Origin of the sequence: Actinoplanes sp. HUAS TT8, from assembly GCF_051380535.1 — a bacterium.
Lineage (GTDB): Bacteria > Actinomycetota > Actinomycetes > Mycobacteriales > Micromonosporaceae > Actinoplanes.
In genome coordinates, this window is the sequence record NZ_CP195646.1 from 7178821 (window position 1) to 7294163 (window position 115343).

The 115343-nt window shown below is 70.0% G+C and carries 101 protein-coding genes and 1 tRNA gene (2 of these 102 only partly in view); 36 read left to right on the forward strand and 66 right to left on the reverse strand.

Annotation, left to right across the window (positions count from 1 at the left end):
- Both pulA and ACSHV8_RS31695 read right to left on the reverse strand, forming a co-directional pair.
- A protein-coding gene (gene pulA, locus ACSHV8_RS31690; RefSeq protein WP_436521690.1) for a pullulanase-type alpha-1,6-glucosidase crosses the window boundary here: on the reverse strand, positions 1-1570 show its beginning. It extends 1595 nt beyond the left edge of the window; 1570 of the gene's 3165 nt are visible here — the first part of the coding sequence; it begins with the start codon at positions 1568-1570; the stop codon falls past the left edge of the window.
- A gap of 31 nt (positions 1571-1601) precedes the next feature.
- A complete protein-coding gene (locus tag ACSHV8_RS31695; protein ID WP_436521692.1) occupies positions 1602-1991 on the reverse strand; it encodes a hypothetical protein in 390 nt (129 codons plus the stop codon).
- Between the two features lie 216 nt (positions 1992-2207).
- Here ACSHV8_RS31695 and acnA point away from each other — a divergent pair, with 216 nt between their 5' ends.
- Entirely contained in the window at positions 2208-4982 is a 2775-nt protein-coding gene (acnA, locus tag ACSHV8_RS31700; RefSeq protein ID WP_436521694.1) for an aconitate hydratase AcnA, read from the forward strand.
- Positions 4983-5760: 778 nt separating this feature from the next.
- On the opposite strand, the gene ACSHV8_RS31705 is transcribed toward acnA, so the two are convergent.
- Both ACSHV8_RS31705 and ACSHV8_RS31710 read right to left on the reverse strand, forming a co-directional pair.
- Positions 5761-6582, reverse strand: coding sequence for a hypothetical protein (locus ACSHV8_RS31705; protein ID WP_436521696.1), 822 nt, complete (start codon positions 6580-6582; stop codon positions 5761-5763).
- A 23-nt stretch (positions 6583-6605) separates the two neighbouring features.
- Positions 6606-6971, reverse strand: a complete 366-nt coding sequence (locus ACSHV8_RS31710) for a hypothetical protein (RefSeq protein ID WP_436521698.1) — start codon at positions 6969-6971, stop codon at positions 6606-6608.
- Positions 6972-7046: 75 nt separating this feature from the next.
- On the opposite strand from ACSHV8_RS31710, the gene ACSHV8_RS31715 reads away from it, so the two are divergent.
- Complete coding sequence (locus ACSHV8_RS31715) at positions 7047-7292, forward strand: DUF2630 family protein (protein WP_436521700.1); 246 nt, start codon at positions 7047-7049, stop codon at positions 7290-7292.
- A 176-nt stretch (positions 7293-7468) separates the two neighbouring features.
- Here ACSHV8_RS31715 and ACSHV8_RS31720 read toward each other — a convergent pair whose 3' ends face one another.
- The gene (locus tag ACSHV8_RS31720; RefSeq protein ID WP_436521702.1) at positions 7469-8386 is read right to left on the reverse strand and encodes a serine protein kinase RIO; all 918 of its coding nucleotides are present in this window, start codon (positions 8384-8386) and stop codon (positions 7469-7471) included.
- Between the two features lie 357 nt (positions 8387-8743).
- Positions 8744-9322 carry a TetR/AcrR family transcriptional regulator gene (locus tag ACSHV8_RS31725; protein ID WP_436521704.1) on the reverse strand — a complete coding sequence of 193 codons (579 nt, stop codon included), beginning with the start codon at positions 9320-9322 and terminating at the stop codon, positions 8744-8746.
- Positions 9323-9476: 154 nt separating this feature from the next.
- Here ACSHV8_RS31725 and ACSHV8_RS31730 point away from each other — a divergent pair, with 154 nt between their 5' ends.
- The 3 genes from ACSHV8_RS31730 to mug all read left to right on the forward strand — a co-directional run bounded on the left by ACSHV8_RS31730 (position 9477) and on the right by mug (position 11664).
- Positions 9477-10127, forward strand: a complete 651-nt coding sequence (locus ACSHV8_RS31730) for an HAD family hydrolase (protein WP_436521706.1) — start codon at positions 9477-9479, stop codon at positions 10125-10127.
- A gap of 203 nt (positions 10128-10330) precedes the next feature.
- A complete protein-coding gene (locus ACSHV8_RS31735) occupies positions 10331-11089 on the forward strand; it encodes an SDR family oxidoreductase (RefSeq protein WP_436521708.1) in 759 nt (252 codons plus the stop codon).
- Positions 11086-11664 carry a G/U mismatch-specific DNA glycosylase gene (gene mug, locus ACSHV8_RS31740; RefSeq protein ID WP_436521710.1) on the forward strand — a complete coding sequence of 193 codons (579 nt, stop codon included), beginning with the start codon at positions 11086-11088 and terminating at the stop codon, positions 11662-11664. The genes ACSHV8_RS31735 and mug overlap by 4 nt, the downstream gene beginning before the upstream one ends.
- Here the strand turns inward: mug and ACSHV8_RS31745 are convergent, their stop codons facing one another.
- The 5 genes from ACSHV8_RS31745 to ACSHV8_RS31765 all read right to left on the reverse strand — a co-directional run bounded on the left by ACSHV8_RS31745 (position 11665) and on the right by ACSHV8_RS31765 (position 17017).
- Positions 11665-11883: a hypothetical protein gene (locus tag ACSHV8_RS31745; RefSeq protein WP_436521712.1), complete on the reverse strand. Its 219-nt coding sequence runs from the start codon at positions 11881-11883 to the stop codon at positions 11665-11667.
- A complete protein-coding gene (locus tag ACSHV8_RS31750; RefSeq protein WP_436536982.1) occupies positions 11880-13769 on the reverse strand; it encodes an ABC transporter ATP-binding protein in 1890 nt (629 codons plus the stop codon). The genes ACSHV8_RS31745 and ACSHV8_RS31750 overlap by 4 nt, the downstream gene beginning before the upstream one ends.
- A 113-nt stretch (positions 13770-13882) precedes the next feature.
- Entirely contained in the window at positions 13883-14683 is an 801-nt protein-coding gene (locus ACSHV8_RS31755; RefSeq protein WP_436521714.1) for an enoyl-CoA hydratase/isomerase family protein, read from the reverse strand.
- Positions 14680-14907: a helix-turn-helix domain-containing protein gene (locus ACSHV8_RS31760; protein ID WP_014441759.1), complete on the reverse strand. Its 228-nt coding sequence runs from the start codon at positions 14905-14907 to the stop codon at positions 14680-14682. Before ACSHV8_RS31760 ends, ACSHV8_RS31755 begins: the two co-directional genes overlap by 4 nt.
- A gap of 505 nt (positions 14908-15412) precedes the next feature.
- Positions 15413-17017, reverse strand: a complete 1605-nt coding sequence (locus ACSHV8_RS31765) for an ABC-F family ATP-binding cassette domain-containing protein (RefSeq protein WP_436521718.1) — start codon at positions 17015-17017, stop codon at positions 15413-15415.
- Positions 17018-17253: 236 nt separating this feature from the next.
- On the opposite strand from ACSHV8_RS31765, the gene ypfJ reads away from it, so the two are divergent.
- Positions 17254-18168: a KPN_02809 family neutral zinc metallopeptidase gene (gene ypfJ, locus ACSHV8_RS31770; protein ID WP_436521720.1), complete on the forward strand. Its 915-nt coding sequence runs from the start codon at positions 17254-17256 to the stop codon at positions 18166-18168.
- Between the two features lie 7 nt (positions 18169-18175).
- On the opposite strand, the gene ACSHV8_RS31775 is transcribed toward ypfJ, so the two are convergent.
- Complete coding sequence (locus tag ACSHV8_RS31775) at positions 18176-19642, reverse strand: fused MFS/spermidine synthase (RefSeq protein ID WP_436536984.1); 1467 nt, start codon at positions 19640-19642, stop codon at positions 18176-18178.
- A 259-nt stretch (positions 19643-19901) separates the two neighbouring features.
- Here ACSHV8_RS31775 and ACSHV8_RS31780 point away from each other — a divergent pair, with 259 nt between their 5' ends.
- On the forward strand, positions 19902-20156 hold the full coding sequence (locus ACSHV8_RS31780; RefSeq protein WP_436521722.1) for a hypothetical protein: 255 nt from the start codon (positions 19902-19904) through the stop codon (positions 20154-20156).
- Between the two features lie 135 nt (positions 20157-20291).
- Here ACSHV8_RS31780 and ACSHV8_RS31785 read toward each other — a convergent pair whose 3' ends face one another.
- Positions 20292-20924 (reverse strand): acVLRF1 family peptidyl-tRNA hydrolase, encoded by a 633-nt coding sequence (locus tag ACSHV8_RS31785; protein ID WP_436521724.1) that lies wholly within the window; start codon positions 20922-20924, stop codon positions 20292-20294.
- A 32-nt stretch (positions 20925-20956) separates the two neighbouring features.
- Between ACSHV8_RS31785 and ACSHV8_RS31790 the strand changes: the two genes are divergently transcribed.
- On the forward strand, positions 20957-21658 hold the full coding sequence (locus ACSHV8_RS31790) for a DNA alkylation repair protein (protein ID WP_436521726.1): 702 nt from the start codon (positions 20957-20959) through the stop codon (positions 21656-21658).
- Between the two features lie 151 nt (positions 21659-21809).
- Here ACSHV8_RS31790 and ACSHV8_RS31795 read toward each other — a convergent pair whose 3' ends face one another.
- Positions 21810-22412: a LysE family transporter gene (locus ACSHV8_RS31795; RefSeq protein WP_436521728.1), complete on the reverse strand. Its 603-nt coding sequence runs from the start codon at positions 22410-22412 to the stop codon at positions 21810-21812.
- A gap of 961 nt (positions 22413-23373) precedes the next feature.
- On the opposite strand from ACSHV8_RS31795, the gene ACSHV8_RS31800 reads away from it, so the two are divergent.
- The 4 genes from ACSHV8_RS31800 (at position 23374) to ACSHV8_RS31815 (ending at position 26672) form a co-directional block, all read left to right on the forward strand.
- On the forward strand, positions 23374-24069 hold the full coding sequence (locus ACSHV8_RS31800; RefSeq protein WP_436521730.1) for a histidine phosphatase family protein: 696 nt from the start codon (positions 23374-23376) through the stop codon (positions 24067-24069).
- A gap of 61 nt (positions 24070-24130) precedes the next feature.
- Positions 24131-24670 carry a helix-turn-helix domain-containing protein gene (locus tag ACSHV8_RS31805; protein ID WP_436521732.1) on the forward strand — a complete coding sequence of 180 codons (540 nt, stop codon included), beginning with the start codon at positions 24131-24133 and terminating at the stop codon, positions 24668-24670.
- Positions 24667-25911, forward strand: a complete 1245-nt coding sequence (locus ACSHV8_RS31810) for an MFS transporter (protein WP_436521734.1) — start codon at positions 24667-24669, stop codon at positions 25909-25911. Before ACSHV8_RS31805 ends, ACSHV8_RS31810 begins: the two co-directional genes overlap by 4 nt.
- 20 nt (positions 25912-25931) lie before the next feature.
- The gene (locus ACSHV8_RS31815) at positions 25932-26672 is read left to right on the forward strand and encodes an alpha/beta fold hydrolase (protein ID WP_436521736.1); all 741 of its coding nucleotides are present in this window, start codon (positions 25932-25934) and stop codon (positions 26670-26672) included.
- On the opposite strand, the gene ACSHV8_RS31820 is transcribed toward ACSHV8_RS31815, so the two are convergent.
- A complete protein-coding gene (locus ACSHV8_RS31820) occupies positions 26635-27492 on the reverse strand; it encodes an alpha/beta fold hydrolase (protein ID WP_436521738.1) in 858 nt (285 codons plus the stop codon). The two genes, ACSHV8_RS31815 and ACSHV8_RS31820, sit on opposite strands and share 38 nt — an antisense overlap.
- A 70-nt stretch (positions 27493-27562) precedes the next feature.
- Here ACSHV8_RS31820 and ACSHV8_RS31825 point away from each other — a divergent pair, with 70 nt between their 5' ends.
- Positions 27563-29101: a nucleotidyl transferase AbiEii/AbiGii toxin family protein gene (locus ACSHV8_RS31825; protein ID WP_436521740.1), complete on the forward strand. Its 1539-nt coding sequence runs from the start codon at positions 27563-27565 to the stop codon at positions 29099-29101.
- Here the strand turns inward: ACSHV8_RS31825 and ACSHV8_RS31830 are convergent.
- From ACSHV8_RS31830 to ACSHV8_RS31870, 9 genes are all read right to left on the reverse strand, one after another.
- Complete coding sequence (locus ACSHV8_RS31830) at positions 29098-29853, reverse strand: maleylpyruvate isomerase family mycothiol-dependent enzyme (RefSeq protein WP_436521742.1); 756 nt, start codon at positions 29851-29853, stop codon at positions 29098-29100. The two genes, ACSHV8_RS31825 and ACSHV8_RS31830, sit on opposite strands and share 4 nt — an antisense overlap.
- 102 nt (positions 29854-29955) lie before the next feature.
- A complete protein-coding gene (locus ACSHV8_RS31835; protein WP_436536986.1) occupies positions 29956-30396 on the reverse strand; it encodes a metal-sulfur cluster assembly factor in 441 nt (146 codons plus the stop codon).
- Positions 30397-30581: 185 nt separating this feature from the next.
- On the reverse strand, positions 30582-31037 hold the full coding sequence (gene sufU / locus ACSHV8_RS31840; protein ID WP_436521744.1) for a Fe-S cluster assembly sulfur transfer protein SufU: 456 nt from the start codon (positions 31035-31037) through the stop codon (positions 30582-30584).
- The gene (locus ACSHV8_RS31845) at positions 31037-32266 is read right to left on the reverse strand and encodes a cysteine desulfurase (RefSeq protein WP_436521746.1); all 1230 of its coding nucleotides are present in this window, start codon (positions 32264-32266) and stop codon (positions 31037-31039) included. The genes sufU and ACSHV8_RS31845 overlap by 1 nt, the downstream gene beginning before the upstream one ends.
- A 10-nt stretch (positions 32267-32276) precedes the next feature.
- A complete protein-coding gene (sufC, locus tag ACSHV8_RS31850; RefSeq protein ID WP_436521748.1) occupies positions 32277-33035 on the reverse strand; it encodes a Fe-S cluster assembly ATPase SufC in 759 nt (252 codons plus the stop codon).
- A complete protein-coding gene (locus ACSHV8_RS31855) occupies positions 33032-33364 on the reverse strand; it encodes a Rieske (2Fe-2S) protein (protein ID WP_221326533.1) in 333 nt (110 codons plus the stop codon). Before ACSHV8_RS31855 ends, sufC begins: the two co-directional genes overlap by 4 nt.
- Entirely contained in the window at positions 33365-34489 is a 1125-nt protein-coding gene (gene sufD / locus ACSHV8_RS31860; RefSeq protein WP_436521750.1) for a Fe-S cluster assembly protein SufD, read from the reverse strand.
- A 38-nt stretch (positions 34490-34527) separates the two neighbouring features.
- The gene (gene sufB / locus ACSHV8_RS31865; protein ID WP_436521752.1) at positions 34528-35949 is read right to left on the reverse strand and encodes a Fe-S cluster assembly protein SufB; all 1422 of its coding nucleotides are present in this window, start codon (positions 35947-35949) and stop codon (positions 34528-34530) included.
- Positions 35946-36668, reverse strand: a complete 723-nt coding sequence (locus ACSHV8_RS31870) for a helix-turn-helix transcriptional regulator (RefSeq protein ID WP_436521754.1) — start codon at positions 36666-36668, stop codon at positions 35946-35948. Before ACSHV8_RS31870 ends, sufB begins: the two co-directional genes overlap by 4 nt.
- Before the next feature lie 115 nt (positions 36669-36783).
- Between ACSHV8_RS31870 and ACSHV8_RS31875 the strand changes: the two genes are divergently transcribed.
- Entirely contained in the window at positions 36784-37725 is a 942-nt protein-coding gene (locus ACSHV8_RS31875; protein WP_436521756.1) for a COX15/CtaA family protein, read from the forward strand.
- A gap of 1095 nt (positions 37726-38820) precedes the next feature.
- Here the strand turns inward: ACSHV8_RS31875 and ACSHV8_RS31880 are convergent.
- The 3 genes from ACSHV8_RS31880 to ACSHV8_RS31890 all read right to left on the reverse strand — a co-directional run bounded on the left by ACSHV8_RS31880 (position 38821) and on the right by ACSHV8_RS31890 (position 41286).
- Positions 38821-39699, reverse strand: coding sequence for an ATP-grasp domain-containing protein (locus tag ACSHV8_RS31880; RefSeq protein WP_436521758.1), 879 nt, complete (start codon positions 39697-39699; stop codon positions 38821-38823).
- Between the two features lies 1 nt (position 39700).
- Positions 39701-39994: a hypothetical protein gene (locus tag ACSHV8_RS31885; RefSeq protein WP_436521760.1), complete on the reverse strand. Its 294-nt coding sequence runs from the start codon at positions 39992-39994 to the stop codon at positions 39701-39703.
- A 335-nt stretch (positions 39995-40329) separates the two neighbouring features.
- The gene (locus ACSHV8_RS31890) at positions 40330-41286 is read right to left on the reverse strand and encodes a heme o synthase (protein ID WP_436536988.1); all 957 of its coding nucleotides are present in this window, start codon (positions 41284-41286) and stop codon (positions 40330-40332) included.
- 270 nt (positions 41287-41556) lie between these two features.
- On the opposite strand from ACSHV8_RS31890, the gene tkt reads away from it, so the two are divergent.
- From tkt to pgl, 5 genes are all read left to right on the forward strand, one after another.
- Positions 41557-43671, forward strand: a complete 2115-nt coding sequence (gene tkt / locus ACSHV8_RS31895) for a transketolase (RefSeq protein ID WP_436521762.1) — start codon at positions 41557-41559, stop codon at positions 43669-43671.
- A 15-nt stretch (positions 43672-43686) separates the two neighbouring features.
- Positions 43687-44823: a transaldolase gene (tal, locus tag ACSHV8_RS31900; protein ID WP_436521764.1), complete on the forward strand. Its 1137-nt coding sequence runs from the start codon at positions 43687-43689 to the stop codon at positions 44821-44823.
- A gap of 77 nt (positions 44824-44900) precedes the next feature.
- A complete protein-coding gene (gene zwf, locus ACSHV8_RS31905; RefSeq protein ID WP_436521766.1) occupies positions 44901-46418 on the forward strand; it encodes a glucose-6-phosphate dehydrogenase in 1518 nt (505 codons plus the stop codon).
- Positions 46415-47413 (forward strand): glucose-6-phosphate dehydrogenase assembly protein OpcA, encoded by a 999-nt coding sequence (locus ACSHV8_RS31910; protein WP_436521768.1) that lies wholly within the window; start codon positions 46415-46417, stop codon positions 47411-47413. The genes zwf and ACSHV8_RS31910 overlap by 4 nt, the downstream gene beginning before the upstream one ends.
- 68 nt (positions 47414-47481) lie before the next feature.
- Positions 47482-48198: a 6-phosphogluconolactonase gene (pgl, locus tag ACSHV8_RS31915; RefSeq protein ID WP_436521770.1), complete on the forward strand. Its 717-nt coding sequence runs from the start codon at positions 47482-47484 to the stop codon at positions 48196-48198.
- Here pgl and ACSHV8_RS31920 read toward each other — a convergent pair.
- Positions 48195-48602: a VOC family protein gene (locus ACSHV8_RS31920; RefSeq protein WP_436521772.1), complete on the reverse strand. Its 408-nt coding sequence runs from the start codon at positions 48600-48602 to the stop codon at positions 48195-48197. The two genes, pgl and ACSHV8_RS31920, sit on opposite strands and share 4 nt — an antisense overlap.
- Before the next feature lie 33 nt (positions 48603-48635).
- Between ACSHV8_RS31920 and ACSHV8_RS31925 the strand changes: the two genes are divergently transcribed.
- Positions 48636-49241 (forward strand): GNAT family N-acetyltransferase, encoded by a 606-nt coding sequence (locus ACSHV8_RS31925; protein ID WP_436521774.1) that lies wholly within the window; start codon positions 48636-48638, stop codon positions 49239-49241.
- Positions 49242-49394: 153 nt separating this feature from the next.
- On the opposite strand, the gene ACSHV8_RS31930 is transcribed toward ACSHV8_RS31925, so the two are convergent.
- The 13 genes from ACSHV8_RS31930 to rsgA form a co-directional block, all read right to left on the reverse strand.
- Entirely contained in the window at positions 49395-49739 is a 345-nt protein-coding gene (locus ACSHV8_RS31930) for an RNA polymerase-binding protein RbpA (RefSeq protein ID WP_436521776.1), read from the reverse strand.
- Positions 49740-49864: 125 nt separating this feature from the next.
- Positions 49865-50119, reverse strand: a complete 255-nt coding sequence (gene secG / locus ACSHV8_RS31935) for a preprotein translocase subunit SecG (protein WP_436521778.1) — start codon at positions 50117-50119, stop codon at positions 49865-49867.
- A gap of 94 nt (positions 50120-50213) precedes the next feature.
- Entirely contained in the window at positions 50214-51005 is a 792-nt protein-coding gene (tpiA, locus tag ACSHV8_RS31940) for a triose-phosphate isomerase (RefSeq protein ID WP_436521780.1), read from the reverse strand.
- On the reverse strand, positions 51005-52207 hold the full coding sequence (locus ACSHV8_RS31945; protein WP_436536990.1) for a phosphoglycerate kinase: 1203 nt from the start codon (positions 52205-52207) through the stop codon (positions 51005-51007). The genes tpiA and ACSHV8_RS31945 overlap by 1 nt, the downstream gene beginning before the upstream one ends.
- Positions 52204-53205 carry a type I glyceraldehyde-3-phosphate dehydrogenase gene (gene gap, locus ACSHV8_RS31950; RefSeq protein ID WP_436521782.1) on the reverse strand — a complete coding sequence of 334 codons (1002 nt, stop codon included), beginning with the start codon at positions 53203-53205 and terminating at the stop codon, positions 52204-52206. Before gap ends, ACSHV8_RS31945 begins: the two co-directional genes overlap by 4 nt.
- A gap of 309 nt (positions 53206-53514) precedes the next feature.
- Positions 53515-54495: a DNA-binding protein WhiA gene (gene whiA, locus ACSHV8_RS31955; protein WP_203680794.1), complete on the reverse strand. Its 981-nt coding sequence runs from the start codon at positions 54493-54495 to the stop codon at positions 53515-53517.
- Between the two features lie 58 nt (positions 54496-54553).
- Positions 54554-55588: a gluconeogenesis factor YvcK family protein gene (locus tag ACSHV8_RS31960; protein WP_436521785.1), complete on the reverse strand. Its 1035-nt coding sequence runs from the start codon at positions 55586-55588 to the stop codon at positions 54554-54556.
- Positions 55585-56487: an RNase adapter RapZ gene (gene rapZ / locus ACSHV8_RS31965; RefSeq protein ID WP_436536992.1), complete on the reverse strand. Its 903-nt coding sequence runs from the start codon at positions 56485-56487 to the stop codon at positions 55585-55587. The genes ACSHV8_RS31960 and rapZ overlap by 4 nt, the downstream gene beginning before the upstream one ends.
- Before the next feature lie 137 nt (positions 56488-56624).
- Positions 56625-58751, reverse strand: coding sequence for an excinuclease ABC subunit UvrC (gene uvrC / locus ACSHV8_RS31970; protein WP_436521787.1), 2127 nt, complete (start codon positions 58749-58751; stop codon positions 56625-56627).
- A 101-nt stretch (positions 58752-58852) separates the two neighbouring features.
- Complete coding sequence (locus ACSHV8_RS31975; RefSeq protein WP_436521789.1) at positions 58853-59407, reverse strand: Rieske (2Fe-2S) protein; 555 nt, start codon at positions 59405-59407, stop codon at positions 58853-58855.
- Between the two features lie 285 nt (positions 59408-59692).
- Entirely contained in the window at positions 59693-62650 is a 2958-nt protein-coding gene (gene uvrA, locus ACSHV8_RS31980) for an excinuclease ABC subunit UvrA (protein WP_436521791.1), read from the reverse strand.
- A 179-nt stretch (positions 62651-62829) separates the two neighbouring features.
- Positions 62830-64617 (reverse strand): hypothetical protein, encoded by a 1788-nt coding sequence (locus ACSHV8_RS31985; protein ID WP_436521793.1) that lies wholly within the window; start codon positions 64615-64617, stop codon positions 62830-62832.
- 129 nt (positions 64618-64746) lie between these two features.
- A complete protein-coding gene (rsgA, locus tag ACSHV8_RS31990; RefSeq protein ID WP_436521795.1) occupies positions 64747-65778 on the reverse strand; it encodes a ribosome small subunit-dependent GTPase A in 1032 nt (343 codons plus the stop codon).
- 180 nt (positions 65779-65958) lie between these two features.
- Here rsgA and ACSHV8_RS31995 point away from each other — a divergent pair, with 180 nt between their 5' ends.
- The 9 genes from ACSHV8_RS31995 to ACSHV8_RS32035 all read left to right on the forward strand — a co-directional run bounded on the left by ACSHV8_RS31995 (position 65959) and on the right by ACSHV8_RS32035 (position 77451).
- Positions 65959-66666, forward strand: coding sequence for a maleylpyruvate isomerase family mycothiol-dependent enzyme (locus ACSHV8_RS31995; protein ID WP_436521797.1), 708 nt, complete (start codon positions 65959-65961; stop codon positions 66664-66666).
- Positions 66666-67292: an MBL fold metallo-hydrolase gene (locus ACSHV8_RS32000; RefSeq protein WP_436521799.1), complete on the forward strand. Its 627-nt coding sequence runs from the start codon at positions 66666-66668 to the stop codon at positions 67290-67292. The genes ACSHV8_RS31995 and ACSHV8_RS32000 overlap by 1 nt, the downstream gene beginning before the upstream one ends.
- A 48-nt stretch (positions 67293-67340) precedes the next feature.
- Positions 67341-67847 (forward strand): DUF4760 domain-containing protein, encoded by a 507-nt coding sequence (locus ACSHV8_RS32005; RefSeq protein WP_436521801.1) that lies wholly within the window; start codon positions 67341-67343, stop codon positions 67845-67847.
- Positions 67837-70128 (forward strand): hypothetical protein, encoded by a 2292-nt coding sequence (locus tag ACSHV8_RS32010; RefSeq protein ID WP_436521803.1) that lies wholly within the window; start codon positions 67837-67839, stop codon positions 70126-70128. Before ACSHV8_RS32005 ends, ACSHV8_RS32010 begins: the two co-directional genes overlap by 11 nt.
- Positions 70129-70243: 115 nt before the next feature.
- The gene (locus tag ACSHV8_RS32015) at positions 70244-72130 is read left to right on the forward strand and encodes a hypothetical protein (protein WP_436521805.1); all 1887 of its coding nucleotides are present in this window, start codon (positions 70244-70246) and stop codon (positions 72128-72130) included.
- Positions 72130-73308: a hypothetical protein gene (locus tag ACSHV8_RS32020; RefSeq protein ID WP_436521807.1), complete on the forward strand. Its 1179-nt coding sequence runs from the start codon at positions 72130-72132 to the stop codon at positions 73306-73308. The genes ACSHV8_RS32015 and ACSHV8_RS32020 overlap by 1 nt, the downstream gene beginning before the upstream one ends.
- The gene (locus tag ACSHV8_RS32025; RefSeq protein ID WP_436521809.1) at positions 73301-75745 is read left to right on the forward strand and encodes a GTPase-associated protein 1-related protein; all 2445 of its coding nucleotides are present in this window, start codon (positions 73301-73303) and stop codon (positions 75743-75745) included. Before ACSHV8_RS32020 ends, ACSHV8_RS32025 begins: the two co-directional genes overlap by 8 nt.
- Entirely contained in the window at positions 75746-77263 is a 1518-nt protein-coding gene (locus tag ACSHV8_RS32030) for a hypothetical protein (RefSeq protein WP_436521811.1), read from the forward strand. It begins immediately after the preceding gene.
- The gene (locus tag ACSHV8_RS32035) at positions 77263-77451 is read left to right on the forward strand and encodes a hypothetical protein (protein ID WP_436521813.1); all 189 of its coding nucleotides are present in this window, start codon (positions 77263-77265) and stop codon (positions 77449-77451) included. Before ACSHV8_RS32030 ends, ACSHV8_RS32035 begins: the two co-directional genes overlap by 1 nt.
- A 79-nt stretch (positions 77452-77530) precedes the next feature.
- On the opposite strand, the gene ACSHV8_RS32040 is transcribed toward ACSHV8_RS32035, so the two are convergent.
- From ACSHV8_RS32040 to ACSHV8_RS32065, 6 genes are all read right to left on the reverse strand, one after another.
- Positions 77531-78241, reverse strand: a complete 711-nt coding sequence (locus ACSHV8_RS32040) for a hypothetical protein (protein WP_436521815.1) — start codon at positions 78239-78241, stop codon at positions 77531-77533.
- Positions 78242-78253: 12 nt separating this feature from the next.
- Complete coding sequence (locus tag ACSHV8_RS32045; protein ID WP_436521817.1) at positions 78254-78766, reverse strand: SigE family RNA polymerase sigma factor; 513 nt, start codon at positions 78764-78766, stop codon at positions 78254-78256.
- Entirely contained in the window at positions 78763-79542 is a 780-nt protein-coding gene (locus ACSHV8_RS32050; protein WP_436521819.1) for an aspartate/glutamate racemase family protein, read from the reverse strand. Before ACSHV8_RS32050 ends, ACSHV8_RS32045 begins: the two co-directional genes overlap by 4 nt.
- Positions 79542-81068 (reverse strand): NCS1 family nucleobase:cation symporter-1, encoded by a 1527-nt coding sequence (locus ACSHV8_RS32055; protein WP_436521821.1) that lies wholly within the window; start codon positions 81066-81068, stop codon positions 79542-79544. The genes ACSHV8_RS32050 and ACSHV8_RS32055 overlap by 1 nt, the downstream gene beginning before the upstream one ends.
- A gap of 53 nt (positions 81069-81121) precedes the next feature.
- Complete coding sequence (locus ACSHV8_RS32060) at positions 81122-82846, reverse strand: protein kinase domain-containing protein (RefSeq protein WP_436521823.1); 1725 nt, start codon at positions 82844-82846, stop codon at positions 81122-81124.
- Positions 82847-83033: 187 nt separating this feature from the next.
- Complete coding sequence (locus ACSHV8_RS32065) at positions 83034-83750, reverse strand: GntR family transcriptional regulator (RefSeq protein ID WP_436521825.1); 717 nt, start codon at positions 83748-83750, stop codon at positions 83034-83036.
- Positions 83751-83836: 86 nt separating this feature from the next.
- Here ACSHV8_RS32065 and ACSHV8_RS32070 point away from each other — a divergent pair, with 86 nt between their 5' ends.
- Complete coding sequence (locus tag ACSHV8_RS32070; RefSeq protein WP_436536994.1) at positions 83837-84454, forward strand: ATP-dependent Clp protease proteolytic subunit; 618 nt, start codon at positions 83837-83839, stop codon at positions 84452-84454.
- Between the two features lie 78 nt (positions 84455-84532).
- Here the strand turns inward: ACSHV8_RS32070 and ACSHV8_RS32075 are convergent, their stop codons facing one another.
- Together ACSHV8_RS32075 and ACSHV8_RS32080 are read right to left on the reverse strand one after the other, a co-directional pair.
- Complete coding sequence (locus tag ACSHV8_RS32075; RefSeq protein ID WP_436521827.1) at positions 84533-84958, reverse strand: uL11 family ribosomal protein; 426 nt, start codon at positions 84956-84958, stop codon at positions 84533-84535.
- 190 nt (positions 84959-85148) lie between these two features.
- Positions 85149-85949 carry a transglycosylase SLT domain-containing protein gene (locus ACSHV8_RS32080; protein ID WP_436521829.1) on the reverse strand — a complete coding sequence of 267 codons (801 nt, stop codon included), beginning with the start codon at positions 85947-85949 and terminating at the stop codon, positions 85149-85151.
- Positions 85950-86099: 150 nt separating this feature from the next.
- Here ACSHV8_RS32080 and typA point away from each other — a divergent pair, with 150 nt between their 5' ends.
- Positions 86100-87962: a translational GTPase TypA gene (typA, locus tag ACSHV8_RS32085; RefSeq protein WP_436521831.1), complete on the forward strand. Its 1863-nt coding sequence runs from the start codon at positions 86100-86102 to the stop codon at positions 87960-87962.
- Positions 87963-88128: 166 nt separating this feature from the next.
- Here the strand turns inward: typA and ACSHV8_RS32090 are convergent, their stop codons facing one another.
- Entirely contained in the window at positions 88129-89130 is a 1002-nt protein-coding gene (locus ACSHV8_RS32090) for a TerC family protein (RefSeq protein WP_436521833.1), read from the reverse strand.
- 558 nt (positions 89131-89688) lie between these two features.
- Between ACSHV8_RS32090 and ACSHV8_RS32095 the strand changes: the two genes are divergently transcribed.
- Positions 89689-90024 carry an antibiotic biosynthesis monooxygenase family protein gene (locus tag ACSHV8_RS32095; protein ID WP_436521835.1) on the forward strand — a complete coding sequence of 112 codons (336 nt, stop codon included), beginning with the start codon at positions 89689-89691 and terminating at the stop codon, positions 90022-90024.
- A gap of 405 nt (positions 90025-90429) precedes the next feature.
- On the opposite strand, the gene uvrB is transcribed toward ACSHV8_RS32095, so the two are convergent.
- The 3 genes from uvrB to rpsA all read right to left on the reverse strand — a co-directional run bounded on the left by uvrB (position 90430) and on the right by rpsA (position 96419).
- Positions 90430-92532: an excinuclease ABC subunit UvrB gene (gene uvrB / locus ACSHV8_RS32100; RefSeq protein ID WP_436521837.1), complete on the reverse strand. Its 2103-nt coding sequence runs from the start codon at positions 92530-92532 to the stop codon at positions 90430-90432.
- Between the two features lie 884 nt (positions 92533-93416).
- The gene (gene coaE, locus ACSHV8_RS32105; RefSeq protein WP_436521839.1) at positions 93417-94601 is read right to left on the reverse strand and encodes a dephospho-CoA kinase; all 1185 of its coding nucleotides are present in this window, start codon (positions 94599-94601) and stop codon (positions 93417-93419) included.
- A gap of 315 nt (positions 94602-94916) precedes the next feature.
- Positions 94917-96419 (reverse strand): 30S ribosomal protein S1, encoded by a 1503-nt coding sequence (gene rpsA / locus ACSHV8_RS32110; RefSeq protein ID WP_189335795.1) that lies wholly within the window; start codon positions 96417-96419, stop codon positions 94917-94919.
- 322 nt (positions 96420-96741) lie between these two features.
- Between rpsA and ACSHV8_RS32115 the strand changes: the two genes are divergently transcribed.
- Entirely contained in the window at positions 96742-97524 is a 783-nt protein-coding gene (locus ACSHV8_RS32115) for a class I SAM-dependent methyltransferase (protein ID WP_436521841.1), read from the forward strand.
- Between the two features lie 28 nt (positions 97525-97552).
- Here ACSHV8_RS32115 and ACSHV8_RS32120 read toward each other — a convergent pair whose 3' ends face one another.
- The 5 genes from ACSHV8_RS32120 to ACSHV8_RS32140 all read right to left on the reverse strand — a co-directional run bounded on the left by ACSHV8_RS32120 (position 97553) and on the right by ACSHV8_RS32140 (position 103511).
- A complete protein-coding gene (locus ACSHV8_RS32120; protein WP_436521843.1) occupies positions 97553-97999 on the reverse strand; it encodes an ArsR/SmtB family transcription factor in 447 nt (148 codons plus the stop codon).
- A gap of 108 nt (positions 98000-98107) precedes the next feature.
- Entirely contained in the window at positions 98108-100810 is a 2703-nt protein-coding gene (gene polA, locus ACSHV8_RS32125; RefSeq protein ID WP_436521845.1) for a DNA polymerase I, read from the reverse strand.
- 54 nt (positions 100811-100864) lie between these two features.
- The gene (locus ACSHV8_RS32130) at positions 100865-101626 is read right to left on the reverse strand and encodes an amino acid ABC transporter ATP-binding protein (RefSeq protein ID WP_436521847.1); all 762 of its coding nucleotides are present in this window, start codon (positions 101624-101626) and stop codon (positions 100865-100867) included.
- Positions 101623-102612, reverse strand: a complete 990-nt coding sequence (locus ACSHV8_RS32135; RefSeq protein WP_436521849.1) for an amino acid ABC transporter permease — start codon at positions 102610-102612, stop codon at positions 101623-101625. The genes ACSHV8_RS32130 and ACSHV8_RS32135 overlap by 4 nt, the downstream gene beginning before the upstream one ends.
- Positions 102609-103511, reverse strand: a complete 903-nt coding sequence (locus ACSHV8_RS32140; protein WP_436521851.1) for an ABC transporter substrate-binding protein — start codon at positions 103509-103511, stop codon at positions 102609-102611. Before ACSHV8_RS32140 ends, ACSHV8_RS32135 begins: the two co-directional genes overlap by 4 nt.
- Positions 103512-103743: 232 nt before the next feature.
- Here ACSHV8_RS32140 and ACSHV8_RS32145 point away from each other — a divergent pair, with 232 nt between their 5' ends.
- Positions 103744-105009 (forward strand): ABC transporter substrate-binding protein, encoded by a 1266-nt coding sequence (locus tag ACSHV8_RS32145; RefSeq protein WP_436521853.1) that lies wholly within the window; start codon positions 103744-103746, stop codon positions 105007-105009.
- Between the two features lie 862 nt (positions 105010-105871).
- Here ACSHV8_RS32145 and ACSHV8_RS32150 read toward each other — a convergent pair.
- The 5 genes from ACSHV8_RS32150 to ACSHV8_RS32170 all read right to left on the reverse strand — a co-directional run bounded on the left by ACSHV8_RS32150 (position 105872) and on the right by ACSHV8_RS32170 (position 110645).
- A complete protein-coding gene (locus ACSHV8_RS32150) occupies positions 105872-106651 on the reverse strand; it encodes an ABC transporter ATP-binding protein (RefSeq protein WP_436521855.1) in 780 nt (259 codons plus the stop codon).
- The gene (locus tag ACSHV8_RS32155) at positions 106644-107600 is read right to left on the reverse strand and encodes an ABC transporter ATP-binding protein (RefSeq protein ID WP_436521857.1); all 957 of its coding nucleotides are present in this window, start codon (positions 107598-107600) and stop codon (positions 106644-106646) included. Before ACSHV8_RS32155 ends, ACSHV8_RS32150 begins: the two co-directional genes overlap by 8 nt.
- Positions 107590-108579, reverse strand: coding sequence for a branched-chain amino acid ABC transporter permease (locus ACSHV8_RS32160; RefSeq protein WP_436521859.1), 990 nt, complete (start codon positions 108577-108579; stop codon positions 107590-107592). The genes ACSHV8_RS32155 and ACSHV8_RS32160 overlap by 11 nt, the downstream gene beginning before the upstream one ends.
- A gap of 10 nt (positions 108580-108589) precedes the next feature.
- Positions 108590-109738 (reverse strand): branched-chain amino acid ABC transporter permease, encoded by a 1149-nt coding sequence (locus ACSHV8_RS32165; protein WP_436521861.1) that lies wholly within the window; start codon positions 109736-109738, stop codon positions 108590-108592.
- A 292-nt stretch (positions 109739-110030) separates the two neighbouring features.
- Positions 110031-110645 (reverse strand): ANTAR domain-containing response regulator, encoded by a 615-nt coding sequence (locus tag ACSHV8_RS32170; RefSeq protein ID WP_436521863.1) that lies wholly within the window; start codon positions 110643-110645, stop codon positions 110031-110033.
- 131 nt (positions 110646-110776) lie between these two features.
- On the opposite strand from ACSHV8_RS32170, the gene ACSHV8_RS32175 reads away from it, so the two are divergent.
- Positions 110777-110853, forward strand: a tRNA-Leu gene (locus tag ACSHV8_RS32175).
- Between the two features lie 366 nt (positions 110854-111219).
- Complete coding sequence (locus ACSHV8_RS32180) at positions 111220-112164, forward strand: hypothetical protein (protein ID WP_436521865.1); 945 nt, start codon at positions 111220-111222, stop codon at positions 112162-112164.
- A gap of 114 nt (positions 112165-112278) precedes the next feature.
- Here ACSHV8_RS32180 and ACSHV8_RS32185 read toward each other — a convergent pair whose 3' ends face one another.
- The 3 genes from ACSHV8_RS32185 to ACSHV8_RS32195 all read right to left on the reverse strand — a co-directional run.
- On the reverse strand, positions 112279-113157 hold the full coding sequence (locus tag ACSHV8_RS32185) for an acyl-CoA thioesterase (protein WP_436521867.1): 879 nt from the start codon (positions 113155-113157) through the stop codon (positions 112279-112281).
- Positions 113154-114593 (reverse strand): pyruvate kinase, encoded by a 1440-nt coding sequence (gene pyk / locus ACSHV8_RS32190; RefSeq protein WP_436521869.1) that lies wholly within the window; start codon positions 114591-114593, stop codon positions 113154-113156. Before pyk ends, ACSHV8_RS32185 begins: the two co-directional genes overlap by 4 nt.
- Positions 114594-114820: 227 nt before the next feature.
- Positions 114821-115343 carry the 3' end of a glutamate synthase subunit beta gene (locus ACSHV8_RS32195; RefSeq protein ID WP_436521871.1) on the reverse strand. 947 nt of this gene lie beyond the right edge of the window, so the window shows 523 of its 1470 coding nt (coding positions 948-1470); its start codon lies beyond the right edge, outside the window — the gene reads right to left on this strand; it ends in the stop codon at positions 114821-114823.

Sequence of the window (115343 nt, forward strand, 5' to 3'; positions counted from 1 at the left end):
CACAGGCGGGCTGGGCCTGGTCGGCGCGGCGGTCGGGCACGGTCGCGAAGTCGTTGACCGGCAGCAGGTGCACGTGGCTGAGCCCGGCCTCGGCGAGCGAGCGCAGGTGCCGCATCCCGTCCGAGCCGGGCCGGGCGAAGGCCTGGAACGTCCCGCGTTCGGCGGCCGGAACCGTGCCGTCGGCGATCGAGAAGTCCCGGACCGAGACCTCGGCGATCTGCATGCGCGCGGCCGGCACGGCGGCCGGTTTCTCCAGGTCGGCCCAGCCGGGCGGGGCCAGTTCCGGGTCCTCGAAGAGATCGACGAGCTGGCTGTGGGTGGAGTCGGCGGCCAGCGACACCGAGTACGGATCGGTCACGCTCGTCGTCACGATCCGTTGCGCGGCCGGCTGCCAGACCTCCACCCGATACCGGTAGTAGCGCCCGAGCCACTTGCGTTTGACCGGGATCGACCACACGCCGTTGAGCTCGTCGCGGTCCATCGGCAGCAGCCGCGGCTCGGACTGCGGGTCGCGGTAGAGCTCCAGCCGCACGTCCCGCGCGGTCGGCGCCCACACCGCGAGCCGCGGCTGGTCCACGTCCAGGGTCAGCCCGAGGTCGGCGTCGGCCGCCTCCAGGTACAGATCGTCGAGCACGCCGGCGATCTGCACACCGGTCCGCGCGGTGACCTCGCCGGTGGTCGACCGGCCCTCGACGAGCAGCCGGTCACGCAGCAGCTCGGCCAGCTCGGCGTCGTCCAGCTCGCGGAGGGCATACGCCCGGTACGCCCGCAGGTGCGGGAACCGGCGGCTCTGGGCCTGGAACAGGCCGCCCGGCCGGGGCGTGAGCGGTCGCGCGGTCTTGCCGCTGAGCAGCTCGAACGTGGCGGCACGGCCGGCCAGCCACTCGGGCAGGGCGATCGTGGTGCGGTCCAGGAAGACGGCAAGCGAGCGGGCCGGGTCGAGCTCCGGGCCGAGGGTGCCCAGGTCGGGGCGGATCGGATCGACCGTGCCGGCGAGCACCCAGAGCTCCCGGGTGACGGTCAGGTCGAGCCGCTGGTCGTCGGGGAGGTCCTTCTCCTCGCCGCGGTGCAGCACGAACCTCAGGCCGACGGCGTCCGGCCGGAGCGGGACCCGGAACACCGCGCCGAACGCGTCGAACGAGGTGGGCATCAACGGCGTACGCCATAATGTTTTGATCTTGGAAGGAACGCCCTCCCAGCAGTGCAGTCCCCACCCGTCGTAGTCCCCGTCGGGTCGCCGGTAATGGATCACGGCCTCATCAACTGATGGCTCGACGGCGGCCGGTGGCGAAAGATCGATGCGACGGTCACCCGCTTGCAGCCAGATGTCCGTATTTTTCCGGACGTCGACGTCGCGGTCGACGTCGACGTCCTTGGCGCCCGACTCGTGGACCACCACAAAACTCACCGAAGCGGCCCCGGGCGCGAGCCGCACCCAGGCGAAACGCCCGAACCCGTCCTCCCCGGCGAACGCCACGTCAGGACCGGGAACGACATCCCCCCACGCGTGGAGCCTCCACCCCGCGTAGTCGGCGTCAGGACGCTGGTAGTGAACGATCAGCCACGACACCGCAACATCGTCGCACCGGGATACGACGTTTTCAGCGGGAAGCGATCACCGTCGTGATCAGCGGCCCGTCGGCGCCGGTCCGGATCAGGTAGCGATAGCGCTCGCCGGGCACCGCCCCACCGGCGCTGTCCAGGTATTCCCACTCGACCTCGACCATCGACAGGGCGGTCGAGAGCCGCTGCACGTGGTGCAGTTGCGCGTGGGCCGCGACGATCCGCTGATCCCGGTACGTGGGAGCCGCCCCCAGAAACGACAGCGCCACCGCCGCCGGCGAACTGAACGTGAAGCTGTACGAGTCGGCCACCACCATCCCGGGCAGGGCGTGACACCCGGCGATGACGGCCACGTCACCGGTGGTGAGAGCCGCTCCGTAGCGCCCGAAGAAGTCGGTGAGCTGGTCCAGATCCGCCTGGGTCGTCATGCGCGCGGGGTTTCCCGCCGATCGACACCCTTAAACCCGTGCCCGGTGCACCGGGCCGGGCTGGGAGGATCGGCACGTGGACCCCGCCTTGCGATGGCTAGCAAGACGGACGTACGGTTTACCTCATACGGCACAACCGAGAGTTAGGCCGACCTAACCCGAAGGTCGCCCTTTCGGTGCGAAAGACTTGACTTCCAGTCGCTGGGTGTGAAGGAGATGACGGTGGCCAGCCTCGACACCTTTGGTGCGAAGAGCGAGCTGCGCGTCGGAGACGCGAGCTACGAGATTTTCACGATCGACAAGGTGAAGGGGCACGATCGCCTGCCCTACTCCTTGAAGATCCTCCTGGAGAACCTGCTGCGTACTGAGGACGGCGCGAACATCACCGCCGACCACATCAACGCGCTCGGCAGCTGGGACCAGAACGCCGACCCCAGCGTGGAGATTCAGTTCACCCCGGCACGGGTGCTGATGCAGGACTTCACCGGTGTCCCCTGCGTGGTCGACCTGGCCACCATGCGCGAGGCCGTCAAGGACCTGGGCGGCGACCCGACCAAGGTCAACCCCCTGGCCCCGGCCGAGCTGGTCATCGACCACTCGGTCATCGCCGACCTGTTCGGCCGCGAGGACGCCTTCCAGCGCAACGTCGAGCTGGAGTACCAGCGCAACCGGGAGCGCTACCAGTTCCTGCGCTGGGGCCAGACCGCGTTCAACGAGTTCAAGGTCGTCCCGCCCGGCACCGGCATCGTGCACCAGGTCAACATCGAGTACCTGGCCCGCACGATCATGGAGCGCAACGGCCAGGCGTACCCGGACACCGTCGTCGGCACCGACTCGCACACCACCATGGTCAACGGCCTGGGCGTGCTCGGCTGGGGCGTCGGCGGCATCGAGGCCGAGGCCGCCATGCTCGGCCAGCCGGTCAGCATGCTGATCCCGCGCGTCGTCGGCTTCAAGCTGTCCGGCGAGGCGCCGGCCGGCACCACCGCCACCGACCTGGTCCTGACCATCACCGAGATGCTGCGCAAGCACGGTGTGGTCAGCAAGTTCGTCGAGTTCTACGGCCCCGGCGTGAGCGCCGTGCCGCTGGCCAACCGGGCCACCATCGGCAACATGTCGCCGGAGTACGGGTCGACCGTCGCGATCTTCCCGATCGACGACCAGACCATCGACTACCTCAAGCTGACCGGCCGCACCGAGGCCGAGATCAACCTGGTCGAGGCGTACGCGAAGCGGCAGGGCCTCTGGCTCGACCCGAACGCCGAGCCGGACTACAGCGAGAAGCTGGAGCTCGACCTCGCGACGATCGTCCCGTCCCTGGCCGGCCCGAAGCGCCCGCAGGACCGCGTGCTGCTGAGCGAGGCCAAGCAGGGCTTCCGCAACGTGCTGCCGAACTACGCGGCGCCGCACGGTCACGCCGACGAGGCCAGCGAGGAGTCGTTCCCCGCCTCCGACTCGCCGGCCAACGGTGTCGACGACGACGCGGACAAGCCGTTCGCCAGCGCCGCCAAGGGCGCGAACGGCCGCACCTCGAAGCCCACCCTGGTCAAGGGCGACGACGGCGTCGAGTACGAGCTGGACCACGGCGCGGTCGTCATCGCCGCCATCACGTCCTGCACCAACACGTCCAACCCGCAGGTCATGATCGGTGCCGCCCTGCTGGCCAAGAAGGCCGTGGAGAAGGGCCTGACCCGCAAGCCGTGGGTCAAGACCACCCTCGCCCCCGGCTCCAAGGTCGTCTCCGACTACTACGACCGGTCCGGCCTGACGCCGTACCTGGACAAGATCGGTTTCAACCTGGTCGGCTACGGCTGCACGACGTGCATCGGCAACTCCGGCCCGCTGCCCGAGGAGGTCTCGGCGGCGATCAACGAGGCCGACCTCACCGCGGTCTCGGTGCTCTCCGGCAACCGAAACTTCGAGGGCCGGATCAACCCGGACGTCAAGATGAACTACCTGGCGTCCCCGCCCCTGGTCGTGGCGTACGCGCTGGCCGGCTCCATGGACATCGACATCACGACCGAGCCGCTCGGCACCGGGTCCGACGGCCAGCCGGTCTACCTGAACGACATCTGGCCGTCGGCCAAGGAGATCGACGACGTCATCTCCCAGGCGATCGGCGCCGAGGGCTTCGCCACCGCGTACCAGGACGTCTTCGCCGGCGACGAGCAGTGGCAGTCGCTGCCCACCCCGACCGGCAACACGTTCGCCTGGGCCGACGACTCCACCTACGTCCGCAAGCCCCCCTACTTCGAGGGCATGCAGGCCGAACCGAGCCCGGTCAACGACATCGCCGGCGCCCGCGTCCTGGCCAAGCTGGGCGACTCGGTCACCACCGACCACATCTCCCCGGCCAGCTCGATCAAGGCCGACTCCCCGGCCGGCAAGTACCTCGCCGAGCACGGCGTCCCGCGCGCCGAGTTCAACAGCTACGGCTCGCGCCGCGGCAACCACGAGGTCATGATCCGCGGCACGTTCGCCAACATCCGCCTGCGCAACCAGCTCCTCAACGACGTCGAGGGCGGCTTCACGGTCAACCACCTGACCGGCGAGCAGACCACGATCTTCGACGCGTCGGTCGCCTACCAGGAAGCCGGCGTCCCGCTGGTCATCCTGGCCGGCAAGGAGTACGGTTCCGGTTCCTCCCGCGACTGGGCGGCCAAGGGCACCATGCTCCTCGGCGTCCGCGCCGTCATCGCCGAGAGCTACGAGCGCATCCACCGCTCCAACCTGATCGGCATGGGCGTGCTCCCGCTGCAGTTCCCGCAGGGGCAGAACGCCGAGTCGCTCGGCCTCACCGGCACCGAGACGTTCTCGTTCACCGGCGTCACCGAGCTCAACAACGGCACCACCCCGCGCACTGTCAAGGTCACCACCGACACCGGCCTGGAGTTCGACGCGGTCGTCCGCATCGACACGCCCGGCGAGGCCGACTACTACCGCAACGGCGGCATCCTGCAGTACGTCCTCCGCAAGATGCTCCGCAGCTGACCTCCGGCCCAGGCGCCGTGTGAGACGCCCCGCTTCCCCTCGGGAGGCGGGGCGTTTCCGCACTCCAGAGCCATTCCCGCCCTCCCGCGCCAGCCCCTCCGCCGTCCACCCTCCGCCGTCCACCCTCCGCTTTCCGCTTTCCGCCTTCCGCTTTCCGCCCTCTGCTTTCCGTCCGCTTTCCGCCTTCTGCTTTCCGCCCTCTGCTTTCCGCCCTCTGCTTTCCGCGTTCCGCGTTCCGCAGGGCAACGCAGAGTTCCGCGCCCCGACGACCGAGCTCACTTCCAAGATCAAATTCTTCATTGCCTATGTCCGCCGTGGTCCAGACCGTCGCTCCCGCGGGGACCCTTCCGGGCTTCGCAGGGCGCTGGCGCGCCCAAAACGCGAACCCCTCCAGGGCGACGTGGTCAGGTGGTTGCGCTCAAAGCAACAAACCCACCCTCCCCGCCCCCACTCCCCCCCAGCTGGCACTCAGGGCTGCACCAAGCCCCGTCACAGCCCCCACCACCAGCCCACGCCACTCAGCTGGCGCCCACGGCTGCGCCGAGCCCCCGTTACAGCCCCCACCACCAGCTCACGCCGCTCAGCTGGCACCCACGGCTGCGCCGGGCCCTCGTTGCAGCCCTCACCACCAGCCCACGCCGCTCAGCTGGCGCCCACGGCTGCGCCGGGCCCTCGTTACAGCCATCACCGCCAGCTCGGAGCGTTCGGCTGGCGCTCAGGGCTGTGAGGACGCCCTCCGAGGAGCCCTCACTGCCGGCTTGGGTTGCTCGGCTGGGGATTACGGCTGTGGGGCGGTCAGGGCTTCGGCTTCGGCGGCGGCGGCCAGCGCTTCCTCGTCGCGGCCGACTCGCCGAAGCATGGTCGCGTGGTCGGTCAACGCCAGGGCCAGCCGGTCGGGCTGCGACTGCGCGTGGCCGCCCCAGTAGGCGACGGCCTCGGCGCTGTACTCGATCGCGTCCGCCCAGCGCCCGGCCGCGTAGAGCAGCCCGGCGTGATCACTGAGCGCGCGTCCCCACTCGCTGCCAGGGGCCACGGCGCGTCCGGGTTCTTGCGCGCGGGCCGACAGGGTTCGCCACATGGTGACCGCGCGTTCGCTCTGGGCCAGGGCGTGCTCGGGGTGGCCGGCCCGGCTGAGAGCGGCCGCGAGATCGGTCAGCAGGCGGGCCAGCGCGGGATCGGGACGGACTTCACTGATCGTCAGCGCCTCACGGGCCGCCTCCGCCGCGTCGGCCGGCCGGTCCGCGTCCAGCAAGCGGATGGCCGAAGTGGTCAGCGCGACCACCAGGGATTGCGCCCGGCCGGGTTCGGACCGGGCCAGCGTGACCGCCTCCTCGGCGGTCTCCACAGCCTCGGCCGGACGCGACAACTCCTGCAGGTAGGCGGACCGGTCAAGCAGCGCCCGGGCCAGCAACGGCTCGGGAACCCGCGCGCCCAGCGCCCGCAGCTCGGCGACCGCCGCGGCACCGAGACGTTCCGCGGTCGCCGGATCCCCCGCTTCGTGGGCGCGTTCCGCCTCGTCGAGCGCTTGCAGGGCCCGCTGGCCCGGACCGGAGCCGTCCCCGGTCACCTGTCTCAGCCGCCGCAACCATCCCGTAGCCACGACGACGAATCTAGAGACACTGATCAAACTCCGCCGGCCAGCTGACCGATTCGCGCATGGACGGTCTGCGTACGCGGGCAGATCCACACCGGTTCGCCGTGCACCGCACCGGCCGACAGCGGATGGGTGGCCGGGTGTTCGGGGCACTCCGGCCAGACCGCCGGGAAGCCCAGCTCGGGCAGGCACTCCAGCACCCAGTCGTGCAGTTGGTCGGTCGCGCCGGCCACGTTGTGGCCCGGGGCGATCCCGATGAGCCCGATCGTGCCGACGATCTGCAGCCAGCACTCATCCGCCCCGGGCGGCGTGGACTCGACCCGCACCACCCGTACGGGAGAAGCGGTGTTGATGTCATGAACAGCCGGCCGCAGAGCCTCGGGGATGTCGAGCACCCGGCCACCCTAATGCGACATCGGACACGTGAGGGGGTCCTCCGCGTTCGCCGCCGAGGTGAATAGGCTTCGGGGATGGATGACAACAGTGTGCTGAACCGCATCAACGGCCTGGTCGAGGAGGAACACGAGCTGCGGCAGCAGCTGGGGCAGGGCAAGATTTCCTCCACCGAGGAGCACGCCCGCCTCAAGGACCTCGAAGAGGCCCTCGACCAGTGCTGGGACCTGCTGCGTCGCCGGCGGGCGGCCCGCGAGTTCGGCAACAACCCCGACACCGAGCAGGCGCACAGCGTCAGCGAGGTGGAGAACTACCTGCAGTGACCCGGTCGCGGCCGCCGCCCTCGAACGGCGGCCGCGCACCGAGTCTCCCCGCCCTCCACCAGCCCGGCCGGACTCGACTCAGCGACCCGCGGGCCGGGTGTCGCGTGGGCGGCGGCAGCCGACGATCCGGGACGTCCGGGTCGGGATGGGCCGCGGGCCGGGGCGTGGGCGCGCGCTCATCGCAGGCCCGCCTCGAACAGCAGCCGGTCGATCAGCTCGTCGGCCTCGATCGGCAACCCTCGTGCCCGGAACCAGGCCGCCACATTGTTGACGTCCCGCGCGATGAACTCGGCGCCGCGCGGATTCGCCACCACGTCCACGATCTGCGGCAGGTCGATCAGGACCAGCCGCCCGTCGTGCACCAGCGTGTTGTACGGCGACAGGTCACCGTGCGCCACCTGGGCCCGGGCCAGCACCGACAGCGCGTCGGTCATCTGCCGCCACAGGTCTTCGAGCTCGTCGGCGCCGGACCGCACCTGGGCCAGCCGCGGCGCGGCCTCCCCGGTCTCCCAGTCACCGATGAACTCCAGCATCACCTCGGTGCCGATCAGCTGCACCGGGTACGGCACACAGACCAGCCCACTCTCCTGGCCGATCTGCCACAGTCGCCCGAGCGCGTCGAACTCGGCGGCCGCCCACTGCCCGGCGATCAGCTCCTTGCCGAACGACGTCCGGTTCGTCATCGCCCGCATCTCACGGGACCGGCGCACGCGGCGGCCCTCGAGATAGCCGGCGTCCCGGTGGAACATGCGGTGCTCGCCGTCCCGGTACCGTTTGGCGGCCAGCATGCTGACCTGCCCGGTCGCCGGAAGCCACCGCCGGACCAGGAAGACGTCCGCTTCCTTGCCGGTCTTCAGCACACCCAGCTCGGAGTCGACCGCACCGTGCTCGGCCCGCACCCAGTCCGGTCGCGGATCCGGGCCGTGCAGGGCGCCGTCCCAGCTGGACCATCGATCGCCGACCTCGGGCAGGTCGGGATCCTCGTGGAGGGCGGGTTCGAGCCGCCCACGCTTCAGAAAATCGGACTCGTCATCATCGAACTTACGACGGCCGCGGCGCATGGTCGCCGGGCCAAAAGCGTCGTGCTCACGCACTGGAGGTTCTCCTCGGAGAAAGAAGTTTTCGGGGAAGCCGGAACAGCGGGCATCACAACGACAGCCATCTGGTGGCCACCTCCTTCTCTCTCCGAGCCGGCCTGATTCGGCCGGACAGTGCGCCTGTTGACGGCGCGGGGACGACTCTGTCGCAGGGGCGCGGGCCTGCGCAACCGATTTATCGGGGGCTGTGCCGACTCTTCGAGGCCTCTCTGTCCGAGGGGCTTCTCGGCGTCGAGCCGGCAGCCGACATCCTGCGGGCCGCGGCAGCAGACACCAGCAGCGGCGAGGGCGCGGACAGCAAAACGCAGCGACAGCCAGAGGTGCTGGTGAACAGTGCCCCCGACGGCGGCCAGGTCAGTGGCGGCGGACAGCGTCCTCGACCAGGTCGAGCACCCGCACCAGATCCCCCGGCGGCCGCCCGGTGGCCAGATGCAGCACCAACCCGTCATACGCCAGCTCAAGGAACTGCGTCAGAACCTCCACCGGCACGTCCTGCCGCAGCACCCCGGCGTCCCGCTGGCGCTGCAACCGGTCGCGGGTCGCGTCGGCGATGGCGGCGGAGCGTTCGGCCCAGCGTTTGGCGAAGGCCGGGTCGGTGCGCAGGCGGTGGGAGACTTCGAGTTGGGTGCCGAGCCAGCCGGCGGTGTCGCCGTCGCTGGTGCCGGCGCGGTCGAGCAGGTCACGCATCACCTGGACGAGGCCGTTGCGGGCGACGGTCTCGACCATGGTGGCGGCGTCATCTTCGGCGACGGCGAGGAAGAGGGATTCCTTGTCGCGAAAATGGTGGAAAATCGCGCCGCGGGACATGCCGGTGGCCTCTTCGAGGCGGCGGACGGTGGCGCCCTCGTAGCCGTAGCGGGCGAAGCAGCCGCGGGCCGCCGAGAGGATCTCGTGGCGACGGGCGTCTAGCTGGTCCTGGCTTACTCTGGGCACACAACTGATCGTGTCACGGGGCCCCGGCCGCTTGCAATCCGTACGTACGGCTTTTTAAGCCACGATCGGATGATGCGAATTACGTCAAGCTTTCAGCTCTTTGTTTACAGTCCTGGACTGTTCGCTTCGGGCGCTGCTCACGTAAGGTGCCCGGGTGCCTCTAGTCTTCCTCGCCCTGGACGACACCCTGCTCGACCGCAGCGGTGCGTATCGGTTGTGGGCTAAGGGTTTCCTCGACGAGATCGGCGCATCACAAGATGATCTTGACTGGCTGGTCGCCGTGGACGCCGACGGCCTGACCTCGCGGTGGGATCTCGCTGACCAGATCCGGGACCGCTACCAGCTACGAGTGCCGGCCATCGATCTCGTGGACGAGCTCCACGAGGGGCCTCAGGCATTCGAGCGGCTCGATCCGATGGTGGGCTGCGCGCTCGAGATCGCCGCCGACGCCGGCCTCATCCCGGTCGTCGTCACGAACGGCGCCGCCGAGCAATCGGAAGGACGCATCCGGCGTACAGGCCTGGACCGTTATGTCGCCGATTGGGTGATTTCCGAGCAAGCCGGCGTGAGCAAGCCCAACCCGCGCATCTTCGCCCTCGCCGCCCAGCGCGTCCGGATGCGCCTCGCCGGGGCCTGGGTCGTCGGCGACAGCCCGGAGGCCGACATCGGCGGCGCCGCCGCGCTCGGCCTGCCCAGCGTCTGGCTGCACCGCGGCCGCGAGTGGATGGACACGCGCTTCGCGCCGACCCGCGTCGTCGGCAACGTCATCCAGGGCCTCTCCGCGATCATGTCCACCCGAGCCTGACCCTCAAAGATCAACTTCATTCGCGCGTACGGCGACAAGCCGCGCCGACCCGGCCCGGCCGTTCTGGTCGATCGACATCGGACAACGGCGGACGCGAATGCCGTCGTGCGGCGATTCACCGCCGACGACGCTGCCCGACCGCCGGTGAACGGGTTGCACCCGGCCGACGCGGCGACCGCGGCCGCTCTGGGAAGATGGGCGGCATGGATCTCGGGCTGGCCGATCGTGTCTTCATCCTCACCGGCGCCTCGCGCGGGCTGGGCCTCGCCACCGCGCAGGCCCTCGTCGACGACGGCGCGCGGGTGGTGATCTCGTCGCGCGACGAGGACAAGGTCGCCGACGCCGTCGATCAGCTCGGCGCCGGGAACGCGGTCGGGGTGACCGCCGACCTGTCCGATCCGGACAGCCCGCGGGAGCTGGTGCACACGGCGACCGAGCGCTTCGGGCGCCTCGACGGGGCGCTGGTCTCGGTGGGCGGGCCACAGCCGGGCACGGCCGCGAGCATGAGCGACGACCAGTGGCGTGAGGCGTTCGAGACGGTGTTCCTGGGGTCGCTGCGCGCGGTCCGGACGTTCGCGTCGGCGCTGCCCGGGGGCGGTGCGATCGGGCTGGTGCTGTCCACCTCGGTGAAGGCGCCGCTGAGCGGGCTCGGGCTCTCCAACGGTCTGCGGCCGGGTCTGGCGATGGCCGCGAAGGACATGGCCGACGAGTACGGTCCGCGCGGCATCCGGGTGTTCGGGATCATGCCGGGGCGGTTCATGACCGACCGGAACCGGGAGTTGTTCCAGATGACCGGGGATCCGGCGACCGCGGCGGCCGAGGTGTCGGAGCGCATCCCGGTGCGGCGGATCGGGGAGCCGCCGGAGTTCGGGCGGGTCGGCGCGTTCCTGCTGTCGCCGGCGGCGAGCTATGTGACCGGGTGCGTGATCCCGGTCGACGGCGGATCCCTGCGCGCCCTGTGACCGATTTCGCCGCTCCGGTTTCGCCCGACAGTTTTCGCAAACCGACCGCCGACGAGGTCGCCGCGGCCGGCAATCGGACCATTCCCGATCTCGTCGGTCCCGATTTGCGCATTTTGTTCTCCGGAATCAATCCGAGCCTCTACTCGGCGGCGACCGGACATCATTTCGCGCGACCCGGTAATCGTTTCTGGCCGACACTTCACGGCGCCGGGTTCACCGACCGCCTGCTGCACCCGTCCGAGCAGCATCTGCTGCCCGCGCTCGGCCTCGGCATCACCAACGTCGTCGCGCGGGCCACGGCCCGGGCCGACGAGCTCACCCCGGACGAGCTGGTCACCGGTGGTGCGATCCTGGCCGAGCGGGCCGGTCGTCTCCGGCCCCGATTCCTGGCCGTGCTCGGCGTGACCGCCTATCGCGCCGCGTTCGGCCGCCCCAAGGCCAGGATCGGCCGGCAGGCGGACACGGTGGGCGGCGTCCCGGTCTGGGTGCTGCCCAACCCTAGCGGCCTGAACGCGCACTTCCAGCTCCCGGACCTGGTCCGCGAGTTCACCGTGCTGCGTGCGGCCGCCGCCTGATCAGGGGGTGAAGCGGTCGTCGCCGGGGCGCGGCGGCAGGACCCGCTGCTCGTGGATGACGGTCTCGCGGCGGAACCGCTCGGCCGACGGATGCCAGGCCTCGTCGATCGGGCCCATGATGCCGCCGCCGATGCCCTTGCGCTTCACCCACGCGCCGAACCGCGCGAACGCCCACAGCAGCGCGCCGAGCACGACGGCGAAAATCAGGAAACCGGTCACGGCTCCACGGTAACGGTCAGCGGCGCGGGCGCCTGCGCGAACTGGGTGCGGTAGAGATCGGCGTACGTCCCGCCGGCCGCGATCAACTCCTGGTGCGTGCCGCGTTCGACGACCCGCCCGTGGTCGAGCACCACGATCAGGTCGGCCTCCCGGATCGTGGAGAGCCGGTGGGCGATGACCAGCGCCGTCCGGCCCCGCAGGGCCGTGGCCAGGGCCCGCTGCACGGCCGCCTCGGACTCGCTGTCCAGGTGGGCCGTGGCCTCGTCCAGGATCACGATGGACGGCTGCTTGAGCAGGAGCCGGGCGATGGCGATGCGCTGCTTCTCGCCTCCCGAGAAGCGGTAGCCGCGCTCCCCCACGACCGTGTCCAGCCCGTCCGGCAACGCCCGTACGAGATCGCCGACCTGAGCCCCGTCGAGGGCGGTCCACATCTCGTCGTCGGTCGCGCCCGGACGTGCGTACCTCAAATTCTCGGCGATCGTCTCGTGGAACAGATGCGAGTCCTGGGTGACCACACCGACCGTGTCCCGCAGCGAGTCCAGCGTCGCGTCGCGCACGTCCACGCCGCCGACCAGGACCGCGCCGCCGGTGACGTCGTAGACCCGGGAGACCAGCATCGACGTGGTCGACTTGCCGGCACCGGACGGGCCGACCAGCGCGACCAGCTGACCGGGTTCGACCGTGAAGTCGACGCCGTGCAGGACCGGGGCGTTCTCGGTCCGGTCCAGGGTCGCCACGTCCTCCAGCGTCGCCAGGGACACCTCGGCCGCACTCGGGTAGCGGAACCGCACGTCGCGGAACTCGACCCGGCCGGAGCCGGCCGGGATCGGGGTGGCGTCCGGCTTCTCGGCGATGCCCGGTTCGAGGTCGAGCACCTCGAAGACCCGGTCGAACGAGACCAGGGCGCTCATCACGTCGACCCGGACGTTGCTGAGCGCGGTGAGCGGGCCGTAGAGGCGGGTCAGCAGCAGCGCCAGCGTCACCACGGTGCCGGCCGAGACCTCACCGTGGACGGCCAGCCAGCCGCCGAGTCCGTAGGTCAGCGCCTGGGCCAGCGAGGCGACGAGCAGCATGGCCACGAAGAACGTGCGGGAGAACATCGCCTGTTGGACGCCGATGTCCCGTACGCGCTCAGCTCTTTCCCCGAATTTGGCGGCCTCGGCGTCGGGCCGGCCGAAGAGCTTGACCAGCAACGCGCCGGACACGTTGAACCGCTCGGTCATCGTGGCGTTCATCTGGGCGTCGAGGTTGTACGACTCCCGGGTGATCTCGGCCAGCCGCTTGCCGACCCGCCGGGCCGGGATGATGAAGACCGGCAGCAGGGCCAGCGAGATCACCGTGATCGGCCAGGACAGGGTGAACATCACGGCCGCGGTGAGCACGAGCTGGATGGAGTTGCTGAGCACGCCGGACAGCGTCGACGTGAAGGCGCGCTGGGCACCGACCACGTCGTTGTTGAGCCGGCTGACCAGGGCTCCGGTCTGCGTGCGGGTGAAGAACTGCAGCGGCATGCGCTGCACGTGGTCGTAGACGCGGGTCCGCAGGCTGAGGATGATCCCCTCGCCGATGCGGGCCGAGTACCACCGCTGGGCCAGCGACAACAACGCGTCGGCGATCGCCAGGCCGGCGATGAACAGCGCGATCCGGATGACCGTGGCCGCCGCGTCGGACCCGCCCCGGGTGATCGCGTTGACCACGTCGCCGGCGAGCAGCGGCGTGGCCACGCCGATGCCGGCGTCGAAGACCACGGCGAGCAGGAAGACCGCGATGTCCCGGCGGTACGGCTCGGCGAAACGTAGGATCCGCCGCGTGGTGCCGGGTGTGACCTGGTGTTTCGCCACCCGGTCGGCGCTCTGGATCGAACGCAGCATGTTCCAGCCGGCCATGCTCATTTCCGTCACCTCCCGGGAGTCAGCAACCCGGGAGGTGACAGCACTATTCCGCGAGAGGGACCGCTCCGCTGCCCTGAGCGGTCCCGTCCGTTCCTCGAACCCTTTTCCTACTCCCCGGCCCCGAGCAGCTCCGACAACCGGCGCGTCTGCGCCTCCCGTTCGGCGCGGTCCTGCTCGGCGTACGACCGGCCGGGTGCCCCGGCCAGCAGACCCTTGATCTCGGCGACGGCACCCGCGTCCCCGGCCAGCACGGCGGTGACCAGTGCGGTGACCGCTTCGTCGAGCTCGGCCCGCGGAACCACGGAGGTGGCGAGGCCGATCCGATCCGCCTCGTCGGCCGCTATCCGCCGCCCGGTGACACAGATCTCCAGTGCCCGGGACGGCCCGATCAACTCGGTGAGCCGTTTCGTCCCGCCCAGATCGGGCACCAGACCGAGAGACACCTCGGCCATCGAGAACCGTGCGTCATCGGCGAGCACGCGCATGTCACAGTTCAACGCCAACTGGAAGCCGGCGCCTATGGCATGTCCCTGCACCGCCGCGACGGACACGATGGACGGACTCCGCAACCACGTGAACGCGGTCTGGAAGCCCGCTATCCGATCCGCGCAGTCGACGGCTGACAACTGCGCCAAGCGAGCCAGAGAGGAATCGCCGTTGCCCTTGGCGACAGACAGATCCAGGCCCGCTGAAAACGCACGGCCTTCGGCTCGCACAATGACGACGCGGACGTCGCCCGGCAATTTCCGGGAAATGTTGCTGAGCTCCGACCACATGGCCGGAGTCTGTGCATTGAGAACGTCGGGCCGGCACAACGTGACCGTCGCGACCGGCCCAGCCAGTTCGTAGCGAACGCCTACTTCGTCGGCGGTTGACGTTTTTACCGGCTCGGCGTCGGCCGCTGTCACGCCTTCTTGCGGCGGCGGGCGCCGCCACGCTGGCGCAACTGCACACCGGATTCGGTGAGCACGCGGTGGACGAATCCATAGGAGCGGCCGGTGGAAGCGGCAAGGGCCCGGATGCTCTCACCGGAGGTGTAACGCTTCACCAGGTCCTTGGCGAGCGACTGCCGCTCGCTACCGACGATTCGACGACCCTTCTCAGTACTGGTAGCTGTGCCAGTGGCTGCCATCTTGAATCCTCACGTCGCAGACAGTGCGGTCAGATACGGTCCCACCTATTACACCGCCTCCAACGATCATGCGCCAGGCATCTGTCACCCAGGAACGTGCCCATTTATTACTGTCAGGAACTTGACGGTCACCACGCGCATCAATGTCAGACAGTTAGCCGGTGAGCTGGGAAGCAGCATTTCCGGCGGGCCACCGGTGACCCACCCGGCTCTCCAAGACCATCGATCACCTGCGGAAACTCTGGATCGAGAGGACACCCGTCAGCGCCACTCAGGGTAGCTGTGCGGAGACTCTGGGCGACCGGCGGGGAGCGTCGAGCGCACGCCGCAGCAAGTCCGACGTGCCCGCAAACGCCCGAACATCGCACTGTCTGTGTGGGCACCAGTTGACAACTGACGATGCCGTTGATCCTGGATCACCGGCACCGTCAGTCGCGAAATACGGCAGGTTTGAGCAGGGCCGACTCGCGGTAAGGCGCTTTTCCGCAGCCCGAGTCGGAGAGGGTCACGCCAGCTCGACGAGCTCCAGCAGGTCGTCGCTCCACGCGTCCTCGTCGCCGTCCGGCAGCAGGATCGCGCGGTCCGGCTTCAGCGCCTGCACACAGCCCGCGTCGTGGGTGACCAGCACGATCGCCCCCGGGTAGTTGGCGATCGCGTCCAGCACCTGCTCGCGGCTGACCGGGTCGAGGTTGTTCGTCGGCTCGTCCAGCAGCAGCACGTTCGCCCCCGAGCAGACCAGGGTGGCCAGCGCCAGGCGGGTCTTCTCACCGCCGGAGAGCACGCCGGCCGGCTTGTCGACGTCGTCCCCGGAGAAGAGGAACGCGCCCAGGATCTTCCGCAGCTCGGTGTCGGTCTGCTCGGACCCGGCGCTGCGCATGTGCTCCAGGATCGTGCGGTCCACGTCCAGGGTCTCGTGCTCCTGGGCGTAGTAGCCCAGCCGCAGGCCGTGGCCCGCGCGCACCTCACCGGTGTCGGACTTGAGCATGCCGCCGAGGATGCGCAGCAGGGTGGTCTTGCCGGCGCCGTTCAGGCCCAGGATCGCGACGCGCGAACCCCGGTCGACGGCCACGTCGACATCCGCGAAGATCTCCAGCGACCCGTACGACTTCGACAGGCCGTGCCCGGTGAGCGGCGTCTTGCCGCACGGAGCCGGGTTGGGGAAGCGCACCTTGGCCACCTTGTCCGAGGTGCGGACCTCGTCCAGGCCGCCGAGCAGTTTCTCGGCGCGCTTGGCCATGTTCTGCGCGGCGACGGTCTTGGTGGCCTTGGCCCGCATCTTGTCGGCCTGGGCCATCAGGGCACCGGCCTTCTTCTCGGCGTTGGCCCGCTCCCGGCGGCGGCGGCGCTCGTCGGTCTCGCGCGCCTCCAGGTACGTCTTCCAGCCCATGTTGTACATGTCGACGACCGAACGGTTGGCGTCCAGATACCAGACCTTGTTGACCGCGGCGTCCAGCAGCTCGACGTCGTGGCTGATCACGATCAGGCCGCCCTTGTGCTGCGCCATGTAACCGCGCAGCCAGGCGATCGAGTCCTGGTCGAGGTGGTTGGTGGGCTCGTCGAGCAGCAGGATGCCCTTGCCGTTCTGCCCCGAGTTGGCGAACAGGATGCGGGCCAGCTCGATCCGCCGGCGCTGACCGCCGGAGAGGGTGCCGATGGTCTGGGCCAGCGCGCGGTCCGGCAGACCCAGGTTGGCGCAGATGCGGGCGGCCTCGGCCTCGGCGCCGTAGCCACCGAGGGCGGAGAACTGATCCTCCAGCTGGCCGTAGCGGCGGACGAGCTTGTCCTCCGAGCTCTCCTCCAGCTGGATCTCCAGCTTCTGCATCTCGGCCAGGATCGTGTCCAGCCCGCGGGCCGAGAGCACCCGGTCGCGGCCGGTCACGTTCAGGTCGCCGGTCCGCGGGTCCTGCGGGAGGTAACCGATCTCACTGGTCCGCTCGACCTGACCCGCGTACGGAATCCCCTCGCCGGCCAGCACCTTGAGCGTGGTCGTCTTGCCGGCGCCGTTGCGGCCGACCAGGCCGATCCGGTCGCCGGGCTGCACCCGTAGGGTGGTCGGGGAGATCAGGATGCGCGCGCCGGCGCGGAGTTCGAGTCCGGTGGCGGTGATCATGATAAATTCTCGCTCTCAGTGAACGGGCTGACTCAGGGCGCAAGAAAACGCCGGCCATCCAGGGATGGTCGGCGCCGGGCAGGTCAGCCTTCGCAGAGCAGCACCCGGCCATCTTACCGGGCACCCGGCGGTAGCTCCCACTCGATTAGTTCGGGAGCGCATCGGGTACCTCGGGACCGTCCGGGTCCGGTCCAGTATCGGGCGTGCCGAGCTGATCATTCATCGATGAGGGTCCCATGGAGCTGAACGAACGAGCGGAACTCGACTCCTCTCAAGTCAACGATCTGGGCAGCAGTGGCGGCTCCGGTGGAGGCGGTTTCAACCTGCCCATCGGCGGCGGCGGCCTGGCCGGGATCATCATCACCGTGCTGCTGGCCCTGATCGGCGGCGGCATCGGGCTGCACTCGGCCACCAGCGACGACAACTCGCCGTCGTCCGGGGGCACCGACCTGGGGCAGGCCTGCGCGCAGAGCAACCCGGACCGGTTCAAGAACGTCAAGTGCCGCAACCTGCTGTACGTCAACAGCATCCAGTCGTACTGGCAGCAGGAGTACCCGAAGATCACCTCGGGCAAGAAGTACGAACTGGCCGACACCAACTACTTCGAGAACCGGGTCAACACCGGGTGCGGCGCGGCCGACTCGGGCGTGGGGCCGTTCTACTGCCCGCAGGACCACCAGGTGTACATCGACCTGAGCTTCTACAACGAACTGTCCTCGCGGTTCGGTGCCGACGGCGAGTTCGCCGCCCCCTACGTGCTGGCTCACGAGTACGGCCACCACATCCAGGACCTGCTCGGCACCAACGCGAAGGCGGCGCAGGGCGAGCAGACCGGTGCCTCGTCGGCGTCGGTCCGTCTCGAGCTCCAGGCCGACTGCTACGCCGGGACCTGGGCCAAGCACGCCACCGAGAGCCGCGACAAGACCGGCCAGCAGCCGCTGTTCACGTCGATCACCGCGACCGACATCAGCCAGGCGATCGACACGGCCGAGGCGATCGGGGACGACACCATCCAGAAGAAGTCCGGTGGCAGCGTCAACCCGGACCAGTTCACGCACGGCACCTCGGCCCAGCGCAAGAAGTGGTTCAGCCAGGGCTACCAGTCCGGCAACCCGGAGAACTGCGACACGTTCGGCGCGTCCAGCCTCTGACGCCGGGTCAGGGCACGTCGATCAGCTGATCCACCGGGGCGTAGTCGTCGGTCAGCACCCGGGCCGGGCCGGCGAAACGATCACCTCGGACGACACCGATGCCGGTGGCTCCGTGCGCGGACAGCGCCGCACGGAGCCGGGTCACCGGCACGGTGGCGTCCGAGGCGAGCATCACGAAGTTGCCGGCCCGCTCGCCGCGCAGCACGGCCGGGTCGCCCAGGATCACGACGTCGCCGAAGACCTGGCACAACGTCGCCGCCTCGGCCCGGGCCAGCGCCCCGCCCGGCCCGTCGATGAGGTTCAGCACATAGGTTCCGCCCGGCCGCAGGACACGGCGCACCCCGGTCACGAACTCGGCCGTGGTGAGGTGCCAGGGCACGGCGACCTGGCTGAACGCGTCACCGATGACGACGTCCTGTGACGCGGCCGGACTCGCGCCCACCGCGACCCGGGCGTCCTGCGTCGCGTACGTGGTCCCGGCCGGCTGCGGGAACCGCTCACGCACCAGATCCAGCAGCGCCGCGTCGATCTCGACGACCCGCTGCCGCGAGCCGGCCCGAGTGGCCGCGACGTAACCGGGCAGCGTGAGCGCCCCACCACCGAGGTGCAGCACGTCGAGCGGGCCGGCCGGCGCGGGCACGGCGTCCACCGCGGCGGCGATCATCCGGGTGTAGCCGAACTTGAGGTAGCGGGGATCGGCCACGTCGACGTACGAGTGTGACTCGGCGTTCAGGACCAGGGTCCGGCCGCCCGGGTGGCTCGCGTCGGCCACCACCGAGGCGCACTCGTACGCGGTCTCCACCTCGCACGGCGACGGCGCCGAGCGCGCCACCGCGACGGCGGTCCCGAGCGCGACGACCACCAGCACGGTGGCGCCGAGCCGGGCCCTCCGGATCGTCCGGCGCAGGCCGAGCCCGGCCCCGGCCACCGCGAGCAGGCCGGCCAGGAACCACACGATCCCGCTCGACGGCAGCGCCGCGACCAGCACGAATCCGGTGAGCAGGCTGGCGCTGACCGACCCGAGCGTGCCCAGCCCGGAGAGCCGCCCGACGACCGAGCCGCTGCGGCTCAGGTCGGTGATCCGCAGCCGGGCGACGATCGGGCTCACCGTGGAGAGCAGCGCGGCCGGCGCCAGCAGGGTGGCCGCGGCCATCAGCAGCACGCCCGGGGTGCCGGCCCCACCGAGGTGCGGGCCGAGCCGGCGGACGGCCGGGACGGTCAGCGCGGTCGTCGCCGCGGCGGCCAGCAGAATGACCGGCAACAGCGACTGAGCGCCTTTCCGATCCGCGAGACGACCGCCCGCCCAGGCCCCACCGGCAATTGCCGCGAGAGCGACGGTGATGACTCCGGTAGATGTTTCCAATGTCACACCGGTATAGGGCGCGATCAGTCGCATGCCGACGATTTCCAGCGCGAGAACAACCGCCCCGGAGAGAAATACCAGGAGCCCGCCAAGCCATCCGGGCAGAGGCACAGCATCGGTTCCCTCGGCCGCCGGGGACCGCAGAGCCTCGCCCTGAGCAGTGGCTTCCGGATCCGCGACGGTTTGTCGCACGCGACACACTCCACATTACATCGATGTCCTCAACGTCGACCGGCAACCTATCCCGATCCATTTCGGCGACGCCGCGCGGGGCTCCAAATATCTGCAATCCTCGATTTGATCGATTGTGTTAGCGTCCCCAGCCGTTGATCAATGGATTCAACGACCACCCACCACAATGGAGGAATACATGGCGATTCGTCGTCGCATCGGCACCGCCTTGGCGGGCCTCGCGATCGCCACCGGGATCACCGGCACCGCCGTCCTGGTCGCGACCACGCCGGCCATGGCGATGGAGCTGAACCCCGACGCCGACATCGACACCAGCCAGATCGAGGACTGCCGCACCGGCACCAAGTGCTACAAGTGCCTGCACGCCAGTACCTGGACGCGGGTCACCAAGTACCACAAGCTCACTCAGAAGGGCTGCTACGACTTCGGCTGATCCCTCACGCCGGCCCCTCGTTCCCGTGCCCCCGCCGGGCCGTGATGGCAGAATCGCCAGAGCGCACCGGCCTCCGGGCGCGGTGACCTCCGGCCGCCGACCCGCACCTGGCGCGGGACGGCGGCCGGATCCGTGTCACGGCTCGCGGATCAGCACCGGCACCGCCCGGGCCAGCGGGATCGCGTTCAGCAGGACGGCGTGACGCGGCTCGGGCACGTCCAGCAGCCGGCCGGCCCGCAACGCGGCCAGCGGCGCCAGCTGACGGTCGGCCAGGACCGCGTCCACCGCGGCCCGATCGCCGCCGGTCACCAGCGCGGCCAGCGTCCGTACCTCAGGAAGAAGGATCCGGCCGGCAATCCCGGCGCTGTCCGCGGTCGCCGCCTTGGCCTGGTTGTCCCGGCGCCGCGCGAACCGCTGCTGCGACCAGCCGCCCGCCGCCGTCCGCCCCTGCACGTAGTGGGTGTCCACCTTGGAGGCGACCAGCTCGGTCCCGTCGGCGACACCGGCCGCGACCGCGCCCTTGCGCGCCAGCAGCAGCCCGAGCCGGCGGGGCGTGCGCGCGGCGGCGATGAGATCGGTCACGGTCGCCGGTTCACCCGCGCCGGGCGGGGCGTGCAGGGTCGCCTCGGCACCGTCCTCGGCGATCAGGATCAAACCCTCTTCCCGGTACGGACCGTGCCGCCCGGCGAAGTTGGCCAGCCAGCGTTCGAGCCGCTCCGGTGCGACATCCACCCATTTCCCGCCGCCGGCGGCCGGCCGTTCACCCATTCTTGTCAGACTACGGTGGCAGGATCGCCGGCATGACGACGTCCTCACCGTTCGTCGCCGAGCTGACCGCGAGGCTGCTCGGGCGGCTGACCGCCGACTTCGAGACCGGCCGCGATCCGGACCGCGCCCCGGCCATGGAGGCGTACATGCGGGACCAGTTCCCGTTCCTCGGCCTCAGTGCCGGCGCCCGCCGGTCGGCCGCGCGCACCGCCCTGGCCGGCCTGCCGAAACCCTCCGAGGAGGAGCTCGCCGAGATCGTCCGGGGCTGCTGGGCGCGCGACGAGCGGGAGTTCCAGCAGTTCGCCTGCGACTACCTGGTGACGCACGTCACGGTGCCGGGGCCCGGCTTCCTCGACGTCGCCGAGGAGTTGATCACGACGAAGTCCTGGTGGGACACGGTCGACCCGCTCGCCACCCGCTTCGTCGGCGGCCTGGTCCGGCGCCACCCCGACCTGGTCGCCCGGATGGACGCGTGGTCCGGGTCCGACAACCTGTGGCTGATCAGGACGGCGATCCTGCACCAGTTGCACTACGGCGCGGAGACGAACACCACACGCCTGTTCTCGTACTGCACTCGTAACGCCGCCCACCGGGACTTCTTCGTCCGGAAAGCCATCGGGTGGGCGCTGCGCCACCACGCCCGCACCGACCCGGCGGCCGTGCGTTCCTACCTGACGGCCCACGCCGCCGTCCTGTCCCCGTTGTCGATGCGAGAGGCGGCAAAACACCTTTAAAACCCTTATTGGGTACGTCATGAGCCGCCCGCCCGCGAATGCCACGGCGGGCGATCGATGACGGGCGGCTCACCCCGTGCGGGCCGCCCTGCGCGGGGCCGGCGGCTTCCGGGTCAGGCTTCGCGACTCCGGCTGCGAGTGTTGTGGCTGCTCAGGAGTTCAGTAGTAGGCGGACGGCCAGAGCGGCGATCACCACGCTCGACGTGAGCGCGGTGAGAAGCCGGCCGCGGGGACTGGTCAGCAGGCGGCCCACCAGGGAACCGCTGCCGGCGATCAGCAGCTGCCAGCTGGCCGAGGCCAGGAAAGCACCGATCACGAACCAGACGCCGCCGCCCGAGCCACCGTTGCCCAGGACCAGCGCCGCAAAATAGATCACCGTGGCCGGGTTGAGCAGGGTCAGGCCGAGAATGCCGGCGTACGCGCGGAACGCCGTGGTCGGGTGCTCCTCCCGCGCCCCGCCACCGGGGCCACGGATCGCGCCCCACGCGGTCCACGCCGCGAACGCCAGCAACACGACACCACCCACCCAGCGCAGCGGCTCGGCGATCGGGGCGATCACACCCGCGACGGCCGCTCCCCCGGCCACCGCGATGCAGGCGTAGATCCCGTCCGCGGTGGCCGCACCCATCCCGGCCGCGGCCCCGACCCGCAACGACGTGCGCGCGCTCAGCCCGGCGATCAGCGCACCGATCGCCCCGACCGGCACCGCGATCCCATACCCGGCGACCACACCGGCCAGAAACCCCGCGCTCACAACCGCTCCCCCCGCCGGAGCGCCGCCCCACACCCGAACCCGTCACCGGGCCGGCGGTCAAGGCAGCCCCGGGAGTGACCCGGGCCGGCCGGGCGACGTGAAAGCACCGAAGTAAAAATGCCGCCGGGCCGGTAGGCGGGGGTCATGACGCCTGCTCAGGCACCACCGTTCCCCGGACGCCCTGCTGCTGTCGCCCGGACCGTTCAGCCGCGGGAACTAAAACAGCAAGGTAGGCCATCAGCTCGATCACGCCGCCATCATCCCGGCCGCCCCACCAGCCCAGCCACCGAATTACTCCCGCCGCCCGCGACAGACCCCGCGCCAGTTCAGCCCACGCCGGTTCAGCCCACGCCGCGACAGGCCCGCGAGGCCCGCGCCGGTCCGGCCCATGCCGCGGGTCGCGCCCTCAGCTGGCACTGAGGGCTGTTCCAAAGGGCCCGACACAGCCCTGAGCACCAGCCCGCCACCGCGACCTTCGCGCAGGCCCGGCCCGCGCCGCGGGTCACGGGCTCGGCTGGCACTGACGGCTGTTCCCAGGGGTCCGACACAGCCCTGAGCACCAGCCCGCCACCGCGACCTTCGCGCGGGCCTGGCTCGTGGCGCGGGTCACGGGCTCGGCTGGTGCTGACGGCTGTGTCTGGCGGGTTTTGCAGCCCTCAGCGCCAGCCGGTGGGTGGGGGCGCGGCTGGGGCTGGTGTCGCGGTGGGGCGGCGTGGGAGACGCACGGGGCTTGGGTGAAGGGGTTCGGGCGTGGACCGGTTTTTGGTCTGACCGCAACCACCCACGCAGATCGCCCTGGAGGGTTGAGCGTTCTGGGCGCGCCAGCGCCCTGCTCGGCCCGGAAGGGTCCCCGCGGGAGCGACGATCTGGACCACGGCGGACCTGGGACATGATGGTCTTGAATTTGATCGTCACCGCTCGCGGCTTCCCGGCGACGGACCGTGACAGATAGGGTCCGATCATGGGTGTCGTCGCGGAGCTGATCCTGATCCGGCATGGGCAGAGCCTGGCCAACGTGCTGTTCCCGGAGGCGGATGCGCAGGGGCGGCTCGAGGTCGCGCTGAGCGGGCGTGACGCCGAGGTTCCGCTGACCGGGATCGGTCAGGAGCAGGCGCGGGCGGTCGGGCGCTGGCTGGCATCGCTGCCGGTGGAGCAGCGGCCCGAGGTGGTCGTGACGTCGCCGTATCTGCGGGCGCGGGAGACCTGGCGGATCGCGGCGGAGGCGTCGGGGTCGGGGACGCCGGTGCCAGAGACCGACGATCGCCTGGTGGATCGGCTTCTCGGGGAGCTTGAGATGTTGACCCGGGCGGCTGTCGCGGCGCGTTTCCCGGGGGAGGCGGCGCGGCGGAGCGTGGCCGGCGAGTGGGAGTACCGGCCGCCCGGTGGGGAATCATTCGCGGACATCCGGGTGCGGCTCAGTTCCTTTCTGGACGATCTTCATCGGGAGCATGCCGGGCGTCGCGTGGTGGTCGTCGCGCATGACGCGGTGGTGCTGATGACCCGGGCGGTCATCGAGGATCTTGATTGGGACGGGCTGGCCGCGGTGGAGAAGGCGGCCGGGTCGGTGCGGAATGCGTCGGTCAGCCGGTTCATGGACGACGGAAACAGTCTGAAACTTGACCGATACAACGTGATCGACCATCTACCACCGGCCTGAACGACAGAAACACATCGATCAGCGTCTTCCAAAGAATTCTTTGCATGGATAGGTTGGGTCGATGCCCGCACCCACCGGCGCGCTGGGCCCGCACGCGTTGCGAGGTCTGGCGCATCCGCTTCGCGTACGGATCCTCGCCCTCCTCCGCGAGCACGGCGCCTCCACCGCCACGCGGCTCGCGGACCGGCTCGGCGAGTCGTCCGGGGCGACCAGCTATCACCTGCGGCAACTCGCGGCGTACGGGTTCGTCGAGGACCTCCCGGGTCGCGGCGCCGGGCGGGAACGCTGGTGGCGGACGGTGGCCCGGCACAACGACAGCGCCGTGCACCTGCGCGCGGCCGCGGCCGGAACCCTCCAGCGGCTGCACGACTTCCTGGGCGGGGCGGCCGATCTGCCACCGGAGTGGCTGGCCGGGATCGCGATCGACGACGTCTCGGTGCGGCTGAGCCCGGCCCAGGCGGTCGAGCTGCTGGGCCGGATCCGGGAACTGCTCATCGATCTGCCCGAGCGGGCCGCCGGGAGCGAGGACGTGGTCGTGCAGTGGCAGGTGTTTCCGCGGCTGGCGCCCCGGCGGCAGGCCTCGAGGAGGAATCAGCGGTGAGACGCGGACTGACCGGCCTGCTCACGGCCGAGGCGATCTCCCTGCTCGGCAGCCGGATCACCTTCGTCGCGCTGCCCTGGCTGGTGCTGACCAGCACCGGCTCGGCGCTGATGGCCGGGGTCGCCGGCTTCGCCGAGATGCTTCCGTACGTCCTCGCCGGCCTGCTCGGCGGCCCGATCGTGGACCGGGTCGGCCCGCGGTCGACGGCCGTCGCGGCCGATGTGGCGAGCGTGCTGGCGGTCAGCGGCATTCCGCTGATGGCCTCCACCGAGAACATGTCGTACCACACGCTGCTCGGCCTGATCGCCCTGGCCGGGGCGCTGCGCGGGTTCGGGGACACGGCGAAACGGGCGCTGCTGCCGCGCGTGATCGCCGAGTCCGGGCTGACCACCGAGCGCGGCACCACCCTCTACGACGGGATCAGCCGGGTGGCCACGCTGCTCGGGCTGCCGCTGGCCGGGCTGCTGGTGGCCGCGGTCGGTCCGGCCCGGGTGCTGCTGGTCGACGCGGCCTCGTTCGGGATCTGCGCGCTGCTGATCTCGGTCTACGTGCGGTCCGGCGCGACCCGGCCGGCCCCGGCCGAGGACGACGAGGGTGGGTACGCGGCCGCGCTGCGCTGCGGTTTCCGGTACGTGCGGCAGGACCGCCTGATCATCGGCATCATGTCGCTGCTGTTCGCGACCAACCTCTTCGACCAGGCCTTCGCCACCGTGTTCGTGCCGGTCTGGGTGCGTGAGGGCCCGCACGGCCCGGCCGCGCTGGGGGTGCTGGGCAGCGCGTTCGGGATCGGCGCGGTGGCCGGGAACATCCTGTGGACGATCGTCGGGCCGCGGCTGCCACGCCGGGTCACGTTCGCCGTCTGCTTCCTGATCGGTGGCCCGGCGCAGCTGTTCGCGCTGGCCCTCACCGACCGGTTGTGGCTGGTCCTGGCGGTGGCCGCGCTGGCCGGGGCGCTGATGTCGACGATCAACCCGATCCTGCTGGCGGCCGTCTACGAGCGCATCCCGACCCGGGTGCAGGGCCGGGTGATGAGCGTGCTGATCGCGTTCTCCTGGGCCGGGATCCCGATCGGCGGCGTGCTCGGCGGGTGGGCCGCCGACGAGCTGGGGCTGCGGACCGGCGCGCTGCTGGCCGGGATCGGCTACCTGGCGGTGACGCTGTCGCCGTTCGTCTTCTCGGCCTGGCGTTCGCTCGACGAGCACCGTGTGCTTCCGGCGAAGGCGCTGGTCGGTGCGAAGTAGACATCGATAGGGTGACACCGATGACTATCGCCCATGACGTGACCGGCCACGGGCCGGACGTGCTGATGATCCACTCGACCGCGACCGACCGCCGGATGTGGGATCCGCAAATCCCGGCGCTGGCCGAGGCCGGTTTCCGGGTGACCCGGGCCGACATGCGCGGCTTCGGCGACTCGCCGCTGCCGGGCACGCCGTGGAACGACGCCGACGACCTCGCCGAACTGTTCGGGGACGGGCCGGTCGCGGTGATCGGCTCCTCCGGTGGCGGCTACGTCGCGCTGGAGTTCGCGGCCCGATGGCCCGCCCGGGTCCCGGCGCTCGTGCTGCTCTGCGCCGCGTTCCCGTGGCCGAAGAGCCCGGAGCGGAAGGCGTTCGCCGAACGGGAGGACGCGCTGCTCGACGCCGGTGACCTCGACGCCGCGGTCGAACTCAACGTGGACACCTGGCTCGGGCCGGCGGCCGGCGACGAGCAGCGGGCCGCCGTCCGGGTCATGCAGCGGCGCGTCTTCGAACTGCAGCCACCGGACCAGCCCGAACCGGAACAGATCGAGATCGCGTTCGACCCGGCGGCGATCACCGCACGGACACTGCTGATCTCCGGCGCCCACGACCTGCCCGACTTCCGGGACATCGCCGACCACCTGGCCGGGATCATCCCGGGCGCGCGGCACACCGCACTCGACTGGGCCGGGCATTTCCCCGGTCTGGAGCGGCCCGACGTGATCAACCCACTGTTGATCGCGTTCTTGCGAAACCCATGATTTTCTGTACGAACCAATCGGCGTCGTCGAGCCACGCGAAGTGCCCGCCGTCGGGGACCATCGCCAGCTCGGCCTGGGGGAACAGGCCCGCGTAATCGGCGGCACGCTTCGGCGGCAGCTGCAGGTCGACCGCGCCGGTGATCAGCAGCACGGGGGCCGGGAAACGGGCCAGCCGGGTCCGTACGTCATCGGGGTCCAACGCCCCCTCGGCGTAGTAGGCCGCGGCCGCGAGCCGGTTCTTCTGACCGGCCTCGCGGGCCGAATAGGCTTGCGTCTCCGCATCCCAGCGGCCGTAGACGAACGGCGCCAGGGCGCGACCGTCGGCCGGGGTCGCGCGGCCGGCCTGCACCCGTTCGAGCGCGGCGAACGCCTCCGGGAACCACGGCTCGCCGCGGCGCTGCTCGGCCACCGCCCGCCGATCCTCGTCCGAGATCTCCAGATTCACCGCGCGTGGACTCGGGTTGACCAGGATCAACCGGCGGACCCGCTCCGGGTGCGCGGCCGCGTAGAGCAGGGCCAGGGCCGCCCCGGCCGAATGCCCGAGCAGGTCGAACCGGTCCAGCAGGACGTGCTGCCGCAGCGCCTCCACGTCGGCGACCTGGCGGTCGCAACGGTAGCTCGCCGGGTCGGCCGGGACCGCGGAGTCACCGGTGCCGCGCAGGTCCGGGATCAGCAGCAGGCGGTGCCGGGAGAGGCCGCCCAGGTCACCGAGGTAGGCCGAGGCCTGCATGGGGCCGCCCGGGAGACAGACCAGGGGGTCACCGCGGCCCGTCCGGTGCAGCGCCAGCCGGGTGCCGTCGGGAGCGGTGAAGGTGTCCACCCGTCCGATCCTATGCGTGAGCCTCGATATCTTGGGGAAATTGTCGGACACCCGGTTTAGGCTCCCGGCCGTGACAGAAATTTCGGGAGACTTCGAGACGCACCTGACCGTGCGGGCCGGCGAGGCCGACGCCCTGGCCGCGTTCGCCGCCGAGCACGGCGTGAAGTTTCTGGAGATCGAGCTGGATCGGGGCGAGACGGCCGTCCAGCCGATGCTCACCCTGCACGGGAGCGGCACCCTGATGCGACAGGTCGCGACCGCTCATCAGTGGTGTGACCGGCTGCGCGCGGCCGGGATCGACCCGATCCGCCGCAAGATCGAGGCAACGCCGTGGTCGACGGGTGTGCCGCAGGCCCGGGGCGATGTGTTCGACGAGCCGGTTCACAGGTACTTCGAGCACCACATCAAGCTGCGCCTGCCGCCCGGCGCCGACCTCGGGCCGATCACGGCACTGGCCGCGCCGCACTCCGCGCGACTGTCCCGCAACGCGCGCACGAGATCGGCCGACGGCAGCGAGGTCCGCTTCGTGAACCAGCGCTGCCGCCGGGTCGGCCGATCCGACGCGTCGAAGAGGCTGGATCTCCTGGTCGCCGCGCTGCGGGAGGCCGGCCACGACGTGGTCTCGGTCGAGCAGGAGTACGTGGTGCTCGACGACAACCTGGCGCTCGACGACGGCTGGCTGCGAGGAGAGGGGCAGGCATACCGCGAGGAGTCGGTCGCTCCGGAATACCGGCCGGGCTTCCCGGCCACCTATCACCGGGTGCCGGAGGCCCAGCAGGGGCTGGTCTTCGATCCGGCGCTCAAACAGCATCCGCGCGCCTACCGGGCCGGGGAGCCGGTCTTCGACGACCCGGCCACCGGGGAGCACTGGCGGGCCGCCCGGCAGGAGGCTCTGCGACACGTCCTCACCGTGCTGGCCGGCGGATTCTGGGGGCGCTACCTGGTGCTGCGCGGCAGCGCCGCCATGCCGGCCTGGGTCGGCGCCGCCCGCGACCCCGGCGACCTGGACTTCGTTGTCGTCCCGGCGTCGGTGACCAGCGGCAGCGCCGAGGCGGAGGCGCTGATCGACGGGATCGTGCGGGAACTGGCTGCCCGGCCCGGCGCCGGCCTGCGGGCGGACCGGGTGACCCGGTCCGCCATCTGGACCTACGAGCGGGCCGACGGCATGCGGCTGGTGGTGCCGTTCCGGGTCCGTGGTGTCCCGGACGGGGCCGTGCAGATCGACCTGGTGTTCGGCGAGGAGCTGCCGATCCCGCCGGAGCCGTTGCGCCTGCCCGGGGTGGCGCCGCGGGTCCTGGCCGCCACCGCCGAGCTGTCACTGGCCTGGAAACTGCTGTGGCTGGCGACCGACACCCACCCGCAGGGCAAGGATCTCTACGACGCGGTGTTGCTCGCCGAACACACCACCGTCGACCTCGCCGTGGTCCGCGATCTGATGCGGGCCGAACTGGACGACCGGGCCGACGAGTTCACCGCCGGATCGGTGCTGGGCTGGGCCGACGTGGCCTGGGGCAACTTCGACCTGGAGTATCCGGAGCTGGTCACCGATGCGAACGAGCTGCCGTGGCTGCAGCGGCTCGCCCTCGCCCTGGACCGCGCCTGGGCCTAGCTGATCCGGGACCACTCCCGCAGCTGGGTGGCCACCTCGCGGTCGCCGTCGATGCGGACGGCGTCCAGCGGGAGGCGACGGTTGAGGAGCAGGATCAGATCGCTGGCCGTGCCCTGGATGCGGGTGACCGGGTCACCGCTGGCCGCCGGGTCGGCGGTGGCGCCGGCCGGGGACAGGTCGACGGTCCAGGACGGGCCCTCGACGGCCTGGTACTGCACCCGGGCCGGGCGGTGCGGCCAGACGCCGAGCGAGCCGAGGCAGGTGCTGAGGAACTCGCTGACCCCGTCGACGGCGACCGCCGCGGGCAGGGGTTCCGGTTTGCCGAGGGCTTCCAGGGCGTCGTACGCGTGGACGGCCGCCTCCTGCACCTGGTGGCGCGCGACCGACCCGGCCGTGTAGGTCGCCGCCTCGGCCGGCCACCACGCCCAGCAGGGTGCGTCCGGCCCGGCCGCGAGCAGGGCGGCGCTGAGCATCCGGGTCGACTCGCCGAACCATTCGAGCAGGTCGCTCTGCGGGAACGTGCTGCCGTGCCGGTCCCGCGGCGGCGGGCCGGACGGGTCGGCCTCGGTCACCACCAGCGCCCAGAACCGTTGCACCTCGCCGAGGTGCGCGACCAGGTCACGCAGCGTCCAGTCGGGGCAGCCGGGCACCTTGACACCCATGTCAGGCGCGCCGGCGGCGGCGGCCCGCAGGGTCGCGGATCGCTCCTCGACCAGAGTGACCAGCTCGGGGAAGGGCGGAGTCGGAGTCATGTCCGGTTTCTACCACCGAAAAATGACAAAGGACGGCACGCTTCTCGCGCACCGCCCTTTGGATGTACGTATTCACACGCCGAGGCCGACCGGCTGTCGTCCTTAAACGTTGAAGCCGAGCGCCCGCAACTGCTCGCGGCCGTCGTCGGTGATCTTGTCGGGGCCCCACGGCGGCAGCCACACCCAGTTGATCCGGAAGTCCTGGACCAGGCCGCCGCCCGGTCCGGTGGTCAGGGCCTGCCGGGTCTGGTCCTCGATCACGTCGGTCAGCGGGCAGGCCGCCGACGTCAGCGTCATGTCCAGGGTGACGACGTTCTCGTCGTCGACGTGGACGCCGTAGACGAGTCCGAGGTCGACCACGTTGATGCCGAGTTCGGGGTCGACGACGTCCTTCATGGCCTCTTCGACGTCGTCGATCGAGGCCTTCTTGCCCGGGGCCTTGACCTCGGACGAAGCGACGGCGGAGACGCCCGCGGCGGGAACCTCGACCGGCTCGCCGGCGTCGGCGGCCGCGGCCCGCTCCTCGGCCAGCCAGGCCGGCACCTCGTCGTCGGCGGCCGAGGTCTCGCCGGCCGGGACAGCCGCGACCGTCTGCACGGAGGCGGCCTCGGACGCGTGGTCGTGGTGCGCGTGACCGTGGTCGTGATCGTGGTGGTGCCCGTGGTCGTGGTGCGCGTGGTCGTGGTCGTGGTGCGCGTGCCCCACGGCCTGCAGAGAATCGGTCTCGCTCATGCCTTCACCTCCGGGCTCACGCCCACCTCGACACCGGCGCGCGCCGCCGCGTCCTTGAATGCCATCCACGGCAGCAGGGCACACTTCACCCGGGCCGGGAACTTGGCCACGCCCGCGAAGGCGATGCCGTCGCCGAGCACGTCCTCGTCCGGCTCGATCTGGCCGCGGCTCTGCATCAGCTCCACGAACGCGTGGTGGATCTCGGACGCATCGTGGAGATCCTTGCCCTGCAGCAGCTCGTGCAGCACGGACGCGGAGGCCTGACTGATCGAGCAGCCCAGACCGTCGTACGAAATCTCGGAAAGATTGTGATTGACCCGCACGGTGATCTCGTCGCCGCAGGTCGGGTTGACGTGGTGCGCCTCACCGTCGAACTCCTCGCGCAGGCCACGCCCGTGCGGGTGCTTGTAGTGGTCCAGGATGATGTCCTGGTACAGCGCGTCGAGCATCATCAGCCGAACACCTTCCGCACCTGGTCGAGGCCGCGCGCCAGGGCGTCGATCTCGTCCGTGGTCGTGTAGAGGTAGAACGAGGCCCGGGTCATCGCCGGCACCGAGAACCGCACGCACACCGGCCGCGCGCAGTGGTGGCCGACCCGCACCTCGACGCCGAGCGCGTCCAGGACCTGCCCGACGTCATGGGGGTGTACCCCGTCGACTCCGAACGACACCGTGCCGCCGCGGCTCACCGGTGACGCCGGGCCGTAGATCCGCACGCCGGGGACGTCGGCGAGCTGGTCCAGCGCGTACGCGGTGATCTCCTGCTCATGGCGGTGGATCTCGTCCATGCCGATGCCGGTCAGGTAGTCCACCGCCGCGCCGAGCCCGATCGCCTCGGTGATCGGCGGGGTGCCGGCCTCGAAGCGGGCGGGCGGCGGCGCGAACGTCGTCTTGGCCATCGTCACGGTCTCGATCATCGAGCCGCCGGCCAGGAACGGCGGCATCTCCGAGAGCAGGCCGAGCCGGCCCCAGAGCACGCCGATGCCGGTCGGGCCGAGCATCTTGTGGCCGGTGAACGCGATGAAGTCCACACCCAGTGCCCGCACGTCGACCGCGAAGTGCGGCACCGACTGGGAGGCGTCGAGCATGACCAGCGCGCCGACCTGCCGGGCCCGCTCGACGATCCGGGCCGGGTCGTTGATCGTGCCGAGCGTGTTGGACATGTGCGCGACCGAGACCAGCTTGGTGCGCTCGTTGACCAGCTCGTCCAGCTGCGACTCGTCGAGCCGGCCCTCGTCGGTGATCCCGAACCAGCGCAGCGTGGCACCGGTCCGCTCGCACAGCAGCTGCCACGGCACGAGATTCGAGTGATGCTCCATCTCGGAGATCACGATCTCGTCACCGGGCTTGAGCTGGAGGAACTGCCCGGCCGAGTGCGCGACCAGGTTGATCGCCTCGGTGGAGTTCTTGGTGAACACCACTTCATCGGGGCTGCCCGCACCGATGAAGGAGGCGATCTTGGCGCGCGCACCCTCGTACATCTCGGTCGACTCGGTGCCGAGAGTGTGCACCGAGCGCGACACGTTGCCGTTGTGTTTCTCCTGGTGCGCGCGCATGACGTCGAGCACCTGCACCGGCTTCTGCGAGGTGTTGGCGCTGTCCAGGTAGACCAGCGGGTGGCCGTTCACCTCCCGCTCGAAGATCGGGAAGTCCTTGCGCACCCGCGCGACGTCGAAGCTCATGATCTGACTCCTAGGCCTTGGTGAGGAACTTCTCGTAACCCGAGACCTCGAGCTCCTCGGCCAGCTCCGAGCCACCCTCTTCGACGATCTTGCCACCGACGAAGACGTGCACGAAGTCCGGCTTGATGTAGCGCAGGATCCGCGTGTAGTGGGTGATCAGCAGGAAACCGGTCTCGCCGGTCTCGCGAACCCGGTTGACGCCGTCGCTGACGATCCGCAGCGCGTCGATGTCGAGGCCGGAGTCGGTCTCGTCGAGGATCGCCATCTTCGGCTTGAGCAGCTCGAGCTGCATGATCTCGTGCCGCTTCTTCTCACCGCCGGAGAAGCCCTCGTTGACGTTGCGCTGGGCGAACGCCGGGTCCATCTGCAGCTTCTCCATGGCGCCGCGCAGCTCGCCGGCCCACGTGCGGAGCTTGGGGGCCTCGCCGTCGATCGCGGTCTTCGCCGTACGCAGGAAGTTGGCCACCGAGACGCCGGGGACCTCGACCGGGTACTGCATGGCCAGGAACAGGCCGGCGCGGGCACGCTCGTCGACGGTCAGCGCGAGCACGTCCTGCCCGTCGAGGGTCACCGAACCGCCGGTGATCTCGTACTTCGGGTGGCCGGCGATGGAGTAGGCCAGCGTCGACTTGCCGGAGCCGTTCGGGCCCATGATGGCGTGGGTCTCGCCGCTCTTGATGGTGAGGTCGACCCCGGCGAGGATCGGCTTCAGCTCGCCATCCGGCAGCTTCACCGAAACCTGCAGGTCGCGGATCTCCAGGGTGCTCACGGCTCTACTCCATTGCTCGGTGTCGTCGAAACGTAGATGTCTCCGTCGCGGATCTCGACGGGGTAGACCGCCACCGGGTCGATGGCGGGCGGCCCGGAGGGCTCACCGGTCCGAAGATCGAAACGGGAACCGTGCAGCCAGCATTCCAGCGTGCACCCGTCGATCTCACCCTCCGAGAGCGCCACCGAGGCGTGGCTGCACTCGTCACGGACCGCGTAGAAGTTGTCGTCGTCGGCGTGCACCACCGCGATCTCGACGCCGTCGACCTCCACCTGGAGCGCGGTGCCCTTCGCGATGTCGGTCACCGGACCGACGTTCTCGAACGCCATTTAAGCCCCGGCCTCCACCAGACGGGCCTCGATGGCGTCACCGAGCCGCTCACGCAGCGACTCGACCGGGATCTTGTTGATCAGCTCGGCGAAGAACCCGCGAACCACCAGCTTGCGCGCCTCACCCTCGGGGATGCCGCGGGCCATCAGGTAGAACAGCTGCTCGTCGTCGAAACGACCGGTCGCGCTCGCGTGACCTGCTCCGGCCACCTCGCCGGTTTCAATTTCCAGATTGGGTACGGAGTCAGCCCGCGCCCCGTCCGTGAGGACCAGGTTCCGGTTGATCTCGTAGGTGTCCGTGCCGGTGGCCGTCGCTCGGATCAGCACGTCGCCGACCCAGACGGTGTGCGCCGAAGCACCCTGCAGCGCGCCGCGGTAACCCACGTAGCTGCGGCAGTCCGGCACCGAGTGGTCGACCAGCTGACGGTGCTCGTGGTGCTGGCCGGCGTCGGCGAAGTACAGCCCCCACAGCTCGGCGTCGCCGCCGCGGCCCGTGTACTCCACGCTCGTGAACTGGCGGACCAGGTCGCCGCCGAGCGTGACCTGCACGTGCTGGACCCGGGCGTCCTTGCCGACCCGGAACTTCACGTGCTGGGCCTGCACGGCGTCACGGTCCCAGTCGGCCACCGTCACGAAGGTCAGCTGGGCGCTGTCCTCGACGACGACCTCGATGTTGTCGGCCAGGGTGACCGTGCCGGTCTGCTCCAGCACGATCGTGGCCTTGGCGAAGCGGCCGACCTTGACGACGGTGCGCGCGGCCGCGGCCTCGCCACCCTTACCGACCAGGTGGATCACGGCGGCCTCGGCCGGCACGGCCTCGGCCGCGACCTCGATCACGGTGACGCCGGCGGCCGAACCGTAGGCCAGCGCGCTGATCCGGTCGAACGGGGTGAGCACCGGGTCGACGTCGTCGGCGGTGCTCACCGTGACGCCGGCGGGCAGGTCGTCGTGCTCCACGGACGGGGCCGTTCCGTTCAGCGACGTGGCCTTGACCAGGTCACCCAGCCGCTTGAGCGGGGTGAAACGCCACTCCTCCTCCAGGCCGTTGAGGGCCGGGAAGTCGGCGACGTCGAAGGAGCGCAGCACCTGGGACTTGGTGCTCGGCGGCGGGGCGGTGGTAGTCATCTCGTCCTTTGAAAAAGTCTCGTCGATTTGTCAGCTGGTCAGCCGACCGCGCCTTCCATCTGCAGTTCGATGAGGCGGTTCAGCTCCAGCGCGTACTCCATCGGGAGCTCCTTGGCGATCGGCTCGATGAAGCCACGCACGATCATGGCCATCGCCTCGTCCTCGGTCAGACCGCGGCTCATCAGGTAGAAGAGCTGGTCCTCGCTGACCTTGGAGACGGTCGCCTCGTGGCCCATGTTCACGTCGTCCTCACGGATGTCCACGTACGGGTACGTGTCCGAGCGGGAGATCGTGTCGACCAGCAGCGCGTCGCACTTGACCGTGCTCTTGGAGTGCGCGGAGCCCTCCAGGACCTGGACGAGACCGCGGTACGAAGTACGCCCACCACCACGCGCGATCGACTTGGAGATGATCGTCGAGGAGGTGTGCGGGGCGGCGTGCACCATCTTGGCGCCCGAGTCCTGGTGCTGCCCCGCGCCGGCCATCGCGATCGACAGCACCTCGCCCTTGGCGTGCGGGCCGGTCATGTAGACGGCCGGGTACTTCATGGTCACCTTGGAGCCGATGTTGCCGTCGACCCACTCCATGGTCGCGCCCTCTTCGCAGGTGGCGCGCTTGGTGACCAGGTTGTAGACGTTGTTCGACCAGTTCTGGATGGTCGTGTACCGCACCCGGGCGTTCTTCTTCACGACGATCTCGACGACCGCGGAGTGCAGCGAGTCGGACGAGTAGATCGGCGCCGTGCAGCCCTCGACGTAGTGGATGTAGCTGCCCTCGTCGGCGATGATCAGCGTGCGCTCGAACTGGCCCATGTTCTCCGTGTTGATCCGGAAGTAGGCCTGCAGCGGGATGTCGACGTGCACACCCTTCGGCACGTAGATGAACGAGCCGCCGGACCAGGTCGCGGTGTTCAGCGCGGCGAACTTGTTGTCGCCGACCGGGATCACCGTGCCGAAGTACTCCTTGAAGAGCTCCTCGTGCTCACGCAGGGCCGTGTCGGTGTCCAGGAACAGGACGCCCTGGGCCTCCAGGTCCTCACGGATCGCGTGGTAGACGACCTCGGACTCGTACTGCGCGGCGACGCCGGAGACGAGGCGCTGCTTCTCGGCCTCCGGGATGCCGAGCTTGTCGTACGTCGCCTTGATGTCGGCGGGCAGGTCGTCCCAGGTGGCGGCCTGCTTCTCGGTGGAACGCACGAAGTACTTGATGTTCTGGAAGTCGATGCCGGTGAGGTCGGCGCCCCACGACGGCATCGGCTTGCGGTCGAACAGGCGCAGGCCCTTGAGACGCAGGTCCAGCATCCACTGCGGTTCGCTCTTCAGCGCGGAGATGTTGCGCACCACCGCCTCGGAGAGGCCGCGCTGCGCGGTGGCACCCGCGGTGTCAGCGTCGGCCCAGCCGTACTCGTACTTCCCGAGTGCGGCCAGGTGCTCTTCCTGAGTGACGATCTGGTCAGTCATGTATCTGTCCTAACCGTGTTTGCGGCGGTGTGCGCAGGGCGCGAAGGAATGTGCGTGGTGCACACTCCGTCGCCGTGCGCGATGGTGGCGAGGCGCTGCACGTGGGTGCCGATGAGCCGGGAGATGACTTCGGTCTCGGCGTCGCACAGCTGAGGGAACTCGGCAGCCACGTGGGCCACCGGGCAGTGGTGCTGGCACAACTGTCCGCCGGACGCGATCGTGGTCGCGCTGGCAGCGTAGCCCTCCGCGGTCAGTGCGTCGGCGAGCGCCTCCGCCCGCGCGAACGGATCGGTCCCGGCCTCCAGAAGGGCGGTGCGGCAGCGATCCTCCAGCGCCTGGATCTGCGCCCCGGCGAACGCGGAGACCGCCTCCGGCCCGTGGTGCTGGGCGATCCAGCGCAGCGCGGCGGCAGCGATATTGTCATAGTGATGCGGGTTGAGATCCTCGCGGGCGGCGGCGGTGAGCACGAAGGCCTTGGCCGGGCGGCCACGGCCACGCGGACCGGTGCGACGCACCTCACGGGTCTCGACCAGCTGGTCGGCGAGCATGGCGTCCAGGTGCTTGCGGATCGCGGCCGGGCTCAACCCGAGCTGCGCGCCGAGCTCGGCGGCGGTGGCCGGACCACGCTGCAGCAGCTGACCCACCCGGTCCCGGGTGCGGCCGTCCGACGCGGCGGCAGTCGCCGCGGCACCTTCGCCTAGCTGCACCGGGTATTTCACTACGCCAACGTTACGTATTTCCTCCCACACCTGCAAACCGGCCCCCGGTGATCCATCACACCGGGCCTCCGGGGAGGCGTCTTTCAAGATCAAATTCGCGCGTACGATGCCACGGGTGAAGTCCTTCGAGCCGCTGTTCCGCCCGTTCGCCGCCTGGTTGCGCCCGCTGGCCCTCGCGTCACTGGTCGCCAACGTCGCGCTGATCGTCACCGGCGCGGCCGTCCGCCTCACCGACTCCGGGCTCGGCTGCCCCACATGGCCGAAATGCACCGACGGGTCGTACACGACGACCGCCGCGATGGGCGTCCACGGCGTCATCGAATTCGGCAACCGGATGCTCACGTTCGTCCTGGTCGCCCTGGCCATCGCCGGCTTCCTCGGCGCACTCGGCCAGCCCCGCCGCCGCTCGCTGGTCCGCCTGTCGGTCGCCGTCGGCCTGGGCATCCCGATGCAGGGCGTGATCGGCGGCATCACCGTCCTCACCCACCTCAACCCGTGGGTCGTCGGACTGCACTTCCTGCTGTCGATCGCGCTGATCACGGTGGCGTACGCGTTCTGGCGCCGCATCGACGAGGGTGACGCCACCCTCGTCCCGCTGGTCCCGGCCCCGATCCGCACCCTGGGCATCCTCACCACCCTGGCCAGCCTCGCCGTCGTCGCCGCGGGCGTCGTCGTCACCGGCAGCGGCCCCCACTCGGGCGACCGCGGCGCCAAACGCAACGGCCTCGACCCGGCCGCCATCTCCCAGGTCCACGCCGACCTGGTCTTCCTGCTGATCGGCCTGTCCGTCGCCCTGTGGCTCGCCCTGCGCGCCCTGGGCGCCCCGTCGTCGGCGGCGCTGACCCTGGTGGCGGTCGAACTGGGGCAGGGGCTGATCGGCTTCGTGCAGTACTTCACGCACCTGCCGGTGATTCTGGTGGCCGCCCACATGCTCGGGGCCGGGCTGGTCTGGACGGCCACCCTCGCCGTCCTGTGGTCCCTCCGCGAACGCCCCTCCGTCACCGCCGAGTCCCCGGCCACCACCACCCCGGCCCAGGAACCCGTCCCCGCCGCCTGACCCACCGCCCGGCCAGCCGGCACCCCAAGCCACCCCGGCCTGCACAACACGCCAGCGCTGCCTCACACCACCCGACACGCCCCTCAGCCCCAGCCGCGGCTCCTCGGCTGGTGCTCAGTGCTGCCTCACACCGCCCAAGACAACCGTCAGCACCAGCCGCGCCCCCTCAGCTGGCGCCCAGTGCTGCACCACACCACCCGAGACAACCGTCAGCACCAGCCGGCACGCCGGAACCTCCTCCGCTGCCCGAGCACCCGCGGCGCTCCTGGCTCTCAGCTGGCGCCGAGGGCTGCATCACATCGCCGGAGGCGACCGTCAGCGCCAGCTGACGCGGCTCAGCTGGCGCCCACGGCTGCATCGCACCGCCGGAGGCGACCGTCAGCACCAGCTGACGCGGCTCAGCTGGCGCCCACGGCTGCATCGCACCGCCGGAGGCGACCGCCAGCACCAGCTGACGCGGCTCAGCTGGCGCCCACGGCTGCATCGCACCGCCGGAGGCGACCGCCAGCACCAGCTGACGCGGCTCAGCTGGCGCCCACGGCTGCATTATACCGGTCGAGACGACCGTGAGCGCCAGCTGAGGGCTGCGGCGGGGCGTTGGGGTGGGGTCGCGCATTGGCGGGGGTTCGGTGATCTGCGTCTGCAGTTCGCTCGGATGCGCCTCTCGGGCCTGGCTCGCTTCTGTCGGCCGGCGAGCAGGGGTGTGTCCGGGCTCGGGAAGTGGCCGGCAACGAGCGACCATCTGCGGCGGCAGGGCGAGGGGTGTTGGGCGGGCTCGGGCGCTGGCTGTGGGCGGCAAGCCGTCCTGGGCAGACGGGCGGCGGGCGGTCCTGGGTGGACGGGGCAGCGGGCCTGCGCGGGCCGGCGGCGGGCGGTCCTGGGTGGACGGGCAGCGGGCCTGCGCGGGCCGGCGGCGGGCGGTCCTGGGTGGACGGGCAGCGGGCCTGGGTGGGTCGACGGCGAGCGGTCCCGGGTGGACAGGCAGCGGGCTTGGGCGGGCCGGCGGCGGGCGGTCCGGGGTGGACGGGTGGGGCCGTGGCCGTACGGGAAAGGGGAAAGCTTGAGTGGCAGCGGCCCGGCGGCGGGAAGCGGGGTTCAGAGTCGCGTGAGGACGGCGTCGGCGAGGCGGTCGCCGGAGCCGGGGGCGTAGCTCAGGAACAGTGACGGCTCGGCGAGTTCGAACTCGACCATCAGCGGGGTGCCGTCCGGCCCGGGGATCATGTCGACCCGGGCGTAGAGGAGGCGTTTCGCGCCGCCGGGGACCGCGGCCAGGGCTTTGGCGGCCACGGACAGTTCGGCGGGGGACGGTTCGCGGGGGGTGATGTCCTCGCTGCCGGGGTCGATCTTGTGTTCGCCGGTGCGGCGGAGCATCGGGCCTTTGCGGATGGCGTGGCTGAACGTCAGTTCGCCGGTGGTGTCCGGGAGGCAGAGGACGGCGGTCTCGCCGGCCGTGTCGACCGCCGGGAGGTACGGCTGGATCATCGCGGTGCGACCGCCGCCGGTGAGGCGGGCGATGTGGGCCTCGGCCTGGGGGAGCTGGGCCGGGAGGACGTAGCGGGCGGTGTCCTGGCTGCCGGCCGAGACGGTGGGTTTGACCACCCACTCCCCCTCGGCCGGGGCGGGCCAGGTCTCGCCGGGGGCGACGAACGTGGTCGGGATGACCGGGACGCCGCCGGCGGCGAGTTCGCTCAGGTAACGCTTGTCGGTGTTCCAGGCGATGATGTCGGCCGGGTTGGCCAGGCGGGGGACGCCGCGGGCCCAGGCGACGAATTCGTCGCGGCGGGGTACGTAGTCCCACGGGGAGCGGATGACCGTGAGGTCGTAGGTGGACCAGTCGGCGTCCGGGTCGTCCCAGCGCACCACGTCGACTGCCACGCCGCGGGCGCGCAACGCGTCCCGTACGGGATGGTCGTCTTCCCACAGGTCGGGGAAGGCGGCGCAGGTGACGAGGGCGACCCGGGCGTCGACGGGCATGTCAGCGGGCCATGCTCCGGCGGGCCATGGAGCGCCACAGGTCGTTGCTGGGGCGCATCTGCTCCAGCAGCTCGCGCTCCCACTCGTTCTCCACCTGCACGCCCGCGTGCTCGCAGGCCTGCCGGGCGACGCCGGTGTCCTGGGCGAACTGGTCGGACCACTCGCCGTCCTCACCAACGAGGACGATGCGGGCGCCGCGCTTGCCGACGTACTCGATGACCGCCTTCGCACCGCCGTGACCGGCGGCGAAAGTCTTGATCTCGGAAGTCAGCGTCGTTACGGAACCTTCTGCCATGCTTCGCAGCCTAAGCAATCAGAGACGCTTCGCGGGGTACTCCCGTTGCCTTTTGTGACTCCCGTTACCTGCAGGTTTACCTGTTGGAGACATTGTTTCGCACCAATTAAGACCGATTTGTCCGCTCACCAGAATCCGCCTAACGAGTGACGAACAGTAGTTGACAGGCATCACAATCCGGGCATCCTGTGCGACTTGTCCGTTGCCGGATCACCCAAAGCGATCACGGCACACCAAGTGATCTTGCGACTGAAGACGATCATGCGATGCGGAGAACAAAAAGTGATCGCCGGGCCGAGGCCCGGCGATCACCGAAGAATCGATCGAAGCGCGACCTAGACGAGCGCGTCCACCGCGATCGCCATGAAGAGCAGCGTCAGGTACGTGATCGACAACTGGAACAGCCGCATCGGCTTCACCATGCCGCCGTTGCGGGTCTGGTAGACCAGCCGGATCGACTCACCGAGGAACAGCGCCCCGGTCACGACCGCGGCCGCCCCGTAGATCCACCCGAGCCCGAACTTCAGCCCGAGCGGCCACGCCGCGAACGAGGACGCCACCGTGAGGACGGTGTAGAGCAGGATCTCGAAGTTCACCCGGGCGACCGACCGGACCACCGGGAGCATCGGGATGCCGGCCCGGGCGTAGTCGTCCTTGTACTTGATGGCGAGCGCGTAGAAATGCGGCATCTGCCAGAAGAAGACAACTGCGAACAGCGCCCAGCCCATCGGGGCGATCGATCCGGTGACCGCGGCCCAGCCGATGACCACCGGCGCGGCCCCGCAGACACCGCCCCAGAACGTGTTGGCCGGGGTGCGGCGCTTCAGCCAGAGCGTGTAGATCACGTCGTAGTAGAAGATCGAGAACGCGGTCAGCGCGGTCGCCAGCCAGTTGGTCAGCAGCGCCATCAGCACCACCGACACCACGGCCAGCGTCAGCCCGAAGATCAGCACCGCGCGCGGGCTGATCTGGTGGGTCGGCAGCGGGCGCCGCTTGGTGCGCTTCATCAGGACGTCGATGTCGCGGTCGATGTAGCAGTTCAGCGCGCTCGCGGCGCCGCCCGCCAGCGCGCCGCCGACCAGCACCGCGAAGAAGGTGACCAGGTCAGGCCACCCGCCGGCGGCCAGCATCATGGTCGGCACCGTGGTGACGAGCAGGAGTTCGACGATGGCCGGTTTGGTCAGCGCCACGTACGCGCGGAACACCGCCATCCGGTCACGTCGTGTCTCGACGCGTGGCGCAGGCTCCGCCACGCCGGGCGACCGTCGCTGGACGGAACGCTCGGTGATCATGCTCACGGACAGCCACCTTCCGGCATTTGGACCAACTCGCGGCCCCCTGCCGGTCGATGATCGACCCGGCCCAGCCGCCCGGACAGCCTACGCGCCACCGTCTCCGCTGCTCGGGGCACCCGGCACGGGTGGAGACCATCACACACTTCAACCGTGTGTCCGCTCACAGCGTATGTGCCTACGGCGTTCGCTGCGCAGACGTTTAGCCCTACTGGATAGGGTCAAGCCGAAAAGGGTTCCACAATCCGCTGCCCGAGGAGCACATCAGACGTGGGTGCCAACGATCCTGCTCTCAACTGGTCCGACCTCGACCGTAAAGCGGTCGACACGGTGCGGGTCCTGGCCATGGATGCCGTCGAGAAGGCCGGCAACGGCCACCCCGGCACGGCCATGAGCCTGGCGCCGGCCGCCTACCTGCTGTTCAACCGCGTGATGCGGCATGACCCGACCGACCCGCACTGGGCCGGGCGCGACCGCTTCGTGCTGTCCTGTGGTCACTCCAGCCTCACCCTCTACATTCAGCTCTTCCTCAGTGGGTACAGCACGTCGCTCGACGACCTGAAGTCGCTGCGCCAGTGGGACTCGCTGACCCCGGGCCACCCGGAGTACGGACACACCCCGGGCGTCGAGATCACGACCGGCCCGCTGGGTCAGGGCATCGGCAACGCGATCGGCATGGCCATGTCGGCCCGCCGGGAGCGCGGCCTGTTCGACCGGGACGCCGCCGCCGGTCAGTCGCCGTTCGACCACCACGTCTACTCGATCGCCTCGGACGGCGACATCGAGGAGGGCGTGAGCCACGAGTCAAGCGCCATCGCCGCGGTGCAGAAGCTCGGCAACCTCACGGTGATCTACGACGACAACCAGATCTCCATCGAGGACGACACCCGGATCGCCAAGTCCGAGGACGTCGGCGCGCGCTACGCCGCGTACGGCTGGCACGTCCAGACGGTCAACTGGAGCGGCTCGGAGCCGTACGTCGAGGACGTCGAGGCTCTCTGGGACGCGATCCAGGCCGCCAAGGCCGTGACCGACAAGCCGTCGTTCATCGTCCTCAAGACGATCATCGGCTGGCCGGCCCCGAAGAAGCAGAACACCGGCAAGATTCACGGCTCGGCGCTGGGCAAGGACGAGATCACCGCGACCAAGGCCCTGCTCGGCTTCGCCGACGAGCCGTTCGCGATCGACGACGAGGTCGTCAAGCACGCCCAGCAGGCCGTCGAGCGCGGCAAGGCCGAGCACGCCGAGTGGCAGAAGGCGTTCGACGCCTGGGCCGCCGGCAACGCCGAGGGCAAGGCGCTCTTCGACCGGCTGGCCACCCGGACCCTGCCCGAGGGCTGGCACAAGGCGCTGCCCGAGTTCCCGGCCGACGAGAAGGGCCTGGCCACCCGCGCCGCCTCCGGCAAGATCCTGAAGGCGCTCGCGCCGGTCCTGCCCGAGCTCTGGGGCGGCTCGGCCGACCTGGCCGAGAGCAACAACACGACCATGGAGGGCGAGCCGTCCTTCATCCCGTCGGAGTACGCGACCAAGGCCTTCCCGGGTAACGAGTACGGCCGCACGCTGCACTTCGGCATCCGTGAGCACGGCATGGGCTCGATCCTGAACGGCATCGCCGTGCACGGCGGCACCCGGCCCTACGGTGGCACCTTCCTGGTCTTCAGCGACTACATGCGCGGTTCGGTGCGGCTCTCCGCGCTGATGAAGCTGCCGGTCACGTTCGTGTGGACGCACGACTCGATCGGTCTCGGCGAGGACGGCCCGACCCACCAGCCGATCGAGACGCTGACCGCGCTGCGCGCGATCGTCGGCCTCGACGTGGTCCGCCCGGCCGACGCCAACGAGACCGCGTGGGCCTGGCGCGGCGCGCTGGAGCACACCGACCGGCCGACCGCGCTGGCGCTGTCCCGGCAGAACCTGCCGACCGTCGACCGGACGAAGTACGCGTCGGCCGAGGGCACCCTCAAGGGCGGCTACGTGCTGTCCGAGGCGTCCACCGGCACCCCGTCGGTGATCCTGATCGCCAGCGGCTCCGAGGTGCAGATCGCGCTGACCGCGCAGGAGCGTCTGGAGGCCGAGGGCACCCCGACCCGGGTCGTCTCGATGCCCTGCCAGGAGTGGTTCTTCCAGCAGGACGTGGCGTACCAGCAGGAGGTCATCCCCAACGGGGTGAAGGCCCGCGTCACGGTCGAGGCCGGCATCCGGATGAGCTGGGACCGCATCCTCGGCGACGCCGGCGAGGCGGTCAGCATCGAGCACTACGGCGCGAGCGCGCCCGCCAAGATCCTTTTCGAGCAGTTCGGTTTCACCGCGGACAACGTCGTGGCGAAGGCCAACGCCTCGCTGGCCAAGGTCGGCGAGATCACCGGTCACAAGACCGGCAACTGACAGGAGTTGAAGGTAATGACCGACAGACTGGCTGAGCTGTCCGCCCAGGGCGTGGCGGTGTGGCTCGACGACCTCTCCCGGGTCCGCCTGACCAGCGGCTCCCTCGACAAGATGCGCCGCGAGCAGCACATGGTCGGGGTCACCACGAACCCGAGCATCTTCCAGAAGGCGCTGTCCGACGCGGACGCCTACGACGAGCAGCTGCGTGACCTGGCCGCTCAGCGCGTGACCGTCGAGGAGGCGGTCCGCCTGATGACCGCGGCCGACGTGCGCGCGGCATCCGACGTGCTGCGGCCGGCCTACGACGCCTCCGACGGCGTCGACGGCCGGGTCTCCATCGAGGTGGACCCGCGCAAGGCGCACGAGACCGAGTCGACCGTCGCCGAGGCGAAGACGCTGTGGTGGCTCGTGGACCGGCCGAACCTGTACATCAAGATCCCGGCGACCCTGGCCGGCCTGCCCGCGATCACGAAGACCCTCGCGGCCGGCATCAGCGTCAACGTCACGCTGATCTTCTCGCTGGAGCGCTACCGGGCGGTCATGGACGCGTTCCTGACCGGTCTGGAGCAGGCCAAGGCGAACGGGCACGACCTGTCCAAGATCGGCTCGGTCGCGTCGTTCTTCGTCTCCCGGGTCGACTCCGAGGTGGACAAGCGCCTCGACAAGATCGGCAGCGACGAGGCCAAGGGGCTCAAGGGCAAGGCCGCGATCGCCAACGCGCGGCTGGCCTACGAGGCGTACCAGGAGGTCTTCGGCACCGACCGCTGGAAGGCGCTGGCCTCGGCCGGTGCGCACCCGCAGCGGCCGCTGTGGGCCTCCACGTCCACCAAGAGCCCCGACTTCCGCGACACGATCTACGTCGAGGAACTGATCGCGCCCGGCACGGTGAACACTATGCCGGAGTCGGTCATCGTGGCCTACGCCGACCACGGCGAGACCAAGGGTGACACCGTCACCGGCAACTACGGCGACGCCAAGAAGGTCTTCGCCGACCTCGCCTCGGTCGGCGTCGACTTCGACGACGTCGTGAAGGTCCTCGAGGACGAGGGCGTCGAGAAGTTCGAGTCGGCCTGGAAAGACCTGCTGGAGGGCGTCACCAAGTCGCTGAAGGCGGCCGAGGCCGGCGCCGCGAACCCGAGCGACGCGGCTTAGTAACAACGTCGTGCGGCCTGTCGTGGAACACTTCGCGACAGGCCGCTCCGTTCGCGAAAAACTGGCAGGATGGCAACGTGGGTAATCCGCTGCGCACCGCACAGGACCGACGTCTACCGCGGATTCCGGAGCCCTGCGCTCTGGTGATCTTCGGGGTCACCGGTGACCTGTCCCGTAAGAAGCTCATCCCGGCCGTGTACGACCTGGCCAACCGCGGTCTGCTGCCCCCCGGTTTCGTCGTGGTGGGCTTCGCGCGCGCTGACTGGGGCGACGGCGATTTCGAGACGCTGGCCTACAACGCCGCCAAGAAGGGCGCCCGCACGCCGTGGCGTGAGGACGTCTGGCAGCGACTGTCGAGCCAGTTCCAGTTCGTTCCGGGTTCGTTCGACAACGACGAGGACTTCGACAAACTCTCCGAGACTCTGGACACGCTCCGCGAGCGCAACGGGATCACGGGCAACACCGCTTTCTACTTCTCCATCCCGCCGGCCGCGTTCCCGCTGGTGCTCAACCAGCTCAACCGCACCGGCCTCGCCGACAACGCGAAGCTCGGCGGCTGGCGCCGGGTGGTGGTCGAGAAGCCGTTCGGCAACGACCTGGCCACCGCCGTCGCGCTGAACCAGCTCGTCGACGACGTGTTCAACCCGGCCGACGTCTACCGGATCGACCACTACCTGGGCAAGGAGACGGTCCAGAACATTCTGGCCCTGCGCTTCGCCAACAGCCTGTTCGAGCCGGTGTGGAACTCCAAGTACGTCGACTCGGTGCAGATCACCATGGCCGAGGACGTCGGCATCGGCACCCGGGCGGCGTTCTACGACGCGTCCGGCGCCGCCCGCGACGTGCTGCAGAACCACCTGCTCCAGCTGCTCGCACTGGTCGGCATGGAGGAGCCCACGAGCTTCGACCCGCAGGAGGTGCGGGCCGAGAAGCTCAAGGTGCTCAAGGCGATCAGCCTGCCGGCCGACATCACCAAGGGCTCGGTCCGCGGGCAGTACCTTCCGGGCTGGGTCGCCGGTGAGCGCGCCCCGGGCTATCTCGAGGAGAAGAACATCCCGGCCGATTCGAAGACCGAGACGTACGTCGCGGTCCGTCTCGGCATCCAGAACCGGCGCTGGGCGGGCGTTCCGTTCTACGTCCGGGTCGGCAAGCGCATGCCGCGCCGGGTCACCGAGATCGCGATCCTGTTCAAGAAGGCCCCGCACCTGCCGTTCGATCCGGCCGACGTGGAGATGCTGGGTCACAACCAGCTGGTCATCCGGGTTCAGCCGGACGAGGGTGTCGTTCTCAAATTCGGATCCAAGGTTCCCGGTACGGCCATGGAGGTCCGCGACATCGCGATGGACTTCCAGTACGGCGAGGCCTTCACCGAGTCCAGCCCGGAGGCGTACGAACGTCTCGTGCTGGACGTCCTGATCGGCGACCGGACGCTGTTCCCGGACGCGGCCGAGGTCGAGCAGTCCTGGCGGGTCATCGACCCGCTGGAGGCGGCCTGGGCCGGCACCACCCCGGACCCCTACCGCTCCGGCGAGTGGGGCCCGCGGGCGTCCGACGAAATGCTGGAGAGCGAAGGCCGCGCCTGGAGGCGAGCATGATCGGGCTGTGGGACACCACCGGTAACGAGGTCGTCAAGGCCCTCACCGCGGAACGTCGCAGTGCCGGGGGCGTCGCCTCCGGGCTGGCGCTCACCCTGATCGCGGTGGTCGAGGAGAAGAAGGTCCGGGAGGCCGAGGCGGCCGCGACGATCGCCGCCGCGGCCCACCCGTGCCGGGTGCTGATCGTGGTCCGCTCCGATCTGGACGGCCGCAGCCGCCTGGACGCGGAGATCGTCGTCGGCGGCCGGCTGGGCCCGGCCGAGGCGGTCGTCATGCGGATGTACGGACGTCTGGCCCTGCACGCCGAGTCGGTCGTCATCCCGCTGCTCGCCCCGGACGTCCCGGTGGTCACCTGGTGGCACGAGGAGCCGCCGAACATGATCGCCAACGACTTCCTGGGCGTCATCTCGGACCGCCGGATCACCGACAGCGCACAGTCCCCCGACCCGGTGGCCGCGCTGCGGCAGCGGGCGGTCGACTACGCGCCCGGCGACACCGACCTCACCTGGACCCGGATCACACTGTGGCGGACCCTGGTGGCCGGTGCCTTCGACACCACCGAGGCGCGGGTGACCGGCGCGAAGATCGTGGCGCCGGAGAAGGACCCGACCGCCTGGCTGATGCTGGGCTGGCTCAAGTCCCGCCTCGGCATCGAGCCGGTGCTGGAGCACACCGACCGCTCCCCGCGGATGCACTCGGTCGAGCTCCAGTGCGAGAACGGCGACACCGTCCGGGTCACCCGGGAAGAGGGCACCGCCCTGTTCAGCCGGAGCGGCCAGGAGGACCGGTACATGCCGCTGCCCAAGCGGCCGGTCGGGGACGAGCTCGCCGAGGAGCTGCGCCGGCTCGACGCCGACCAGATCTACTCGGAGGCGCTGGGCGCCATGGCCGGGGTGTCCGGTCTGGACCACCGCCCGCCGATGCGCGTGCACGTCTGGAAGGACCCGGCGCTGGCGGCCCGGGCGGCCAGCCCGACCGACGCGATGGCCGGCTGATCACACGTTTCGATACAGAAGGGCCGTCCGCCACCGGCGGACGGCCCTTTCGGCCAAAGGAGACCAACTTGAGTGAGACCGTTGTCGTGGTGGTTCCGGACGCCGACATCCTGGCGTCCACGGTGGCGGCCCGGCTCGTCATCCGGATCATCGACGCGCAGGCGGTGCACGGCACGGCCAGTGTGGTGCTGACCGGCGGCCGGGTGGCCGCCAAGGTGCTGCGCCAGCTGCGTGAGCTGCCGGCCGCCGCCGCGATCGACTGGTCCCGGGTGGACCTGTGGTGGGGCGACGAGCGGTTCCTGCCGTCCGGCGACCCGGACCGCAACGAGACCCAGGCCCGCGAGGCCGTCCTGGACGCGCTGCCGCTGGACCCGGCCCGGGTGCACGCGATGCCGGCCACCGACGGGCCGGACGGCGACGACGCGGACGCGGCCGCCGCGCGCTACTCGGCCGAGCTGACCGCGGCCGGGATCCGCTTCGACGTGCTGATGCTCGGCGTCGGCGAGGACGGGCACGTGGCGTCGCTCTTCCCGGGGCATCCGGTGCTGGAGAAGACCGGGGTGGCGGTGGCCACGTACGACAGCCCGAAGCCGCCGCCGACCCGGATCACGCTGACCCTGGCGACCATCCGCCACGCCGACGAGGTGTGGCTGGTGGCGGCCGGTCCGGACAAGGCCGAGCCGATCGGCACGGTGCTCCGGGGCGGGGACCTTCCGGCGGCGCAGGCCACAGGCGTACGCAGAACGCTGTTTCTTCTTGATGAGGCGGCGGCCTCGAAGCGCTAGGTCCGCGACGAGATCTGCTGGACGGCCCAGCTGTTGCCGTCCGGGTCGCTGAAGAACACGAACCCGACGTTGTCCAGCGGGTCCGGGGTCGGCGTCGGGTTCTCCCCCAGCGTGGTCACCTCGCTGACGTCGACCCCGCGGGACACCAGCTCGTCGTGGGCCGCCTTGATGTCGCGCACGACGAGCTGCAGGCCCTTGAGCGAGCCGGGTGGCATGTCGGGCACCGCGCCCCGGCCGATCACGATCGAGCAGCCGCTGCCCGGCGGGGTCAGCTGCACGATCCGGACCTGGTCGCCGAACGCGGTGTCGTGGTCGACGTGGAAGCCGAGCTGCTCGGAGTAGAACCGCTTGGCCCGGTCGATGTCGGTGACCGGGACCACGACCACCTCAAGAGTCCAGTTCATTGGCACCATGCTGCCATCCGTAGACTTCGGTGGGTGCCAGTTGCGATACGTCCCTACCGATCGAGCGACCTCGACACCATCTACGACATCTGCGTCCGCACCGGCGACGCGGGTCAGGACGCCCGGGGCAAGTACAGCTCGGACCGCCTGCTCGGTGACATCTGGGCCGCGCCCTACGTGATCCTGGAGCCCGAGCACGCGCACGTGCTGGACGACGGGACGGGACGCGCGGTCGGTTACGTCATCGGCACCGCCGACACCGCGAAGTTCGTCGAGCGTTATCGCGCCGAGTGGCTGCCGGCCACCGCGGACCGGCTGGTCGACGGCGACCCGCGCGACGAGGAGATGCTGGATCTGCACCGGCGCCCGGAGCGCATGCTGCACCCGGATCTGGCCGATCACCCGGCCCACCTGCACATCGACCTGCTGCCCGAGTGGCAGGGCAAGGGTCAGGGGCGCCGGCTGATGGCGGCGTTCCTGGGCGGGCTGCGGGCGGCCGGCGTGTCCCGGGTGCACCTGGGCATGGCGCCGTCGAATCGCGGCGCCTACGCCTTCTACCACCGGCTGGGCTTCCGGGACCTTCCGCTCACGGACGAGCCCGGCGCCCTCTACCTCGTCCGGGACACCGGCCCGCTCTGATCCACCGCCGGCTTCCGGCCGACATTCACGATCAAGATCAAACGCCTGCTTCGGTACGGCGGGAAGCGGTCCTCCTGCGGGCGGGACGGCTCACCGCCGTACCGGAAAAGCAATTGCCTTGAGCGTGAGCGAAAGGCGCACCTGGACCAGAGGTCAGGCCCGGCCGCGGCGCTGGCGCAGCTTGGCCAGCGCCTCCTCCAGGATGGCCGCCCCGTCCTCCTCCGAGCGCCGTTCCTTCACGTAGGCCAGGTGCGACTTGTACGGCTCGGCCCGCAGGCGTCCGGGCGGGGCCTGCTGGTCGAGCCCGGCCGGCTGCCCGCAGCGGGGGCAATCCCAGGTATCCGGGGCCGGGGCCTCGGCGGCGAACCAGATCCGGCTGTCGTGGCCGGCGGCGCAGAAATAGTTCACCTGCCGGCGGGGGGCGGGTTCGGTGCGCTCGTCGGGGCGCATCGGGCTGGATCCGACGCGGCTGCCACGGATAGCGCTGCCACTGGACACGGACGTCACTCCTGTCACATGGGAGAAGAAGCTGGGGAGCCCAAGATCAAAACGGACACGGAAAACAAAAGCCGCACGGCCGGTTAAACCGGCCGCGCGGCAGATTCTACGACTCTACCCGCGGGTCAGGAAGCCACGGCGAGTTTCAGCCACAGGCCGAGCCCGATGATGCTGGCGAACCAGATCACGCCCACCAGCACCGTGTAACGGTCCAGGTTCTTCTCCGCGACCGACGAGCCGGCCAGGCTGGACGTCACACCGCCGCCGAACATGCTGGACATGCCGCCGCCCTTGCCCCGGTGCAGCAGGATCAGCAGGGTCAGGATGATGCTGGTGATGATCAGCAACACGATCAACGTGTACGCGAACGCGATCGGCATGGTCGGGTTCATTCCTCTCGAAGGGCACAGCAGCGGTCCCACAATAGCGGGTGCCCGGCCGTTTACCACGGCCGGGCACGCGCGTCGTCATCGTTCAGCGAGCGACGTGCTCCGGGAAGCGCACGATGGCCGCGAAGCCCTCGGCGTCCAGGCTCGCTCCGCCGACCAGGGCGCCGTCGACATCCGGCTGCGCCATGATCTGCGCGATGTTGTTCGCCTTGACCGATCCACCGTACTGAATGCGGACGGCCTCGGCGACCTCGCTGCCGTACTTCTCGACCAGCCGGGCACGGATCGCTCCGCACACCTCCTGGGCGTCGTCCGGCGTCGCGGTCTTGCCGGTCCCGATCGCCCAGACCGGCTCGTACGCGATCACGATCTGCTTGATCTGGTCTTCCTTGAGGCCGTCGAGGCCGGCGTCGACCTGCGCGGTGCAGTGCGCCACGTGGCCCGACTCCTCGCGGACGGGCAGGCCCTCGCCCACGCAGAAGATCGGGGTCAGGCCGGCCGCGAAGGCCGCCTTGATCTTCGCGTTGATCAGCTCGTCGGTCTCGTTGTGGTACTCGCGGCGCTCGGAGTGCCCGATCGCCACGTACGTGCAGCCGAGCTTCGCCAGCATCGAGCCGGCGATCTCGCCGGTGTACGCGCCGGAGACGTGCTGCGAGACGTCCTGGGCCCCGTACTTGATCGCGAGCTTGTCGCCCTCGATCGCGGTCTGCACGGTGCGCAGGTCGGTGAACGGCGGCAGGACCACCGTCTCCACCGCCTCCAGCTGAGCGGCGTTCAGGCTCGCGGCCAGCTTCTGGACCAGCAGATTCGCCTCGTAGTGGTTGAGGTTCATCTTCCAGTTACCGGCGATGATCGGCTTGCGGGTCACGTCACCCATCACTTCTCCAGGGCGGCGACGCCCGGCAGCGTCTTGCCTTCGAGGTACTCCAGGGACGCGCCCCCGCCGGTGGAGATGTGGCCGAACGCGGTTTCGTCCAGGCCGAGCGTGCGGACCGCCGCGGCCGAGTCGCCGCCGCCGACGACCGAGAAGCCGTCGATCTTGGTGATCGCCTCGGCGACGCCACGGGTACCCGCGGCGAACGGGGCGAGCTCGAAGACGCCCATCGGGCCGTTCCAGAACACGGTCTTCGCACCGGCGATCGCCGACGCGAACAGCTCCGTGGACTTCGGACCGATGTCGAGACCGAGCCGGTCGGCCGGGATGTCCGAGGCCGCGACCACGTCGTGCTGCGCGTCCGCGGAGAACTCCGTGGCCGCCACGACGTCGACGGGCAGGACGATCCGGCCCTGCGCCTGCTCCAGCAGGTCGGCGCAGACGGAGATCATCTCGGTCTCGAGGAGGGACTTGCCCACCTCGTGCCCCTGCGCCTTGAGGAACGTGAAGCACATCCCGCCACCGACGAGAAGCTTGTCCACCTTCGGCAGCAGCGCCTGGATGACGGCGAGCTTGTCGGAGACCTTGGAGCCGCCGAGAACGACGACGTAGGGCTGCTCCGGGCTCTCCGACACCTTCTTGAGAACCTCGACCTCCTTGAGAACGAGGCCACCGGCGTAGTGCGGGAGACGGGCCGGGACGTCGTACACCGAGGCGTGCTTCCGGTGCACCGCACCGAACGCGTCATCGACGTAGAAGTCGGCAAATTTCGCCAATTCGTCGGCGAAAGCGCCACGAACCGCGTCGTCCTTCGAGGTCTCACCCTCGTTGAACCGCAGGTTCTCCAGGAGCAGGACCTGGCCGTCGGTCAGCGCCGCGACCTTGGCCTGCGCGTCAGCGCCGACGGTGTCGTCGGCGAAGACGACCTCGGAGCCCAGCAGCTCCCCCAGTCGCGTGGCGACCGGCGCGAGCGTGAACTTCGGGTCCGGCGCGCCCTTCGGACGGCCCAGGTGGGACGCCACGATGACCTTGGCGCCCGCGTCACGCAGGGCGATCAGCGTCGGCAGGACCGCGCGGGCGCGGCCGTCGTCGCTGATGACACCCGGGTTTGCCTTGTCGAAAGGGACGTTCAGGTCGGCGCGCACGAAGACGCGCCGACCCGAGACACCCTCGCCGAGCAGGTCGTCGAGAGTCTTCAAGATCAGGCTCCGACGAGCTGAACCAGGTTGACGAGACGGTTCGAGTAACCCCACTCGTTGTCGTACCAGCCGACGACCTTGACCTGGTTGCCGCCGATGACCTTGGTCAGGCCGGCGTCGAAGATGCAGGAGGCCGGGTCGGTGACGATGTCCGACGACACGATCGGGTCCTCGGTGTAGACCAGGATGCCCTTGAGCGCGCCCTCGGAGGCGGCCTTGATCGCGGCGTTGACCTCGTCGACCGTGGTGTCACGGGCGGCGGTGAAGGTCAGGTCGGTGGCCGAGCCGGTCGGGATCGGCACGCGCAGCGCGAAGCCGTCCAGCTTGCCCTTCAGCTCCGGGAGCACCAGGCTGACGGCCTTGGCGGCGCCGGTCGAGGTGGGCACGATGTTCAGCGCGGCGGCGCGGGCGCGGCGCAGGTCGCTGTGCGGGCCGTCCTGCAGGTTCTGGTCCTGGGTGTACGCGTGGATCGTGGTCATCAGACCCTTTTCGATCCCGATCGTGTCGTTCAGGACCTTCGCCATCGGGGCGAGGCAGTTCGTGGTGCAGGACGCGTTCGAGATGATGGTGTGCTTGGCGGCGTCGTACAGACCGTCGTTGACACCCATCACGATCGTGATGTCCTCGTTCTTGGCCGGAGCCGAGATGATGACCTTCTTGGCGCCCTTGTCGACGTGCGCCTTGGCCTTGCTGGCGTCGGTGAAGAAGCCGGTCGACTCGATGACGACGTCGGCACCCAGGTCGCCCCAGGGCAGGTTGTTCGGGTCGCGCTCGGCGAACGCCTTGAAGGTGTTGCCACCGACGGTGATCTCGTCGGCGGTGGCCTTCACCTCGTGCGGCAGGCGGCCCAGGATGCTGTCGTACTTCAGCAGGTGGGCAAGAGTGGCGTTGTCGGTCAGGTCGTTCACGCCGACGATCTGGATGTCGGCCCCGGAGGCGAGCGCCGCCCGGAAGAAGTTACGACCGATACGGCCGAAGCCGTTGATGCCAACCCGGATGGTCACAGGTGGTCTCCTCGTTTCGGTCCGCCGGATTCTGCGACCGGCGGAGGATCTCGTGCGGGCCACCTGGAGGGGCCAGCACTGGGGCGTCCGGCCGCCGCGCCCGAAGGCGGCGTTCACAAACGGGGGTTCGGCCGAACTGCCGGCACCGTCGCCGTCATCAGTGACCCTAGCCGAGCCCCCCGCCCCCGGACGCAGCGGGGCGCGACCTGAACGTTATCTAAACCAGCACAGGAAATCCGGGCCGAAAGACCCGGAAATCACCGATCCAAAACCTTTGATGGTACGGCCGGAGATCGTGACCGATATCACCTAACAGGCCATCATCTCCGGAGTGACGGCGGCCTCCGTATCCGGGATTCCGAGGTCCCGAGCGCGCTTGTCGGCGAGCGCCAGAAGCCGCCGGATCCGCCCCGCGATCGCGTCCTTGGTGAGCGGCGGATCGGCCAGCGCACCCAGCTCTTCGAGCGAGGCCTGCCGGTGCTCCAGCCGCAGCCGCCCGGCCGAGGTCAGGTGGTTCGGCGCGTCGTCGGCCAGGATCTCCAGGGCCCGGGTGACCCGGGCCGCGGCGGCCACCGCCGCGCGGGCCGAACGCCGCAGGTTCGCGTCGTCGAAGTTGGCCAGCCGGTTCGCCGTGGCCCGCACCTCGCGGCGCACCCGGCGCTCCTCCCAGGCCAGCACGCTGGAGTGCGCCCCGATCCGGGTGAGCAGGGCGGCGATCGCGTCGCCGTCCTTGATCACCACCCGGTCGACCCCGCGGACCTCGCGTTCCTTGGCCGTGATGCCGATCCGCCGGGCCGCGCCGCGCAGTGCCAGCGCCGCCTCCGGCCCCGGGCAGGTGATCTCCAGCGCGCTGGAGCGCCCGGGCTCGGTGAGCGAGCCGTGGGCCATGAACGCGCCCCGCCACGCGGCCACCGCACAGCAGACGTTGGCCGACACGACGTGCGGCGGGAGCCCGCGAACGGGCCGGCCGCGCACGTCGAGCAGGCCGGTCTGCCGGGCCAGGGCCTCGCCGTCCTTGACGATCCGGACGATGTAGTGGCTGCCCTTGCGCAGGCCGCCGGAGGCCAGGACGTGCACCTCGCTGGGGTAGCCGTAGACATCGGCGATCTCCCGGCGCAGCCGGCGCGCCACCGCGCCGGTGTCCAGCTCGGCCTCGACGACCACCCGGCCGGAGACGATGTGCAGCCCGCCGGCGAACCGGAGCAGGGACGCCATCTCCGCCCGCCGACAGCAGGGCTTGGGCACGTCGACCCGGCTCAGCTCGTCTTTGACCGCTGCCGTCATCGCCATCGTGTTGTCACCTCATGCGCCGGATCATGGACAATGTGTGCCGCACCTACGCCAGTACTTAACGAGCGGCGCCCAATACTGGCACCAGTGCAACACCCAGTGCCTCAGGATCATGCCGTGGGCTTCCGTCCGCAACGGCCACGGGTGCCAATACGAGATCGGCCCCCATCTGTAGCGCGGCGGCCCGTACCGGTTCGGGTTCGCCTGTCCATTTCAGGTCGGCCAGCACCGCGTCCACCCGCAACTCGGGCAGATAACGGTGCAGGGTCCCGAGGTGCTCGGCCGCCGACAGCCCCTGGGTCTCCTTGTCGGCCCCCAGGTTCAGCGTGATCAGCCGCCGGGCCGGACTGGCCACGATCGCCCGGGCCAGACCGGGCACCAGCAGGTGCGGCAGCACGCTGGTGTACCAGCTGCCCGGCCCGAAGATCAGCCAGTCGGCCGCGTGGACCGCCTCGACCGCCTGCGGGCAGGCCGGCGGGTCGGCCGGTTCCAGCCGCAGCGACTCCACCCGGCCGTCGCAGACCGCCACCGAGTGCTGGCCACGGATCGTGGTGCTCTCCCCCTCGGGGCCGGTCACGTCGGCCTCGATGCCGACCGCGTGCAGGGCCATCGGCAGCACCCGGCCGTGCGCGCCGACCATCGCGGCCGCGTGGTCGAGCGCCAGCACCGGGTCGCCCAGCATCTCCATCAGCCCGAGCAGCAGCAGGTTGCCGACGGTGTGCCCGGCCAGGGTGTCCTTGCTGCGGTCGGCCCGGCGCTCCAGCCGGGGCCCGCGGACCACCGGCGGCAGCGGGCTGACGCCGGGCTCGTGCATGGCCACGAACCGGTGCTGCATCATCCGGGCGGTGAGCTGCGCGGTCGGGTGCGCGTCGGCCAGCGCCGCGAGGGCCTGCCGCAGGTCACCCGGGGGCAGCAGGGCGTCCCGCTCGACCCGCAGACGGCCGCTGGAGCCGCCGTCGTCGCCCACCGTGACGATCGCCGTGATGTCCAGCTCCAGCTCGCGCGCGGTGTGGCGCAGCGCCCGCAGCGAGGCCCCGAGCCCGTGCCCGCCGCCGAACGCCACGACCCGGATCGGCCGGGCCGGGGCCGTCACTCGCGCCCCAGGTCGCGGTGCGAGGCGTGCGCCGAGAGGCGCATGGCACTCAGCCGCGAAGTCAACTCCTCGGTTATCGCCACGCTCCGGTGTTTGCCACCGGTGCACCCGATCGCCACGGTCAGATAGCGCTTGCCCTCGCGCTCGAAGCCGGGTGCGGTCGCCGCGATCAGCCCGGCGTAGGTCGCCACGAAGTCGGTGGCGCCCTCCTGGCCCAGGACGTAGCTGCTCACGCCCTCCTCCAGGCCGGTGTGCTCGCGCAGCTCGGGCACCCAGAACGGGTTGGGCAGGAACCGCGCGTCGAGCACGTAGTCGGCGTCCGGCGGCAGTCCGTACTTGAAGCCGAAGGACAGCACGGTGATCCGCAGCTTGCGCGCGTCCTCCCCGCCGAACAGCTCCTCGACCCGGCGGCGCAGCTGGTTGACGTTGAGATGACTGGTGTCGATGATCACGTCGGCGTGCTCGCGGGCCTCCTCGAGCAGCTTGCGCTCGGCCGCGATCCCGTCGGCCAGCCGGCCGTCACCCTGCAACGGGTGCGAGCGGCGCACCGACTCGAAACGCCGGATCAGCACCTCGTCGTCGGCGTCGACGAAGACCACGCGCGGCGAGAAGCCGCGCTCCTTGAGGGCGCGCACCGCACCGGCCAGGTCGGTGGAGAACGCGCGGCTGCGCACGTCCAGCACCATCGCGGTACGCCGGGCCGCGCCGCCGGCCGCGAAGGCCAGCTCGGCCATCTCCAGCATCAGCGCCTGCGGCAGATTGTCGACAACGTAGAAACCGACGTTCTCCAGGGCCCGGGCCACCGTGCTGCGGCCACCGCCGGACAACCCGGTGACCACGACCAGGTCGGTGCCGGCCTCGTCCGGGTCGACCACGTCGCCGGGTCCGAACTCGGGCATCGCTTCCGTCACGCACGCCTCCCGCGTCGCTTCGCCCGCACCGCGCGGACGGACACAACATGGTAGGCCGACCCGTACCGGTCCAGCCGCCGGACAGGTTGTCCGGCTGAGCCGGCCGGCACGATCGGCCGACCCGTTCAGTCGTTCTCCGAAGCCACCTTCGGCCCGGCTTTGTTCCCGCTCTCGCCGCCCGGCCCCGCCTCGGCCCGGCCGCCGCTCCCGCCGCCCGTTCCCGCCTCGGCCCGGCCGCTGCTCTCCCCGCCCGTTCCCGCCTCGGCCCGGCCGCTGCTCCCGCCGGTGCCGTTCAGCGCGGCGAGCACGGCCTCGGCGGTGCGCCGGCCGATCCCCGGCACCTCGATGATCTCCTCCGGGGTGGCCGCGGCGAGCCGCTTCACCGATCCGAAGTGCCGCAGCAGCGCCTTGCGCCGGGTCTCCCCCAGCCCGGCCACCCCGTCCAGCGCCGACTCGGTCATCCGCTTGGAGCGCCGCTGCCGATGGAACGTGATGGCGAACCGGTGCGCCTCGTCCCGCACGCGTTGCAGCAGGTAGAGCGCTTCCGAGGTGCGCGGGAGGATGACCGGGAAGTCGTCGCCGGGCAGCCACACCTCCTCCAGCCGCTTGGCCAGGCCGCACAGCGCCACGTCGGTGATGCCCATGTCGGCCAGGACCGTGGCGACCGCGTTCACCTGGGGCTGGCCGCCGTCCACGACGATCAGCTGCGGCGGGTACGCGAACCGGCGCGGCTTGCCGGTCAGCGGGTCGATCCCGGGCAGGTCGGCGGTCTCCAGGTCCCCGATCGCCTCCCCGGTCTCGTCGCCCGCCGGTTCCGGCTGGTCCCGTGGTGCGTCGGCGCCGGCCTGCGCCTTGTACCGGGCGAAGCGGCGCCGCATCACCTCGCTCATCGCGGCGAGGTCGTCCAGCCCGGTGCCGTCCGCGTTGCCCCGCACGGCGAACCGCCGGTACTCCGCCTTACGGGCCAGGCCGTCCTCGAACACCACCATCGAGGCGACCACGTCGGTGCCCTGGATGTGCGAGACGTCGTAACACTCGATACGCAGCGGCGCCGAGTCCAGCCCGAGGGCCTCGGCGATCTCCTCCAGCGCCTTGTTCCGCGTCGTCAGGTCGCCGGCCCGGCGCAGCTTGTGCCGCTGCAGCGACTCGGCGGCGTTACGGGACACGGTGGCCAGCAGGTCGACCTTGTCGCCGCGCTGGGGCACGCGCAGGCTGACCCGGCTGCCGCGCCGCTCGGAGAGCCAGTCGGCGAGCGCGTCGGCGTCGTCCGGCAGGGCGGGGACGAGCAGTTCGCGGGGGACGTCGGTCTCGCCGGCGGACTCCCCGTACATCTGCGTGCAGAAGTGGTGGACCAGGTCGCCGGTGGAGAGATCCTCCACCTTCTCGACCACCCAGCCGCGCTGGCCCCGGACCCGGCCGTCGCGCACGTGGAAGACCTGGACGGCGGCTTCGAGCGGATCCTCGGCGAAGGCGACCACGTCGGCGTCGGTGCCGTCACCGAGCACGACGGTCTGCTTCTCCATGGCCCGGCGCAGGGCCGCGATGTCGTCGCGCAGCCGGGCCGCGCGCTCGAACTCCAGCTCCTCGGAGGCGGCGAGCATGTCGCGCTCCAGCCGTTTCACGAACGTGTCGGTGCGGCCGGCCATGAAGTCGCAGAAGTCGTCGACGATGGCCCGGTGCTGCTCGGCGCTGACCTGGCCGGTGCACGGGGCCGAGCACTTCCCGATATAGCCCAGCAGGCAGGGGCGGCCGATCTGGCCGGCCCGTTTGAAGACGCCGGTCGAGCAGGTGCGCGCCGGGAAGACCCGCAGGAGCAGGTCGAGCGTCTCGCGGATGGCCCAGGCGTGCGAGTAGGGACCGAAGTAGCGCACGCCCTTGCGTTTGGCGCCGCGCATCACCTGCAGGCGGGGGAATTCCTCGTTGAGGGTGACGGCGAGGAAGGGGTAGGACTTGTCGTCCCGATACTTGACGTTGAAGCGGGGGTCGAACTCCTTGATCCAGGAGAACTCCAGCTGGAGCGCCTCGACCTCGGTGCCGACCGTCACCCAGTCGACCGAGCCGGCCGTGGTGACCATCTGCTGGGTGCGCGCGTGCAGCGACCAGGTGTCGGCGAAGTAGGAATTGAGCCGGTTCCGCAGGCTCTTGGCCTTGCCGACGTAGATCACCCGGCCGGCCGGATCGCGGAAGCGGTAGACGCCCGGAGCGTCGGGAATGGTACCGGGCGCCGGACGATAAGTGGACGGGTCTGGCACAACCACAACAGTAGTGCGTGGGACTGACAGAATTGCCCGACCGGAGGTCCGGTGCCGCCGCCACGGCGCCGGATCTCCGGCCATGCCCTGAATCGGGTCGGTCAGACCGCGACGATCTTGTCGCCGTCCACCTTGACCTTGGTCTCGGCCAGCGGCTTGGGAGCCGGGCCGCCCTTGACCGAGCCGTCCTCGATCGAGAACTTGGCGCCGTGGCACGGGCAGTTGATCGTGCCGTCCTTCACCTCGTTGACCTCGCAGCCCTGGTGGGTGCAGACCTTGGTGAACGCCTTGAACGTGCCCTGCTTGGGCTGGGTGATGACGAGGTCACCGGCGATGATGCCGCCGCCCGCGGGCACATCGGCGACCAGCGCGAGGGAAGCGCCGGCCGCGGCGCCGCCGCTGTCGCCGCCACCGGTCGTGCCACCACCGGTGCTGCCGCCCGCCGCGGCGCCCTTGCTGCCGGCCGGGGCCGGGTCGGCCGCGTAGTCGGAGCCGTTCGGGTTGGTGGTCGTGGTCGCGGTGCCACAGGCGGCCAGGACCGCGGCGGCACCGAGGCCGCCGGCGCCCAGCAGGACGCACCGGCGGGTCGAGAACGTGCCCGCCTGCTCGTGCTCGCACCGGGTGTCGACGTCGGTCCTCGTCTGCACGTCAGTCATGTATCGCCCTCCAGTACCTGGTCCGCGTCCGATGTCACGCGGAGTCGCCCCTGAGTACGCGGCTGCCACCGCGATCGGTTCATGCGTGCGACGGAATTAACCTGACTGGCTGCTCCACATTCGTACGCATACGCCGCCACGGATTGCCCGTCGGCGGCGCGCGGTCGACCCTAGGGGACCTGCTGGCGCCCGTTGCTATGAGTCATCTAAGAGTTCTCTAAAACCGCCGCGGCGGCCGTGGCCCGAGCCACAGCCGCCGCGGAACGACGTACGGAATAAGGGTTTTCAGACTGTCGCCTTGGCCCTCGACCGGGTGGCCCGGGGCTTGGTGGCGGCCGGCTTCTCGCCGTTGGCCTTGGCCGCGCGGGCGATCGCGGCCGGCGAGCCGGAGCCGTCGCCGGTCAGGCCGAGCATGTGCCGCAGGAACTGCCCGGTGTGGCTCTCCCGCACCTCGGCCAGCTCCTCCGGGGTGCCCGCGGCCAGGACGAGACCGCCCTTGCTGCCGCCCTCCGGTCCCATGTCGATGAGCCAGTCGGCCGTCTTGATCACGTCCAGGTTGTGCTCGATCGTGATGACCGTGTTGCCCTTGTCGACCAGGCCGTTGAGGACCAGCAGCAGCTTGCGGATGTCCTCGAAGTGCAGGCCGGTGGTCGGCTCGTCGAGCACGTAGACCGTGCGCCCGGTGGACCGTTTCTGCAGCTCGGAGGCGAGCTTGACGCGCTGCGCCTCACCACCGGAGAGGGTGGTCGCGGGCTGGCCGAGACGCACGTAGCCCAGGCCGACCTCGACCAGGGTCTTCAGGTGCCGATGGATGGCCGGCAGCGCCTCGAAGAAGGTCGCCGCCTCCTCGATCGGCATGTTCAGCACCTCGGAGATGGTCTTGCCCTTGTAGTGAACCTCAAGCGTCTCCCGGTTGTACCGGGCGCCCTTGCAGACCTCGCAGGGGACGTAGACGTCGGGCAGGAAGTTCATCTCGATCTTGATGGTGCCGTCGCCCGAGCAGTTCTCGCAGCGGCCGCCCTTGACGTTGAACGAGAACCGGCCCGGACCGTAGCCCCGCACCTTGGCCTCGGCGGTCTCCGCGAACAGCTTGCGGACGTGATCGAAGACACCGGTGTAGGTGGCCGGGTTCGACCGCGGGGTGCGGCCGATCGGCGACTGGTCCACCCCGACGACCTTGTCCACGTGCTCCAGCCCGGTGACCTTGACGTGCCGGCCGGGGACCTGGCGGGCGCCGTTGATCTGGTTCGCCATCACGGTGTGCAGGATGTCGTTGACCAGCGTGGACTTGCCCGAGCCGCTGACCCCGGTGACCGCAATGAACTGGCCCAGCGGGAACGGGACGGTCAGGTTCCGCAGGTTGTGCTCACGGGCGCCGTGCACGACCACCTCGCGCCCCGCGGTCGCCGGCCGGCGGGTGGCCGGCAGCGGGATCGACTTGCGGCCGGACAGGTAGGTGCCGGTCGGCGAGTTCTCGTTGGCCAGCAGGCCCTCGACCGAGCCGCTGTGCACGATGTGGCCACCGTGCTCGCCGGCGCCGGGGCCGATGTCGACGACCCAGTCCGCGGTGCGGATGGTGTCCTCGTCGTGCTCGACCACGATCAGCGTGTTGCCCAGATCACGCAGCCGCTTCAGGGTCTCGATCAGCCGGTGGTTGTCCCGCTGGTGCAGGCCGATGGACGGCTCGTCCAGCACGTAGAGCACGCCGGCCAGGCCGGAGCCGATCTGGGTGGCCAGCCGGATGCGCTGCGCCTCGCCGCCGGACAGGGTGCCGGCGCCGCGGTCCAGGGACAGGTAGTCCAGGCCGACGTCGACCAGGAAGCGCAGCCGGGCGTTGATCTCCTTGAGCACCCGCTCGGCGATCAGCTTCTGCCGCTCGTCCAGCTCGATCGTGGCCAGCAGCTCGGCGCAGTCGCCGACCGACAGGTTGCAGATCTCGGCGATGCTCTTGCCGGCGAGGGTGACCGCGAGCACCTCGGGCTTGAGCCGGGCCCCACCGCAGACCGAGCAGGGGACGTCACGCATGTACCCCTCGTACTTGTCGCGCGACCAGTCGCTCTCGGTGTCGTTGTGCCGCCGCTCGATCCACTGCACCACGCCCTCGAACCCGGTGTAGTACGACCGCTCGCGCCCGTACTTGTTCCGGTACCGCACGTGGACCTGGTCCTCGGAGCCGTGCAGGATCGTCTTCTGCGCGCGGCTGGGCAGCGCCCGCCAGGGCGTGTCCAGCTTGAAGCCCTCGGCCTGGGCCAGGGCCTCCAGCAGCCGCGAGAAGTACTCCTGCGTGGTGCCGCCGGCCCACGGCTGGATCGCGCCCTCGGCGAGGCTCTTCTCCTCGTCCGGGATGATCAGCTCGGGGTCGACCTCCTTCTTCGTCCCCAGGCCGGAGCACTCGGGGCAGGCGCCGTAGGGCGCGTTGAAGGAGAAGACCCGGGGCTCGAGATCCTCGATCGCCAGGGGGTGATCGTTCGGACAGGCCAGGTGCTCGGAGAAGCGGCGCTCGCGCTCCGGGTCGTCCTCCGGCAGGTCGACGAAGTCGAGCAGCAGGATGCCGTTGGCCAGGCCGAGCGCGGACTCCACCGAGTCGGTCAGGCGCTGCTTGCTGCTCGCCTTGACGCTGAGCCGGTCGACCACCACCTCGATGGTGTGCTTCTCCTGCTTCTTCAGCTTCGGCGGCTCGGTGAGCTGGTGGACCACGCCGTTGACCCGGGCCCGGGCGTAGCCCTTGGCCTGGAGCTCGGCGAAAAGATCCACATACTCCCCCTTGCGGCCCCGGACCACCGGGGCCAGGACCATGAAGCGGGTGCCCTCGGGCATCGCCAGGACCCGGTCGACGATCTGCTGCGGGGTCTGCTTGCTGATCCGCTCGCCGCAGACCGGGCAGTGCGGGATGCCGGTGCGGGCGAACAGAAGACGCAGGTAGTCGTAGACCTCGGTGATGGTGCCGACCGTCGATCGCGGGTTGCGGGACGTCGACTTCTGGTCGATCGAGACGGCCGGTGAGAGCCCCTCGATGAAGTCGACGTCCGGCTTGTCCATCTGGCCGAGGAACTGCCGCGCGTACGACGACAGGGACTCGACGTACCGCCGCTGCCCCTCGGCGAAGATCGTGTCGAACGCGAGGCTGGACTTGCCCGAACCGGACAAGCCCGTGAAGACGATCATGGCGTCGCGGGGCAGGTCGAGGTTGACGTCGCGCAGGTTGTGCTCGCGGGCGCCACGAATAGTCAGTCGGTCGGCCACTACTAGCCTCTCCGTACAGGTGTTTGAAGTCGGTCGCACTCTAGTCCGTACAGGTGTGCCAAAGACGACTCGCCACTCTAGCTTCGGGGTACGACAATTTCCCCCGACCTCAGTGCAGCGCCTTCCACATGGCGGACATTCCCGCAGAACGGACCTTGCAACGTCCCCCTGGCGGGTGACTACTTCAAAACCCAGATCTCCACGCCGCCGACCCGCTTCGGCGCCTGGTCCAGCGCGTCGACCATGAGGGCCCGGATCACCTTGACGTTCTTGGTCTGCGGCACCAGCACCACGACCGACGCGCGCCAGTAGGCGAAGTCGGCCCGGATCCGCTCGCGATCGGCATCGGTCAGACCGGGCCGCCGCCCGCGCAGCTGCGCCTGGACGAGCAGGGTGTTGGTGTACCGGTCGGGCGCGCGCCACGAGCCGGTGGTGTCGTACGGCGGGTTCGCCGGCCCCATGAAGTAGCCACCGGGGGTGGCGTAGTCCAGGTTCTCCAGGGTCGCCCAGCGCTGCCCGGTCCGCCCGTAGGTCACCTCGGGCAGCGGCACCGTCACCAGCGTCCGGCCCTCGGGCACGTACTGCTTCCACATCCCGGACGTGATGAAGACCGGCGCCGGCTCGCCCGCGACCACCGGCAGCGGCTTCGGGATCAGCGGGACCAGGGCCAGCGCCATGCCGATCCAGTACTTGCGGCGGCGCTCCGGGGTGAACGCACCGACCCGGTCAGTGGCCAGCGCGAGCAGGATGCCGGCGATGGTGGCCGGGACCATCGCGAAGCGGGAGACACTCACCAGGTCGATCACCGGCAGGTGGGCGATCAGGGCGAACGGCAGCGGGATCGGCGTACGGAAACCGGCCACCTGCAGCTTGGGCCCGAGCGACATGACCAGCAGCACCAGCCCGGCGATGGCCGTGGCCCGGGCCACGGCCGAGTGCCACAGCATCCTGATCGCCACGATGATCATCACCAGGCCGAACGGGCCCCAGAACGTGTTGTCCTCGGTCGGGCTCAGGCTCAGCCGCCGGGCCACCGGGCCGATGCCGGCCAGCGACTGCCGGGCGAAGGCCGGGATCGACAGCAGGTCGGTGACGATGTGGTCCGGCTCGAACGGCTGGCCGTGGTAGTTGCCCTTGCCGAAGAACTGGTAATACAACGGGTACGCGGCCAGGGTCAGCGCGACCCCGCCGGTCACGGCCAGCCCGCCCAGGAAGCGCGGGGCCGCCTCGCGCACCTCGCGCGGCTTCATGAACGCGTAGGCGACCACGAAAATGCCGAGGGTCAGCGCCACGAAGAGCAGCGTCTCCTCGTTGATGAAGATCTGCATCACGATCAGCACGGCCAGGATCAGGCCGCCGCGCAGCGCCCGGCCGGGCTCCCGCAGCCGCAGCACCTGCCACACGATGAACGGCACCAGGTACTGGTTGACGAAGTTCACGTGGCCGGCCGCGTGCGAGATCATCATCGGCGCGAAGCCGCACCAGGCCGCCCCGATCACCGCGGCCCAGCGGTTGCGGACCAGGTGGCGGGCGAACAGCCAATACCACGCCGCGGCGGTGCCGGCCAGGCCGAAGGTGATCAGGAAGACCACCGAGACGCCGCCGCCCAGGAAGTGCGTGACCGGGGCCAGCGGCAGGCTGAGCAGCAGGATCGCCGTGTTCGCCATCATGTTGACGCCGACCGGCGCGTTCAGGTGGCTCTCCCAGAACAGCGGCGCGCCGTCGAAGACGACCCGCTCACCGTGCGCCAGCATGAACAGGAAGATCCCGTGGTCGTCCTTGTTGCCGGCCAGGACGTTCCCGTTCGGGTGGATCCACAACTGGATCAACGTCAACGCGGCGAACGCCACGAACCCCAGCAGAACCCAGAGATCGAACCGCCGCCAGCCGGAGAACCCGTCATCCCGGGTCTCCTCCGTGACGACCGACTCGTCCCGCTCCTTCACCAATTCATCCGCCCCGTGCATCGGGCGGATTCTGCCAGAGCCGCGCGACAATCACCCAAATGCGCGGGCGCTCCGCTGCCCGCTCAACAGCCATTTTCCCGTACGGAGTGAGCAGGGTCACGTCCGTACGGGAAAGAGGGCTTGATGAATCTAGTGGTGACGGCGGCGCGGTGCCGTGGCCAGGCGCACCGAGCGTCGCCGGCTCTCCACCGCGACTTCCCGGTGCAGCTTGCGCCAGCTGGCCAGCCGGCGCGGGGGCAGCGAGCCGTCGGCCAGCGCGGCCTGCACCGCGCACCCGGGCTCGGACTCGTGCCGGCAGTTGTCGAAGCGGCAGTGCCCGGCGATCTCCATCACATCGGCGAACGCCCGGTCCAGCCCGGACTCGGTGTCCAGCAGGCCGACACCCCGGATGCCCGGGGTGTCGATCACACCGCCCCCACCGGGCACGGTCACCAGGTTGCGGAACGCCGTGGTGTGCCGCCCCTTGCCGTCGGCGTCCCGGATCGTCTGCACCGGCATCACCGCCGTCCCGGCCAGCGCGTTGGCCAGCGTCGACTTACCGGCCCCGGAACGACCGAGCAGGGCCAGCGTGCGGCCGGGCGCGACCAGCTCCCGCAATCTCTCCAGCCCGGTGCCGCGTTGCACGCTGACCGGGATCACCGGCACGTCCGGGGCGAGCCGGGCCAGCTGCCGGGCCACCGCCTCCGGATCCCGGGCGGTGTCGGATTTCGTGAGGACCAGCACCGGATCGGCGCCGGACTCCCAGGCCAGCGCGAGAAGCCGTTCGACCCGGGCGTCGTTCGGCTCCGGGAAGATCGGCTCGACCACGGCGACGGTGTCCATGTTCGCGGCCAGCACCTGCCCCGAGGAGTCCTTGTCGGCGGTACGGCGGATCAGCGTGGTGCGCCGCGGCAGCACCAGTTCCAGCGTGACCCGGCGGTCGGGCCAGTTGCGCAGCACCACCCAGTCACCGGAACACGGCAGCGAGGACGGATCGCGGGCCGCCTCGATCAGCGCGTTCCCGCCCAGGCCGGCGCGGGTCACGCCGTCGGCGGTGAGGACGGTGCTGACACCGCGGTCGGCGCGCAGCACCCGCCCGGGAACGGTGTCCGGGCGGTCATAGGGACGGAACGAGGATACGAAGATCTCGTCCCAGCCGAGCTGGGACAGGTCGTACGACATTTTCTGAACCCTTTACGGTCGAGAAGTGGGGGCGGAGGCCCCCGGGTGAAGGGACGCAACAACGACGACAAGCACGTGCCTCACCTCCTCCGCGGGTTCTTCGGGCGGCGCGTCTCGAGATCCGACGGTACGGTCCGGCCCCACCCCGCGAAAGCGAATTCCGCGGCTAGTGTCTTCGGTGTGACGATCGATCCGCTGGTCCTGATGACCGACGTGGACCAGGCCACCGAAACCCTGCTGCGAGCGGCCGAGGAGTTCGACGACTCCGTGATCGGGGAGCCGTCCGGGCTGCCCGGCTGGACCGTCGGGCACGTCCTGACCCACCTCGCGCGCAACGCCGAGGCGTACACGAATCTGCTGGTCTGGGCGCGTACCGAGGTGGAAACCCCGGCCTACGCGTCCCCCGAGGCCCGGAACGCGGCGATCGAGGCCGGGGCCGGCCGGCCCCTGGCCGAGCAGATCGCCGACCTGCGGGCCGCGCACGAGCGGTTCGCCGACGCCGCCGCCTCCATGCCGGCCCAGGCCTGGACGTTCCGCTACCCGGCGATCGTCCCGTCCGCGGCCGTCGTCCCCTGGGCCCGGCTGCGCGAGGTCGAGGTGCACCACGTCGACCTCGGCCGCGGCTACACGCCGGCCGACTGGTCGGACGCGTTCGCGCTGCGCCTGCTCCGCGAGATCGCCGGTGACCTGCCGGCCTCCGCCCCGGCGATGGTGCTGCACCCGGCCGGCGCCGACCATCCCCTGCTCGTCGGCGCCCCCTCGGACACGGCACCGGTGATCGGCGGGCCCACCCGCTCGATCGCGGCCTGGCTGGCCGGCCGCGCCGACGGCACCGACCTGACCGTCTCCCCCGACGGGGAGCTCCCCCAGCCCGCGAGGTGGAAGTGATGGCGACCGAATACACACGTGACCTGGGCGACGGCCTCACCCTGACCAAGGTGTCGGTCGGCCCGATGGACAACAACGCCTACCTGCTCACCGCCGGGTCCGAGCAGCTGCTGATCGACGCCGCCAACGACGCCTCGACGCTGCTCGACGTGATCGGCGACGCCGGCCTGCGGACCGTGGTCACCACCCACCAGCATCAGGACCACTGGGTCGCGCTGGCAGAGGTGGTCACCGCGACCGGGGCGGCATCGCTGGCCCACTCGGCCGACGCCGGGCCGCTGCCGGTGGTCACCCGCACCCTCAAGGACGGCGACACCGTCGAGGTCGGCGGGCACACGCTGGAGGTCATCCACGTCGTCGGGCACACGCCCGGGTCGGTGGTGCTGGCCTACCAGGGGCCGGGCGCCGGACGCGTCCACCTGTTCACCGGCGACAGCCTGTTCCCCGGCGGCGTCGGCAACACCCGCGGCGTCCGGGAGAACTTCGAATCCCTGATCGGGGACGTGGAGCGCAAGCTGTTCGCCCGTTTCCCGGACGACACCGTGTTCTACCCGGGCCACGGCAAGGACTCGACGCTCGGCGAGGAACGCCCCCACCTGCCGGAGTGGCGCGAGCGCGGCTGGTGACGGAACCGACGCCGGGCGGAGATCAACGATACTGAGTACGCTTCTCGGATGAACCCGAGCGTCTGGTTGGCCCTGGTCTCCCCAGTCGTAGCCGTCATCGTCGCGGTCTTCGGATTTCGCCGGTCGTCCAAGGCCGACCGGCTGAAGGCGTATTTCGAGATGCAGAACCGGTACCTCGCGCCCGAGGTCCGGCTCGGCCGCAAATTCCTGCACCAGCACGTGGCCGGCCGGTCGCCGGCCGAGGTCGCCGCGCTGGACGAGACGACCCGCTCCACGATCGGGTTCGCGCTGGCCGTGATGAACTCGATCGCCATCGCCTGCGAGGCGGGCTATGTCGACCGGGACATCGTGGTGAAGAGCATGGGCCGTTCGTACGCGCGGGCGATCGAGGCGGCCCGGCCGTTCTTCGACCATCAGGAGGCGACCCGCGGGTTCCGGCCGTATCCGTACGCGGAACGGCTGGCCGCCCGGGTGCCCCGGCCCCCGGCCGTCGCGCCGCCGGTGGAGGCGCCGGCCGCCGCCTCGATCGACGCGAGCCAAGGCCATGCGGCCTGACCAGCGGCCGTTGCGGCTCGCGGCTGTCCAGCTGGACTTCATCCCGCAGGCGCTGACCGAGCAGGACATCTGGCTGCCGGCCGAGCCCCTGTGGTCGGCGCCGGGCCGGGCGTCGTCGCCCGACTCGGTGTTCACCGTGCGCAACGTCTTCGATCCCGGGGTCTCCTCGGTCCCGGGGGCGTCGGCCGAGCTCGACAAGGTCTGCACCGGCGAGACCGGGAAACGGCTGGGGCCGATTTTCGACTTCCTCTGCGGTCTGGGGGCGGACGTCGTGGTGCTGCCGGAGTACTCGGTGCCCGCGGACTGCCTGGACCTGCTGGTCGATAACTCGGCGGGGCGGGTCGTGGTGGCCGGGCTCGGCTACATCCGCAAGCAGGAGACGGCCGAGCGACTGGCCACGATGGACGACGGGTTCCGGCCCGACGAGATCCTCGGGCGCAACGTCGCGGTGCTGGTCCACGACCGGCGCGTGCACGTGGTGACGAAACGCCATCTCGCCAAGGGCGAACGGGCCGATCCCGGCTCGGGTCACCGCCTCTTCCAGGTTCGGCTGCACGGGCGGGATCGGAGCATCGGGGTCGCCATCTGCAAGGACTTCCTCGCCGACGCCCGAACCGACCTCAGCCGGCTGGGTGCGGAGGTGATCTGTGTGCCGGCCCGCAGCGACACGATCGAGCCCTTCCTCGGCGACGGCCCGCGGGACAACGTCTGGATCGTCGCCAACGACGCGTACACCGGCGGGTCGACGATCCGGGTGCCGTTACCCCAGACCGAGTTCAGCGAGCTGCGGGGGACCCCGCCGGCCCCGCCCGGCTTCGAGGTGGTGCAGGCGGTCGACTTCCACCGCATGCCCCCGAAGATCACCGCTCACTTCGATGAGCCGAACCGGGTCGTCTGCCATGCCCAGCTCATCGACCCGGACGACGACCGACTGGCCGGGCCGTTGCGTCGGCTCCGGTCGCTGACCGGCCCGGAGGCGAAGTGGATCCCGCACCTCACCAGCATCATCGACGACCTCGGGGCCAGCACCGCGTCGTCCGAACCGGTTCTGAAGGCGATCGCACTGTGCCGCCAGTACGCCGCGGCCGGAATCTCGGCGCGGGAAGCCCTCCGCATGGCGACTCAACACGCCCCCGTGACTGCGGCCGGGCGCGTCGACGGTGTCCGTCGACGGCAGGTCGCCATGGTGATCGACTGGTTGTCCCGGGGCCTGACCGGGTTCCCGCGGGACGGCGAGGCGAAGGACCGGTACCGGACGCTGACCGGGCCGCCGAGCCCCGCCCGGCCCCGCCCGCCGGCCAGACCACAAGCCACTCCGGACAGACCGCCGAGCGCTCGCCGTCCGGCTCCTCCCCCGCGACCGCCCGCACCACCGCCGGCACCGCCGGCACCGCCGGCACCGCCGCCGGCACCGCCGCCGCCACCGCCGCCGGCACCACCCGTGGTCACCCTGTTCACACTGCCGTCCGGCTTCGCCTGCCTGGTCGACGAGGGTATCGCCGTGGTCCCGGAACGGCTGGTGGGCGACCGCCCGATGACGCTCGCCGCGGGCGGCGGTCGGTACACCGCCCGGGTCGGCTGGACCACGGCCGACCACGAGCTGGCCCTGCTCACCTTCGCCGGCCACCGTGGCTCGGCGCCGGCCTGGGGGCGTCTCGTCTGCCCGGACACCGTCGTCGACGGCACGGTGGTGTTCCCCGGCCTGACCCGGCCGGTCCGCGTCCAGGCGACCGCGGAGCTGGAGTCGCGCTACCGCCTGGCCCTGGGCCTCGGCCCGGAGGCACACGGCGCCCCGGTCGTCAGCGACGGGCGATGCCTCGGCTTCGTCCTGGACGACGGGCAGACCGTCCTGCCCGCGTCCACTCTGGTGCGCGCGGCCTGGCGGGCCGGTGTCCTCACCCGCCGGCCCCGGTTCGCAACTGTCGAGTTCGCCGCGGAGGAGGTGCCCCCGCTCGCGGACGGTGCTTCCGTCCCGCCGGTGGCCGGGTTCCTGCCGGAGTGGGCCGCGAGCGACGGCGATCGCGTGTATACGGTGGGCGACGGCTTCACCGAGCGGCAGCTCCAGGGATTCCTGCACCGCCAGGCGCAGGCCGGCTGGATCGTGCTGAGCACCACGGCGGCCGCCCTTCCGGACCGTCTGCCCAAGCTGCTCGCCGCCCGCAGCCACACCCTGATCGTGGCGGCACTCGGCGACACCGACCCGGCGATCGTGACCCGGGCGCTGGACCGGCACTCGCGACTGCCCGGGGAATCGGTCGTCCGGATCCTTTTGCGAGCCTGACAGATCCACTCGGGAGTCTGGCATCCGGCGTCCGCCACCGATACCGTCATCAGCATTCGGTGACCATCCGACTCTGTTTGGTGATCTTGCTGCGCAGCGGACCGAGGATCTGACCGTGCCTGATGACCCTCACAAGTTCAACACCGGCGACTACGCACAGCGAGTGCTCCGTCGATCCCTGAACGCTCCGTCACGGACGCTGTTGCACGTGCGCTACGACCTGGACCCGCGCTGGGCGACCGGGACGGTCTCGGGCGCGACGGTCCTGGACCGGGTGAAGAACGTCGTCTCGTACTGGGAGCGCGCGGCCGAGGACAACACCACCACCGGGATCAGCGCGGTCTGCCGCAACTGGCTGCAGGCCGACGCCGACCTGCGCGACCGGCTGGGCCGGAACTACGACGATCCACAGTGGTGGCTCCGGCAGATTCCGGCGACGCCCGCCGCCGACTCGGACGGCAAGCCGGATCCGGACAGCGCACCGGTGGCCGCGGAGACGAGCGCAGACCCCGCCGCGCCGGCCACCACCGCCCTGTGTCCCGAGGTCGTCGTGTCCCAGACCCGGGCCGGCGTGCACCTGAGGTGGTCGGTTCCGGGGGTCGGCTCGCAGCGGGCCCGGTTCACCGTCGAGCGCGGGGACGCGAGCGACGAGCCGCGGGTCGTCCTCGTCACCGACCTGGAGGCGGACGGCATCCTGGACGCGAGGGCACCGACCGCTCGTCTCCTCTGGTACTACGTGACGGCGCGGACCTCGGACAGCGAGGGCGCCGCCGAGCCCCGCCCGGCCTGGTTCGCACCGCCGGTCCAGGACGTCACCCTGGACGTCGTCGGGGTGAACACCGTGGAGAGCCGCTGGATCGCGCATCCCTCGGCGACCGGTTTCCGGGTGCGGCGGACGGTCGGCCGCGAGTCGGCCGACTCCGAGGACGGCCTGCTCCTCCCGTCCTCCGACGGACGGCCGGCCTTCCTCGACGACCGGGCGCCGGAGGGCCAGGTGCACTACCGCATCACCCCGGTGTACCGGAACGCCGACACCGGGCGGGAGGCCGAGGGCGAGCCGGTCCAGCTGTCGATCAAGGTCACGCCGCCACCCCCGGTGCCGGTGATCGCGGATCACTCGATCTCCGAACATCAGGGGCGCACCGAGCTGACCCCTCGTGTCACCGGGGTGACCGGGCCGGACCGGATCCTCCTGATCCGGGCGCGTGGCCCCGGAACCCCGGCTCCCGGCACGACCGTGCCGACCCGGCGCGTCACCGATCACGGCGACTCGCTCACCCCGCGGAACGACGCCGGGACCCTGCGATTTCCGCTGCCCGCCGGCCGTTCGACGGTGGTCCCGGTCACGATCCGCGGCAGCCTGGCCCGGTTCGGCGCCGGGGTCGAGATCACCGCCGTCCCCGAAGTCTGCGAAGCCGATCTGGAGCGCTTCGGCGAGAAACTGCTACTGCGCTGGCGCTGGCCGGACGGCATCCGTCTGGCCCGGGTCACCTGGATCACCGACGGGAAGGCCACTACATGGGATGTCACCGACGTCGAACTCCAGAAAGCCGGACACATCGAGTACAACAGCCACCGTCCGACCACGGTCGAGATCGTCTCGGTGCTCCGTACTCATGACTGTCCCGACCTCATGTCAGAGACCGTTCGGCGGTCCGCCGGGGACGCAGTGACCGAATTGTTGTACGGCGTGGTCCACAAGCGCGCCACCCTCTTCCAGCCCCGGCGGATGTTGTTCCGTTTCACGGCCACCCAGGCGTGCCAGGGCCTCGACATCGAGATCCGCCTCCGCCGGCCGGGCGCCCCTCCGGAGCAGGCCACCCTGCTGCGGAGGGTGACCGGTGTCGGATGCGGACCGGAGACCCCCTGGGAGATCGTCCTGCCGACTCCGGCCCGGGACGACTCCCTGGTGGGCAAGCGACTCATCCACTGCCGCGCCTGGCACGAGGGCCGCGAGATACCGGTCGACAACTTCAACGCCAGCGATCGCGGGGTCGATTGATGCTGAAAGACATCTGCCCGTTCTGCTATTACCGCATCAATCGCCGCCGCCTCTGGTTCACCTGCCGCGGCATCCAGAAGCCGGGATTCCGTCAGTGCCGGCGAGCGATCAACAACAAGCGGCTGGAGGCGACCGGGCAGGAGGAACACATGTACCCGGTCTTCCGGTCGCGACTGCACTGGCTGCCCTGGCCGCTCCCGATCCCCCGGCGGGCGACCTGCCCGGCCTGCCGGGGCCGCACCGGCCGGCACGTCTGCCCGCACTGCAACACGCCGCTGCCGTCCAAGTTCCGGGACTCGTTCAGCCCGGTCATCGCCATGGCCGGCGCCCGGTACACCGGGAAGACCGTGTACCTGACGGTGCTCGCCGACCAGATCCGCGGCGCGATCCGCAAGCGGTTCGAGGCCGACGTCTCGGTCTGCGGGGACGCCGGGAACCGCTGGCTGGAGAACAGCGTGGAGAACATCATGGGGGGCCGCCGGCTGCCGGCCATCACCGAGCAGCCGGACGGGCGCAGCGAGCCGTTGCTCTTCGAGTGGCGCCGCCGCAACGACCGGGCCAGCCGATACCGCAGCAGCTACCTGTCGTTCCTCGACACCGCGGGCGAGATGCTCGGGACTTCCCGAGGCGTGAACGAACTCAAATTCCTGGCCAAGGTGCATGCCTTCATCGTCCTGCTCGATCCCTTCGCGATCACCGACCTGCCCACCCGGATCGGCCTGAAGGAGGCGGCCCGCCCGCACGCCGAGGCGGTCAAGGTCGTCCAGCAGGTGACCGAGGTGCTGCGGGAGGAGCACGGCGTCAAGGGCATGATCGATCTCCCGGTCGCCGTCGTCTTCGCCAAGGTCGACGCACTGCGCAACCTCCCGGAGCTCAGCCGGAAGGTGTTCGAGCCGGAGTCGCAGGGCAACGTCTACGACGCCGAGCAGGGCCGCAAGATTCACGAGTCGGTCCGCGAGATGCTCATCGATCTGGGTGCCGACGACATCGACGCCGCCTTCCAGGCGCACTACACCAACTTCCAGTACTTCGCGGTCTCCGCGCTGGGCGAGCCGCCCGACTACGCCAACAACAAGCTCGCGGACGGCGCCGTCGTACACCCGATCCGGGTGTCCGAGCCACTCATCTGGCTCCTGGCCAAGTTCGGGATGATCCCCACCAGGAACGGCCATGCCTGAGACGTTCGAGGCCGCGGTCTACACCAACTGTGCGCTCGGGAAGGGGCTCGAGGGCGTCGCCGGCATGCAGTGGCAGTCCAGGACGCCCCGGGCCGACTGGGAACTCCTGGCCTTTCTCAAACAACATTTGCTGTACGAGCCGCCGGAGCAGTTCGTCCAGGCCGGGCGCCCGGCCGCCGAGTTCCCCCCGTCGATGGCGCACGTCTTCGAGGATCCGATCCTGGCCACCAGCAGCGGCCGGTATCAGGGCCGGGAGATGGACGGGCCCCGCCAGGGCAACCACCTCACCCATGCCATCTCCACCGAGCAGCGGACCAGTTACGGCTCGATCCGCCCGGCCCAGCTCGCCCACGCCTCGTTCTGGCTGACCAGCACGCCGCCCGGCACCGACCTCAGCGGCCCCCCGGCCGACTGGGAGCCCGGCCCGATCGACGCCGCCGTGGCCGCCCGGCACGTCCGGGCCCGCCGCGGGGGCGACCGCATGCTGGCCGCGCTCGTGTCCACCCTGGCCGACCGCGATCTGCTCGGCCGCCGCCGGGTCGCGCTGATCACCCGGGACGCCGAGGACGCCCTGCGCTGGCTGGTCGCGGCCACCCTGCTGCTGCCGCAGGACCGCGCCCTGGAGATCGGGTTCAAGGTGTTCTCCATGGCTCCGGCCCGTTCGAAGCTCCAGGTGGTGGCCGTGCACCCGGAGTGGAGCGACTTCCCGGCCTCCATCGACCAGGACAACGGGTACGCGGTCTTCGACCTCGAGACCCGACGGCACAGCCCGGTGCCGGTCAGCCCGGAGGCCGCGAACTGGGCCCGGCTGTTCTGTACCGAGGACCCGGTGGCGGTCGCCGAGGCCGTCGACCTGGCCGCGGGCAGTGGCCTGGGCGGCACCGAGGCTCAGGCGCTGGCGATCGCCGCGACGCTCGGCCGCTCCCCCGGTCCGGCCCTGGCGCCGACGGTGCTGCGCTGGCTGAGAGGCGGCCCGCCGGTGGTCCGGGAGGCTTACGGCGCCCTGCTCATCGAGGCGGTCGTCGAGGACGCCGACCTGCCCGTGCTTCGCGAGTTGGAGAGCCTCAGCCGGCGGACGGAGTACGCCCACGCCCGCCCGGACGTGCTGCTCCGGGCGACGCGCGCCGAGTTCGCGGCGGTGGAGGCCGATCCCGACGCGGCCGTCCGGCATCCGCCCCGGTGGAGTGTGACGCCGGACTTCCTGCCCGAGGCGTCCGACATCACGATCCAGTCGCTGCGGACCATGCGGCCGCCGGCCTTCGCGGCCGCCCTGACCGTGGCCGCGAGCCTGGGCGTCACCGTGCGTCTGGACGACGTCGGCGAGGCGGCCGACCGCTTCTTCGCCGGCTGGGCCGAGAACTCGCAGGCCCCGTACGACCTGAGCCGGTGGAACACCGAACCCCGGGCGATCGAACGACTCACCCGGGAGCTTCGCCGGCGCCCCACGACTCGCTCCCACGCCGTGGTACTGGCCCGCAACTGGTTTCCCCGGATCCAGCCGCGCGGCTACCCGGCCGGCCTCAAGACGCCGTTCGACCAGGCGCTCCTCTCGACGGCGATGACGCACGACCTGCCGCGTCGCGAACGGCTGGTCGCCGAGAATCTGCCGAAGGCTGCGGCCGACGGCCCGGATCGTTTCCGTGACCTGGTGGAAGTTCTCTGGGCCGGAACCGAGCCGACGGCGGAGGAACTGGGGAGAATCTGCGATCACCGGCCCGACGGGGTGGAGCTTCCACCGCGACTGTTCGCGTCCCTGCGGACAAGGGTGCATCAGCCCTTCGCCCAGGCCGCCGACCTGAACCTGTGGCTGCGGCTGTCGGAGTGCGGCCTGCTCACCGACAAGTCGTTCGAGAGCACCCACGCTCACGTCAATCAGCTGAAGAACGGTGACGCGCGACTGCAGGAGGCCCTGAGCCGCAAGTTCGACGCGACTCACCCACCACGCGAGTGGCTGTTCCAACTACCGCCCGAGCTCTTGAAGGCCCAGGCCGTCGCCCTGGCCAACCAGATCTTCGAGATGGACGACCTGCCCTCGGCCGGTCACCTGGTGGAGCGGCTGCCGGACGAGATCGCGGAAAGACTGGCGAGCCGGTTGGCCAAGATCTCCGAGATCGACTGGCCACCCGGCCGGGCGGCCCTGGCCTTCTATCTGCTGTTCCGGCCCAAGAGCAGCCCGGCCGCCCAGAACGGGCTCACCGCGCCGGTGGGCGACTGGATAAAAAGCCATCCCGCCAAAGACCTGAAGGAGGCCGGGGAGCGGCTGGGTCGGGTGCATCCGGAATGGGCGAATCGGTGGCGTGAGCGAGCGGGCCTGAAGCGGCTGCCGGAGGCACCGGTCACCAGGGAGGCCGACCCGCAGGAATCCGAACCGGCCGAGACGTTGCTCGCGGCGTTCAAACGTCTCTGGTCGAGCCTGATGCGGAAGGAGGAACGCTGAGTGCCCCAGGCCCTCGGCGTCCTCGGCCTGATCCTGCTGTTCCTGGTCGGGCTCGCCCTGTACTGGTTCGCCGTCGTGTACATCGCCATCCCGCTGATGCTCGTCACGGCGACCGTGGGTGTCCTCGCCGGCGCGGTCTCGGCCCTGGTCGGCGCCGTCCGCGCCTTCGCCGGGGCCGAGCCGGACGGATTGGGCCCGATCGTTCCCGATCCGCACCGCCGCCGGTCGTGGGCCGCGCCCTTCCCGTACCGGGACGACGCCTGGCCGCACTATCTCCTCGGGCAGGGTTACCGCGACGTGGTCAACGCCGCGGTCTGGCCGTACCGGTGGATCAGCCGGCTCACCCGCAACGCCTACGACGCCCTGCTCGACCTGGAGTATCCGAGCGCCCTGATCTATCTGATCCTGCTGTGCCCGCTGGTGCTGGCGATCCCGGCCTTTCTGCTCGGGGCGGCGGCCGGCGCGGTGGCCGCCTGGGTCGTCACCGCGCTGCTGGCGGCCGCGGTCCACACGCTGGGCGGGGCCCTGAGCGCACCGGTCGCGCTGGTCCTGATCGCCGCCGATCATCTGGTCCGCCGGTCGCGGGGCGCGGGCGTGGTCTGCCCGCACTGCCGCCTGGTCCAGGTGCTGCCGGCCTATCGCTGTGCCTGCGGGCGGCAGCATCGTGACGTACGCCCGGGTCTGTTCGGCGTCTGGATGCGCCGGTGCCGGTGCGGCCGTCGCCTGCCCACCACGGTCGTCCGGAACGCGGCCTGGGTGGAGGCCGGGCGGAAGGTGGCGGTGACCCCGGCCTGCCCCCGCTGCACGGTGGAACTCCCGGACGAGGCCGGGGTGCGCCGCCGATCGATCATCGCGGTGTCCGGCGCGCCCGGGGTCGGCAAGACCCACCTGATCCGGCACGCTCTGCGGGATCTGTCCGACCGGATCGAGCCGGAGCCGGCACCTCCCCGCCCGACGGACGCACCCCGCCGGGTCCGGGTGCACACCGGGGTACTGCCGGCCGGCGATTTCCTGCACATGTTCGATCCGGCCGGGGAGACGTTCCTGCGCGGTGACGTGGAGAGCGGCGTGCTGGACCATCTGGGTACGACCCGGCGGCACGTGTTCGTCCTCGATCCGCTGGACGCGCCCCTGGTCGAGGTGGCCGGCGAGTCCGGGGCCCGGCGGGTCGGGGTGGAACGGCTCGAACTGCCGTACCGGCTGATGGTGAACCAGATCGAGCAGTTCTGCATGCCGACCGGCCGCTGCCGGCTGGCCGTCGTGATCAGCAAGATGGATCAGCTCTGGGGCGGCGGCGCGGCGCAACGTCTGGGGCTGGCCGGGGACGCCCCGCCCCCACCTCGGGACTGGCTCGTCTCCATCGGCTTGGACAACCTGGTGCTGGCGGCCGAGCGGGACTTCCGCCGGGTCCGGTACTTCTACCTGGGCCGGCCGCCGGTCGGATACTTCCCGGACCTGCCCGAGCACTTCGGCGAGCCGGTCGTGCCGATCCGCTGGCTGCTGAGCGGAGTCCGGTGATGACTCCCGACGACGAACTCCGGCCTCCGCCGTCGTACCTGGCCTTCCGCGGGCTGATGCTGGTTCTCCTGGGCGGCCTGGTGATCGCCGGTGTGGTGATCGCCGTCCGGGCCGAGCTGTGGGGGACGGTGGTCCCGGCCGAGGTCGGCGTCTGGCGCTGGCTTCAGCGCCACCTGCTGCCCTGGTGAAACCCCGCCATACTGGTACCCGCGCCGGATCCGGGCGATTGGCGCGCCCGGATCCGGTGTTCCCGTCGGTGGTACGCGATCAGCCCCGGCCCTGCTTGGCGTTCGGGTTCACGTGGATGCCCGCGGCGAACGCGGTGATGTCGTCGGCCGTCCAGCCGATCCCGTCCCACACCTGGATCTGGACGTTGATGCCGTTCTTCTGCGGCCAGTAGAGGGTGCGCCCGTCGGTGGCGTCCTCCTTCTTGACCAGGGTGGCCTTCTGCCCGCCGACCTTGACGGCCTGACCCGCGGGCGTGCCCTGCTCGTCGACCGACTGCAGCATCACGACGACCTTGCCGACGAAGCTGCTCGGGTCGGTGTCGGCGACGTTGCCGAGCGGTTCGGCGCTGTTGCGCGGTTTGGCACCGATCGGGGCCAGGGTGAGTGCGGACTCGGTGATGCCCTGCACCTCCCAGCCGGACGGGACCCGGTCGATCGAGAAGCCGGCCGGCTGCGCCCCGGTGTAGGCCACGAGCTGGAACGACGTGGTTTTGGTGGCGGTCGTCGGGGTGGCCGCCGGCGTGGTGCCGCCGGCCACCGGGGCGCTGCCGGTGGACGGCCCGGAGGCGGTGGTGAACGCGAATGCGACGGCGACCGCCGCGATCGCGAACGCGGAGCCGGTGGCGCCCTGCAGGAGCCGGCGGCGGCGCAGGGCGGTGCGGCCCCGGGCCAGGTCGGCGTCGGCCTGGACGGTGGTGGGTTCGCCGGGCGACCCGGCGAGGTCGGCGAGGTGGTTGCGCAGATCAGTCATGGTGCTGCCTTTTCAACGGTGGGCGAGCGTAGGGTTCTGGCCGATGACCACGCGGAGCCGGTCGAGGGCCCGAGCGGTCTGGCTCTTCACCGTCCCCGCGGAACATCCGAGGGCGTCGGCGGTGTCAGCGACGTCGAGGTCGTAGAAGTAGCGGAAGACCAGCGCCGCCCGCATCCGTGGGGGCAACTGCTTCAGGGCCGCGCGCAGCCCGTCGGCGACCTCGTTGTGCCGCGCCGGTTCGGCCGCGGGAAGGTCCGGCACGTCTGCCATCGATTCTTCCCGCCGTCGCCACCAGCGCCGCCGCTCGTCGGTCAACGCGTTGACCATCACCCGGCGTAGATAGCCGTCCGGATTGTCGGCCCGCTGGAATGCCGGCCAGGCCACGTAGAGCTTGGTCAGCACCGACTGCACCAAATCCTCGGCCAGGTGGGCGTCGCCCGCCGTGAGCAGAGTGGCGGTGCGCACCAGGCCGGACCTCCGGGACACCACGAAGCGGTGGAACTGCTCGTCGCGCTCGCTTCTCACGAGTCCTCCTTCGCTGTCACACCTCCCTGACGACTCCCGTCTCCATCGGGTTGCATGAACGTCGCCAATATTCCGGAGTATTGCTTGACCGGCGGCGGAGCGTACTCATCGCGCCGGGACGTCCGCAATCCGAGCGTCACCAGGGATTGGACCAGGAGGGTGGCGGCCGCGACGCCGTCGATGACCGGGGCGCCGATCTCGGCCGAGACCTCGGCGCAGAACGCGGCCATCCCGGCGCAGCCGAGCACGATGACGTCCGAGCCGTCGCGGTCCAGGGCCTGCCGGGCGAGCGCGGTCACCCGTTTCCGCGCGGCCGGGTCGCTCTCCAGGTCGAGGACGGGGATGTCACAGGCCCAGACGCCCCGGCAGGCGCCCGCCGGGGCGTGCCTCACGGCAAGATCAAGAGCCCTTCCTCGCGTACGGGACAAGGTCGTGACCACGCTGAATCCGCGCCCGACGAGCATCGCCGCGTGCATCGCGGCCTCGGCGATGCCCACCACCGGGCCGGCCGCGATCTCGCGGGCCGCGTCCACACCGGGGTCCCCGAAGCAGGCGACCACGTACCCGTCGACGCCGTCCCGTTCGCCGGCGGTGACCGCGGCGAGCAGCCCGGGGACCGACAGCGCCTCGTCGTAGTGGCTCTCGATCGAGGCCGGGCCCATGTCCGGGGTGACCCCTTCGACGACGACGCCCGGGCCGGCGACGGCCCGGGCGCTCGCCTCGATCAGCGTGGTCATCGACGCCGTGGTGTTGGGATTGATGACCCGGATCCGCATCAGGCCGGGACTGCCTCGTCGGCCGCGGTGACCACCGGCTTTTGGGCCAGGCCGAGGTAGACCAGGAAGCCGAGGCCGCAGCCGATGAACCAGCTGTACTGGGCGATCGTGTGCATGTGCGGCCCACCGCTCCACAGCACCGGGATCACCGCGATGACCGCACCCACCGCGGTCGCGATGATCGCCGGCGGGTTGTAGCCCTTCTTGTAGTGGTACTTGCCGTCGGCCGCCATGGTGAACATCGCGTCCACGTCGACCTGCTGCTTGCGGATCAGGTAGTAGTCGGCGATCAGCACCCCGAACAGCGGCCCGATGAAGGCGCCGAGCGTCTCCAGGGTGTAGTGGATGACGTCCGGGTTGTTGTACAGGTTCCACGGCGTGATCAGCACCGAGCCGACCGCGGCGATCATGCCGCCGGCCCGCCAGGAGATCCGCTGCGGGCTGACGTTGGAGAAGTCGAACGCCGGCGAGATGAAGTTGGCGACGATGTTGATGCCGATCGTGGCGATGGTGAACGTCAGCGCGCCCAGGACGATCGCGAACGTGCTGTCGATCCGGGACACCGTCTCGACCGGGTCGGTGATCAGCTCACCGAAGACCGGCAGGGTCAGGCTGGCGGTGACCACGGTCAGGATGCTGAACATCAGGAAGTTGAGCGGCAGCCCGAGGAAGTTGCCGGTCTTGACCGATCCGAAGGACTTCCCGTACCGGGAGAAGTCGCCGAAATTCAACATCGGACCCGAGAAGTACGACACCACGAGCGCGATCGCCCCCAGCATGATCGGGATCGCGTCGACGCCGTGGTACTTCACGTCGCCCAGGTTCAGGTCGATCGCGCCCCAGCCGGCCTTGTGGATCAGGTAGCCGGTCAGCGCGAACATGACCACGTAGACGGCCGGCCCGCAGAAGTCGATGAACTTGCGGATCGTCTCCATGCCGGTCCAGAAGACGGCCGCCTGCAACACCCAGAGCAGCGCATAGGTGAACCAGCCGAGCGTCGGCAGCCCGAGGAAGCCGTGCTGGTCGACGTCGGCCCAGGCGACCAGCCCGGGCCAGATCTTCAGCACGACGACGTCCAGGGCGGCCGAGGCCAGGTATGTCTGGATGCCGTACCAGGCCACCGCGATCGAACCCCGGATGATCGCCGGCACGTTGGCCCCGAGCACCCCGAACGCGGCCCGGTTGATCACCGGGTAGGGCACCCCGGTCACCTGGCTCGGCTTGGCCACCAGGTTGCAGAAAAAGTAGACGATGGTGATGCCCACGACCAGCGAGACCAGCACCTGCCAGCTCGACAGGCCGAGCGCGAACAGGCTGCCCGCGGTCACGTACCCACCGACGCTGTGCACGTCGGACATCCAGAACGCAAAAATGTTGTACGAGCCCCACGTCTGCTTCCGCAGCGGCGCGAGGTCCTCGTTGGTCAGTCGCGGATCGTAGGAAGGCTTGATGACGCCGCTGCCGACCGGCATGCCGGCGGCTTCGACCAGGTCCTCGTGCGGCTTGCTGGAGAGGGTGTCGGCCATGCGAACACGCTAGGAACCAGGTGTTTCCGGTCGATGAGCGGAACTGTATATCTTCACCAGGTCCACTTCTGGTTGTCGTTGCCCGAGCACTCCCAGATCTGTGCGACCACACCGTTGGCGGTGCTGCTGTCCGGGATGTCGACGCACTTGTCGGCCCAGCCGCTGGTCAGGTCCGACGCGCTGTTGTAGTTGAACTGCTGGTTGTTCCCGCCGGTGCAGGTGGCCAGGTGCAGCTGGGCGCCGTTGCCGGTGCTGTCGATCTGCGCGCACTTCCCGCGGACCCGCATCGTGCCGTCGGACGGGAAGCTGAACCGGAACGGGTCGGTCGAGCCGCACGCCCAGAGCTGGATCGAGCCGGTCGTGCCGGGCGCGTAGAGGCAGGTCCCGGTGCCGTGGCTCAGGATCGGCCGGCCGGACGAGGTGGCCGCGGTGGTGGTACCGGTCGCGGGCGGCGTGGCACCGCCGGGGACGGTCACCGTCACGGTCACGGTCACGGCCGGCTTCGTGGACGGTTTGCCGCTCGGCCGGCTCCCCTTCGGGCCGGGCGAGGGCGCGGCGTTGCGGGACGGCGCCGCGGCGGGCGGGGCCGTGCCGCCGGCCAGTGCCGGGTCGGAGGCGATCCAGACCGCGCCGGGCTCCTGCGCCTCCGATCTGTCGCCGTCCCCGGCCAGCAGCGAGCCGGCGCCGACGCCGGCCGCGACCAGGACGATCGCGGCGGCGATCAGGCTGCGGCGGCGCCAGCGGGGGCGTTCGGCCGGCCGGTCGGCCGGTTTCTCCGCGGGCTCGGGCCGCACGGTGGGCGACGGCAGGTCCGGTGCGGTGACCGGCTCGCTGCCGGCCACCGGTCCGCGGCCCGCCGCCGGCTGCGCCGCGGTCGGGGTCACGGCCGTCGGCCGTACGGCCACGACCGGCACCTGCTCGGTCGGACCGGCGAAGATGCGCTCGCTGAACTGACGGCTGAACTGCCCCGGCCGCCCGCCCGCGGCGGCGTCGAGCAGCAACCGCTGGGCCGCCTCCCCGTCCGCCCGCTGGGCCGGGTCCCGCTGCAACAGCCCGACCAGCGCCGGGCGCAGCACGCCGGCCCGTTCCGGCGGCGCCGGCAGCTCGGTGGCCAGTGCCGCCAGCGTGGCCAGCGGGGACGACTTCGCGTAGGGCGGCCGTCCCTCGACCGCCGCGTACAGCGTCGCGCCGAGCGACCACAGGTCGGCCGCCGCGGTCAGCTCCTGGTCCAGTGCGCGCTCCGGGGCAAGGTAGGACGGCGAGCCGAGCACCACCCCGGTGCTGGTCATGCTCGAATCCCCGGCCGCGCTGGCCAGCCCGAAGTCGGTCAGCACGACCCGCCCGTCGTAGGCCATCAGCACGTTGCCCGGCTTCACGTCCCGGTGCAGCAGGCCGACCCGGTGGGCCGCCCGCAACGCGGCGAGCACGCCCAGCCCGATCCGGGCCACCCGCTCGGGCGCCATCGGGCCCTCGGCCTGGATGACGTCGTAGAGCGAGCGGGACGGCACGAGCTCCATCACGATCCACGGCTCGCCCGAGTCGAACACCACGTCGAAGACCCGGACCACGTTGGCCTGGTCGACCCGGGCGATCGCGCGGGCCTCCCGGATCGACCGCTCGCGCAGTGCCCGTAGCTCGGCCTCGGTGAGCCCGGCCGGCGGCACGAGCTCCTTGATCGCCACGTCCCGGCCGAGGAGCTCGTCCCGGGCCGCCCAGACGCGGCCCATGCCGCCCTGACCCAACGGGCCTACCAGGCGGTAACGTTCTGCGATCAGCACGGCGGCACGCTACCGGCCTTGATCGGTTCCGGATGTCAGCGACGCGACGCTCCGTACACGTCAATCGATCGTCAATCGAACGCATGAACCCCGGTCACGAGACTGGAGCAGCAGGCCAGGAGCGCTCCCACGGGCGCCCGCGACGTCGATTTGCCGCGCTGCATCCCACACTGTGGACAGTGTGAAATCAGTCTCCCTCGGCGAAGAGTCCGGTGTGCTGCGGCAGTTCGGAGATGAACCCTTGCAGACGGTGATGATGACCGGCGCACGAGTGGGCCAGCCCGTCGGCGTCCCGGCGCAGAAAAGCGGCGAGCATCCCGGCGTGGTCCGAGTGCAGCAACTCCCGCTCCGGAGCGGTCAGATGCGACATCGGGCGCAGCGGCTCGGTCATGTTCCAGGCCGACTCCAGCATGTGAAGCAGGCGGCGCATCCGGCACGGACGGATCAACGCGAGATGGAACCGGCGGCTCTCGACGTGATACGCCGTACCCCCGTCGTCGCCCTCGATCGCCACGTCCAGCGCCCGCAACGCGGCCCGCGCCTGCCGATCGTCGTCCTCGGTCGCCCGCTCCACCGCCGCGCGCAGGGCGGCCGACTCCAGCGCCTCCCGGACCAGGTAGATCTCACTGAACTCACCGGCGGTCATCATCGCCACCCGGTAGCCACCGTTCACCCGATGATCCACAAGACCTTCACCGATCAAGGTCATCAGAGCTTCCCGTACGGGAATCCGGCTCACCCCGAACGCCGCCGCGACCGCGTCCACCGGTATCGCCGAGCCGGGCGGCACCTCGCCGTACAGGATGATCGCCCGCAGGTCGTCCACGATCGCGCTGCGCACACTGCCGGCCGGGCGGTCCGCCAGACGCGCCAGCAGCGCGGATCGGCGGCGAGGTCCGGACATGTCCGGACCCTAACGGCTCCCGGTTATCGGCAGATTTCGCGCGTACGCTGGCCCCAGACGCTGTGATCGCGGAGGCGCCCGTGAGTATGCGACATGACCCGTCCCGGTGGGGCTTTCCGCCGCACCAGCCGAGCCAGCCCTACCCGATGCCGTCGGGCGGCCCCGGTTTCCCCGGCTGGCTCGAGGAGCGACTCTTCGACCAGCGCATCGTGATGCTGCGCGGCCAGCTGACCAGCGACGCATCGACCTCGATCTCGGCCGCGCTGCTCACCCTGGACGCGGCCGGCCAGGCCCCGATCCAGCTCCACGTGGCCTGCCCGGGCGGCGACCTGAGCGCCGCGCTGGCCGTCGTCGACGTCATCGACGCCCTGGTGTCCCCGGTCCACGCCCTGGTCACCGCCGAGGCGGGCGGTGCCGCCCTGGCCGTCCTGACCGCGGCCGACCGCCGCGCGGCGTACCGGCACGCCCGCTTCAAACTCACCGAGCCCCGCGCGGCCGGCGTCACCGGCACCGCCGACGAGGTGGCGGCCGCCGCCGGCCAGCACCTGCGCGAGCTGGAGGAGATCGTCGTCCGCCTGGCCGAGGTCACCGGCCGGCCCCGCAGCCGCGTCGAGGACGATCTCTCCGCCGGCCGTTCCCTGACCGCGGCCGAAGCCCTCGACTACGGCCTGCTCGACGAACTCATCACCCCCAAGGCCCGCTGACCGCGGGCACCCGGAAAGCCGGCCGGGAACGGGAAACGGCCCCGAGCCGGAGCTCGGGGCCGTTCCGGAAGCGCTGGGTCAGGAAGCGACCTTGACGCCCATCGAACGCGCGGTGCCGGCCACGATCTTCATGGCGGCGTCCAGGTCGTTCGCGTTGAGGTCGGGGAGCTTACGCTCGGCGATCTCCTTGACCTGGGTGGCGCTGAGGGTGCCGACGTTCTGGGTCAGCGGGTTCGACGCGCCGGACTGGATCCCCAGGGTCTTGCGAATGAGGAAGCTGGTCGGCGGGGTCTTGTAGGCCAGCGTGTGGCTGCGGTCCTCGTAGACCGAAACGATGACCGGGATGATCTCGCCCCGGTTCTTCGACGTGGCCTCGTCGTACTCGACCTTGACGGCGCGCATGTTGGCACCGGTCGGGCCGAGCATCTTACCGAGGTCGACCATCGCGGCGTTACCCGCCTCAAGCGCGAGGGTTACCTCATGGGTCTTCTTCTTGGGAGGCATCGGGTAAGGCTCCTTAGGGTGAGCTGCGGGCCGAGACAAACGCAGCTCGCCAGCATCAACGACACACGACAACCCCGAGACCTTACTACCGCCATGACTAGAGGGTCAAAACGGCTGGTAGGCGGGGTCTCGGGTCCGCCGACCAGTCTACCTCGCGGTTCCGACCACCTCGGGACCGCCCCGGATCAGGTCAGTACTGGTCGCAGAAGCAGGACGTCATCAGCGAGCGCACCGAGTCGACGTACTCCGGGTTCGGCAGTTTCTTGGTCTTGATGTTGGCCAGCACGTCGGCCGGGCCGAACTGGTACGCGGAGATGACCAGGTTGAGCAGGCACCACGAACTGTGCGTCTTGCACTTGCTCGGGCTCAGGTCGAACGTCTTGTCGTTGTTGAACGCCTTCTGTGACATGTACCGCGTCAGCCAGGCGATGTAGTTGGCCCCGGCGGTCGCGTTCTCCGTGTAGTTCGACACGTTGTAGCTCAGCCCGAACCGGCTGTTGATCATGCTGACGGTGTCGGGCATGAGCTGCATCAGGCCTTGACCGCCGTCACAGTTGAAGACGTTGGTCTGCCAGCCGCTCTCGTGCCAGGAGATCGCCTTGACCAGCGGGTAGTTCAGCTTCAGCTGAGGCGCCTCGTTGGTCCAGTAGATCTTGCCGGCCGCGGTCCTCAGCGTGGCCTTGACCTTGCTCTTGGCCACCGGCTTGCCCTTGGTCGTGGAGCAGGCGGACACCTCGAAGTTGTTCACCGGCCCGGTCGGCGACGGTTTCGACGTCGGCTTCTTCGAGGTCCTGGACGGCTTCGGAGTCGGGGACGAGGTCGTCTCCTCCGGCTCCGGGGTCGTCTCCTCCGGAGTCGGCGACTCCTCGGTCGGCGCCGGCTCGACCACCACCGGGGTGGTGCCGGACGCCTTGTCGTCCCCACCACCGATCAGACCGCACCCGGAGGTGACCATGAGTATCGCGGCAACTGCCAGCAACCGAACCTTCATCGACGAAACCCTTCCCCGTACGAGCATCGACGAGGAACGTTAACAGTGAAAGATCCGACCGTGGGGGCCCGCAAATCGCCCAAACGATCCCAAGGTTCTGGACTTGACCCCGTGTCACTGATCGCAACCTGAGCCGGGGACAATAGAGGCATGCAGACCCGCACCGACCTCCGTAATGTCGCCATTATCGCTCACGTCGACCATGGCAAAACCACCCTGGTCGACGCCATGCTCCGACAGGGCGGTCAGTCCCACGCACGTGGAGAGATGGCCGAACGCGCCATGGACTCCATGGACCTGGAGCGGGAAAAGGGCATCACCATTCTCGCCAAGAACACCGCGATCAGCTACCGGCCGGCCGAGGGCGAGCCGGTCGTCATCAACATCATCGACACCCCGGGCCACGCCGACTTCGGTGGTGAGGTCGAGCGCGGCCTGACCATGGTCGACGGCGTCGTGCTGCTGGTCGACGCGTCCGAGGGCCCGCTGCCGCAGACCCGCTTCGTGCTGCGCAAGGCGCTCTCCGCCAAGCTGCCGATCATCCTGGTCATCAACAAGGTGGACCGGCCGGACGCGCGGATCAAGGAGGTCGTCGACGACACGTACGCGCTCTTCTTCGACCTCGACGCGGACGAGGACCAGATCGAGTTCCCGATCGTCTACGCCTGCGCCCGCGACGGCATCGCCTCGCTGAACCAGCCGGCCGACGGCGCCGTCCCGAGCGACAGCGCCGACCTGGAGCCGCTGTTCTCCACGATCCTCAACACCATCCCGGCCCCGACCTACACCGAGGGCGCGCCGCTGCAGGCGCACGTCGTCAACCTGGACGCGTCGCCGTTCCTCGGCCGTCTCGCGCTGTGCCGGGTGCACGAGGGCACGATCCGCAAGGGTCAGACCGTCGCCTGGTGCAAGACCGACGGCACGATCTCCAACGTCCGGATCTCCGAGCTGCTCATCACCGAGGGCCTGGAGCGCAAGCCGGCCGAGAGCGCCGGCCCGGGCGACATCATGGCCGTCGCCGGCATCCCCGAGATCATGATCGGTGAGACGCTGGCCGACGCGGAGGACCCGAAGCCGCTGCCGCTGATCACGGTCGACGAGCCGGCCATCTCCATGGTCATCGGCACCAACACCTCGCCGCTGGTCGGCAAGGTCAAGGGCGCCAAGGTCACCGCCCGCATGGTCAAGGACCGGCTCGACAAGGAGCTGATCGGCAACGTGTCGCTCCGTGTCCTGAACACCGAGCGTCCGGACGCCTGGGAGGTCCAGGGCCGTGGCGAGCTCGCCCTGGCCATCCTGGTCGAGCAGATGCGCCGCGAGTCGTACGAACTGACCGTCGGCAAGCCGCAGGTGGTCACCAAGACCATCGACGGCAAGGTCCACGAGCCGGTCGAGCGCCTGACCATCGACGCTCCCGACGAGTACATGGGCGCCATCACCACCCTGCTGGCCACCCGCAAGGGCCGGATGGAGCACCTGACCAACCACGGCACCGGCTGGCTGCGCATGGAGTGGCTGGTCCCGGCGCGTGGCCTGATCGGCTTCCGCACCGAGTTCCTCACCGAGACCCGCGGCACCGGCATCATGCACCACCTGTACGAGGACCACGAGCCGTGGTTCGGCGAGCTCCGCACCCGGCAGAACGGTTCCCTCGTGGCCGACCGGGCCGGCGTGGTCACCGGCTTCGCGATGACCAACATCCAGGAGCGCGGCCAGCTGTTCGTCGAGCCCACCACCGAGGTGTACGAGGGCATGATCGTCGGTGAGAACTCTCGCGAGGACGACATGGACGTCAACATCACCAAGGAGAAGAAGCTCACCAACATGCGCGCGGCCAGCGCGGACAACACCGAGAAGCTGATCCCGCCGCGCAAGCTGTCGCTGGAGCAGTCCCTCGAGTTCTGCCGCGAGGACGAGTGCGTCGAGGTCACCCCGTCGGCGATCCGCATCCGCAAGGTCGTTCTCGACCAGAACGCCCGCGGCCGCGCCGCGGCACGCCGCAAGCACCAGTAAGGAAGCAGCCGCTCACGGCCGCTGATTCGCCCCCGCCTCGCTGCGGGGGCGTTTCTCATTTCCCGTACGGCCGCTCGCGTGGGAGACGGCGCGAGCCCGGACGACAGAGGTCGTCCGGGCTCGGGGCGGTGCTACGTCCGTACCGAATAATCGGTTTTTGCGGGTTTCAGTGCCCGGTGGTCACGAGTTCCCTTTTGCGGTCCTTGGCGGACTTGGCCAGGCTGGCGACCGTGGCGATGCCGAGCGTGCCCAGGATCACCAACAGGGACAGCCAGATCGGGATCTCCGGCGCCCAGTGCAGGCCGTGACCGCCGTTGATGAAGTCCAGGTTGTTCGTGTGCAAGGCTTCGAGGAAGAGCTTGACGCCGATGAACGCGAGGACCACGGCGAGCCCGATGTTCAGGTAGACCAGGCGCTCCAGCAGGCCGCCGAGCAGGAAGTAGAGCTGGCGCAGGCCCATCAGCGCGAACACGTTCGCGGTGAAGACCAGGTACGGCTCCTTGGTGATCCCGAAGATCGCCGGGATCGAGTCGAGCGCGAAGATCAGGTCGGTCGTGCCGATCGCGATCATCACGATCAGCATCGGGGTGAAGAGCCGCTTGCCGGCCGCGGTGACCACCCGGAACTGCCCGTCGCCGAACGACGAGGAGAGCGGCAGCGCCCGCTTCGCCCAGCGGATCAGCACGTTCTCCTTGAAGTCCTCCTCGTCGCCCTCACCGTTCTTCACCAGCGTGATCGCCGTGTAGACCAGGAACGCCCCGAAGATGTAGAACACCCAGGAGAACTGCGAGATCAGCGCCGCACCGGCGGCGATGAATGCACCCCGCATGACCAGCGCGAGCACGATGCCGATCAGCAGAACCTTCTGCTGATAGCGGCGGGGCACCGCGAACCGGCCCATGATGATGACGAAGACGAACAGGTTGTCGACGCTCAGCGAATACTCCGTGAGCCAGCCGGTGTAGAACTCACCCGCGGCCTGACCACCGGAAACCGCCCAGACACCCACCCCGAAGAGCAGAGCCAGCCCGACGTAGAAGGCCACCCAGCCACTGGCCTCTTTCATGGTCGGCTCGTGCGGCCGTCGCCCGATGATCAAGAGATCGACGGCGAGGACGGCCACCAGCGCCACCAACGTGGCGAGCCAAACCCAGGCTGAAACGTTCAACGTGAACCTCCGGCAGACACGTGTCGTCGCTGCGCCCTCTCACGAACTTTTGGCAAAGTCCCGGAAAAAGTGCAGCGACGTGCGACTGTCGGAGGTCTCTTCCGCCGCGAGAACTGATCGCGACCCCCGGCCCCGGGTTCACATCGGCTGGTCACCCAGCCGAGTGTTCCGTGTTGACGAGACCGGAGCGGGGGAATACTCCCCTCCCACACAACCATTGTTGCGCATCCGGGGCCCGATCGACACACCGGGCGGCGAAGAGTGGCCCGGCTCGCCGGCCAAACCACTCAGGGCAGGCATTACCGGTACGTAATTCTGGCGCTACCTGGTTTTTACCCTCGGCCCGCCGGGCCACAGGGCTTCCACCTGCGACATTGTGCACTCGGACCACATCAGAGGGTGAGGTGACACGGTCGGCGGGGCATCGGGGGCGGTCAGTCCGATGCAACGACCGGGAAGGGGCATCGCCCGTTTCACTCACGTCGCCGTCCTCGACCTCGCCGGGCCTCAAGCATCCTAGTAAGCTGGCCATCTGGTGCGTATGGGACGCTTGCGGGCATGATCCTCGAAGTCACGCTAATCGACGTCTTACCCGGCCGGGAGCACGACTTCATCGCCGCCTACCAGCTCGCCCGTCCGCTGATCGCGGGCGCCGAGGGCTGTCGCGGCCTGCGACTGAAGCGCGGCACCGAATCGGCGACCCGGTTCGCCCTGCTGGTCGAATGGGATTCCATGGACGCGCAGGACCACAACTTCCGGCGCAGCGAACGCAACGCCCAGTGGCGCGCCCTGATCGCGGCGACGCTGGCCAAGCCTCCGCTGGCCGAGTACTTCACGGAGCTGCCCGAGCACGCCGGCCGCCCCGACCCGGACCACGACTTCTTCGCCGGCTGACCCACGCCGCCGCAGTCGCCCGACCGGCCACGGCCCGGCATGATCACCCCTAGCTGCTGCAGCGGTGTGACCGCCGGCAAAACCGCCGCGGCTGGACCCGGCAGGCGCGGCGAGAGGCGCCACGACCGGCACGATCGTCGCATCGCGGCAGGACCACGCTTGCCCGTGTACGGACGGCTCAACAGGGATTATCCTGGTCAGGCGGGTCCGGGAAGTGACCTATCCGAAGTGCCGGACCAGGGGATCGCCGGCCGCGCTGGATCACAGAGTCGCCCCCACTTGTCCTCCCGGACCCGCACCATCGAACCCGCACCATCGAACCCGGCCGCCCTGGGCAGAGCCGACAGCGCAGGCAGGCGGGACCGGCGCCGGGCGGATGCAGCGCCGGCGCCGGAACCGCGCGTCCTACTTCACCCCGGCCGCGTCCATCCCCCGCAGTTCCTTCTTGAGTTCGCCGATCTCGTCCCGGATCCGGGCCGCCAGCTCGAACTGCAGCTCCCGCGCCGCCCCCAGCATCTGATCGTTCAGATCCTGGATGAGCTGCGCCAGCTCGGCCCGCGCCATCCCTTCCCGGGCCGGGCCGGACGAACCGCGGGCCTTGGAACGGGTCTCCGGCACCGGGGCCTTGCCGCGCGACATCTGGCGACCGGCGCCGCCGACCATCGCGTCGGTGTCCTCGGCGTCGCGGTAGATGTCGTCCAGGATGTCGTGGATCTTCTTGCGGAGGGCCTGCGGCACGATCCCGTTGGCCTCGTTGTGGGCGATCTGCTTGGCGCGACGCCGGTCCGTCTCCTCGATCGCGCTCCGCATCGACGGCGTGATCTTGTCCGCATACATGTGGACCTCGCCGGACACGTTTCGCGCGGCCCGGCCGATGGTCTGGATCAGGGACCGCCCGCTGCGCAGGAAGCCCTCCTTGTCCGCGTCGAGGATGGCGACCAGCGACACCTCGGGCAGGTCGAGGCCCTCCCGGAGCAGGTTGATGCCGACCAGCACGTCGTAGTCGCCCTTGCGCAACTCCTTGAGCAGCTCGACCCGGCGCAGCGTGTCCACCTCGGAGTGCAGATACCGCACCCGGATCCCGTTCTCCAGCAGATAGTCGGTCAGGTCCTCGGCCATCTTCTTGGTGAGCGTGGTGACCAGGACGCGCTCGTCCTTCGCGGTCCGCAGCTGGATCTCGTGCATCAGGTCGTCGATCTGGCCCTTGGTCGGTTTCACCACGACCTGCGGGTCGACCAGGCCGGTGGGCCGGATCACCTGCTCGACGAACTCGCCCTGCGCCTTCTCCATCTCCCAGTTGCCCGGGGTCGCGGAGAGGAAGACCATCTGGCCGACCCGTTCCAGGAATTCGTCCCACCGCAGCGGCCGGTTGTCGGCGGCGCTGGGCAGCCGGAACCCGTGCTCGATCAGGATCCGTTTCCGGGAGGCGTCGCCCTCGTACATCCCGCCGATCTGCGGGACCGTGACGTGCGACTCGTCGATGACGGTGACGAAGTCGTCCGGGAAGTAGTCGAGCAACGTGTACGCCGGATCGCCGGGCTGACGGCCGTCCATGTGCATCGAATAGTTCTCGATGCCGTTGCAGAAGCCGACCTGGCGCATCATCTCGATGTCGTAGGTCGTGCGCATCCGCAGCCGCTGCGCCTCCAGCAGCTTGCCCTGGCGCTCCAGCTCGGCCAGCCGCTCGGCCAGCTCGGCCTCGATGTCGCGGATCGCCCGCTCCATCCGCTCCGGGCCGGCCACGTAGTGCGTCGCCGGGAAGATGATCAGCTCGTCGACCTCGCGGACCACCTCGCCGGTGAGCGGGTGCAGATAGTAGAGCTTCTCCACCTCGTCGCCGAAGAGCTCGACCCGGACGGCCAGCTCCTCGTAGGCCGGGATGATCTCCAGCGTGTCGCCGCGCACCCGGAACGTGCCGCGCTGGAAGGCGACGTCGTTACGCGTGTACTGAATGTCGACCAGCCGGCGCAGCAGCTTGTCCCGGTCGATCTCGCCGCCGACCTTCACCTTGACCGCCCGCTCGATGTACTCCTGCGGGGTGCCCAGGCCGTAGATCGCGCTGACCGTGGCCACCACGATCGTGTCGCGCCGGGTCAGCAGCGACATGGTGGCCGAGTGCCGGAGCCGCTCGACCTCCTCGTTGACCGACGAGTCCTTCTCGATGTAGGTGTCGGTCTGAGCGATATAGGCCTCAGGCTGGTAGTAGTCGTAATAGCTGACGAAATATTCGACGGCGTTGTTGGGCATCAGCTCGCGGAACTCCTTGGCGAGCTGGGCGCAGAGCGTCTTGTTCGGCGCGAGGACCAGCGCCGGCCGCTGCAGCCGCTCGATCAGCCAGGCCGTCGTCGCGCTCTTGCCGGTGCCGGTGGCGCCGAGCAGCACGGTGTGCAGGTCGCCGTTGCGGACCCGTCGTTCCAGTTCGTCGATTGCCGCGGGCTGGTCACCGGCCGGTTTGTAGTCGCTGATGACCTCGAACCGGCCGTCGAGTCGTGGGATGTCGAGCGCCATGCCCACCACCGTACGTCGGGGGTATGACAAGTTCCGGCAGCGCCCGCGACCCGCCGTGTGCGCCTGTCGCCCCGGCCGTGCCGATGGTGCACATTCGGCCGCGCCGCGCGCCATTGTCGGCGCTTTCCACCGCCCCCTACCCTGGCGGGGTAGGCCGCTCGCGGCGGCCGACGTGCGCGGTCGGGACCATCCTACGGTCCAGCCGCGCCGCATCGCGGTCGATGCGCCCCGGCCTCCGGCGCGCGCACCCGCGAGGGTCGCGCAGCATGCCGACCGGCCGCCGCGAGCGCCGCAAACCCCTCAACCCGAAGATCACATTCTTCATTGCCCCGGTCCGCCGGGGTACAGACCGTCGCTCCCGCGGGGACCCTTCCGACCCTCGCAGGCCGCTGGCGCGGCCAGAACGCGAGGCCCGCAAGGGCGACGTGGTCTTTTGGTCACGCTCAGAGCAACAAACCCGCCCAACCGCGGGACCACACACACCCCGATCCGTGTGAGCGGCCCCGCGACGCCGCACCCACACCGGCAGCAGCCGCGACGCCCGCCCATCGGCTGGCGCTGAGGGCTCCAAAACCAGCCGGACACAGCCCTGAGCACCAGCCGGGCCCGCAACCCGCGCCGCGACGCCGGACCAGCATCAACGCCGCGACCTCGCCGCCCCACAAGCCCCAGCCGCGACTCCCGGGGCTCGGCTGGCGCTGAGGGCTGTAAAAACAGCCGGACACAACCCTCAGCGCCAGCCGGGGCCCGCAACCCGCGCCGCGACGCCGGACCAGCATCAACGCCGCGACCTCGCCGCCCCACAAGCCCCAGCCGCGGCTCACGGACTCGGCTGGCGCTCAGGACGCGAGGCGGCTGCCGGGCGGAAGCCGGGTGGGCGGGGATCAGGACGTGGGGGGCTGCCAGCCGGTGGCGAGGGCCCAGTCGTCGGCTGCGCGGGCCTCGTCGTCGAACCAGGGTTCCTTGGCCTCGGCGTAACCGGCGCGGTCGGCGTGGCGCAGCGCCAGCTCGGCCTTGGCCGCCGCGTAGGTGTCCCGGGCTGCCGGGACCGCGCGCAGGTGGTCGCGCATGAGCAGGGCGAACCGCCAGCCCGGGGAGCCGGCGACCCGCACGTGCAGGATCATCGGGCGGCCCGGATCGGCCGAGCCGTGCATCCGTTTCGGCCACGTCACCCCGGGCAGGCCGCGCGCGTTGTCGACCCAGTCGCCGGATCGGGGCGGGAACCCGGCGGCGGCGAGGCGACCGCTGAGGGCGTCGGCCGCGGCCAGGGTCCGTACCGAAAGCATGAGGTCGATGATGTCCTTGGCGGGCAGACCGGGCACCGCGGTCGATCCGATGTGATGGACCTCGGCGCCGTCGAGGTGGTGCCGGATCCGGGCGATCAGCCGGGCGGCGGCCGGCCCCCAGGCCGGGTCGGACGGGACGATGCGCAGGTCAGGGCTCTTGCGGGCGGATCGGCCGAGCCGCAGGTTGCATTCGAAGTCGACCAGGCGGTCCCGCCACAGGGCGTCGACGCGGGCGTGCAGCGCGGGCAGATCGTCCTCATTGGGCAGGAGCACGTCGGCCGCGGCCTGCCGGGTGGCGTCGTCGGCCTGCGCGGCGATCCGGGCGGCGGCCTCGGCCTCGGACATGCCACGGTCGCGGACGAGGCGCCGGGTCCGCACGGCACTGTCGGCTGTGACGACAATCACCATATGGTACGTCGGGGCCAGCCCGGTCTCGACCAGCAGCGGCACGTCGTTGACGACGATCGCGTCCGGCGGCGCGGCCTTGACCAGCTCGGCCGTACGGGCCCGGACGCGCGGGTGGATGATCCGCTCCAGCTTGCGGCGGGCCTCGTCGTCGCCGAAGACCTTCGCCCCCAGGGCCGGCCGGTCCAGCGCCCCCTCGGGAGTGAGCACGCCCGTCCCGAACGTGGCCACGATCTCGGCCAGCCCGTCGGTGCCCGGCTCGACGACCTCACGGGCCAGCCGGTCGGCGTCGATGATCACGGCACCGCGCTCGGCCAGCCGTGCCGAGACGGCACTCTTGCCCGCGCCGATGCCACCCGTGAGCCCGATCATCAGCATGGGTTCAGTATCCCGGTGCCACCCGCGGACGGCGCGGTGAGCCCGGGTCACGACTCGGCGAACTCGGCGGGACGGCGACCGGGTTTTGCGGTTTGACCGTGCCCACCCACGCAGATCGCCCTTTCGGGCCTCGCGTTCTGGGCGCGCCAGCGCCCTGCGAGGGTCGGAAGGGTCCCCGCGGGAGCGACGATCGGGACCACAGCGTAGATAGGCAATGAAGATCTTGAATGTGATCTTCGGCGGGAAAACGGAAAGACCGCCCCGGCCGGAGCCGGGACGGTCTATCTCAGGGCGTTACCGGAGCAACCGGGCAGGTCAGCTCTTGCCGCCGGCCAGCTTCTCGCGCAGGGCGGCGAGAGCCTCGTCGGTGGCCAGGGTGCCCGCGGGCTCCTCGGCCGAGCGCGCCGGGGCCGACGAGCTCGACGTGGTGGAGGACGACGTGGTCACGCCGCCGGCCGGAGCCGGGTTGAGCGCGGCCTCGGCGTCGGCGTCGCGGGACGCCTGCACCTGCTTGGTGTGGGCCTCCCAGCGCTCGCGGGCGTCCGCGTACTGCTTCTCCCAGGTCTCGCGCTGCTTCTCGAAGCCCTCGAGCCACTCACCCGTCTCGGGGTCGAAGCCCTCGGGGTAGATGTAGTTGCCCTCGGCGTCGTACGTCGCGGCCATGCCGTAGAGGGTCGGGTCGAAGTGCTCCTCGCCCTCGACGAAGCCCTCGTTGGCCTGCTTGAGCGACAGCGAGATCCGGCGGCGCTCCAGGTCGATGTCGATGACCTTGACCAGAACGTCCGAACCCACCTGGACGACCTGCTCGGGCAGCTCGACGTGACGCTCGGCCAGCTCGGAGATGTGCACCAGGCCCTCGATGCCGTCGTCGACGCGGACGAACGCGCCGAACGGAACGAGCTTGGTGACCTTGCCCGGCACGATCTGGTTGATCGCGTGGGTCCGGGCGAACTGACGCCACGGGTCTTCCTGGGTCGCCTTCAGCGACAGCGAGACGCGCTCGCGGTCCAGGTCGACGTCCAACACCTCGACCTCGACCTCCTGGCCGACCTCGACGACCTCGGAGGGGTGGTCGATGTGCTTCCAGGAGAGCTCGGAGACGTGCACGAGGCCGTCCACACCGCCGAGGTCGACGAAGGCGCCGAAGTTGACGATGGAGGACACGACGCCCTTGCGGACCTGGCCCTTCTGCAGCTTGTTGAGGAACTCGGTGCGAACCTCGGACTGCGTCTGCTCGAGCCAGGCGCGGCGGGACAGAACCACGTTGTTGCGGTTCTTGTCCAGCTCGATGATCTTCGCCTCGAGCTCGCGGCCGACGTACGGCTGCAGGTCGCGGACGCGACGCATCTCGACCAGGGAGGCCGGCAGGAAGCCACGGAGGCCGATGTCCAGGATGAGACCACCCTTGACGACCTCGATGACGGAGCCGCGGACGACGCCATCCTCTTCCTTGATCTTCTCGATCGTGCCCCAAGCCCGCTCGTACTGAGCGCGCTTCTTCGAGAGGATCAGACGGCCTTCCTTGTCCTCCTTGGTGAGGACGAGGGCTTCGATGTGGTCACCGACCGACACCACTTCCGCGGGGTCCACGTCATGCTTGATCGACAACTCGCGCGAGGGGATGACGCCCTCGGTCTTGTAGCCGATGTCGAGCAGGACCTCGTCCCGATCGACCTTGACGACGGTGCCTTCGACAATGTCGCCGTCGTTGAAGTACTTGATGGTCTCGTCGATGGCTGCGAGGAAAGCTTCCTCAGAGCCGAGGTCGTCGACGGTGACACGGTTGGCGCTCGAGGTGGCCTCGATGCTGCTCGTCATGTGGACAGTTGCTCCGAACGGATGGATTCGTGGTGTCTCCCGCGCTCGACGGAACTGCCGCCGGAAGCGGCACGAACGAACGAGACGACCCAACCCTGGAGGAGTTGATCATTGCCAGTCGATCATGCCGAGACCGGCGACCGTGGAACCTGCTCCCTGCCGAGGCACACGTTCCGCGAGCGCATCGACTAGCTTACCGTGCGCATTACCACAGGTTGCAAGCCCTCCTGATGAGCGCGGCACATTGTTGGGTCAGAACCCGTCAGCATGCCCGTTTTGAACCGAATAAGGACGCACGCCGGGCCTACCGTACCTTGGTCGGGTGACTCAGATCCCCGCCGAAGACGAGACCAGACACGCCAACCGGTCCTGGTGGGACCTGGACGCCGACGACTATCAGGACGAGCACGGAGCCTTCCTCGGGGACGTGGACTTCGTCTGGTGCCCCGAACGGGTACGTGAGGCCGACGCGAGGCTTCTCGGCGACGTACGCGGGAAAAAGATCCTGGAACTCGGGGCCGGCGCCGCGGCCGGGGCCCGATGGTTGCGCGTGCAGGGCGCCGAGCCGGTGGCCATGGACCTCTCGGGCGGGATGCTGAAGCACGCGGCCGAGGCGGCGGTGCGCAGCCGGGTCGGCGTCCCCCTGGTCCAGGCCGACGCGCTGGCCCTGCCGTTCCGGGCGGCGTCGTTCGACATCGTGTGCACGGCGTTCGGGGCGATCCCGTTCGTGGCCGACTCGGCCGCGGCGATGCGTGAGGTGGCCCGGGTGCTGCGGCCCGGCGGGAGCTGGGTGTTCTCGGTCACTCACCCGATGCGGTGGATCTTCTGGGACGAGCCGGACGAGAGCGGGCTGATCGCCCGCAACTCCTACTTCAACCGGTCGCCGTACGTGGAGCGGGACGAGCAGGGGCGGCTCACCTACCTCGAACAGCACCGGACGCTCGGGGATCGGATCCGGGAACTGGTCGCGGCCGGGTTCGTGCTGCGGGATCTCGTGGAGCCGGAGTGGCCGGACGGGCACGAGGAGACGTGGGGGCAGTGGAGTCCGCTGCGGGGCCGGCTGTTCCCGGGCACCGCGATCTTCGTCTGCGATCTGCCGGGCTGAACCCCGGTTCGGGAAGAACCGCTGAAGGTCAGCGCGTCGTCTGCAGCAAACCCGCGAGCAGGATCAGGGTCGCCGGCACGGCCCGGTAGTAGACCCACGTCCCCCGCCGGTCGCTGTCCACCAGCCCGGCCTCGCGCAGGATCCGCAGATGGTGCGAGATCGTCGGCCCGGTCAGGTGGAACGCGCTGCTCAGGTCGCAGACGCAGATCTCACCGTCCGGCGCCGACGCGATCATCGACAGCAGCCGCAACCGGACCGGGTCGCCCAGCGCCTTGAACATCGTCGCGAACGCCGTCGCGCTGGAGGCTTCGAGCGGGGCCACGCGGAGCCCGACACCGTCCCCGTCGCCCTCGCCCTCGGCGGAGGCCCGGTCGAAGCCCTCCGACGAGCGTGGAATCCCCCCGACGACCGAGGTGGTCACGCGCGGCACGGCCGGGGTCACGGTCTGCTCCATCGACATCGATCGGCTCGACATCGGTCCAGCGTCCCAGATCCGGGCAAACCGTGTTGGCCCCGGGGTGCCCAAAACTGCCCGGACCCCCCGAACGGACCCCAATCCCACCCAGAAGTGCGACCGGACGGCTCAGTGATCGGCCCCGTTCCAGTCCCGTCCGGTCCCGACCGACACCTCCAGCGGCACGGCCAGGGGGTAGGCCCCGCCCATCTCCCGCCGGACCAGCTCCTCCAGTGCTTCCCGCTCCCCCGCGGCCACCTCGAACACCAGCTCGTCGTGGACCTGCAGCAGCATCCGGGAGGTGAGGCCGGACTGGCGCAGCGCCGTGGCCACGTTCAGCATGGCGACCTTGATGATGTCGGCCGCCGAGCCCTGGATCGGGGCGTTGAGCGCCATCCGCTGCGCCATCTCGCGCCGCTGACGGTTGTCGCTGTTCAGGTCGGGCAGGTAGCGGCGGCGGCCGAGGATGGTCGCGGTGTAGCCGTCCTTGCCGGCCTGCTTGACCACGGACTCCAGGTACTCCTTCACGCCGCCGAAGCGCTCGAAGTACTCGTCCATCAGGCCCTTGGCCTCGTCGGTGGAGACGGTCAGCTGGTTGGACAGGCCGTAGGCGCTCAATCCGTACGCCAAGCCGTAGTTCATTGCTTTGATCTTGCGACGCTGATCGGCGGTGACGTCGCCGAGCTCGACGTGGAAGACCGACGAGGCGGTGGCCGCGTGGAAGTCGGCGCCCGAGTTGAACGCGGCGATGAGCGCCTCGTCCTCGGACAGGTGGGCCATGATCCGCATCTCGATCTGGCTGTAGTCCGCGGTCATGAGCTGCTCGAACCCGCTGCCGACGATGAAGGCGCGACGGATCCGGCGGCCCTCCTCGGTACGGATCGGGATGTTCTGCAGGTTCGGATCGGTCGACGAGAGCCGGCCGGTCGCGGCGACCGTCTGGTTGAACGTGGTGTGGATGCGCCCGTCGTCGGAGACCGACTTGAGCAGCCCGTCCACCGTCGACTTGAGCTTGGCCATGTCCCGATACCGCAACAGGTGGGCGAGCAGCGGGTCCTCGGTCTTGAGGAACAGGTCCTGCAGCGCGTCCGCATCCGTCGTGTAGCCGGACTTGATCTTCTTGGTCTTGGGCAGGCCGCGCTCGACGAAGAGGATCTCCTGCAGCTGCTTGGGCGAGCCCAGGTTGAACTCGCGGCCGTGCACCTCGTGGGCCGCCTGCTGGGCCGCCTTCACCTCGCCGCCGAAGTGCGCCTCCAGCTCGGAGAGGTAGTCCGTGTCGGCGGCGATGCCCTTGCTCTCCATCTCGGCCAGCACCACCGAGAGCGGCTGCTCGACCTCGGCCAGCAGACGCTGCGACTCGCCACCGTCCTGGGACAGCTCGGCGGTGAGCACGTCGGCCAGGTCGAGGGTGGCCCGGGCGCGGAGCATCACCGCCTCCTCGGCCGCGGTGTCCGGCTCCTCGTCGCCGAACGAGAGCGCGAGCTGGCCGTCGGTGGCGACCGGCGCGTCGACCTTGAGCTCGCGCTTGAGGTAACGCAGGGCCAGGTCGGTCAGGTCGTAGGCCCGCTGGTCGGGCTTGGCCAGGTAGGCCGCCATGGCGGTGTCGACGGTGACGCCCTCCAGCGCCCAGCCGTGGGCCCGGAAGGCCAGCCGGGCCGGCTTGGCGTCGTGGATGACCTTGGGCCGCTCGGGGTCGGCGAGCCAGGCGGCGACCGCGCCCTCGTCGCTCTCGTCCAGCGCGGCCGGGTCGAACCAGGCCGCCGGACCGCCGCCGGTGGCCACCGCGACGCCGGTGACCTGGCCGGTGCCGCGGCCGAAGGTGCCGGTGACGGCGACCCCGACCGGGGCCGCGACGGCGTGCTCGGTGAGCCAGCCGGCCACCTGACCGGACGACAGGACCCGCCCGTCGATGTCGAAGCCGGACTCGGCCTCGGGCTCGACGGCGTCGAGATATGAGTAGAGCCGCTCGCGCAGGACGCGGAACTCGAGCGCGTCGAAGATCTGGTGCACGGCCTCGCGGTCCCACCCCGGCCAGAGCACGTCCTCCGGGCGCAGCGGCAGCTCCAGGTCGCGGACCAGATTGTTCAGGTCGTAGTTGCGCATGACCTCGGCCAGGTGGGCGCGCAGGCTCTCACCGGCCTTGCCCTTGATCTTGTCGGCGTTGGCGATCACGCCGTCCAGCCCGCCGAACTCGTTGATCCACTTGGCCGCGGTCTTGTCACCGACGCCGGGCACACCGGTCAGGTTGTCGCTGGTCTCGCCGACCAGGGCGGCCTTGTCCCGGTAGCGGGTCGGTGGGACGAAATACTTCTCCTCGATCGCCGCGGGTGTCATCCGGCGGACGTCGGAGACGCCGCGGCCCGGGTAGAGGATCGTGACGTGCTCGGTGGCCAGCTGGAACGCGTCCCGGTCGCCGGAGGAGATGAGCACCTCCATGCCGGCCTCGCGGGCCTGCGTGGCCAGGGTGGCGATGACGTCGTCGGCCTCGTAGTTCTCCTTCTCCACGACCGGGATGCGGAGCGCCTCCAGGACCTCCTTGATCAGGCTGACCTGCCCCTGGAAGGGGGCCGGGGTCTCGGCGCGGCCGGCCTTGTACTCCGCGTACTTCTCGGTGCGGAAGGACTTCCGGGCGAGGTCGAAGGCGACGACGATGTGGGTCGGCTTCTCGTCCCGGAGCATGTTGATGAACATCGACGTGAAGCCGAACACCGCGTTCGTCGCCTGCCCGGTGACCGTGGAGAAGTTCTCCACCGGCAGCGCGTGATAGGCCCGGTAGGCCAGTGAGTGGCCGTCGAGCAGCAGCAGTCGGGGGGTCGTCACGTCGTCGCTCACGTCTGGGAACTCTAGACCCGAGGTACGACACAAACGCCGACCGCCCCGCCCGCTTTACAGCACCTTGCTGAGGAATGCCTTAGTACGTTCCTGCTGCGGATTCGTGATGACCTCGCCCGGCGGGCCCTTCTCGACGACCACGCCGCCGTCCATGAAGACGACCTCGTCGGCCACCTCCCGGGCGAAGCCGATCTCGTGGGTCACCACGATCATCGTCATGCCGTCCGAGGCCAGGCCCTTCATCACTTCGAGCACCTCGCCGACCAGCTCCGGGTCGAGGGCGCTGGTCGGCTCGTCGAAGAGCATGACCTTGGGCCGCATGGCCAGCGCCCGGGCGATCGCCACGCGCTGCTGCTGCCCGCCGGAGAGCTGGCCCGGGTAGCTGCTCACCTTCTCGGCCAGGCCGACCCGGTCGAGCAGGGCGAGGGCACGATCCCGTACCTCCGCCTTGTTCTCCTTCTTCACCCGGCAGGGCGCCTCCATGACGTTGTCCAGGACCGTCATGTGCGGGAACAGGTTGAACCGCTGGAACACCATGCCGATGGCCTGCCGCTGTTTGGCCACGTCCCGCTCGCTCAGCTCGTGCAGCTTGCCGCCGCGCTCGCGGTAACCGACCAGCTCACCGTCGACCAGGATCCGGCCGGCGTTGAGTTTCTCCAGGTGGTTGATGCAGCGCAGGAACGTCGACTTGCCGGAGCCGGACGGGCCGAGCACGCAGCTCACCCCGCCCTGCGGCACGGTCAGATCGACACCCTTGAGCACTTCGAGAGAACCGAAATACTTGTGTACGTTCTCGGCCCGCACCATCTCGCTCATGTGGTGATCCGCCCGCCCTGCTCGACCTGGATGTCCCGCAGCCGCAGCCGCGCCTTGTCGGCCGTGCCGTAGCCCCGGCTGAAGTGCCGCTCCACGAAGAACTGGACGACCATCAGCACGCTGCAGATGATCAGATACCAGATCAGCGCGGCGACCAGGCAGGGCAGGACCACGAACGTCCGGGCCTCGACCTGCTGCAGCTGGAAGAACAGCTCCCCGGTGACCGGCACGTAGGCCACCAGGGACGTGTCCTTGACCATGGCGATGACCTCGTTGCCGGTCGGCGGCACGATCACCCGCATCGCCTGGGGCAGCACGATCCGGCGCAGCACCTGGCCCCGGGACATGCCCAGGGCCACGGCGGCCTCGGCCTGCCCGGTGTCGATCGACTGGATGCCGGCCCGGACGATCTCGGCCATGTAGGCCGCCTCGGACAGCCCGAGCGCGATCATGCCGGCCACGAACCCGGCCAGCAGGTCGGTCGACTTGATGCTGAAGATCTGCCCGTCGAAGTTGTCGATCCCGAACAGCTGGCCGATCTGCTTGTCGAACGGCAGGCCGAAACCGACCCGGGTCCACAGGATGTTCAGGTTGCCGAAGATCACCGCGAGCACCAGCCGCGGCACGGCCCGGAAGAACCAGGTGTAGACCCAGGCCACCGACGACAGCACCTTGTTCGGCGAGAGCCGCATGATCGCGATGACGATGCCCAGCCCGACGCCGATCAGCATGGACAGGATCGTCAGCAGGATCGTGCCGCGCAGACCCTGCAGGACCGGCTCGGTGAACATCACGCCGCGCTTGCCCGGCGCGTACGACGAGAAGATGAACGACCAGCGGAAGCCCGAGTTCGTGAAGATCAGGTGCAGGAACATCGCGACGAGCACCGCGAGCACGGCGATCGCCACCCACCTGCCGGGGTGCCGGACGGGCACGGCCTTGATCGCCTCGGGCCGCTCCCGTCCGGTCTCGGTCGGCTGCGTCATGCCGGCGGGTTGACCGCGGGGGTGTCGATCGCGCCGGCGGTGGTGCCCCACTTGTCGAGGATCGTCTTGTAGGTGCCGTCGGCGATCAGCGCCTTGACCGCCTCGCCGATCACGTTGGCGAACTCGGTCTGCTTCTTGTCGACGGCGTAGCCGTAGGGCGCCGAGTCGTAGATGTCGCCGAGCAGCGCGAGCTGGCCGTTGGTCTGCTTCACCGCGTACGCCACGATCGGCGAGTCGGCCAGCATGGCCTCGTCCTTACCGGTGACGACGGCGTTGGTGGCGTCCGACTGGGCCTGGTACGGCTCGATGGTGATGGCTGCCTTGCCGGCGTCGGTGCACTTCTTCGACCGGGCCTTCAGGTCGTCCTGCTGCACGGTCGCGGTCTGCACGGCGATCTTCTTGCCGCAGGCGTCGTCCGGGTTCAGCGTCGAGCCGGTCTTGGCGGCCCACTGGGTGCCCGCGGAGAAGTACGAGATCATGTTGACCTCCTTCTCCCGGTCCGCGTTGATCGTGAACGACGAGACGCCGACCGTGTACTTCCCGCTGCCGACGCCCGGGATGATGCTGTCGAACTTGGCGGTCTGCCACTCGGTGGTCAGACCCAGCTTCTGCGCGACCGCGTTGAACAGGTCGACGTCGAAGCCGACGATGGTCTTGCCGTCGGCGTCGATGTACTCGTTCGGCGCGTACGTCGAGTCGGTTCCGATGATCAGCTTGCCGGCCGCCTTGATGTCGGCCGGGACCTTGTCGGCGAGGCTGGTGTCGGCCGAGGCACTGGGCAGCGGCGCGGTGCCGGTCGACGTGTCGTCGGATTCCGAACCGCATGCGGCCGCGGACAGCGTGAGGGCTGCCGCGGCGGCCAGGCCGAGGATCGCCCGGCCGGAGTGGCTGCGGATCATGTTGACTCCTAGTGAGGCTCAAGGGGTATTACTGCTGAACAGCAAGTGCGGTGCCCATCTTGCCCCGGCCCGATCTGTCTGACCGATGGGTAAGGTTACGACTACGCAACTGTCCTGTTGCAGCCGCGCTTTGCACCTAGTGCAGCGGACTCCGGCTCATTAGGTTGCCTCCATCAGCAACATGGCGGTGGGCGTCACCCCGCTACCACCGCAGCTGGACAAAGGAGAATTGATGATCCGCCGCAACTTCGCATGGCGCAGCGTCGCCGTGCTGGGTGCCGCTTCCCTTGTTCTGAGCGCGTGCTCTAACGACAAGGACGAGCCGGCCACTGGTTCGACTTCGGCCGCCACGACGGCCGCCGGCGACGGCGTGCTGAAGATCGGCACCCTGCTGCCGCAGACCGGTTCTCTCGCCTTCCTCGGCCCGCCGGAGTTCGCCGGCGTCAAGCTCGCCGTGAAGGACATCAACGCCGCCGGCGGCGTGCTCGGCAAGGACGTCGTGGAGAGCGACACCGACTCCGGTGACACCTCCACCGACATCGCCAGCCAGTCCGTGAACAAGCTGCTCGCCGAGAAGGCCGACGTCATCATCGGCGCCGCCTCGTCCTCGGTCTCGCTCTCGGTCATCGACAAGATCACCGGTGCCGGCGTCGTCCAGATCTCGCCGGCCAACACGTCGGACCAGTTCACGACGTACAACGACAAGGGCCTCTACTTCCGGACCGCGCCGCCGGACCAGCTGCAGGGCCGCGTCCTCGGTGACCTCATCGTCGCCGACGGCAACGCCAAGGTCGGCCTGCTGGTCATGCAGGACGCGTACGGCACCGGCCTGGCCAAGTCGGCCCGCGCCGCGATCGAGTCCGGCGGCGGCACCATCGCCGCCGAAGAGGTCTACGACCCGAAGGCGGCCGACTTCTCGGCCGAGGTCGGCAAGATCAAGGCCGCCAACCCGGACGCGATCGTCATGATCGGCTTCGACGAGACCAAGAAGATCGTCCCCAAGCTGGTCGAGGCCGGCCTCACCGCGAAGACCAAGAAGTGGTACTTCGTCGACGGCAACCTGTCGAACTACGGCAAGGAGTTCCCGAACGGGACCTTCGAGGGCGCCAAGGGCACCCTGCCGGGCGCCAAGGCGACCGACGACTTCAAGAAGCAGCTACTCACGGTCGACCCGTCGCTGAAGGACTACTCCTACTCGGCCGAGTCCTACGACGCCACGATCCTGACGGCGCTCGCCGCCACCGCCGCCAAGAGCGACGCCCCGAGCGAGTACTCGAAGCAGCTCGCCGCGGTCAGCAAGGGCGGCGAGAAGTGCACGACGTTCAAGGACTGCAAGGCCCTGCTGGACGCCGGCAAGGACATCGACTACGACGGCGTGAGCGGTCCGATCGAGTTCAACGACGCCGGTGACCCGGCCGAGGCCACCATCGGCATCTACCAGTACGGCGCCGACAACACCTACAAGAACGTCGGCTACCAGTCCGGCAAGATCTCCTGACACACCGTTTCATCCGCTAGGGCTCGGCCGTCCGGCCGGGCCCTAGCCCTTTTTCACAACCCATTCGGGGGTACGTCCTAGCCCCGGCCCCGACCGCAAGGTCCCCGCCCCTGGTCCTGGGCCGCGACGTAGTCGGTGGTCCGGGCCGCCGGGCGACCATCCGGGCGGGGCGGGTGGCCCGCGAGCCGCTCCCGGCGCAAGGCCGCGGCGCGGCGCGGCCTTCCCTGCGCGGCGCGACCTCCCGAGCGCGGCCCGACCTCCCAAACGCGGCCCGACCTCCCGAGCGCGGCGCGACCTCCCGAGCGCGGCGCGACCTCGCGGGCGCGGCGCGACCTCGCGGGCGCGGCGCGACCTCGCGGGCGCGGCCCGAAGCCCGGCCGGAGCCCGCTTTGCCTCGGGCCGCCACGCCCCGCGCCCCGGACCGCCGCGCCCCAGGGCCCCGCGCTTTGGGGCGCCGCACCCCGGGGCTTCGCGTTCTGGGGCGCCGCACCCCGGGCCCGCGCTTTGGGGCGCCGCACCCCGGGGCTTCGCGTTCTGGGGCGCCGCACCCCGGGCCCGCGCTTTGGGGCGCCGCACCCCGGGCCGCCGCACGCCGGGCCGCCGCACCCCGGTTCGCCCGCTCCGGCGGCGAGTCCGGCGCGGCAGCCAGAACGGCCTCTACCAGACGGCGGCGCCGTTCGGTGGTTTTCCACAGCGCGGGGTTGTCCACAGGGCGTCGGCGTGATCTTGGGCGAGCGGACTACCCTGGCCGGTGGCGGTCAGCCCCCTGAGGTGCGGCGGGGACCGTCGTTGGGTGGATCTTGGTGATGCGCGGAGAGGCCCCGGACCACTGGTCCGGGGCCTCTCGGCTGGTGCGGGTGGATCAGGCGCGGGCGAGCGTGCCCAGGTAGAGCTCGATCACCTTCGGGTCGTGCATCAGGTCGCGACCGGACGCCGTGTAGGCGTTGCGGCCCTGGTCCAGCACGTAGCCGCGGTCGCAGATCTGCAGGCAGCGGCGGGCGTTCTGCTCGACCATGATGACCGTGACGCCGGTCTCGTTGATCTGCTTGGTGCGGAAGAAGACCTCGTCCTGCATGGCCGGGGAGAGACCGGCCGACGGCTCGTCGAGCAGCAGGACGCTGGGCTCCATCATCAGGGCCCGGCCCATCGCCACCATCTGGCGTTCACCGCCGGAGAGGGAGCCCGCGCGCTGCTTGCGCCGGGTGCCCAGGGCCGGGAAGAGGCCGGCGACGAACTCGAAGCGCTCCTTGAACTTCTTCGGCGCCAGGAAGACCCCCATCTCGAGGTTCTCCTCGATGGTGAGGTTGCCGAAGACGTTGTTGGTCTGCGGGACGAACCCGATGCCCTTGGCGACGAGCTTGTTCGCCTTCAGGTTGGTGATCGCCTCGCCGCGCAGGGTCACGGCGCCGGAACGAACGTTGACCAGGCCGAACAGGGCCTTGAGCAGGGTCGACTTGCCGGCGCCGTTGGGGCCGATGATGCCGACCAGTTCGCCCTGCTCGGCGTACAGGTCGCAGCCGTTGAGGATGTTGACGCCGGGCAGGTAGCCGGCGGTCACGTCGTCGACGCGGACCAGGGCGCCCTCGGCGGCGGCCAGGTGCTCGGACCGGTCGCCGACCTGGTTGGTGGACTCGTCACTCATCAGGAGTCGCCGCCTTCTCGGAAGCCGGGCCGGGGGTCTCGGACGCCTCGTCGGAGGCGACCTCGTCGGCCACCGCCTCGGCGTCGTGCTGGGTGCCGTCGTGGTGGGCGCCCAGGTACGCGTCGATGACGCGCGGGTCGGCCATCACGGTGTCCGGGGTGCCCTCGGCGATGACCTGGCCCTGGCCCATCACGATCACCCAGTCGCTGATGTCGCGGACCATGTCCATGTCGTGCTCGACGAACAGGACGGTCATCCCGTCCTCGCGCAGGCTCTTGACGTGGCCGAGCAGCGACTGGGTCAGCGCCGGGTTGACCCCGGCCATCGGCTCGTCGAGCATGACCATGTCGGGCTGGACCATCAGCGCCCGGGCCATCTCGAGGAGCTTGCGCTGGCCGCCGGAGAGGCTGCCGGCGAAGTCCTCGCGCTTGGCGTCGAGCTTGAACCGGGCGAGCAGCTCGTCGGCCCGCTCGGTGATCTCCTTCTCCTGGTCCTTCCAGATCGCCGGGATCAGCGACTGCCAGAACTTCTCGCCCTTCTGACCGGTGCCGCCGAGCCGCATGTTGTCGATCACCTTGAGCCGGGACAGCGCCTTGGTGAGCTGGAACGTGCGGACCATGCCCTGGCGGGCGACCTTGTGGGCGGGCACGCCGGCCAGCGGCTTGCCGTTGAACTCCCACTTGCCCTCGTCGGGCCGGTCGAAGCCGGTGAGCAGGTTGAAGAAGGTCGTCTTGCCGGCGCCGTTGGGGCCGATCAGCGCGGTGATCGCGCCGCGCTGGATCTCGACGTGGCCCACGTTGACCGCGGTCAGACCGCCGAAGCGGCGGACGACCCCGTCGGCGATCAGGATCGGGTCCTGCTTCTTGGCGCCGGGCTCGTGCGGGACGTCCTTGAGCGCGGCAGCGGCCTTGGCCACGCCGGGCGGGACGGTGGTGGTGTCATCGGCCATCGAGCATGACCTCCTTCTTGTCACCGAAGATGCCCTGCGGACGGAAGATCAGCAAGAGGACCAGGCCGAGACCGACCAGGATGTAGCCGACCGCACCCGCCTGGTTGGCGTCCATGAACCAGCTGGGGATGTATCCCTGGCTGATCAGCGACGGCAGCAGCGCGTTGATGAACGCGAGCAGGAACCAGAAGATCATCGACCCGATGACCGGGCCGAAGACGCGGGCGGCGCCGCCCAGGATGACGATCGTGTACATGTAGAACGTGAACTCGGTGCCGTAGGTGTCCGGCTGCACGGCCGCGCGGCTCAGGGCGAAGATGAAGCCGCCCAGCGAACCGAGCACGCCGCCGAGGATGAGTGCCTGCATCTTGTAGGACACGACGTTCTTGCCGAGGCTGCGGACCGCGTCCTCGTCCTCCCGGATCGCCTTGATGACCCGGCCCCACGGGCTGCGCATCACCAGGAAGACGATGAGCAGCGAGATCGCGATGAGGATCCAGCCGACCGTCATGACCCAGAGCTCACGGACGTCGAAGGTGACGATGCCGAGGTCGAGGCCGCCGCTGTACGGGTTCAGCGTGAAGAAGTCGTCGGAGAACCGCTGGAGGCCGTCGGAGCCGCCGGTCCACTCGCTCAGCGTGACCGAGCGGAACAGCAGGCGGACGATCTCGGCCGCCGCGATGGTCACGATGGCCAGGTAGTCGGCCCGCAGGCGCAGCGTCGGGATGCCGAGCAGCAGCGCCAGCACGACCGCGCCGACCAGGCCGATCACGATGCCGAGCCAGAACGGCGCACCGAAGGTGGCCACGGTCATGGCCAGGCCGTACGCGGCCACGCCGAGGAACGCCGACTGGCCGAAGTTCAGCAGGCCGGTGTAGCCGAAGTGCACGTTCAGGCCGATCGCGGCCAGCGCGTACGCGATCATCGTCGCGTTGAACAGCGACTCGATCGAGACGCCGAAGATGATGTCCCAGTTCATCGGGGCCCCCTCAGCCGATCCGCTCGCGGCGGCCCAGGATGCCCTGAGGCCGGAAGAGGATGATCACGATCAGCACCACGAGGGCGCCGACGTTCTTGAGCTCGGTCGGGATCCACAGCGTGGACAGCTGCGTGGCCAGACCGACGACGAGACTGCCGATCAGGGCGCCGAACGCGGTGCCGAGGCCGCCGAGGGTGACCGCGGCGAACACCAGCAGCAGGATCTGGAAGCCCATCTGGTAGTTCACGCCCTGGAACAGGCCGAGCATGACACCGCTGAGCGCGGCCAGCGCGCCACCGATCGTCCAGACGAGCCGGATGATCGAGTCGACGCTGATGCCGGAGGCGGCGGCCAGCGACGGGTTGGTCGACACCGCGCGGGTCGCCTTGCCCAGCCGGGTCTTGGTCAGGGCCAGCGAGACCCCGATCAGCACGATGATCGCGACGACGTCCATGACCAGGTTCTTCGGGGCGACCGAGATGACGCCCAGGTCCATGCCGGGCTGCGCCACGTACTCGGCGTACTGCCGGGTGTCGCCGCGGAAGAAGAACAGGAACAGGTAGCGGAGCACCAGGGCGGCACCGATCGAGATGATCATCATGCCGATCAGGCCGGTCCGGCGGTTGCGCAGCCATCCCCAGAACAACCGGTCCTGGAAATAGCCGAAGGCTCCGCCGAGGATCACCGCCAGGAGCGCGGACACCACCAGCGGCAGGCCGGCCCACACGTTGAACGCGAAGCAGCCCAGCGCGCCGAAGGTGATCAGCTCACCGTGCGCGAAGTTGGTCAGGCCCATGGTGCCGAAGATCAGTGACAGGCCGAGTGCGGCCAGCGCGATGATCAGACCGAAATGGATGCCGGTGTAGATGAGGTCGAACACCCGATCGGTGGTGGACGACCCCGGTGCCTCGACCGGCTTGCTCCCCGGGGCGGCGGCCGAGCCCAACGGGAACAGCACGTTGCGGGCCGCGCCCTCGAATACCGTCAAAGTAAGGCTCGGGCGGCCGTTGGTGACGGTCACGCCCTGAGGGAGCGTCGTGGTGTCCAGGTCGACCTTGTAGGTGCCCGGCCCCTTGACCGCGACGGACCATTTGCCGTCCGCGGCAGAGGTCGCCGTACCGGCCGAAGTGCCGCTCTCGTCGGAAACGTTGATCGTCACGCCGGCCACTGGCTGGCCGGCGTTGACCAACGTGCCTTGCAAAGACTCGCCCGCGGCGAGAGCGCTCGTGGCGCCCAGCCCCAGGGACGTCAACACAAATCCGAGAACGGCCGTGAAGATGATCACGGCTCTACGCAACGATGCTCCTCGTGTTTAGCAGCAGAAATCCCCGCCAGCGTTGTCGCGAAGACTGGCGGGGATCATAGCTTCAGAGAGGAGCGACACAGTCGGCCGTAACAAAGCCGTTACTGAGCCTCAACTTACGGTCAAGGGCCAATACGGGAACGGTGGACTACTCCGCGGCCGGGGTTTCGCCCTCGGACTCCTTGAGGATCCGGTCGGCGACCTCGCGCATGGTCATCCGGTGATCCATCGCGGTGCGCTGGATCCACTTGAACGCCTGCGGCTCGGTCATCGCGTACTTGGTCATGAGCTCGCCCTTGGCCCGCTCGACCGACTTGCGGGTCTCCAGGCGCTCGGTCAGCCCGGCGACCTCGGACTCCAGCGCGGCGATCTCCGAATACCGCGACAGGGCGATCTCGATCGCCGGCACCAGGTCGGACTTCTGGAACGGCTTGACGAGATAGGCCATCGCGCCCGCTGCCCGGGCGCGCTCGACCAGATCCCGCTGGCTGAACGCGGTCAGGATGACGACCGGGGCGATGCGCCCACCGGCGATCCGCTCGGCGGCGGCCAGCCCGTCCATGATCGGCATCTTGATGTCCAGGATCACCAGGTCCGGCTTCAGCTCCTCGGCCAGCCGGACGGCGGTCTCGCCGTCGCCGGCCTCACCGACGACGTCGTAGCCCTCCTCGACGAGCATCTCGGCGAGATCCAACCGGATCAGGGCCTCGTCCTCGGCGATGAGCACCCGCCTGCGCTCGGCACCAGCCTGCGTGTCGGCCACGGAACCTCTTCCCCCAACCTCTTCTGTCGCGACACCCCGGTATCTGGGTGTCACCCTCCCCAGCGTAGTAGGTAGGCTGTCTCTCGCTGAGCTTGGCACCGCCGCTTTCCCGCGGTGTGGCCTAGCCACCTGTCCCCGTAGACCAACCGGCAGAGTCGATGGACTCAAAATCCATTCAGTGTGGGTTCGAATCCCACCGGGGACACCAGAAATACCACCTCGCGCACCCGTCTGGCGAGTGCTCCATTCACCGTTGACCATGCGGTGACACGGGGCACACCTTGACGAAACATTCACACACGTCAGCGACGGCACTCCGGTCCCCGCCCGGAGACACCGCGAGCGGCCTGCGGCGGCGCCGAAAAAAATCATTAAGACATTTCCCGTACGGCGATTACACCGTACAAAAAAGGGTCTCATAATCCCCCCGGGAAGCCGGGCAATCTCGCCGTTCACCCCGCCACCACGCGCCCCGGATGCTGTCATGGCATGGACAGCATCAGCGGGAGGCCTCATGTTGTGGTCCGGTTCTTCACCACTGACCGTCACGCGTGGAGGCATGTGGGGATTCCTGATGTTCGCGGCCGCCGCCTGGCTGGTCATCGGCTGGAGCGTGCTGCGGCTCGAACCGGCCGGGATCGCCACCGTGGCCGGGCCGATCGTGCTGTTCGGAGCGGTCTGCGAGGGCCTGCGCGCGCTGGCCGGGACGAAGACGTGGTGGCTGAACGTCGCGCTGGCCGGGCTCTTCGGCGCCACCGGTGCGGCCATGTTGCTCAGTGACGACGCCGGCTGGACCACCACGGCCTCGCTGATCGGCTGGTACCTGCTGGTCCGCGGCGCCGTGGACGTCGCTGTCGGAATGATGACGCGCAACGCGGATCGGGTGTGGAGTCTGATCGTCGCCGTCGGCGTGGTCGAGACCGCGCTCGGTTTCACCGCGGCCAGCCCGATCGCCCGGGGCGCCGAGGCGATCGTGGTCATCCTCGGCGGGCTGGGCGTGCTGCGCGCGGTCGCCGACCTGGTCACCGCGCTGCGGCTGCGCGAGATCGCGGTGAAGGGCCGCGACGTGCTGGAGCTGCCGGCCGAGCGGGCCACCGGGCTGACCGGGTACACCGCCGGGCACGCCGACTTCGAGGCCCGGCGGCCGGCCCGGCACCGGGCCCGGGACACCACGGGCACGCCGGCGCCCGCCGGGCCCTCGCTGCCCGTCGGAGCCGCCCAGCCCGCCGGAACCGCGCTGCCCGCCGGAACCGCGCTGCCGACCGGAATGCCGATGCCGGTCGGAACCTCGATGCCGGTCGGGGCCGAGATGCACGCGGAGACGTTCCACGACCGGGTCGTGCGGACCACCGCCGACCTGGACGCGATGCTGGCCCAGGCCGGGATCACCGGACCACGACCGGGTACCGAGGCCGCGCCGCACGACGAGCTGCCGCCGGTGCCGGACAGCCCGGAGGGCATCGAGGGCACCCCGGCCGGAAACGCCGCCAAGCCGGAACGACCGGCCGGCGGTCACTAGGAAAGTCCTGTCCCCGGCTTCGCCGGTGGTGGATCCGATGCACGGCCGGTCGCCAGGCCGGGATCCACCACCGGCGGAGCCACAGGACTTGGCCCGCGCCGGGAAAAACGAGTGTTACGCGCCGACGCGGCGGAGCAGACCCTCCTGGACGGCGCTGGCGATGTGCCGGCCGTCCCGGGTGAACATCCGCCCGTTGGCCAGGCCGCGGGCCCGGCTCGCGGACGGGCTCGCGGAGTCGTAGAGGAACCACTCGTCGGCCCGGAAGTCGCGGTGGAACCAGAGCGCGTGGTCCAGGCTCGCGCCGACCACCCCGCCCGGCCCCCACACCTCGCCGTGGTACGACAGCACGGCGTCCAGCAGCGACAGGTCGGACGCGTAGGTGAGCGCGCACGCGTGGATCAGCGGGTCGTCGGGCAGCTTGCCGTCGATCCGCATCCACACCCGCTGCTGCGGTTCGGCATCCCGGTCGCCCGGCGGCACCCAGCCCGGCTGGCCCAGGTAACGCACGTCGACCGCCTGCGGGCTGGCGTTGAAGACACTGCGGCGGCTCGGGTACCTGGCCACCCAGTCCCGCATGGTGGGGACCTCCTCCGGGGCGGGCACCCCGGACGGCGCCGGCTCGTGGTGATCCAGACCCTCCTCGAGGACCTGGAACGAGGCCGACATGAAGAAGATCGTCTTGCCGTGCTGCTTCGCGGTGGAACGCCGTACGGAAAAGGATCTTCCGTCTCTGATCGTCTCCACGTGGAAGGTGATCGGCTCGGTCGGATCGCCCGGCCGGACGAAGTAGCCGTGCAGCGAGTGCACGTTCCGGGCCGGATCCACCGTCCGGCCCGCGGCGACCAGCGCCTGCCCGGCGACCTGGCCGCCGAACACGCGCTGGGCACCGGTCTGCGGGCTGTCACCGGTGAAGGTGGCCGCGTCGACCTGCCGGAGATCGAGGATCTCCAGCAACTGGTCGACGGCGGCCTGGCCCTGCAGGGGCTGCGTCATACGGTGGCGGGGTCCACGAGGGCACCGAGCTGGTGGACGCGCAGGGTGTTGGTGGAACCGGGCGCGTTCGGCGGGGAGCCGGCCACGACGACCACGTAGTCGCCCGGCTTGGCCAGGCCGAGGCCCAGCACGTTCGCGTCGACCTGACGGAACATGTCGTCGGTGTGCTCGACGAAGTCGGTCAGGAACGTCTCCACGCCCCAGCTCAGCGCCAGGGTGTTGCGCACCTCGGCGACCGGGGTGAACGCGTAGAGCGGCAGGTCGACGTGCAGGCGGGCGAGCCGGCGCACGGTGTCGCCGGTCTGCGAGAACGCGACGAGCGCCTTGGCTCCGATGTTCCGGGCGATCTGCGCGGCGGCGATGGTCAGCGCGCCACCGTGCGTCTTCGGGTCGTGCTGCAGGTGCGGGACGCCGAGCTGGCCGCCCTCGGTGGTGGTGACGATCTTGGCCATGGTGCTGACCGTGAGCACCGGGTACTTACCGACGCTGGTCTCGCCGGAGAGCATGACCGCGTCGGCGCCGTCGAGCACGGCGTTGGCGACGTCGGAGGCCTCGGCCCGGGTCGGGCGCGAGTTCTCGATCATGGAGTCGAGCATCTGGGTCGCGACGATGACCGGCTTCGCGTTCTCCCGGCACAGCTGCACGGCGCGCTTCTGCACCAGCGGAACCTGGTCCAGCGGGAGCTCGACACCCAGGTCACCACGGGCGACCATGACACCGTCGAAGGCCAGGACGATCGCTTCGAGGTGGTCGACCGCCTCCGGCTTCTCCACCTTGGCGATGACCGGGACGCGACGACCCTCCTCGTCCATCACCTTGTGGACCAGCTTGATGTCCTCCGGCGAGCGGACGAACGAGAGCGCGACCAGGTCGACGCCCAGCTTGAGGGCGAAACGCAGGTCCTCCTCGTCCTTGTCGCTCATCGCGGGGACGCTGACCGCGACGTTCGGCAGCGAGACACCCTTGTTGTTGCTGACCGGGCCACCCTCGGTGACCAGGCACTGGATGTCCTTGCCGTCGACGACCCCGGTCACCTCGACCGCGACCTTGCCGTCGTCGATCAGGAGCCGGTCACCGGCCTTGACCTCCAGCGGCAGCGGCGTGTACGTGCAGGAGACCCGATCCTTCGTACCCAGGATGTCGTCGCTGGTGATGACGACGCGGTCACCGGTCTCCCAGCGGTGCGGGCCGTCGGCGAACTTGCCGAGCCGGATCTTCGGACCCTGGAGGTCGGCGAGGATGGCGACCGGACGGTCGGCCTGCTCCGCGGCGGAGCGGACCAGCTCGTACATCTCCCGGTGGTTCTCCCGGGTGTCGTGGCTGAAGTTCATCCGGGCCACGTTCATGCCCGCCTCAACCAGGCCGAGCATCCGCTCTGGAGACTTGGTGGCGGGGCCCATCGTGCAGACGATCTTTACGCGGCGTGTCACGGCCATCAGGCTAGTCCTTCTCCTGGGGCGGCTCGGCGGCCGACCCCCGTCCTCGGCATGAACTGCGGGTGTCGACGGCGAGGTCAACCCGGGAAGTCACGGGTTCGCTGCGTCGTCCGCGGGCTTCGGCGACCGCCGGGACAGCTTATCGGTCGCCCCCGGGCCGCCGTCGGCACATGCCACAACCCCTCTGCGACCAGCGCAAAGGGGTTGTGGGAAGTGCTCGCGAGCGCTCAGACGGACAGCGGCTGCTGGTCCGATCGGACGGGGGCCGGGAGGTCCCCGGCGGCACCCAGGTAGTCGTGGATCGCGGCCGCCGCGGAGCGTCCCTCGGCGATCGCCCAGACGATCAAGGAGGCGCCCTTGTGCATGTCGCCGGCCACGAACACCCCTTCGGTGGACGTCTGCCAGTCACTGTCCGCATCCAGGACGTTCCGCCGGTTGCGGTTCAGGCCGAACTGCGACAGCAGCGGCTGGTCCTCGGTGCCCTCGAAGCCGATCGCCAGCAGGACCAGGTCGGCGCGCACCTCGCGCTCCGAGCCGGGGGCCACGACGACCGTCCGGACGCCGTCGATCCGCTGCACCGACACGTCGGCCAGCCGGATCGCGACCAGGTTGCCCTCGTCGTCGCCGACGAACTCCTGCACGGCCACGCCGAAGACGCGGTCGCCGCCCTCCTCGTGCGCGGCGTAGTTGCGCAGGATCATCGGCCAGGTCGGCCACGGGTCCTTGAGGCCGGCCCGGAACTCCGGGGGC

Coding starts and splice junctions, on each gene's coding strand:
- ACSHV8_RS31845 (WP_436521746.1), bottom strand. CDS start 32,266: ATGAGCTTCGACGTCGCGCGGGTGCGCAAGGACTTCCCGATCTTCGAG.
- ACSHV8_RS32135 (WP_436521849.1), bottom strand. CDS start 102,612: ATGACGCAGCCGACCGAGACCGGACGGGAGCGGCCCGAGGCGATCAAG.
- ACSHV8_RS32130 (WP_436521847.1), bottom strand. CDS start 101,626: ATGAGCGAGATGGTGCGGGCCGAGAACGTACACAAGTATTTCGGTTCT.
- ypfJ (WP_436521720.1), top strand. CDS start 17,254: ATGGAGCTGAACGAACGAGCGGAACTCGACTCCTCTCAAGTCAACGAT.
- ACSHV8_RS32095 (WP_436521835.1), top strand. CDS start 89,689: ATGATCCTCGAAGTCACGCTAATCGACGTCTTACCCGGCCGGGAGCAC.
- ACSHV8_RS31800 (WP_436521730.1), top strand. CDS start 23,374: ATGGGTGTCGTCGCGGAGCTGATCCTGATCCGGCATGGGCAGAGCCTG.
- ACSHV8_RS31975 (WP_436521789.1), bottom strand. CDS start 59,407: ATGACTGACGTGCAGACGAGGACCGACGTCGACACCCGGTGCGAGCAC.
- ACSHV8_RS32180 (WP_436521865.1), top strand. CDS start 111,220: ATGTTCGCGGCCGCCGCCTGGCTGGTCATCGGCTGGAGCGTGCTGCGG.
- ACSHV8_RS31885 (WP_436521760.1), bottom strand. CDS start 39,994: ATGGCAGAAGGTTCCGTAACGACGCTGACTTCCGAGATCAAGACTTTC.
- pyk (WP_436521869.1), bottom strand. CDS start 114,593: ATGGCCGTGACACGCCGCGTAAAGATCGTCTGCACGATGGGCCCCGCC.
- ACSHV8_RS31985 (WP_436521793.1), bottom strand. CDS start 64,617: ATGCACGGGGCGGATGAATTGGTGAAGGAGCGGGACGAGTCGGTCGTC.
- ACSHV8_RS31880 (WP_436521758.1), bottom strand. CDS start 39,699: ATGCCCGTCGACGCCCGGGTCGCCCTCGTCACCTGCGCCGCCTTCCCC.
- whiA (WP_203680794.1), bottom strand. CDS start 54,495: ATGGCGATGACGGCAGCGGTCAAAGACGAGCTGAGCCGGGTCGACGTG.
- ACSHV8_RS32025 (WP_436521809.1), top strand. CDS start 73,301: ATGCCTGAGACGTTCGAGGCCGCGGTCTACACCAACTGTGCGCTCGGG.
- coaE (WP_436521839.1), bottom strand. CDS start 94,601: ATGCTGATGATCGGGCTCACGGGTGGCATCGGCGCGGGCAAGAGTGCC.
- ACSHV8_RS32080 (WP_436521829.1), bottom strand. CDS start 85,949: ATGAAGGTTCGGTTGCTGGCAGTTGCCGCGATACTCATGGTCACCTCC.
- typA (WP_436521831.1), top strand. CDS start 86,100: ATGCAGACCCGCACCGACCTCCGTAATGTCGCCATTATCGCTCACGTC.
- ACSHV8_RS32065 (WP_436521825.1), bottom strand. CDS start 83,750: ATGTCCGGACCTCGCCGCCGATCCGCGCTGCTGGCGCGTCTGGCGGAC.
- ACSHV8_RS32150 (WP_436521855.1), bottom strand. CDS start 106,651: ATGAGTGACGAGTCCACCAACCAGGTCGGCGACCGGTCCGAGCACCTG.
- ACSHV8_RS32145 (WP_436521853.1), top strand. CDS start 103,744: ATGATCCGCCGCAACTTCGCATGGCGCAGCGTCGCCGTGCTGGGTGCC.
- ACSHV8_RS32010 (WP_436521803.1), top strand. CDS start 67,837: ATGCGGCCTGACCAGCGGCCGTTGCGGCTCGCGGCTGTCCAGCTGGAC.
- ACSHV8_RS32155 (WP_436521857.1), bottom strand. CDS start 107,600: ATGGCCGATGACACCACCACCGTCCCGCCCGGCGTGGCCAAGGCCGCT.
- ACSHV8_RS32040 (WP_436521815.1), bottom strand. CDS start 78,241: ATGACTGATCTGCGCAACCACCTCGCCGACCTCGCCGGGTCGCCCGGC.
- ACSHV8_RS32020 (WP_436521807.1), top strand. CDS start 72,130: ATGCTGAAAGACATCTGCCCGTTCTGCTATTACCGCATCAATCGCCGC.
- rsgA (WP_436521795.1), bottom strand. CDS start 65,778: ATGTCGTACGACCTGTCCCAGCTCGGCTGGGACGAGATCTTCGTATCC.
- ACSHV8_RS32075 (WP_436521827.1), bottom strand. CDS start 84,958: ATGCCTCCCAAGAAGAAGACCCATGAGGTAACCCTCGCGCTTGAGGCG.
- ACSHV8_RS31855 (WP_221326533.1), bottom strand. CDS start 33,364: ATGGCGTTCGAGAACGTCGGTCCGGTGACCGACATCGCGAAGGGCACC.
- ACSHV8_RS31735 (WP_436521708.1), top strand. CDS start 10,331: ATGGATCTCGGGCTGGCCGATCGTGTCTTCATCCTCACCGGCGCCTCG.
- tpiA (WP_436521780.1), bottom strand. CDS start 51,005: ATGGGTGACGTGACCCGCAAGCCGATCATCGCCGGTAACTGGAAGATG.
- ACSHV8_RS32120 (WP_436521843.1), bottom strand. CDS start 97,999: ATGTCGAGCCGATCGATGTCGATGGAGCAGACCGTGACCCCGGCCGTG.
- sufD (WP_436521750.1), bottom strand. CDS start 34,489: ATGACTACCACCGCCCCGCCGCCGAGCACCAAGTCCCAGGTGCTGCGC.
- rapZ (WP_436536992.1), bottom strand. CDS start 56,487: ATGCCCGAGTTCGGACCCGGCGACGTGGTCGACCCGGACGAGGCCGGC.
- sufB (WP_436521752.1), bottom strand. CDS start 35,949: ATGACTGACCAGATCGTCACTCAGGAAGAGCACCTGGCCGCACTCGGG.
- tal (WP_436521764.1), top strand. CDS start 43,687: ATGACCGACAGACTGGCTGAGCTGTCCGCCCAGGGCGTGGCGGTGTGG.
- secG (WP_436521778.1), bottom strand. CDS start 50,119: ATGCCGATCGCGTTCGCGTACACGTTGATCGTGTTGCTGATCATCACC.
- ACSHV8_RS32185 (WP_436521867.1), bottom strand. CDS start 113,157: ATGACGCAGCCCCTGCAGGGCCAGGCCGCCGTCGACCAGTTGCTGGAG.
- ACSHV8_RS32035 (WP_436521813.1), top strand. CDS start 77,263: ATGACTCCCGACGACGAACTCCGGCCTCCGCCGTCGTACCTGGCCTTC.
- ACSHV8_RS31830 (WP_436521742.1), bottom strand. CDS start 29,853: ATGACTCCGACTCCGCCCTTCCCCGAGCTGGTCACTCTGGTCGAGGAG.
- ACSHV8_RS31805 (WP_436521732.1), top strand. CDS start 24,131: ATGCCCGCACCCACCGGCGCGCTGGGCCCGCACGCGTTGCGAGGTCTG.
- ACSHV8_RS31695 (WP_436521692.1), bottom strand. CDS start 1,991: ATGACGACCCAGGCGGATCTGGACCAGCTCACCGACTTCTTCGGGCGC.
- ACSHV8_RS32050 (WP_436521819.1), bottom strand. CDS start 79,542: ATGCGGATCCGGGTCATCAATCCCAACACCACGGCGTCGATGACCACG.
- ACSHV8_RS31760 (WP_014441759.1), bottom strand. CDS start 14,907: ATGGCAGCCACTGGCACAGCTACCAGTACTGAGAAGGGTCGTCGAATC.
- ACSHV8_RS32070 (WP_436536994.1), top strand. CDS start 83,837: ATGCGACATGACCCGTCCCGGTGGGGCTTTCCGCCGCACCAGCCGAGC.
- ACSHV8_RS32055 (WP_436521821.1), bottom strand. CDS start 81,068: ATGGCCGACACCCTCTCCAGCAAGCCGCACGAGGACCTGGTCGAAGCC.
- ACSHV8_RS31920 (WP_436521772.1), bottom strand. CDS start 48,602: ATGAACTGGACTCTTGAGGTGGTCGTGGTCCCGGTCACCGACATCGAC.
- ACSHV8_RS31890 (WP_436536988.1), bottom strand. CDS start 41,286: ATGATCACCGAGCGTTCCGTCCAGCGACGGTCGCCCGGCGTGGCGGAG.
- ACSHV8_RS32005 (WP_436521801.1), top strand. CDS start 67,341: ATGAACCCGAGCGTCTGGTTGGCCCTGGTCTCCCCAGTCGTAGCCGTC.
- ACSHV8_RS31780 (WP_436521722.1), top strand. CDS start 19,902: ATGGCGATTCGTCGTCGCATCGGCACCGCCTTGGCGGGCCTCGCGATC.
- ACSHV8_RS32160 (WP_436521859.1), bottom strand. CDS start 108,579: ATGAACTGGGACATCATCTTCGGCGTCTCGATCGAGTCGCTGTTCAAC.
- ACSHV8_RS31910 (WP_436521768.1), top strand. CDS start 46,415: ATGATCGGGCTGTGGGACACCACCGGTAACGAGGTCGTCAAGGCCCTC.
- acnA (WP_436521694.1), top strand. CDS start 2,208: ATGACGGTGGCCAGCCTCGACACCTTTGGTGCGAAGAGCGAGCTGCGC.
- ACSHV8_RS31785 (WP_436521724.1), bottom strand. CDS start 20,924: ATGGGTGAACGGCCGGCCGCCGGCGGCGGGAAATGGGTGGATGTCGCA.
- ACSHV8_RS31750 (WP_436536982.1), bottom strand. CDS start 13,769: ATGGCCGGCTGGAACATGCTGCGTTCGATCCAGAGCGCCGACCGGGTG.
- uvrB (WP_436521837.1), bottom strand. CDS start 92,532: ATGGCGCTCGACATCCCACGACTCGACGGCCGGTTCGAGGTCATCAGC.
- ACSHV8_RS31765 (WP_436521718.1), bottom strand. CDS start 17,017: ATGATCACCGCCACCGGACTCGAACTCCGCGCCGGCGCGCGCATCCTG.
- ACSHV8_RS31790 (WP_436521726.1), top strand. CDS start 20,957: ATGACGACGTCCTCACCGTTCGTCGCCGAGCTGACCGCGAGGCTGCTC.
- ACSHV8_RS32140 (WP_436521851.1), bottom strand. CDS start 103,511: ATGATCCGCAGCCACTCCGGCCGGGCGATCCTCGGCCTGGCCGCCGCG.
- rpsA (WP_189335795.1), bottom strand. CDS start 96,419: ATGACGAGCAGCATCGAGGCCACCTCGAGCGCCAACCGTGTCACCGTC.
- sufU (WP_436521744.1), bottom strand. CDS start 31,037: ATGATGCTCGACGCGCTGTACCAGGACATCATCCTGGACCACTACAAG.
- ACSHV8_RS31815 (WP_436521736.1), top strand. CDS start 25,932: ATGACTATCGCCCATGACGTGACCGGCCACGGGCCGGACGTGCTGATG.
- ACSHV8_RS31715 (WP_436521700.1), top strand. CDS start 7,047: ATGGATGACAACAGTGTGCTGAACCGCATCAACGGCCTGGTCGAGGAG.
- ACSHV8_RS32000 (WP_436521799.1), top strand. CDS start 66,666: ATGGCGACCGAATACACACGTGACCTGGGCGACGGCCTCACCCTGACC.